Source organism: Microcoleus sp. MON1_C1, from assembly GCF_036701945.1.
Lineage (GTDB): Bacteria > Cyanobacteriota > Cyanobacteriia > Cyanobacteriales > Microcoleaceae > Microcoleus.
This window is the reverse complement of the sequence record NZ_JAUBRO010000001.1, coordinates 173,015-288,357: the sequence shown is the minus strand read 5'-3', so window position 1 is coordinate 288,357 and position 115,343 is coordinate 173,015. Positions and strand designations below refer to the sequence as shown.

Annotated in this window: 88 protein-coding genes, 1 tRNA gene and 2 pseudogenes (2 of these 91 running past the window's edge); 39 read left to right on the top strand and 52 right to left on the bottom strand. The window is 45.5% G+C overall.

The genetic code is table 11. The features are described 5' to 3' along the window. Both QUA62_RS29285 and dpdE read right to left on the bottom strand, forming a co-directional pair. Positions 1-631 (bottom strand): annotated as a pseudogene (locus QUA62_RS29285) (ISL3 family transposase) (it extends 523 nt beyond the left edge of the window). A gap of 40 nt (positions 632-671) precedes the next feature. After that, positions 672-3,593: a protein DpdE gene (gene dpdE / locus QUA62_RS01085; RefSeq protein WP_333402004.1), complete on the bottom strand. Its 2,922-nt coding sequence runs from the start codon at positions 3,591-3,593 to the stop codon at positions 672-674. Positions 3,594-3,886: 293 nt separating this feature from the next. On the opposite strand from dpdE, the gene QUA62_RS01080 reads away from it, so the two are divergent. Beyond that, on the top strand, positions 3,887-4,666 hold the full coding sequence (locus QUA62_RS01080) for an ABC transporter ATP-binding protein (protein WP_333287014.1): 780 nt from the start codon (positions 3,887-3,889) through the stop codon (positions 4,664-4,666). 87 nt (positions 4,667-4,753) lie between these two features. On the opposite strand, the gene QUA62_RS01075 is transcribed toward QUA62_RS01080, so the two are convergent. Continuing rightward, entirely contained in the window at positions 4,754-5,614 is an 861-nt protein-coding gene (locus QUA62_RS01075) for a PEP-CTERM sorting domain-containing protein (protein ID WP_333402003.1), read from the bottom strand. Between the two features lie 317 nt (positions 5,615-5,931). Between QUA62_RS01075 and QUA62_RS01070 the strand changes: the two genes are divergently transcribed. Beyond that, positions 5,932-6,639, top strand: coding sequence for an ABC transporter ATP-binding protein (locus QUA62_RS01070; RefSeq protein WP_006631855.1), 708 nt, complete (start codon positions 5,932-5,934; stop codon positions 6,637-6,639). Positions 6,640-6,703: 64 nt separating this feature from the next. Here the strand turns inward: QUA62_RS01070 and QUA62_RS01065 are convergent, their stop codons facing one another. The 3 genes from QUA62_RS01065 to QUA62_RS01055 all read right to left on the bottom strand — a co-directional run bounded on the left by QUA62_RS01065 (position 6,704) and on the right by QUA62_RS01055 (position 15,447). Further along, a complete protein-coding gene (locus tag QUA62_RS01065; protein WP_333402002.1) occupies positions 6,704-12,196 on the bottom strand; it encodes a response regulator in 5,493 nt (1,830 codons plus the stop codon). 557 nt (positions 12,197-12,753) lie between these two features. Next, positions 12,754-14,196, bottom strand: a complete 1,443-nt coding sequence (locus QUA62_RS01060; protein ID WP_333402001.1) for a hypothetical protein — start codon at positions 14,194-14,196, stop codon at positions 12,754-12,756. A 24-nt stretch (positions 14,197-14,220) separates the two neighbouring features. Further along, the gene (locus QUA62_RS01055; RefSeq protein WP_333402000.1) at positions 14,221-15,447 is read right to left on the bottom strand and encodes an acyltransferase family protein; all 1,227 of its coding nucleotides are present in this window, start codon (positions 15,445-15,447) and stop codon (positions 14,221-14,223) included. 896 nt (positions 15,448-16,343) lie between these two features. On the opposite strand from QUA62_RS01055, the gene QUA62_RS01050 reads away from it, so the two are divergent. Continuing rightward, the gene (locus QUA62_RS01050) at positions 16,344-16,826 is read left to right on the top strand and encodes a pyridoxamine 5'-phosphate oxidase family protein (RefSeq protein WP_333401999.1); all 483 of its coding nucleotides are present in this window, start codon (positions 16,344-16,346) and stop codon (positions 16,824-16,826) included. A 60-nt stretch (positions 16,827-16,886) separates the two neighbouring features. Here the strand turns inward: QUA62_RS01050 and QUA62_RS01045 are convergent, their stop codons facing one another. Further along, on the bottom strand, positions 16,887-17,759 hold the full coding sequence (locus QUA62_RS01045; protein WP_333401998.1) for an alpha/beta hydrolase: 873 nt from the start codon (positions 17,757-17,759) through the stop codon (positions 16,887-16,889). 402 nt (positions 17,760-18,161) lie between these two features. Here QUA62_RS01045 and QUA62_RS01040 point away from each other — a divergent pair, with 402 nt between their 5' ends. Beyond that, positions 18,162-18,656 (top strand): GAF domain-containing protein, encoded by a 495-nt coding sequence (locus QUA62_RS01040; RefSeq protein WP_333220681.1) that lies wholly within the window; start codon positions 18,162-18,164, stop codon positions 18,654-18,656. A 92-nt stretch (positions 18,657-18,748) separates the two neighbouring features. On the opposite strand, the gene QUA62_RS01035 is transcribed toward QUA62_RS01040, so the two are convergent. From QUA62_RS01035 to QUA62_RS01025, 3 genes are read right to left on the bottom strand one after another with little or no spacing between them, the layout of a single operon-like run. Further along, the gene (locus QUA62_RS01035) at positions 18,749-18,880 is read right to left on the bottom strand and encodes a hypothetical protein (RefSeq protein WP_333401997.1); all 132 of its coding nucleotides are present in this window, start codon (positions 18,878-18,880) and stop codon (positions 18,749-18,751) included. After that, entirely contained in the window at positions 18,861-19,181 is a 321-nt protein-coding gene (locus QUA62_RS01030) for a XisI protein (protein ID WP_333039874.1), read from the bottom strand. The genes QUA62_RS01035 and QUA62_RS01030 overlap by 20 nt, the downstream gene beginning before the upstream one ends. Continuing rightward, complete coding sequence (locus tag QUA62_RS01025) at positions 19,169-19,585, bottom strand: XisH family protein (protein ID WP_333401996.1); 417 nt, start codon at positions 19,583-19,585, stop codon at positions 19,169-19,171. Before QUA62_RS01025 ends, QUA62_RS01030 begins: the two co-directional genes overlap by 13 nt. Between QUA62_RS01025 and QUA62_RS01020 the strand changes: the two genes are divergently transcribed. Next, complete coding sequence (locus tag QUA62_RS01020) at positions 19,579-19,746, top strand: hypothetical protein (RefSeq protein WP_333401995.1); 168 nt, start codon at positions 19,579-19,581, stop codon at positions 19,744-19,746. The two genes, QUA62_RS01025 and QUA62_RS01020, sit on opposite strands and share 7 nt — an antisense overlap. 953 nt (positions 19,747-20,699) lie before the next feature. Here the strand turns inward: QUA62_RS01020 and uvrA are convergent. From uvrA to QUA62_RS00995, 5 genes are all read right to left on the bottom strand, one after another. Continuing rightward, positions 20,700-23,660, bottom strand: coding sequence for an excinuclease ABC subunit UvrA (uvrA, locus tag QUA62_RS01015; protein ID WP_333401994.1), 2,961 nt, complete (start codon positions 23,658-23,660; stop codon positions 20,700-20,702). Positions 23,661-23,724: 64 nt separating this feature from the next. Then, positions 23,725-24,153 carry a retroviral-like aspartic protease family protein gene (locus tag QUA62_RS01010; protein WP_333402036.1) on the bottom strand — a complete coding sequence of 143 codons (429 nt, stop codon included), beginning with the start codon at positions 24,151-24,153 and terminating at the stop codon, positions 23,725-23,727. A 145-nt stretch (positions 24,154-24,298) separates the two neighbouring features. Then, positions 24,299-24,925 carry a 7-carboxy-7-deazaguanine synthase QueE gene (locus QUA62_RS01005; protein WP_333401993.1) on the bottom strand — a complete coding sequence of 209 codons (627 nt, stop codon included), beginning with the start codon at positions 24,923-24,925 and terminating at the stop codon, positions 24,299-24,301. A 223-nt stretch (positions 24,926-25,148) separates the two neighbouring features. Beyond that, positions 25,149-25,847 carry a class I SAM-dependent methyltransferase gene (locus QUA62_RS01000; RefSeq protein ID WP_333401992.1) on the bottom strand — a complete coding sequence of 233 codons (699 nt, stop codon included), beginning with the start codon at positions 25,845-25,847 and terminating at the stop codon, positions 25,149-25,151. 821 nt (positions 25,848-26,668) lie between these two features. Beyond that, positions 26,669-27,286: an AMP-binding protein gene (locus tag QUA62_RS00995; protein WP_333401991.1), complete on the bottom strand. Its 618-nt coding sequence runs from the start codon at positions 27,284-27,286 to the stop codon at positions 26,669-26,671. A gap of 598 nt (positions 27,287-27,884) precedes the next feature. Here QUA62_RS00995 and QUA62_RS00990 point away from each other — a divergent pair. Together QUA62_RS00990 and QUA62_RS00985 are read left to right on the top strand one after the other, a co-directional pair. Beyond that, the gene (locus QUA62_RS00990; protein WP_333401990.1) at positions 27,885-30,842 is read left to right on the top strand and encodes a TonB-dependent receptor domain-containing protein; all 2,958 of its coding nucleotides are present in this window, start codon (positions 27,885-27,887) and stop codon (positions 30,840-30,842) included. Positions 30,843-30,925: 83 nt separating this feature from the next. After that, positions 30,926-32,158, top strand: coding sequence for a PepSY-associated TM helix domain-containing protein (locus QUA62_RS00985; RefSeq protein ID WP_333401989.1), 1,233 nt, complete (start codon positions 30,926-30,928; stop codon positions 32,156-32,158). A gap of 512 nt (positions 32,159-32,670) precedes the next feature. On the opposite strand, the pseudogene QUA62_RS00980 reads toward QUA62_RS00985, so the two are convergent. The 3 genes and pseudogenes from QUA62_RS00980 to QUA62_RS00970 form a co-directional block, all read right to left on the bottom strand. Next, positions 32,671-32,997, bottom strand: a pseudogene (locus tag QUA62_RS00980) (transposase family protein); the annotation flags it as partial. 122 nt (positions 32,998-33,119) lie between these two features. Continuing rightward, positions 33,120-33,269, bottom strand: a complete 150-nt coding sequence (locus tag QUA62_RS00975; protein ID WP_333402035.1) for a transposase family protein — start codon at positions 33,267-33,269, stop codon at positions 33,120-33,122. Positions 33,270-33,299: 30 nt separating this feature from the next. Then, on the bottom strand, positions 33,300-33,458 hold the full coding sequence (locus tag QUA62_RS00970) for a hypothetical protein (protein WP_333401988.1): 159 nt from the start codon (positions 33,456-33,458) through the stop codon (positions 33,300-33,302). A gap of 425 nt (positions 33,459-33,883) precedes the next feature. Between QUA62_RS00970 and QUA62_RS00965 the strand changes: the two genes are divergently transcribed. Both QUA62_RS00965 and QUA62_RS00960 read left to right on the top strand, forming a co-directional pair. Beyond that, complete coding sequence (locus QUA62_RS00965; RefSeq protein WP_333401987.1) at positions 33,884-34,654, top strand: hypothetical protein; 771 nt, start codon at positions 33,884-33,886, stop codon at positions 34,652-34,654. A 366-nt stretch (positions 34,655-35,020) separates the two neighbouring features. Continuing rightward, entirely contained in the window at positions 35,021-35,467 is a 447-nt protein-coding gene (locus QUA62_RS00960; protein ID WP_190656303.1) for a hypothetical protein, read from the top strand. 225 nt (positions 35,468-35,692) lie between these two features. Here QUA62_RS00960 and QUA62_RS00955 read toward each other — a convergent pair whose 3' ends face one another. Then, positions 35,693-36,247, bottom strand: a complete 555-nt coding sequence (locus QUA62_RS00955) for a cyclic nucleotide-binding domain-containing protein (protein ID WP_333401986.1) — start codon at positions 36,245-36,247, stop codon at positions 35,693-35,695. A gap of 330 nt (positions 36,248-36,577) precedes the next feature. Next, a complete protein-coding gene (locus QUA62_RS00950) occupies positions 36,578-37,561 on the bottom strand; it encodes a DUF1517 domain-containing protein (RefSeq protein ID WP_333401985.1) in 984 nt (327 codons plus the stop codon). Between the two features lie 322 nt (positions 37,562-37,883). On the opposite strand from QUA62_RS00950, the gene QUA62_RS00945 reads away from it, so the two are divergent. The 4 genes from QUA62_RS00945 (at position 37,884) to QUA62_RS00930 (ending at position 43,796) form a co-directional block, all read left to right on the top strand. Beyond that, positions 37,884-39,047 carry a transposase gene (locus QUA62_RS00945; RefSeq protein ID WP_333401984.1) on the top strand — a complete coding sequence of 388 codons (1,164 nt, stop codon included), beginning with the start codon at positions 37,884-37,886 and terminating at the stop codon, positions 39,045-39,047. A 589-nt stretch (positions 39,048-39,636) separates the two neighbouring features. Beyond that, the gene (gene ltrA / locus QUA62_RS00940; protein WP_333401983.1) at positions 39,637-41,421 is read left to right on the top strand and encodes a group II intron reverse transcriptase/maturase; all 1,785 of its coding nucleotides are present in this window, start codon (positions 39,637-39,639) and stop codon (positions 41,419-41,421) included. Positions 41,422-41,699: 278 nt separating this feature from the next. Continuing rightward, complete coding sequence (hemB, locus tag QUA62_RS00935; protein WP_333220217.1) at positions 41,700-42,683, top strand: porphobilinogen synthase; 984 nt, start codon at positions 41,700-41,702, stop codon at positions 42,681-42,683. 624 nt (positions 42,684-43,307) lie between these two features. Further along, entirely contained in the window at positions 43,308-43,796 is a 489-nt protein-coding gene (locus tag QUA62_RS00930; protein ID WP_190656314.1) for a GNAT family N-acetyltransferase, read from the top strand. 192 nt (positions 43,797-43,988) lie between these two features. On the opposite strand, the gene QUA62_RS00925 is transcribed toward QUA62_RS00930, so the two are convergent. The 6 genes from QUA62_RS00925 to QUA62_RS00900 form a co-directional block, all read right to left on the bottom strand. Next, a complete protein-coding gene (locus QUA62_RS00925) occupies positions 43,989-44,924 on the bottom strand; it encodes a sensor histidine kinase (RefSeq protein ID WP_333401982.1) in 936 nt (311 codons plus the stop codon). A 25-nt stretch (positions 44,925-44,949) separates the two neighbouring features. After that, complete coding sequence (locus tag QUA62_RS00920) at positions 44,950-45,540, bottom strand: L-threonylcarbamoyladenylate synthase (RefSeq protein ID WP_333401981.1); 591 nt, start codon at positions 45,538-45,540, stop codon at positions 44,950-44,952. 46 nt (positions 45,541-45,586) lie between these two features. Continuing rightward, positions 45,587-46,567, bottom strand: a complete 981-nt coding sequence (locus QUA62_RS00915) for a HemK/PrmC family methyltransferase (protein ID WP_333401980.1) — start codon at positions 46,565-46,567, stop codon at positions 45,587-45,589. A 147-nt stretch (positions 46,568-46,714) separates the two neighbouring features. Further along, positions 46,715-47,581 (bottom strand): Tic22 family protein, encoded by an 867-nt coding sequence (locus tag QUA62_RS00910; RefSeq protein WP_333401979.1) that lies wholly within the window; start codon positions 47,579-47,581, stop codon positions 46,715-46,717. Positions 47,582-47,733: 152 nt separating this feature from the next. Beyond that, positions 47,734-47,807: transfer RNA gene (locus tag QUA62_RS00905), tRNA-Pro, on the bottom strand. Between the two features lie 493 nt (positions 47,808-48,300). Continuing rightward, complete coding sequence (locus QUA62_RS00900) at positions 48,301-48,852, bottom strand: GNAT family N-acetyltransferase (protein WP_190656386.1); 552 nt, start codon at positions 48,850-48,852, stop codon at positions 48,301-48,303. A 516-nt stretch (positions 48,853-49,368) separates the two neighbouring features. Between QUA62_RS00900 and QUA62_RS00895 the strand changes: the two genes are divergently transcribed. The 10 genes from QUA62_RS00895 (at position 49,369) to QUA62_RS00850 (ending at position 63,508) form a co-directional block, all read left to right on the top strand. Then, a complete protein-coding gene (locus QUA62_RS00895) occupies positions 49,369-50,094 on the top strand; it encodes a hypothetical protein (RefSeq protein ID WP_006631881.1) in 726 nt (241 codons plus the stop codon). A 553-nt stretch (positions 50,095-50,647) separates the two neighbouring features. Beyond that, on the top strand, positions 50,648-50,785 hold the full coding sequence (locus tag QUA62_RS00890; RefSeq protein ID WP_333401978.1) for a hypothetical protein: 138 nt from the start codon (positions 50,648-50,650) through the stop codon (positions 50,783-50,785). Between the two features lie 248 nt (positions 50,786-51,033). Beyond that, positions 51,034-51,903: an alpha/beta hydrolase gene (locus QUA62_RS00885; protein ID WP_333401977.1), complete on the top strand. Its 870-nt coding sequence runs from the start codon at positions 51,034-51,036 to the stop codon at positions 51,901-51,903. A gap of 389 nt (positions 51,904-52,292) precedes the next feature. Continuing rightward, on the top strand, positions 52,293-53,435 hold the full coding sequence (gene hrcA / locus QUA62_RS00880) for a heat-inducible transcriptional repressor HrcA (RefSeq protein WP_445301626.1): 1,143 nt from the start codon (positions 52,293-52,295) through the stop codon (positions 53,433-53,435). 366 nt (positions 53,436-53,801) lie between these two features. Next, positions 53,802-53,987 carry a hypothetical protein gene (locus tag QUA62_RS00875; RefSeq protein WP_333401975.1) on the top strand — a complete coding sequence of 62 codons (186 nt, stop codon included), beginning with the start codon at positions 53,802-53,804 and terminating at the stop codon, positions 53,985-53,987. Positions 53,988-54,267: 280 nt separating this feature from the next. Beyond that, positions 54,268-55,860, top strand: coding sequence for a methionine--tRNA ligase (metG, locus tag QUA62_RS00870; protein WP_333401974.1), 1,593 nt, complete (start codon positions 54,268-54,270; stop codon positions 55,858-55,860). Between the two features lie 105 nt (positions 55,861-55,965). Then, positions 55,966-56,571, top strand: a complete 606-nt coding sequence (locus QUA62_RS00865) for a LabA-like NYN domain-containing protein (protein ID WP_006631885.1) — start codon at positions 55,966-55,968, stop codon at positions 56,569-56,571. 197 nt (positions 56,572-56,768) lie between these two features. Continuing rightward, positions 56,769-57,968 (top strand): LPS export ABC transporter periplasmic protein LptC, encoded by a 1,200-nt coding sequence (gene lptC, locus QUA62_RS00860; RefSeq protein ID WP_333401973.1) that lies wholly within the window; start codon positions 56,769-56,771, stop codon positions 57,966-57,968. 847 nt (positions 57,969-58,815) lie between these two features. Beyond that, entirely contained in the window at positions 58,816-61,614 is a 2,799-nt protein-coding gene (locus QUA62_RS00855; RefSeq protein WP_333401972.1) for an ATP-binding protein, read from the top strand. 1 nt (position 61,615) lies between these two features. Further along, positions 61,616-63,508, top strand: coding sequence for an EAL domain-containing protein (locus tag QUA62_RS00850; protein ID WP_333401971.1), 1,893 nt, complete (start codon positions 61,616-61,618; stop codon positions 63,506-63,508). Positions 63,509-63,840: 332 nt separating this feature from the next. Here the strand turns inward: QUA62_RS00850 and QUA62_RS00845 are convergent, their stop codons facing one another. The 3 genes from QUA62_RS00845 to QUA62_RS00835 all read right to left on the bottom strand — a co-directional run bounded on the left by QUA62_RS00845 (position 63,841) and on the right by QUA62_RS00835 (position 67,403). Next, positions 63,841-64,449 carry a Uma2 family endonuclease gene (locus tag QUA62_RS00845; RefSeq protein WP_333401970.1) on the bottom strand — a complete coding sequence of 203 codons (609 nt, stop codon included), beginning with the start codon at positions 64,447-64,449 and terminating at the stop codon, positions 63,841-63,843. A gap of 163 nt (positions 64,450-64,612) precedes the next feature. After that, a complete protein-coding gene (gene ffh / locus QUA62_RS00840) occupies positions 64,613-66,061 on the bottom strand; it encodes a signal recognition particle protein (RefSeq protein ID WP_333401969.1) in 1,449 nt (482 codons plus the stop codon). Between the two features lie 559 nt (positions 66,062-66,620). Further along, positions 66,621-67,403 carry a calcium-binding protein gene (locus QUA62_RS00835; RefSeq protein WP_333401968.1) on the bottom strand — a complete coding sequence of 261 codons (783 nt, stop codon included), beginning with the start codon at positions 67,401-67,403 and terminating at the stop codon, positions 66,621-66,623. A 496-nt stretch (positions 67,404-67,899) separates the two neighbouring features. Between QUA62_RS00835 and QUA62_RS00830 the strand changes: the two genes are divergently transcribed. From QUA62_RS00830 to QUA62_RS00820, 3 genes are all read left to right on the top strand, one after another. After that, complete coding sequence (locus QUA62_RS00830; protein WP_333401967.1) at positions 67,900-70,287, top strand: GAF domain-containing protein; 2,388 nt, start codon at positions 67,900-67,902, stop codon at positions 70,285-70,287. A gap of 307 nt (positions 70,288-70,594) precedes the next feature. Continuing rightward, positions 70,595-76,048 carry an AAA family ATPase gene (locus QUA62_RS00825; RefSeq protein ID WP_333401966.1) on the top strand — a complete coding sequence of 1,818 codons (5,454 nt, stop codon included), beginning with the start codon at positions 70,595-70,597 and terminating at the stop codon, positions 76,046-76,048. 220 nt (positions 76,049-76,268) lie between these two features. Then, positions 76,269-76,694, top strand: coding sequence for a hypothetical protein (locus QUA62_RS00820; protein WP_333401965.1), 426 nt, complete (start codon positions 76,269-76,271; stop codon positions 76,692-76,694). A 41-nt stretch (positions 76,695-76,735) separates the two neighbouring features. Here the strand turns inward: QUA62_RS00820 and QUA62_RS00815 are convergent, their stop codons facing one another. Further along, positions 76,736-77,161, bottom strand: coding sequence for a DCC1-like thiol-disulfide oxidoreductase family protein (locus QUA62_RS00815; protein WP_333401964.1), 426 nt, complete (start codon positions 77,159-77,161; stop codon positions 76,736-76,738). Positions 77,162-77,241: 80 nt separating this feature from the next. Next, positions 77,242-80,316, bottom strand: coding sequence for a PAS domain S-box protein (locus QUA62_RS00810; protein WP_333401963.1), 3,075 nt, complete (start codon positions 80,314-80,316; stop codon positions 77,242-77,244). A 605-nt stretch (positions 80,317-80,921) separates the two neighbouring features. Here QUA62_RS00810 and QUA62_RS00805 point away from each other — a divergent pair. The 7 genes from QUA62_RS00805 (at position 80,922) to QUA62_RS00775 (ending at position 90,718) form a co-directional block, all read left to right on the top strand. After that, entirely contained in the window at positions 80,922-82,115 is a 1,194-nt protein-coding gene (locus QUA62_RS00805; protein ID WP_333401962.1) for an NAD(P)/FAD-dependent oxidoreductase, read from the top strand. Between the two features lie 178 nt (positions 82,116-82,293). Next, entirely contained in the window at positions 82,294-84,210 is a 1,917-nt protein-coding gene (locus tag QUA62_RS00800; protein ID WP_333401961.1) for a S9 family peptidase, read from the top strand. Between the two features lie 91 nt (positions 84,211-84,301). Beyond that, a complete protein-coding gene (locus QUA62_RS00795; RefSeq protein ID WP_333401960.1) occupies positions 84,302-85,021 on the top strand; it encodes an HAD-IA family hydrolase in 720 nt (239 codons plus the stop codon). A gap of 276 nt (positions 85,022-85,297) precedes the next feature. Next, entirely contained in the window at positions 85,298-85,921 is a 624-nt protein-coding gene (locus tag QUA62_RS00790) for a DUF3859 domain-containing protein (protein WP_333401959.1), read from the top strand. Positions 85,922-86,067: 146 nt separating this feature from the next. Beyond that, a complete protein-coding gene (locus QUA62_RS00785) occupies positions 86,068-87,834 on the top strand; it encodes an asparagine synthetase B family protein (RefSeq protein WP_333401958.1) in 1,767 nt (588 codons plus the stop codon). 175 nt (positions 87,835-88,009) lie between these two features. Beyond that, positions 88,010-89,230: a decarboxylase gene (locus tag QUA62_RS00780; RefSeq protein WP_333401957.1), complete on the top strand. Its 1,221-nt coding sequence runs from the start codon at positions 88,010-88,012 to the stop codon at positions 89,228-89,230. 174 nt (positions 89,231-89,404) lie between these two features. Further along, a complete protein-coding gene (locus QUA62_RS00775) occupies positions 89,405-90,718 on the top strand; it encodes a hypothetical protein (protein ID WP_333401956.1) in 1,314 nt (437 codons plus the stop codon). Positions 90,719-91,037: 319 nt separating this feature from the next. Here the strand turns inward: QUA62_RS00775 and argJ are convergent, their stop codons facing one another. The 5 genes from argJ to rpsF form a co-directional block, all read right to left on the bottom strand. Continuing rightward, positions 91,038-92,279, bottom strand: a complete 1,242-nt coding sequence (gene argJ / locus QUA62_RS00770; protein WP_333349752.1) for a bifunctional ornithine acetyltransferase/N-acetylglutamate synthase — start codon at positions 92,277-92,279, stop codon at positions 91,038-91,040. Between the two features lie 319 nt (positions 92,280-92,598). Then, the gene (locus QUA62_RS00765) at positions 92,599-92,739 is read right to left on the bottom strand and encodes a hypothetical protein (RefSeq protein WP_333402037.1); all 141 of its coding nucleotides are present in this window, start codon (positions 92,737-92,739) and stop codon (positions 92,599-92,601) included. A 61-nt stretch (positions 92,740-92,800) separates the two neighbouring features. Beyond that, positions 92,801-92,995: a hypothetical protein gene (locus tag QUA62_RS00760; protein WP_006631905.1), complete on the bottom strand. Its 195-nt coding sequence runs from the start codon at positions 92,993-92,995 to the stop codon at positions 92,801-92,803. Positions 92,996-93,598: 603 nt separating this feature from the next. Beyond that, entirely contained in the window at positions 93,599-95,131 is a 1,533-nt protein-coding gene (locus tag QUA62_RS00755) for a right-handed parallel beta-helix repeat-containing protein (protein WP_333401955.1), read from the bottom strand. Positions 95,132-95,566: 435 nt separating this feature from the next. Beyond that, the gene (rpsF, locus tag QUA62_RS00750; protein ID WP_015176119.1) at positions 95,567-95,902 is read right to left on the bottom strand and encodes a 30S ribosomal protein S6; all 336 of its coding nucleotides are present in this window, start codon (positions 95,900-95,902) and stop codon (positions 95,567-95,569) included. 15 nt (positions 95,903-95,917) lie between these two features. Here rpsF and QUA62_RS00745 point away from each other — a divergent pair, with 15 nt between their 5' ends. Together QUA62_RS00745 and QUA62_RS00740 are read left to right on the top strand one after the other, a co-directional pair. After that, positions 95,918-96,835 carry a carbohydrate ABC transporter permease gene (locus tag QUA62_RS00745; protein WP_333401954.1) on the top strand — a complete coding sequence of 306 codons (918 nt, stop codon included), beginning with the start codon at positions 95,918-95,920 and terminating at the stop codon, positions 96,833-96,835. 108 nt (positions 96,836-96,943) lie between these two features. Further along, complete coding sequence (locus QUA62_RS00740; RefSeq protein WP_333402034.1) at positions 96,944-97,402, top strand: nuclear transport factor 2 family protein; 459 nt, start codon at positions 96,944-96,946, stop codon at positions 97,400-97,402. A gap of 53 nt (positions 97,403-97,455) precedes the next feature. Here the strand turns inward: QUA62_RS00740 and QUA62_RS00735 are convergent, their stop codons facing one another. From QUA62_RS00735 to glyA, 8 genes are all read right to left on the bottom strand, one after another. Further along, positions 97,456-100,011 (bottom strand): HDIG domain-containing metalloprotein, encoded by a 2,556-nt coding sequence (locus QUA62_RS00735; protein ID WP_333401953.1) that lies wholly within the window; start codon positions 100,009-100,011, stop codon positions 97,456-97,458. Between the two features lie 418 nt (positions 100,012-100,429). Next, a complete protein-coding gene (locus tag QUA62_RS00730; protein WP_333401952.1) occupies positions 100,430-101,575 on the bottom strand; it encodes an ADP-ribosylglycohydrolase family protein in 1,146 nt (381 codons plus the stop codon). Between the two features lie 167 nt (positions 101,576-101,742). Further along, entirely contained in the window at positions 101,743-102,183 is a 441-nt protein-coding gene (gene aroQ, locus QUA62_RS00725; protein WP_138920973.1) for a type II 3-dehydroquinate dehydratase, read from the bottom strand. 105 nt (positions 102,184-102,288) lie between these two features. Further along, the gene (locus QUA62_RS00720; RefSeq protein WP_190663116.1) at positions 102,289-102,426 is read right to left on the bottom strand and encodes a hypothetical protein; all 138 of its coding nucleotides are present in this window, start codon (positions 102,424-102,426) and stop codon (positions 102,289-102,291) included. 299 nt (positions 102,427-102,725) lie between these two features. Next, a complete protein-coding gene (locus QUA62_RS00715; RefSeq protein ID WP_333401951.1) occupies positions 102,726-103,982 on the bottom strand; it encodes a competence/damage-inducible protein A in 1,257 nt (418 codons plus the stop codon). A 27-nt stretch (positions 103,983-104,009) separates the two neighbouring features. Further along, on the bottom strand, positions 104,010-104,162 hold the full coding sequence (locus QUA62_RS00710; protein ID WP_333401950.1) for a hypothetical protein: 153 nt from the start codon (positions 104,160-104,162) through the stop codon (positions 104,010-104,012). Continuing rightward, positions 104,128-105,183 (bottom strand): MraY family glycosyltransferase, encoded by a 1,056-nt coding sequence (locus QUA62_RS00705; RefSeq protein WP_190663118.1) that lies wholly within the window; start codon positions 105,181-105,183, stop codon positions 104,128-104,130. Before QUA62_RS00705 ends, QUA62_RS00710 begins: the two co-directional genes overlap by 35 nt. Positions 105,184-105,637: 454 nt before the next feature. After that, a complete protein-coding gene (glyA, locus tag QUA62_RS00700) occupies positions 105,638-106,921 on the bottom strand; it encodes a serine hydroxymethyltransferase (protein WP_333401949.1) in 1,284 nt (427 codons plus the stop codon). Positions 106,922-107,089: 168 nt separating this feature from the next. On the opposite strand from glyA, the gene QUA62_RS00695 reads away from it, so the two are divergent. Together QUA62_RS00695 and QUA62_RS00690 are read left to right on the top strand one after the other, a co-directional pair. Beyond that, a complete protein-coding gene (locus QUA62_RS00695) occupies positions 107,090-107,287 on the top strand; it encodes a hypothetical protein (RefSeq protein ID WP_333401948.1) in 198 nt (65 codons plus the stop codon). A gap of 140 nt (positions 107,288-107,427) precedes the next feature. Beyond that, entirely contained in the window at positions 107,428-107,901 is a 474-nt protein-coding gene (locus QUA62_RS00690; RefSeq protein ID WP_006631917.1) for a Tic20 family protein, read from the top strand. 80 nt (positions 107,902-107,981) lie between these two features. On the opposite strand, the gene QUA62_RS00685 is transcribed toward QUA62_RS00690, so the two are convergent. The 3 genes from QUA62_RS00685 to QUA62_RS00675 all read right to left on the bottom strand — a co-directional run bounded on the left by QUA62_RS00685 (position 107,982) and on the right by QUA62_RS00675 (position 111,143). Further along, positions 107,982-108,761: a fumarylacetoacetate hydrolase family protein gene (locus QUA62_RS00685; protein WP_333401947.1), complete on the bottom strand. Its 780-nt coding sequence runs from the start codon at positions 108,759-108,761 to the stop codon at positions 107,982-107,984. Positions 108,762-108,863: 102 nt separating this feature from the next. Beyond that, entirely contained in the window at positions 108,864-109,538 is a 675-nt protein-coding gene (locus QUA62_RS00680; RefSeq protein ID WP_333401946.1) for a 5-formyltetrahydrofolate cyclo-ligase, read from the bottom strand. A gap of 183 nt (positions 109,539-109,721) precedes the next feature. After that, entirely contained in the window at positions 109,722-111,143 is a 1,422-nt protein-coding gene (locus QUA62_RS00675) for an NB-ARC domain-containing protein (RefSeq protein WP_333401945.1), read from the bottom strand. A gap of 253 nt (positions 111,144-111,396) precedes the next feature. Between QUA62_RS00675 and QUA62_RS00670 the strand changes: the two genes are divergently transcribed. Together QUA62_RS00670 and QUA62_RS00665 are read left to right on the top strand one after the other, a co-directional pair. Continuing rightward, positions 111,397-112,359 carry a GTPase gene (locus QUA62_RS00670; protein ID WP_333401944.1) on the top strand — a complete coding sequence of 321 codons (963 nt, stop codon included), beginning with the start codon at positions 111,397-111,399 and terminating at the stop codon, positions 112,357-112,359. Between the two features lie 3 nt (positions 112,360-112,362). Next, positions 112,363-112,941, top strand: a complete 579-nt coding sequence (locus QUA62_RS00665; RefSeq protein ID WP_333401943.1) for a GTPase — start codon at positions 112,363-112,365, stop codon at positions 112,939-112,941. A gap of 133 nt (positions 112,942-113,074) precedes the next feature. Here QUA62_RS00665 and QUA62_RS00660 read toward each other — a convergent pair whose 3' ends face one another. The 5 genes from QUA62_RS00660 to gmd form a co-directional block, all read right to left on the bottom strand. After that, a complete protein-coding gene (locus QUA62_RS00660) occupies positions 113,075-113,281 on the bottom strand; it encodes a hypothetical protein (RefSeq protein ID WP_333401942.1) in 207 nt (68 codons plus the stop codon). Positions 113,282-113,299: 18 nt separating this feature from the next. Continuing rightward, positions 113,300-113,452 (bottom strand): Uma2 family endonuclease, encoded by a 153-nt coding sequence (locus tag QUA62_RS00655; protein WP_333402033.1) that lies wholly within the window; start codon positions 113,450-113,452, stop codon positions 113,300-113,302. 101 nt (positions 113,453-113,553) lie between these two features. Beyond that, positions 113,554-113,859: a DUF4365 domain-containing protein gene (locus tag QUA62_RS00650; RefSeq protein ID WP_333401941.1), complete on the bottom strand. Its 306-nt coding sequence runs from the start codon at positions 113,857-113,859 to the stop codon at positions 113,554-113,556. A gap of 109 nt (positions 113,860-113,968) precedes the next feature. After that, positions 113,969-114,913 (bottom strand): GDP-L-fucose synthase, encoded by a 945-nt coding sequence (locus tag QUA62_RS00645; RefSeq protein WP_333401940.1) that lies wholly within the window; start codon positions 114,911-114,913, stop codon positions 113,969-113,971. 406 nt (positions 114,914-115,319) lie between these two features. Continuing rightward, positions 115,320-115,343: the final stretch of a GDP-mannose 4,6-dehydratase gene (gene gmd / locus QUA62_RS00640; RefSeq protein ID WP_333401939.1), read on the bottom strand. The gene runs 1,008 nt beyond the window's last position; only the last 24 of its 1,032 coding nucleotides appear in the window; its start codon lies off the right edge, out of view — the gene reads right to left on this strand; the stop codon is at positions 115,320-115,322.

The window sequence follows — 115,343 nt, the reverse complement described above, 5'->3', positions numbered from 1 at the left end:
ATATCAATACTCACTTCCTCAACCTGTTCTCGAACCTCAAACGGTTGTTTTATAAGGGCTTCAATTAGGTCTGGTTGACGGTGAGAGTCAATCATTTCAATCAAATTACCCCCCTCTATGTCACTGACAACAGTTACCAAACTTCCTTTTCCTTTTCTCATACTTATCTCATCTATACTCACTCGTTTAACTGACTCCCAACAGCTTTTTTTTGACAGGAATTCACATGAGTAAAAATACCTTTAATTTCGTCATAACTCAATCCTTCTTCTCGCCCTATTTGTTCCATGCTTGAGTGTTGAACACGCGCATAAATATTTTGTTCGTATCGTTGAGTATGCCGTCTGTTTTTGTCCAAAAATTCTAATCTTTCTGTAACGTAACGTTGACAGCTAGCGCAGTAAAACTGCCGACGAGGTACTTGTAAATACACAGAACGACCGAAAACTGACAAATCTCTGGCTAATATAGGTCGATTCTGATGGAGTTCTTCTATATAATTATCACAGTGAGGACAAACTATTCCTGATGCTAAAGCACTCAAACGAAAGTAAATTTGTCCTTCAATTTGAGTGCAAGTTTCAACCTTGACTCCAGGCAAGTCTAATAGATAGTCTAAATGAAAGCTCATCACTATAACTGTCTTGGTTGATCTATTTTACACCATAAACTCAGGAGAGCCCAATGCTCATTGGTTCATACCGAGCATCCATGAAAATTGTCTCTATATTTGGGGGAAGTAGCGCATCTGTACGTCGCTTTAGAGCCTTGTATTTGTGATGATCTATTCCAAAATATGTTAAAACTTTTTGGGCTATCTCTAAATTGGCTTCGACTATATAATTAAAGCGAAAACCGAACCATTCCATCCCTTCCCCAGCATCCCAAGATTCATCGCATCGCCAGATTGCAAATGCTTGACCCCTGTCATCCCAATGGATATAAGATGCTAGTGCTTCCACAAATCCTTCCCCAATACGGTAGAGGTTGACACCAGGATATTGAGTTGATATTCTCCGGTTATAAGTACCACAGGGTTGTGCATAAGCAGCAAAGCGAGTTTGCAGATCGTGGATGGGAATTAGAGTGCGCTTAGTAGGTTGATAACGCCCTACTTTTTCTAAATTCGGATCGTCAATTTGTTTGAAGTGCAGTGCTTGACATATCCAGTCTTCTGTTGCTCGTTTAATTTCCTGATGGCGAGCATCATAATCATCTAAAGTTTGAAAATATTGGGTAGCGTTTTCATCCTGGGCATCTATTTCATCTAAAGCGTTTTGTTCGCTAATTTTTACCTGTTCTTCAGCAATTTCTTGTTGGATAGTCCCTATCATTTCCAAGAGTACACTAGCACCAGATTGAAACAGAGTGGTTACCAGTCCTGGTAGTTTTTCATCTACATAAAACTGGAGACTGGCAATTGATTGATGAAAGATGCCGAAACCGTTTTTTAATAATTGATACCAAGCATCGTGAGGGCTATCCTCTAAGTCTGAGCCGGCGAATACTGTAAATTGAACATTTAAAGGGCGACCAATGCGATCGATCCTACCAATCCTTTGTTCTAAACGATTTGGCGACCAGGGAAGATCGAAATGAATCATCCAATCAACAAATTGAAAGTTCCGACCTTCTTCAGCAGAGGAATCGCAAACAAGGATAAAACTATTTCGGTCATTTTTGAACTGGTTGAGGCTTTTCTCAACATGAGAACGAGACTGTCCTAATTGATGGCTAGCTACAGATGCCTGACCAAAGGTATCTGATAAGCACCGGAAAATTTCAGCGCCTGTTTGGGCAAAACTGGTGAAAATGACAATTTTAGGTAGGAGAGTTCCCGATATCGGTCTGCGAATTCGCTGTTGCACCTGTTCGAGCAATTTATGAAGGTTGCTGCGATAAGATTGAAGTTTAAAAGTCTCTGAAAGATGATAAAGTATCACTATCTTTAGTAATTCGAGGCGAGATCCTTCTTCTGAAGGTTGCTGAATAATCCTTAGTAAAGATTGCAAAATCTGTTCTTCCCCAGAAAATTTAGGGGTTTCGGTCAGAATGCGGATATGATCGGCACCAAATTCTTGAATCAAGGCAGAATGGGAGATGCCGCTTAAACGGGTTTCCAGCACTTGCGCTAAAATCCCTAACCAAGTCCCGCTAGCACGGAATAAAAGTAGAAAAATTTGCTGATATTGTTGTTGGTTAGGAGCGACTGTGCGCCATTCATCAATTAGTTCGTGAATTTGGGGCGATCGCTCATCTAAGTCATACTCTACTTTTGGTGTCACATTTCGGGCAAAAATTACATCTTCCACCGCAGCGCGACGGTTGCGGAGCATTCGACGGTGTAACCGATAGGTGTCGCTGATGTGGGTGCGAATCGATCGCACAATTCGATCTCGATCGGCCGGGAGTGTTTCTTTAGAAAGCAAACAATTTTGTAATTCCTCTACGAGATTTAGCAGATATTTATCTTCAGCAAAAAGGTTTCGCAGTTGGTTGAGGTTAGTTTTAAGCACAAACGGATTTGCTTTCTCTTTAAATGAGAGTAAAACTCGACCAATTTGTTGGCGGTTTTTCACCCTCGCACGAAAACCTTCTAAATCATCAAGTTGATAGGTGATCGGATCGAGTAAGTGCAGCATCGCCAGGAAATCTTGCTCGTGATTGAGAACTGGAGTTGCAGATAATAGAAGTAGGCGATCGCTTTTATGAGCGAGGTGTTTGCAAGTCTGGAAACGCCTGCGCTTTATCGAATCTGAAGAGGTCGCCATTGCTGCGATATGATGTGCTTCATCTAAAATCAGGAAGCCCAAATCGGCATTCGGGCTGACTCGATCGACATCCTCTACTGCAAGTACCTGGACACGATTGTCCAAGTCAGAGACATAGAATTTATGTTCTAATTCTTGAAGCCACTGTTCCCGCAGGTATTGCGGTACAAGCACCACTGCACGTCCCTGCGGTCGATCGAGGAGATACTGGCGAAGAATAGCACCTGCTTCGATCGTCTTTCCCAGTCCAACTTCATCAGCTAATAGGTAACGTTGAATGGGGTCTTCGAGTACGCGGCGGACAACTTCAACTTGATGAGGATAAAGGTCAATATTGGCAGAAATCAGCCCTGTCATCCCGCGACTGACAGCGCGTTGTTGGATGAGACACTGGACAAAAGCTAAACGTCGATCGTGAAAGTAGGGCGTTTCCTGACCTTTCATCGCTAAAGTTTCGATGGGGTCATCGATGGGTAGGTTGCAACGAACATAAATTTCCTGTTCAGCAACGAATGCTATCTTTTTATCGGGTAGATCGATTCGATACTGACCTTTGTCTTCGTCCCAGTCAAAAATTCTGCCAATTATCCATGTATCCTGGCTTTCTGACTGGATGTAGCATCGTGTCTGAGGCGGGAGTTGAACTCTATAAAGCGAAGTTAAGGGTAAGGTTTTTTCAAGGCGTTGCCCAATTGAGCAGAAGTATTCAACTGTTGCTGTAGAGTAGGATAGAGCGGTAACTTTTCCGATTCCTAAGTCGTTGTTTGGCGATTTTTCTGCGGAGACGCTTCGCGATCGCACTAGCAAACCAAGCTTCATCATAGTTCCGGCCTCAATACTACCCCTTACTCGAGTAGCCGATCCTCCTGGAACACTACCCGTGTAATTTAATTTTCCACCCTTTTTGTCCTTAAACTCAAGGGGAAACCTTAAACCGAAACGCAGTCATGAAGCTTAGCCCAAGACTTTCTGTAACGCATTCCGATGCCCAAATCTTTCGGTGTCGTAACCAGCATCCCACCACAGCCAAGCTGACGCACTTTAACCGAGCGGATTTGGTATTATATAGAATCCGAGCTATAACAACTTAACTAATATTAGGAAACACAACCCCAATGTCATTATTAGAAGCACAGCAACTTACCATGCGATTCGGCGGTTTGACGGCAGTCAACCAGGTTAGTCTAACATTAGAAAAAGGCTCGATCGCCAGTTTGATAGGCCCCAACGGTGCGGGCAAAACTACTTTTTTTAATATGCTGACGGGGATCTATAAACCGAGTGGGGGACAGTTGGTACTTGAAAATAAAAATATCACCGGTTTACCGCCGGATCACCTGACAACTTTCGGCATTGCTAGAACTTTTCAAAATATCCGTTTGTTTAACAATATGACTGTGCTGGATAATGTTTTAGTAGGCAGACACTGCCGATTAAAAACAGGTTTGTTGGGCGCAATCCTCCGCCCTCCGGCTGCGATGATTGAGGAACGAGAAGCTAAAATAAAAGCGCTGACTATGCTGGATTTTGTCGGTTTAGGTGCTTCTAAAGCGCCGGAGTTGGCAAAAAACCTTTCCTACGGCGACCAGCGGAGATTGGAAATTGCCAGGGCTTTGGCTTCCGATCCGAAAGTGCTGCTTTTGGACGAACCGACTGCGGGGATGAATCCGAACGAAACGGCTGATTTAACTCGCTTTATTTACCGGATTCGCGATGAGTTGAAGTTGAGTATTTTGCTGATTGAACACGATATGAAGGTGGTGATGGGAATTAGCGATCGCGTTAGTGTGATGGAGTATGGTACTAAAATTGCTGAGGGAACTCCGGATCAAGTTCGCGCAGATCCTCGGGTAATTGAGGCATATTTGGGAAAAGAAGAAGAGGGCAATGGATAATACAGAATAACTAGATACCCGACTTCTTATTAAATAAGTCGGGTATCTAACAGCATAGTTGACCTAGTTAGATGTTTTGCGTCATTCCTAAACTTTTGATTTAACTTCAGACAATTGATTCTTAAGTTTTCGCCTCTTGGTGAGGAAACCGAAAAACATGGCAGTGCCTAATATAGTAGTAGGTTCGGGAACTGGTTCTGCTTGGGGAACTGGTTGCGCTTGTGCCCCTGCGATATTGTTCTTAACTTCTACTAATTTTAAATTAGTGGTGCTGTCAAAAGTCCGCGAATACACTCCGGAAGTATACAAGCTCAGGCTTGTTGTATTACCTTGAGCGAGAAAAGCAAAATTAATTTGTGTGGGATTAAAGTTTCCAGCGAGGTTGTATGACAAACTTAATTCCGGGGCTTTAAAAGAGTGCAAACCGATCCCAAATTGAAATGAGTCTAAAAGAATGTTAGAAACAGTGTCAATTAATGCAAAAGATATACTACCTGTGGCGCTAGCCCGTTCTGATTGGGGATTAGTAACAGATGTTAAAAGATGTAAAATAGTCTGAACAGTGAAGGAAAAAGTTTCTTTTGCCTTAATAGAGAAGTCACCGATCACTGCTGCTTGACTTTTGGCTAAACCGGAATAGTTATTCCCGGTGCCTATGACTCCACTTTGCGAGAGATTTGCTGCCAGCAATTCGTGACAGTTAGATATAAAAGCTGCCTCAGCATTCGCTTTGCTAATAACAAAACCCCTGGTCGCTCTTGTCTGAGTGTTACTGTTAGTGAATGTACCTGTCCCAGTCGGTCTGTGACTGAAGTCGTCAATGGTTACTTCTGCAGCAGAACCTGCGATTATTGCAGCACTGCTAGGGGCAATGCCTACAGTCAAGCCGGTTACTAAAGGAGTTGCTAATAAAAATGCGATCGCTCCGGTACTGTGATTGAATTTCATGGTAGATTTCCTTAAATTTGAAAAATTTTAAGTGCTGTTATTGGTAACTTGTAGCGGTTGGTTTCGCTTACGTATTAATACTACCTATTTACTTAGAGATTTTTGTAAAGCTACTGTCAAGAAATCTTGTGTTTAAGTAAAAATTCTGTAAAGTTGGTCGCCACAGCTACTAAAAATACATTGTATGGGAGCTAGGGCGGGTGTTGACCTAAGTAAAATTACTGATTACTATAAAAAAAGTTAATTTTAAATAAATGCAATAAAAATTTATAATTAGTCTGGATAATATAATAAAGCACAAAGCAGAAAGAGTAATTATGTTGGAAATTAAAGACATTCACACTTACTACGGAAATATCCACGCTCTCAAAGGAGTATCGCTAACAGTCTCGCAGGGAGAAGTTGTGACATTAATCGGCAGCAACGGGGCGGGGAAAACTACAACTCTCCGCACAATTCAAGGACTGCTGCGCCCGCGCCAAGGCACTGTATTATTTGAGGGAAAGCCTTTAGAAGCACTATCTACAGAGGCGATCGTCCGTTTGGGGATTTCTCAAAGTCCCGAAGGGCGGTTGATTTTTCCGCGAATGACGGTGCAAGAAAACCTAGAAATGGGTGCTTATCTCCGCAACGATACTCTCGGTATCAAGTCGGATATGGAAAAAGCATTAAATTTATTTCCTCGTTTGCGAGAAAGAATTAGTCAAAAAGGGGGAACTCTCAGCGGCGGCGAACAGCAAATGTTGGCGATCGCCCGGGCTTTGATGTCGCGCCCCCGCTTGTTATTATTGGACGAGCCGAGTATGGGATTGGCTCCGATGTTAGTCAGTCAAATTTTTGCGATCGTCCGCGATATTAATGCTGAAGGAACAACTATTTTACTGGTGGAACAAAACGCTCGCATGGCTTTAAGTGTAGCCCACCGCGGCTATGTCATCCAAACCGGTCAGGTTGTAGTCGCTGGTACTGCTAGTGATTTGCAGTCAAATGAAACTGTTCGCAAAGCATATTTAGGTGAAAGTTAAATAGCTCTTCTGGTAATCGGTAAGGGCAATTCCCCATTAGCAATTACCCATTACCAATTAGAAATTACCCTATTTGCGATCGCAACTTCCCCGTTTCCAATTCCGTCTCAAAAGCCGCCCGCACCTTTTCCCACTCCGCTTGGGCTTCCAACAGGCGATCGCGCGCCGTACTCACATCAAAAACCTGTTCCCCTCCAGATTCAACCGCCACGCGACCCATATACTCCAACTCCTTGCAAACAGCAGAAAAAGACACCGCTCCTAAATTGGCGCTGCTCGACTTCAGCGTGTGAGAAGCGAGCTTCAAACTATCAGCATCGCCGAGAAAAATAGCCTCCTTAATAGTTTCTAAATGTTGCGGTGCGTCTTCCAAATATATCTTAATCAGCTCCCCCAAAAAATCTGGGTCTTCATCATCGTCTAGCTCGCGGAGATTTTGCAAAATATGAAAATCAATCGGCGAATCGGCTCCCGGTTGAACGCTCGAAGATGCCCCATTATCACTGTCAATGCGATCGGAAATATCTGGATTGTTTTGCTCAGTAACCGCCTCCAATTCATCCCGATTCAGAGGTGAGCACTTGCTCAAGGCGATCGCCAACTCTTCCCGGCGCACGGGCTTAGTAATATAATCGTCCATACCTGCTTCCAGACACTTTTCGCGATCGCCCTGCATCGCATTAGCAGTCATCGCAATAATTCTCGGCTTCTTGTTAGCAGGCCATTCCTGACAAATGCGGCGCGTCGCTTCCAACCCATCCATGTTCGGCATCTGCACATCCATCAGCACAACATCGTAAGATTGCCGCTTCAGCGCCTCCAAAACCTCCAACCCATTAGCCGCAATATCAGCCCGATATCCTATCCTGTCGAGTAAATGCGTAGCGACTTTTTGATTCACCACATTGTCCTCAGCCAGCAAAATCCGAATCTGACTAGAATTAGCTGCATCCTGTCCGGCAGAATTCGCCGCAACCTGCCTCAAAACAGCAGGCGTCCGCTGCACGCGGTGCTGTTCTTGAGAATTTTCAAAATACTTCAATCCCGAAGTCAAAGTCACCACATTTGAAACTTCTCCCCTGCCGCTTCTGCCAGTAACATATCCAAAAACTTGCAGCAACACATTATAAAACTGGGACTGTTTTAAAGGCTTAGTTAAAAAAGCAGAAAAATGTACTTCTGTAGTTTCAAGTTTTTTCCAAACTTCCGCCTTACTTAAATAAGTAAACAGCACCAAAGGTAGTGCTATTTTGCGAGTGTTTTTAACGAGGCCATTCGGATTTAGATTGTCGCCGCCCGACAAATTGCTCAGCTCCAATTTCCGAATCTCCACAGCCAAAGCCACACCGTCCATATCGGGTAGATTCATCGCCAAAATAGCTAAATCGAGCGGCGAGTTTCCTTTGATGATTTCCAAAGCCTCAGCACCCGAAGTTACAGCCACGGGTATCATTCCCCAAGACTCTGCCTGCCGGATCAAAACTTGCCGATTAATGGCATGATGCTCAACAATTAACAAGCGCTTACCAGCGGCAAATTCTGGCCTTTTTTCCTCAGCCCGGATGTCATTCGCTTCAGCAGTCACCGTGAAATAAAAAATCGAACCCGAACCGGATATCGACGGCGGAGTAAATTCTGCTGGCGACCTTCCAGCGATACTTTGTCCGATCGCAGAAACGGCCGATTGAGACTTAGAACTTCCCGGAGTAACCTGGCTGACAACCCACATTGTACCGCCCATCATATCGCTCAAACGCTGGCTGATAGCCAGTCCCAAACCCGTCCCGCCGTAATGTCGCGTTGTCGAAGCATCCACCTGCGAAAAAGCTTTAAACAGGCGATCCATGCGGTCTGGCGGAATGCCAATTCCCGTATCTTGGACAGCAAATTGAATCTCGTATTGTCTGCTATGTGCCAACTCTCCCTGGTTAATTGCGAGCGGTTGTGGCGCTAGAATATTAATTCTATCTGGCGAACTGTTAGCCGCTACCTGTTCAATTTGCCTAGCTGTACAGCACACCACAATTTCTCCAGATTCTGTAAACTTAACTGCATTCCCCAGCAGATTTACCAAAATTTGGCGCAGCCTCGTGACATCTCCTAAAATGTTTTTCGGAACAGAATCATCAATAAAGTAAGCCAGCTCTAAACCTTTTTCTGAGGCTCTCGGAGCCAGTAATTCTAGAGATTCTTCTATACAGTTTTGCAGCTCGAAGGGGCTGCGTTCCAAATCCAATTTTCCAGATTCAATCTTAGAAAAGTCTAGAATATCGTTAATAATAGTCAGCAAAGCATCGCCGCTGGTACGAATTGTCTCCACAAAATCACGCTGTTCAGGAGTTAGTTCCATATCCAGCAGCAAGCCCGTCATCCCGATTACCGCATTCATTGGAGTGCGGATTTCGTGACTCATAGTCGCTAAAAATTCGCTCTTAGCTCTATTAGCAACTTCCGCCGCTTGTCGTGCTTGATCCAAAGCTTCATTTTGCTCGGCTAACTGTCGCTGTCGCTGAACTTCCGTTTCTAAAAGTTGTGCTTGAGCTAAGGTAATGCCGACTTGAGCGGCCACATCTTCTAAGAGTTCAATTTCGTCCGGATTCCACTGGCGAGTTGCATCGCACTGGTGCAAAGTAATAATTCCATTCGGTTCTCCTTGATAGGAAGTGCGAACAGCCAACATAGATTTTAATCCGATGCGGCGGCACATCGGCCCCGAAGATTCCAGCAAAGGATCGGCAAACACATCGGGAGATGCTAGGGCTATATCCTCAGCGAGGAGTTTTTCGGTGTACGGGTTATAAGTGACAGAAAGTTCTAAATCTAAAGCCGATTCGTGACCGGGTTCTAAGTATTCCGCCACGCAAGGAAGGTGGGGATAAGGTTCGGAAAGATAGGTATGAATTGTACAGCGATTGACACCAAACACGCGGCCGATTTGGGTGGCGGTAGTCTGAAAAATTTCTTGAGTATCTAAGGTCGATCGCACTTTTTGAGTAATTTGTTTGAGTAGTAAAACGCGCTGGTACTGACGTTGCAAAGTTCGCTCTCGCTCTTCGCGGGCAATTTCTGCGCCGATGTAATTGCCCATCAACTTTAAAATTTCAAAATTCAGCGGTTTAAAAGGAGATTTAGTGGTGCGGGAAGTAAAGCTCAAAGTGCCAAAAACTCGCCCTTGGACTATTACCCTCGTCCCCACAAAAGCCTCCAACTTGCGGACGCTGTAAGCGGGGTGGTTGCGCCACTGAGTAGTGCCGGCTGATTCGACAGAAATAGGTTCGCTCGATCGCAAAACCTCTCGCTCAAAGGTTCTGCTCAAAGCAAAACCGTCTCCTTTAGCAAATCCAAAGGGAAAATCTTCCGGTACATAAGCCGCAATCACTTCGTAGCGATCGCCCAAAACCCTGCCCAACAGCCCGATATCCATTCCAAACTGACTACAGCCCATTGCCAGCAACCGGATCGTTCGATCGTCAAAAGAGCCTTCCGAGGTCACCATTACCTCGTAGAGCGATCGAATTGCGCGCTCGCTTTCCCGCAGTTCCTCAACTCCTTCGAGGCGGTTGCAGACATCGTGCAAAGTCCCGAAAATTCCCGCTATTTCGCCTTGGGAATTCCGCCGGACTTGGGCAAATAGTTCCACGGAAACAAAGCCGGAATTACTGTGAATTCCCAAGGAGTTTTTCCCTGAAACCGACTTGGACTTAAATCGCAGTTCTCGGCGTTCAAATTCCGACTTCCCCGACAGCAAAGACTCGAATAAATTTGCACATTGCTCGCGCTCCTCTGGATGCACCCACTCTAAAAAATTAGTTTCCAAACTTTCGGGCACCGGAAAATTCGTAATTTCCGTCCAAGCGCGGTTGAGAAATTTCCAAACCCCCGCCGCATCTATGTGGAAAATTACTGTTGCTTTCAAAGAGTCAAATAGATGGAATTGTTCTCGATCGTGCTCGCCGTTTTTGACTTCAAACTGCTTGTTTGGAGTAATATCTGTATGAGTTCCTACTACCCGCAGCGGTTTGCCGGTAGCGCTGCGTAAAACTTGACCTCGGTTCAGCACCCAGACAGTGCTGCCGTCTTTACAGTACATCCGATATTCTGCTGCAAAATCCGGTGTCTTTTCAGCGAAGTGTTCTTCTAAAGCTGCCTTTACCGAGTCAATATCATCTCGGTGGATGCGACTCCACCATTCAAATCGGCGATTCGAGATTTCCCCTTCTTGGTAGCCCAGCATTTCTTGCCACCGCGCCGAATAAAAAAACTCATCTGTTTCGAGATTCCAGTCCCAAATCCCCTGATTGTTGACTGCAGGGGGGAGATTTGGCCGCTCTACGAAACTGTGGTGAGAAATTTCAGCCACCTCGTGGCTATTTGCTGCTGTCCGCTGTATTTCTGCAGAGAGTTTTTTGTATTGAGCGTTGCTAGATTCTAGCTGGCGCTGCAAAGCGATCAAGCCAGAATGCAGAGATTTTGAATCAAGCGCTTGTAAAAGGATAGTTTTAGGATTGATAATCCCGATCGGGTGATTTGTTTCGTTAATGACTAATAAAGGCAACTGGCAGTAGTGTTTTTGCAGCAGCGCGACGGCTGCTTCGAGGGTAGAGTGCGATCGCACCAGCGGCGGGGAACTGCTGCAAATTGATCCCGCTTTAATTTTGTTAGAGTCTCTTCCCAGCGCCTGCAACTGCACAATATCCCGCGAACTTACCACCCCAACCAGTTTGTGAAGGTTGGGATTTGTAAATTTGGAATTGTGAGCCGCACCAGTCGAGTGTTGATCGGGGGTTTCAGTGATTAATACATAACTAACATTGTGTCTAAACATCAGTTGCGCCAAATAGCGAACCGAAGAATTAGAAGGAGCGTGAATTATTCGCGAGCCTGCTATTTGGGGGATTTGATAAAGTTTAATTAAACTTGCGGGTAGCTCTAATTTCTGATTCAGAATTGGCAGTGGCGGAGGGAAGGCGAAAGCCGCAGGTGGCGAAGCGCTGCTAATTGCTTTTGGTGTAGATTCCCCAATTCCCTGCAACATTTGCACCAAGCTTTGAGAGCTAATTAAACCAACAAGTTCTTCAGCCTCGCTGACGATCGGCAAATGGCTGATCTGATTTTTCTCCAAGAGATTTGCTAAGGCAAAAAAGTCGGGAATTTCCGATTCTCGCGCTACAGTTACGGTTCGGATCATGATTTGTTCGATCGCAAATCCGCTCAAAGCAGCCCCGATCGAATTTAGCTGTACGACATCTCGCGCTGTAAAAATCCCCAGCACTGTCTGGCCGCCCGCATAGGGAGCTTTTGAGCCGTTGAGACCCAGCCCGTTGCCTCCTGCGTGTACCGCACGCGGTACGCCGTTGTAGAAACCCGACTGTTCCCGCGATTGTCGGGAAGTTCCGTTCATGAGATTTCCGAGTTGAAAATTCCCGCGCGGTTCTACCACGAGGACGTAACTGGCTCCTGTGCTACTCATCAGCTCGATCGCCTTTTCTACGGGCGTCTCAGGGGTGACGGTGAGGGGATTGCGGTTGATGACCTGACTGAGGGAGGGAATAAACATCAGGGGGCATAAAAGTGATATTTGTTGGAAAAACCCGATCGCAAGCAGCAGATTGATTGAGAGGCTTTGCCCGCGAGATTTCCAAGCGCGCTCAAAGTTTCTGTACGATTAAACTCACCCCTACTTCCAGCATCTTGGCATTTAAAATTAATTCCGTGCCATATCCTGATAATTGACGGCTTCTGACTTTCAGAACCAATGCTATCTGCCAGACGGCGGACACGAAGGCGGGCAGGCAATTCCTCGCCTAGCCTAACTGCTGCGGGTTTACGAGCAAGAATTTCTGGGATTGTCTAGACTGCACCCTACTTTCTGGCCCTCAACGGAACTCTCGCTCGGATTCTGTTTGAGGCAAGATACCTGCACGCTACCAATTTACCAGCGACAGGAGGGGAATCACAACAGGACGACTTAGGTATGGCAACTGTGCAATTAGGGGTTCGAGGGTTTGAGGGTTCGAGGGTTCGAGGGTTCGATGGCCAAATAGGCAGAAAATAAATAATTCTGAGCATAACTAATTCTATCTTATCTCAATTATGGCCCAGAGGATTTGAGCTTCAATTCTGGCGATCGAACTTGATGAGAATAGCGCTGTTCCCCGCCAGTGCAAAACTCGCATTTCCGCCCTTCAGCCTTAAGCTACCAACAACCTCATCCATTGTTTTAGAACTGAACTCTCGCACCGTGCCATTACCCGTTTTTATCAGCTCCGAAATATCAGCATTAACAGTGTAAGATGTTGCTCGGTCATTGACAACCAGCAAGTAAACATTCTTGCTAGCATCAAGAGTTGCAACTGCCATTAAATCCGAACTGTTAGTGATAGGAAAAAATGTAGTTTTTCCGCCCTGCAATGCCCTAATTCCCATCCGCAAAGCATAGTAGCTCGCGCGCCGTTTTCCCTCATCACCTAGCAAACCTTCCGCCAGTCCCTGCTTACCCCAGTCGTACAAACAGAATATGTGACTGCCGTAAATATAATTATCCCCCGGTTGGGAACCTCGAATCAAATTCTTAATCAAATTTAAAGCTAAAGATAAATCGCCGTAGCTAATTTCGTAAGTTCCCCATTCTCCTACCCAAAGCTGCGAGTTAGCGCGGACAGTACCGTTCATCCAGCCGCGCACTTTGCGGGTGTAGTTAGAAATATCTGCATCGTAGTTGTGGACATTGACTGTATCAAAATAATTCGGTATTTCCTGCAAAGCACTAGCTGGCCAATTGCTGCCGCCTACGGTTTTCGGGCCGTGGATGCGGTAAGTGCGCGAAGGCAAATAAGTTTGGTAAACAAAGTCGATCGCATCTTTTGCCACCTTAACCAATTCAAAATAGTCAGCCCTAGTCCCACCCCAACCCTGATCGCGATTATCCGGTTCGTTGTGAATTTCCCAATCATCAACGCGGTAATCATTGCGAACATTCAGCCAATAAACCGTAGCAAAAACGTGTTCCCACCACTCGTTCCAATCTTCTCCTGTGCGCGGCGGATTCAGTTGCAGCGCCCAACTCGGCCGCCAGCTATTATCAACATTACGAATACTGACAACCGGGCGAATATTTGCTTTTTTTAGAGTATTAAAAATCGTCCTGGCATTGCCTTGCCAAACAGTACCGGGTTGTCCCGACCACCAATAATCGCTACCCTGGGGCGGATTAGTCATAATCTGATCCCAGTGCGCCCAATTAATTATATTGGGATTTGTCTTAATTTCGTCAATAGATGGCCAACCGTATTTACCGTCGTCGTCTTCTGGTTCCCACCGGGACATCCCGCCGTAAATGCGGTAGGTATTAATTCCCAAATCTTGCAAATCTTTGATGTCGAAATTGATATTGCCTTCGACTGCACCGATGTAGCGAGTGCTAACACCCGCAGCAGTACCGGAAATTTTAATTGTTTCGATGTTTTGAGCAAAAGTTGTCGTTCCGATGAACAACTCTAGGCTGAGGGCTATTAAAATGCCTAGTAAAAAAATCAGAATTCTAGTTTTTGATAACACGTGATTATTAACTACTAATTCAGGTTATTTTAGGCCCGAGGTAAAGAGACCCATCGCTAATCTAACTTGACGGGCGATCGAGTTTGTTAGCTGTTGTAATAAAAAAGCATTAACTATACAAATTTCACTAATTAATACATAAAGTAAAATAGCACGACTAGCCGTCAAAAGTGAAGGTTCACCTCGCACAACCACAGTAAAATATTTGGGTATAACAATTAACCCTATAAATTGCGTTAAATATAGTTCATAGGAAATATTAGAAATCCATGTTAAAAAGCTCGTTATTAAGTAAGACAAGTTTTTTAAACTTCTACAAAAATTAAAAATAATTACAAATATGCCAAATCCAATAAAAGCATCATAAAAAGACAGTCCAAAAGGTAAAATTACGCCGAGAAATTTTAGTGCATTTGAAAATGTGAAGGAACCCATAATACCCAATATTTCAAAAATTATTGCTAGGGCTATTGTTACGGGCTTAGTTAGGTAATTAATTAATAAAGTAGGATTACTTGCATAAACCTTGGCCATTGCCATTCCTAAACAAAACTCAAATAACCTTGAAATTGCTAAATAGCCCGGATAAACCATGTCGCCCAATATTGGTTTAAACAGGTTAAATCCTAAAATTAAAACTAAAAAAGTATAGGTAACTTTAATAAAAAAAGAAGTTAAAATAAACTGTTTAATAGAATATTTTTTTAACAACTTAAATATAAAAAAGAAAGACAAATAAAATTGGATGAGGGGAAACATAAACCAAGAAAATGGTATGGCTTTATCGAGAATTATCCAACTTCTCCAAAATGACCACCAATCAAAATAGCCATAAAATAAATCCGCTCTTAACCGAGGAATTATCAAAGATACAGCTAAAAGTATCCAGTAGGTAGGGTAGAGCCGGATAATTTTTTTTCTCATAAAATTAATCCAGCTTTCATCAGGTTTTAAAATTCTTGAATAAGCCAGTCCAAAACCACTGAGAATGAAAAAAATATGAACTCCCTGATATCCAAGCAAGAAAAATATATTCACTAAATCAAAAACTATATTGCCTACACTATTAAATGGTAGGGGAAAAAACTTAGCAATCGTCGAGGCTGGGCCTACTACTTTTGCATACTCGAAAAAGTTGCTGTATCCAAAAAATGGAGGCAAGAAATTGAAGTACCAAAAATGAACCCCCACTACCCAGCAGGCAGCAAAGCCTCTCATCATATCTAATTCTTGAAATCGATTATACTTCATAAATAAAAATATCCGTTTAACTCCAACTTATAGCAACAGTCAAAATATTTACAATGTCAAGCTTAGGACGTACTGGCTCGCTCTTAGGATGCCACAAAAATTATACTCTATGTTATAAGCGCCAGCTATGTCAAGGTGGTGAAGAAGACCCTCAAATCCTTGAAATATTGAAGGCTGCGATCGTTAAATCTGATTCTTTTAACAGGTGGTTAAGAATAAACTAGGTTTATTGCCGATCGCCAGCCGGTAGGATGAGGTAAAGCCGGTCGATCGCACCAATACGCTATGAGGGCAGTTTACACCCACAAACTAAGAGATTTCAAGCGTTTGAGGGAGTTATAGACCAGGCTCGGCAGTGACGCAAGACAGGGCTGGTCATCAGCGTCAAGCCGATCGCATTTGCCGCATAACCGCAGCGTGAACCATTACTAAATTGCGCGCTGCGCTTATGCGGCGATGTTTTTTTGAGCACGGATTATATCTAGTGTCAGAGAATTCCAGGGGACGATCGTCTTTTGTTCGCTGGTAACAAGAAAACATGGACGCCCGAGCTGCTGATAAAGCGAGTTTGGGCTTTATCGGGGCTGAAAATTTGTTTAAGTCCCGTTAGGAAAAAATGCTTTTATTAATTAATTAGACGCTCCCCATTTAATAAAAACAATAAACCCTCAGCAATTGCCGAAGGTTTATTTCCCAAATCCTACAAATTTTCCAACAATAAATATCGGAGATGATATTTGAGACTAACCCAGGTTATGTTTAGGGAAATTCTATACTTGTTTATAGCCACAAAACAGGCGCCTCAAAAATGCAAGAATTAGACCAAAAGCCCCACTCGTGAAGCAACCTAAAACATCGATGGATTTCTCTAGAGTAAGTTTTAAAGGAGTATAACAATGTTAGATATTGATGAAATGAGTTCAAAAGAAATACAAGAACTTTTGCAGCAAGTAAGACACGGACACTTCGGCTGTGTATTTGAAGGGCATCCCTACGTTTTGCCAATGCACTATTCTCTCCAAGATTCGGACATATACATTTTCACAACAGTCGGGATGAAAACGAAGTATATAGACACCAATCCAGAAGTCTGCTTGCAAGTGGAAGAAGTCGGCGATTTCCAAGACTCGCGCAGCGTTGTGGTGAACGGGCGAGCAGAACGCCTCACGGAACAGCCAGACATCGATCGCGCGATGCAATTGGTCAAAGAACACAACCCCACACTTTCACCCGCCATCACTCGCACCTGGATTGACTCGCTGGGACGTGCGGAGGTAAACAATCTACCGCATTCACCCCAGCGAAATGAGCGGGCGCACGACGGAGGGCATCAGCAGTCGGTGAATGTCTCTGGTGGCATGGGAATAATAATTTTCTGAGTGAATCGCGATCGTCCTACTCCCAGGCTCAGTAGCATTCCGATCAAACTGGATATGATATTAAATCAACTTACTTGCCAAAAAATCTCTCATGTACCGATTCACTAACTGCGGCTCTTCCTGGTGTACCCAGTGGCTGCAATTGGGAAGGTACTGAATCTGAAAATCCCGCACGTAATCTGCGGTTCCATAGGTTAACTCTTTGCCGAGGGCGACATCTTTTTCTCCCCAAATCATCAGCGTCGGAACTTGCAGCACGCTCCAATTCTGGCGATCGAGAAATCCGCGAGCAATATTGCGGTAATAATTGATAGTAGCAGTCAGAGCGCCCCGTTTGGCAGCCGCATCTTTGTAAGCTTCGATATCTGAGGGGCTAAAGGTGCTTTTGTTAACTGCCATACCTTCCAAAGCAGCCGAAATTGCCTGATAGTCGCCCAACTGAATTAACAACTCCGGCACAACTGGCAACTGAAACAAAAAGATGTACCAGCTTCTCAGCAATTGCTGGGGAGTGCGTAACCCTTCAGCAAACTTGGCCGGATGTGGTAGATTCATCACAATTAATTTATCCACCATTTGGGGATAAGCATAAGCAAAATTCCAGGCGATCGCACCTCCCCAGTCGTGACCAACTAAGACGCAACTTTCGTATCCCAAACCCTGAATAATGCCCTTGACATCTTGCACAAACTCTGCCATCACGTAAGCAGATTGATCGTGAGGTTTGTCGCTGTCGTTGTAACCCCTGAGATCTACAGCCACTACTTTATAATCTGAGGCAAATTCTGGGATTTGATGTCGCCAAGAATACCAAAATTCAGGAAATCCGTGCAGCATCAGCATCAGCGGCCCAGAACCTTGAGTGACATAGTGCAGTTTGATGCCGTTCGTAGGGATAAATTCGTGTTTCCAAGCAGCTTCTAGCACAGACATATTTAATGCTTTCTTTAGCTTTAGAAAAATCGTAGCAGTTACTCTGTTTGAGAGGAACCAACTTTAGGCAGATCTAGCAATTCTCCCAGCACTTGTAAACTCTTCCTTTTCTTTTCCTGTGTGGAACAGGCGTCCCGTCGGTGGTTCTTCGCAAAAGGGCTGCGTAAAAAAAAGCCGTAGCACGGGCGAGGGCTAGACGCCATCGCCCCTTTCCCGAAAAGATTGCTATCTCAGGCAAAATAATAGTATAATATTGCTGGCATATCAACAACTGTCAAGCCCAAAATTACTCATTTTTGAGCGCGCGAAAATCCCGAAGCGCAACATTTTGAGGTGTTGGGATGGTGCCAGTTCAATAATTAAGATCGGGCGAGTGTACTAGGAATTAAAGGAGTTAATACTATGTCGGGCGATCGGCTGCAAAACATTGTTAACCGCTTGACAGATCGTCTAAAGCGCGACGTATTAGTTGAAAAATCCCTCTACGACATTCGAGAAATTTTGCAGAGCGATCGCGCGGTGCTTTATCATTTTTACAAGCAGTGGCAAGGTCGAGTGACTTACGAGATGTTGAGTGCGATCGAACTCTCAATCTTGGGTTCAACGGGGCCAGATGAGTGTTTTAACGGCGACCACGCTGCTTTGTACGAAGCCGGCAGAGTTAGAGCAATTACAGATATTGAAGTAGAACCAATTCACCAATGCCACCGAGATTTTCTGCGTAGCCTGAAAGTTCGTGCCAATTTAGTTGTGCCAATTTTAACGAACAAAGGACTGTGGGGGCTGTTAATTGCTCATCAGTGCAGCGGGCCCCGCACTTGGTCGCGATCGGACATTGAATTCATGCAAAGAGAAGCCCAAAATATGGCACTTTCCCCTACAATTCAAGATAGTTAATATCGCATCTACTATTAGTACATAATATACCAGGATTTCACCCTCGAATAATGTAACCGATCGCCCCCTTGGAGTAGTATGAATCTCAGTGTTCAACCGTTTTCGAGTTCGGGTGCATTCTCTCGGCGATCGAAAATGACCAACCAAGCGGAATCTTGTCCCAATCTAGCGAGATATCCATCTAACTGTTCCCCACCTTTGTCTCTAGCAAGAGTTGGCGGCAAGGAGTTTTCGGATGCTGGGGGAGCGAAACCCAAGAATGATATCTTGAGGAGACACGCCACGTTGAATCAGTTCTCGATCGATGTAGATTTCGGTACTGTTGTGTTGAATCCAGATTTGATTTTCGATGATATCGAGCTGCATGGCACACCCATAGATGCGATATTCGTCGCGCCATTCGTTGTGCATCACGAGATATCTATCGCGGGCGATATCGAAGATTAACTGAGCATTTGCGTCATTTGTAGAAAAGTCTTCGAGAAAGTCACAAACAATTTTGCGGTATTCGTTTAGTCTATCCATTGGTCGATCGCCTCACGAGTTGGATTGTAAATAATTAGTCGGATTTCATAACGTTCGATGACAGTTTTTGCGGGTTCAAATCTGAGAAACATTTGGTAGGTATCGGTGGGTACTGCCAGATAAAGTATACGTTCTGGTTCGCTAGAGACTTCGATGGCAACGCGATAGTTGAGGAATTGACCGAGGGCGGTGTGGAATTCAGAAATGGTGGAGCCTCCTGCGAAACTTTTGACTTCTACAGCTATTTTACGTCCTTCTTTTTCAGCGGCGATCGCTTCTTCGGCTGCAAGATCGATGTAGACATCAGCAACACCATAGCGTAACTGGTAGGGATCGTGGGTAATCTTCCAGCCATCTTTTTGTAGGGCGATTTTGACCGTGTTGTGGAAGAGATCCTTTGCCATTTTTAGATTGTACCCAAGGATTTACATCGGAACTTAAGGGTGCACCGACTTCCACCGAAACCATGACGGCGGTGTATTGTCCGCTGTCGGTGAGTGGTTTGGCTAAAGCTAGCATGGCGGTGGTTTTACCGACTTGTCGGGGTGCATGGATGACGAAATAGTTGCGTTGAGCGATTAACCGTTCTAAGCCCGGTAAGCGCAGTGTTGGGGGTAGCACGTAATGAATGTCTGCTTGGCATGGAGCTGCGGTATTAAACCAGCGTGGCATAGGTTAATTGGGGTTAAAGGGGTTGCTCTCAGTTTACTGTGCTGTACCCGAATAGAAAGGATAAAAGTTACTCGGAGCGCCGTGAATTGATAAAGCCTTTGTCAAGGATGCTGAGCTTCAAAATACGGGCTAACGAGCGCTGTCATAAAACTTCAATCCAGCATCTTAAATACTCTTAAACGACGATATTATTAGTATTAATCATTTGAAAGCACTGAAATGTTAGACCCAGCCCCCAAACTGTAAAGATTAAAAGCTAGAGGCACTGTACAACTCCCAGGAAAAACTCTGCCCCTCATGCAAATTTCAAAGCCTTTTCTAATCCCAGGACATCACCGATGTTTCATCCTTAATCATCTTGGCATCACACTTTGGGCAAGGATGTTTACTAGGCCAGGGATAGAGCCGCGATCCTTGACATTTAGGACAAATATTGAGGCTCTTATCATAGTTAGGATCGCCAGTCGGGCCATCTTTGCCATCGCGCCCAATCAGAACGTCAACTACTGCTTCACAATCTTCACAGGTCATTGTTCTAACAACAGCGATCATTCCAACGTCCCAACGACCAGAAACCCATTTTGCTATGTACCCACAACCAGGACATACAAAGTTAAATTTTGTACCCATTGTTTTCCTTGATGAAGCTTGGCTAATTTGTACCAGTATACCTCTGTCCCAGAGCCGATAGGATTGCAGAGCAGAACTCTCTGACGACTAAGCAGACTAACTTGTAATAGTATTTTAATTGTAGGGTGCGTCAGGTGAGTTTCTTAAACGATTATTTAAGGTTTAAATATCTAACGCACCTTACTAATTATGATAATTGCGTAATTCCTGTTAGTATTAACTAACGGCTACAGCCTCCCCCAAAGGATGCTGCTGCAAAACAGCTTGCAAATACTTCCCAGTATAAGACCTCTGATTTGCCGCCACATCCTCCGGCGTCCCCGCCACAATAATTTCGCCGCCCTTATCTCCCCCTTCAGGCCCCAAATCGATCGCCCAATCGCAGCACCGAATCACATCTAAATTGTGTTCGATTACCAAAATTGAATTACCCTTATCCACCAATCTTTGCAGCACATTTAACAAATGGTGAACATCATAAAACGACAAACCAGTCGTCGGTTCATCGATTAAATAAAGCGTCTTCCCAGTAGCGCGGCGCGACAGTTCCGTTGCCAATTTTACCCGCTGCGCTTCGCCCCCAGAAAGCGTCGGCGCCGGCTGTCCCAACTGAATGTAACCCAAACCGACATCTACCAAAGTTTGCAGTCTGGCGCCGGCCCTGGGAATATTTTTAAACATCTCCAAAGATTCCTCTACGGTCATGTTCAAAACATCAGAAATCGACTTGCCTTTGTACTTAACTTGCAGCGTTTCCCGGTTGTAGCGCGCACCTTTGCAAACCTCACACTGCACGTAAACATCTGGCAGAAAATTCATCGAAATCACGTTCACCCCTTGGCCACCGCAAGCTTCGCACCTTCCCCCTTTCACATTAAAAGAAAACTGCCCCGCTTTGTAACCTCTGGCCTTCGCTTCAATGCTTTCGGCAAACAAATCGCGAATCACATCAAAGACTCCCGTGTAAGTAGCGGGATTAGAACGCGGAGTGCGGCCGATAGGAGATTGATCGATGACAATTACCTTATCAACCACATCCTCTAGAGAGCGTTCGCCCTTCGTCTTGAGGGCGTCCATATCGGGTGGTAAAGGCACTTTTTTGGTGATATAATGTTGCAGTGACGGGTACAGCAATTCATTGATTAAAGTGGATTTTCCCGAACCGGAAACCCCCGTCACGCAGACGAGTTTTCCCAGGGGAATTTCCACATCGATATTTTTTAAATTGTTGCGCGTCGCATTTATGATTGAGAGAGCTTTGCCGTTGCCTTTTCTCCTTTCACTAGGGGTTTCAATTACTCGCTTTCCCGACAAATAAGCCCCGGTCAAAGATTCCTCGGCCGCCAGCAAGTCTGCTAAACTTCCTTGCGATATAATTTTGCCACCGTGAACGCCTGCGCCGGGTCCGATATCCACAATGTGGTCGGCCGCTCGCATGGTTTCTTCATCGTGTTCTACCACAATCAAAGTATTGCCTAAATCACGCAATTTTGTTAATGTTTGCAGCAGGCGAAAATTGTCTCTTTGGTGCAGTCCGATGCTGGGTTCGTCCAAAACGTAGAGAACACCCGTCAAACCAGAACCGATTTGAGTCGCTAGCCGAATTCGCTGGGCTTCTCCGCCAGAAAGCGTCATTGCTGCGCGGTCTAAAGTCAGGTAATCTAACCCGACATCGAGCAAAAATTGCAGCCTTGCTTTGATTTCTCTCAGGGCTAAATCGGATATTTGGAATTGCCGATCGCTCAATCCCAAATTATTTACTCGTTCGCGGCATTCGCGAATCGAAATACTCGTTAAATCCACGATTCCGTACTGTCCCAGCCGCACCGAAAGGGCCTCTGTTTTCAAGCGTTTGCCGTGACAAACCTCGCAAGAGCGATCGACTCGATACTGTTCTAACTTCTGCTTGATCAAATCAGAACCAGTATCGTCGTACTGGCGCTGCAACATGGAAATTACGCCATTAAAATCTCTCCTCAAATCAGTGCTGCCCTCGCGCTTTTTACCTTCTGCGCTGCGCTTTTGCTCATTGCCGTACAAAATCACGCGCTGGTGTTCGGGCTTTAATCGATACCAAGGAGTGTCGATATCAAAGCCACAAGTATCAGCAATACTGCAAAGCAAAGAAAGATAATAGGAATTATCTTTGTCTGACCAAGGCGCGATCGCACAATAAAGAGGCGCTTTTTCGTCGGGAACTACCAACTCCGGCGCAAAAGTCCGCAAACTCCCCAAACCGTGGCAGTTCGGACACGCGCCGTAGGGCGAATTAAACGAAAATAACCTGGGTGAAAGTTCCTCCATTACCGCGCCGTGTTCCGGACAAGCAAAGTTTTCGGAAAATACGATCGGCCCCTGTGGTTGGGAATTTTCTTCAGTCGGTAACTCTTCAATAATCGCAATCCCCTCAGAATGGCGCAAACAAGTTGCCAGAGAATCAACTAAACGTTCTTCTAAACCGGGTTTTTTAATTAACCGATCGACAACTATCTCGATATTGTGCGTATGATTTTTATCTAATTCGATATTTTCCGAAAGTTCTAAAATTTCTCCGTTAACTTTGACGCGAATAAATCCTTCCGCAGCTAAACTCGACAATAATTTGCGGTGAGTGCCTTTTTTTCCGCGCACAACTGGTGCCAGAAGGTGAAAGCGAGTGCCGTCGGGAAGTGCCATGACTCGATCGCACATTTCATCAATTGTCTGCGGCGCAATGCAGCGATCGCAAATCGGACAGTGCGGTTCGCCGGCTCTGCCGTAGAGCAATCTGAGATAATCGTAAATTTCTGTAACAGTGCCAACTGTCGATCGCGGGTTGTGAGAAGTTGACTTTTGGTCGATCGAAATAGCCGGACTCAAGCCTTCAATCGCGTCCACATCCGGTTTGTCCAACTGTCCCAAAAACTGGCGCGCGTAAGCGCTGAGAGACTCCACGTAGCGGCGCTGTCCCTCGGCAAAAATTGTATCGAAAGCGAGGGAAGACTTACCAGAACCCGAGACGCCAGTAAAAACGATCAGTCGATCGCGCGGCAGTTCCAGATCGATATTTTTCAGGTTGTGCTGTCTCGCACCGCGAACCCGAATCGTATTTTGGTTGTTAGAGTGAGAATTCGTCACATTATGCCCGTTGCGGGATGCACTTGGCTGGCTGTTTGAGGTTTTGGCGCGTTGGGACATGAGAGTAGTGCAAAACAGTGCTTAACCATCTTAGCGCTGCCGATCGAATAGCTGGCATCCAAACTCAAGAATATCCAAGAATTGTCAAATAAGTTTCCGTCGGCCCGTCGGGCAAAACCTTCAAACTTTGATGTTCCAAATCCACTTCAATTCCCAGCGCTTCCATCGGAATCACGCCTAAAAGTGGCGTTTTCCCCTCGGACAATTCCAAACACTCAAAAGTCCCTTCGCGCCCGCACAGCGAAATCGAAGCATCCCGAAAAATCCTCGCCTCACTAATGCCCGTGGCTGTTTTCACAACTACTTGCTTGAGGATTTTCAAACCCAGTCTGGCGATGACATCTTTAGGCAAACACAAAGTTGTCGCGCCCGTATCCACCAAAACATTTTCTAGAGTAACAGGCCTCACTTGCTCGATTGGAATCACACCATCTTCTGCTTTAGCTTCATCCAGCCGATTCGTAATTACTACGGTTGCGATCACTTTTCCCATTGGGGTTTCCGTAGTTGTTTCCCTTACGTTCAAATTATCATAAATTGCTGCTTGAATTATAGCACCTATTTCCACAGATTGTAGGGCGATGGACTCCCCATTCAGCACCGCCCACCTGACCAATATATCTGGCTAAATCATCAAATTATTGAACGCCAATAAATTTGTGAGTTTGCAAAGATAACCTGTAACTAGGATTTTGTTTCAGCAATTCCAAAATAATGGGAATCGCTGATTTTTTGGAGTTCCATTCTGGTTGCAAAAAAACCGGAATATTCACATTATTTTCCAAATGCTTGTGATAAAATTCAACTTCTTCGCCAGTGCTAATCACTAACTTAATTTCATTTGCTCTACTCCAGAAAAGCTCTTGCACCGGATATTTAGGATTGACGTGTTCCTTCGGAGAAAGAGTAATCCAAGCCTGCGGGGAAACATCCTGCCAGCAAGCACCCGAAGTTTCAATACTCACCTGCTTGTCAGCTTCTAACAAAGCTTCAACTAACTCCGGCAAATTTTGGTGAATGAAAGGTTCACCGCCAGTAATTACCACTCTCGGAGACTGCAATTGAGCGAGCAATTGTGCGATCGACTGCGGCACAGAGGGCAAACCTTTGCCCCCATTTTCGTAACCCGTGTCGCACCAAGGACACCGCACAGGGCAACCGGCCAATCTGATAAAATCAACTAAAGTCCCCGTCCAGTAACCTTCGCCTTGAACAGTACATTGAAAAGTTTCGTGTATTGGTAATTTTAGTTGTAAATTAGACACTCGAAGTTACGCCTCCCATCAAAAAATTACGTTGTTTAAATATAATATTTTTAAATTGTTATTCCTTCGCGGTTTGCAGCAAATAAAAACAGTCCTGAACCCATAAACGGGGTTTCTGAAAAAAAAATATCCGTTTTATCCCAGAAGCTTGACTCAGAAATCCGGTTTCTTCATAGCTTTTCTATAAGTCCTTAGAAATCCACCACAAACCGCAAATAACTCTTTAATTATCCTGTTCAGGTTCCATCATAGTAGCCCAGCGGCGTTTCAATGCCAAAGTCAGCCCGTCAGCAATGGGGACAACACTGAGAGTAACTCTGGGATCGTTACGCAATTTGTTGTTAAAAGTACGAATGGCGGTGGTACTTTCGTCTTGTACTTGAGGGTCAGCAACTCGTCCTGACCACAGAACATTGTCAATTACAATTAAACCCCCATTGCGTACAAGTTGGAGCGAGCGCTCAAAATAAGCCTCATAATTTTCTTTATCGGCGTCGATGAAAGCAAAATCAAAGGTTCCTGCTTGTCCCTCGGCTATTAGTTTGTCGAGAGTATTTATAGCTGGGCCCAACTGCAAAGAAATCTTATTAGCAACGCCCGCAGCTTCCCAATAGCGTCGTGCGATCGCAGTATATTCCTCGCTGACATCGCAGGCAATAATTTGACCGTTAGGAGGCAGCGCTAAAGCTACGCACAGCGAGCTATAACCCGTAAAAACGCCAATTTCTAAGGTTTTGGTCGCTCCCATAAGCTGCACTATGAGCTCCATAAACTGACCTTGTTCGGGAGCAATCTGCATCATCCCCATAGGATGTTTAGCAGTTTCTTCCCGTAGTGAAGCGAGAATATCTGGCTCCCGCAGAGAAATAGATAACAGATAATCGTAAAGTTGATGTTCTAGGCCAATAGTTGAGTTCGCCATCGGTTTGTCCTTGCTGCTCACTTTTGATTTTAGATTGTAGACGCGCTGTTAATGGAAATCGGAGAATGTAGAGTTAATTGTGGCATTTATTTTGCTGGGGCTGATGGCAGGTTGCAGTAGCAGTGTCTCGGTTACACAGAGGCAACTTGCAAAACGCGCGCTCTACTTGCAAATCAGTTTATCTCAGCCACAGGTGATTTAGCACCTCTGGAAAATAAAAATGGATAGAAGGGAGCGTTTTGAGATTGCTGCGTTGCTAGCAGGGTGTAACGCCGTTAGTGATAGCAGTTCAAAAAATGAATGCAACTCTACACAAGCTGCAAAGTCCTACATAATAAGCTATTTGCCATCTCAAATTTCAAATAAATCTCAAATGATATGAGTCGGAGAAAAAGTGACTTCATCCCGATCGCGAAGTAGACGAACTGCGAAAACATAAGTATGTCATTGCCAGTGAAATGAAGCAATCCCAGAGGTTGTAATTCGTTTACATTTTGTTACATTGTCAAGTTTTTTTGTGTCGCTCTACTTAATCGCTAATGAGGAATTATTGAGGACTTACGCACTCCCAAACAAACCAACCGTTTCATTTAACTATTAGACATCTCCAAAAAACAAACTATCGTTGAATTGCACATATATTATAATGGAGCTTTATGTAAAAAAAATGAGTCAACTTCGCGAACACATATAAAGACATCCCTCAGAAACTACTCGGCTATTGAGTCTAGACTATGACCAACTTATAGGACTAATTACTCACGCAGAAAATCTGTATAACCAGCAGAAAAAAGTTCAAGATAATTCTAAAATTCGCATCATCAAAGCAGAAATGCTAAGGTTTCGGCGTGAATTGAGGGTTTTTGCCAAGTGTCTTCGATTCCGGGGGGGATTGTATCGGTAGTGAGCCAATGTATAGCTCCGATTTTGTCTGCCAGCAAGGATTGCACTTGGGGCAAAATCGCTGTTGTGGTGAGGGCGATCGCGGCTTGGGAATCGGTTGCAACTGATACGGCTGTTTGAAGTCGGGCTGCGTGGCGCTGATTGCGGGGCGGGTAAGCTGGGACTGCGATCGCTCCAGAGTACAAGCATCCGAAAAAAGTCGCAATATAGTCTAGTTTTGGCGGATAAGGCAATAAGGCGCGTTCGTCGCTAGCACCTAAAGCCTGAAGTTGACCTGCGATCGCTCGGCTGCGACGATCTAATTCGCTGTAAGTCAGGCGATCACTTTCTGTTTCTCCGTCTTTGAGAAAGGTAAAAGCTAGTTGGTCAGGCTGGTGCAGACACCTGTAGCGCAACACGTCTACACCTGTCGAACTGTTACTAGAGATTTCTTGAAAGTCCTTGAAAAGTTGATCCCTTCTACTTTTTGCACTCATTGCAACCCGAAAATCTTGAGTTTTGCGATCGCCAAGCTGATGACCGCGATCTTCTCTCAAAAGGTTATTCTTTAGCTACTGCTAGAACTTATTAATATTATTTCTTGATTAGGTTTTATACTGTAAGTCTAAAATATTGATTTTGCAAATAGTAATTGATAATTATTTTTGAAGTAATCCCTCAATAGTCATAAGTGAGCTGACAGTATCCAAAGCAGAACGATGCAGTCAATCGACCAATTTTAGGGTAGGGTATTCGCAGCTTGGAGTGAGTCGCGCAGACGGCAGTGCCCCCAAAATCGCCAGCATAAACCAGCGTGCAGCTTGATAAAACTTGATAAAAATTAGTAATAAAAAACTTTGACTTATTGCTTGACATTAGCAGCACCCTTATTTTATTTTGATGAGGCTACTGCAAATAATTAGTGATAAATCGCTGGGCTGTTGACCGCGCTCCGAGTGTATCGTCGCTCGTGTCAAGAAACTGGATTCAAATTGCGACCACAGATAGCAGCGCCTGTTACTGACAGCCTTAGTTTTCGTGTTTGCTTGGGTAGATTTTCAGCAGAGTACGAGTCGGGAGTGCAGTTCCATCGGTGCATTTACTCTTACAAATGCTGTAGCAGTTCAAGTTTTTAAGTGTGGGGTGGGAATGAAAATGAAACTGCGTCTACCTTTTTTATGTGTTGCACTGCTGAGCGTTGGTATCATGCCAGTAGCAGCGGCAGGGCCAAGAAGTTTCTCTGACAGCGCTAACTCCGACTCTGCTGAAGCTACACCCGCGATCGCCCCCGATCCGAGTTCAGTAAATCCCTCAAAAGAGAACGATCGCACTCAATGGTGGGCGATCCCTTCTGTCATCCCGTCCCAAAAACCGATCGCAGAAAAGCCATCATCCCAAAGCGAGGAGTTAGAAGCCAAGGTATTTGTAGAAAATCAAGTCCAAAAACTCAATTCTGACTTGACAGTTGCTTCAGAATACAAAACAAATATCCAAAAAAGCTCCTCAAAAGCAGACGGGATGCCTGTTCCACAAGGTGAATTGAAGATATCTAGTAATAGCGCTCGCGCTTCTGCTAATCCTGATATTGAACCAATAACAGACATACCAAAACTCAACGACATCGATCGCCCTAGCACCAGTGTAGAAGGATTACTTGAGCCATCGCCGTCAAGTTTTATTGTTTCTGATGCTGTGCGAATCTCTCAATCAGTCGTACAAGTAACAGGTGTAAAGCTTAACCCTACTGGGGCTGGTTTGGAAGTCATCTTAGAAACTGAAGCGGGGCAATTGCTGCAAGCTATTACCAGAACAGAAGGCAACAGTGCGATCGCCGACATCGAAAATGCTCAACTAGCTTTACCGTCGGGTGAGGAATTTCGCGCTCAAAATCCAGATCGAGGAATTGCTGAGGTGACAGTAACTCAGCTTGAAGGTTCGCGCATCCGAGTCACCGTCACCGGAGAGAGAGCAGCACCACCGGCACAAGTAGTAAAAAGCGATCGCGGTTTAGTTCTCAGCGTAACTCCTGAAAATTCTGACTCAATTGAAATTGTCGTTACTGCCACGCGCACTGAAGAACTTATACAAAATATACCGCGCTCGGTGACAGTAATTACCCGTAGGGAGATTGAGCAACAAAATCCCGTGTCGCGAAGCCTGCAAGATATTGTCGGTCGGGAGGTTCCAGGCTTAGGGGCTTCGACTCAATCGAGAAATCAATTTGGGCAAAACTTGCGCGGTCGCAATATTTCTGTCTTAGTTGACGGCGTACCCCTGACCACAAATACTCAACCTCGGGGGCTGCAAACCATTGCTCCCAATGCGATCGAGCGAATTGAGGTTGTTCGCGGCCCCAATGCGATCTACGGAAGTCAGGCCACAGGGGGGACGATCAATATCATTACCCGCAGGCCGAGCGAAACTACGCTGTCTCAACAGTCAGAAGTAGGTCTGAGTGCAGCAGCAGGCAACCGACGCTTCCTAGAAAGCGGCAGTTTTGGCAACTACATCGCGCATTCCCTATCGGGTACAGAGGGCGCTTATAACTACGCCCTTTCTTTTTCACGAGAAAGCACCGGCACTTTTTATGATGCTGAAGGCGATCGCATTTTTAACGATCGCCCCTTAGATCAAAGCGTTACCTTCAATGTATTAGCTAAGGCAGGAGTAAACCTAGATTCTCAACAGCGCTTACAACTAACATTCAATCACTACCGTTCCACCCAAGTCGATAACGAGTACATCAACGATTTGAGCGTCAATACCCGCCCCGCCGGAACCGAAAAAGCCCGCGCTTTGAGAGTAGGAGAACTGGAATTTATTGACTCTACCCCCCCAAGAGATCAAAATACTCTCCTTAACTTCACCTACACCAACGATCGGATTTTTGGCAGCAGCCTTCAGGCTCAAGCTTACTATCGGTACAATACTCTAAATTTTTTCCCAGGGGATTTTCGAGAAGCTTTTTTTGAAAATATTACGTTTGGACAAGTAGAAAATCAAAATTGGGGCGGTCGCTTGCAGATTGAGACTCCTATATTTACAGTAGCTAAATTATTGTGGGGAGTTGATTATAACAGCGAGTACAACACAGTGGTGCAGGATATTTTCGATCCTGTGGCTTTCGACGAAAGCGGCGGTCGAGTTTACCGTAAAATTAACGAGCGCGTTGAAATACCGCGTTATGACCTCAGCCAGCTAGGTTTGTTTGCTCAGTTCCAATGGGATATTAGCGATAACTTTTTAGTTACTGGCGGATTGCGCCACCAGCGGGTTGGTTTCAGTGTTGACGACTACACTACCTTCCCAGGCAATGCAAATATTGAAGGTGGAGAGTTGGACTTTAATAACACCGTGTTTAATGCCGGTGCTGTCTATAAAATCACAGACACATTTAATGTGTTTGGTAACTTTGCTCAAGGTTTTAGCATACCAGATTTTGGAAATCTCCTGCGCCGTCCGCCAGCAGGATTTTCGATTGGGGGCGATTTTCAACAATTAGAAGCGGTAAGAGTTGACAACTACGAAATTGGGGTGCGTGGCAACTGGGAACAAGTAAATGCGTCTATTTCTGGTTTTTACAATACCTCCGAATTGGGTGAAAGTTTTGTATTAGACGATCGCGGTTTTCCCATAGGAATTAATCGGGCTCCGCAACGAATCTATGGGGTTGAAGGAACTCTCGACTGGCGGCCGGGAGGGGGATGGCAACTCGGCGGCACTGCAACTTGGCAGGAAGGTGAAAATGATGTCAATCAAGATGGAGACTATTTGCCTCTCAATAGCAGCATTATCTCACCGCTGAAGCTGACGACTTATATTCAACACCAAACTACGCCTGGATGGCGCAACCGACTGCAACTGGTTTATATCGGGAATCGCGATCGGGCTTTTGATGAAGGAGTTGACCCTGCGGACATCGATAACTATTTGGTGGTGGACTATATCGGCAGCATCGCGATCGGGCCGGGTACGTTAAATATTGGCATTGAGAACTTGTTGGACACCCAATATTTCCCAGTTCAGTTTCAACGTGCCGGCGGTTTTGATAATTCCGAGAGGTTTGCAGCTAGAGGCAGAAGCCTTAGCGTCCGCTACACGCTCAATTGGTAATTAGTAATTAAAACCAGTACCTACCCAATTACCAACTGCTATATCAAGTCTCGTTAAACCCTTCTTAAAAAAATGGTGGGGAGATGTTTTCCGGTTGCGCTCCGGCGATGCGGATCGAGCCGTTCAAAGTACCAATTATTCGCGCTGAGGTATTTATGAAATTGCGCCAGATCGCATTAGTTTTGCACCGCTATATAGGTGTAATGGTGGGAATACTGCTAGCGATCGTCAGCTTAACTGGCAGTTCATTGGTCTTCTGGAAAGAGATCGACGTTTTCCTCAATCCCCAGATGTTCCAAGTTATCCCGCAGGGCGATCGGGTATCTGTACAGTTTGCGATCGATACAATCCGCTCAGCTTATCCCCATTGGCAGCTTAATTTCCTTGAGCTACCTCGCGCGTTAGATAGTGTCTATACAGCGAGAATGCTGTTAAACAGCGGCGACTTTGCCTACGTCTATCTCAACCCTTACACGGGAGAAGTTCTGGGTTTTCAGCAGTGGGGCCGGACTGTTATGAGTTTCATTTATAACTTCCATGTCAGCCTTCTGGGAGGCAAATTTGGCGAAACAGTTGTTGGTATCTGCGGACTTCTGTTGCTGCTGCTGAGTGTAACTGGAATCATTTTGTGGCCTGGTTGGAAAAAGCTGGTAGCCGGCTTCGCAATCCGGTGGCGTTCTGTGCCTCAGCTAATCAACTACGATCTTCACAAAGTTGGGGGGATTTTATCTTGTGTCTTTCTGATTGCGATTGCCTCCACCGGCACAGCCATGATTTTTCACACCCAGTTTAAGGGCGTGATTTACTCGCTCGCCGGCACGCCAAAACTCCTCGAATTAACATCAACTATGGTGGCAAACGCGCCACCAGTTACAGCAGATATTATTTTACAAAAAGCGGACTTGGCGTTACCCGGAAAAACCATTTACATTACCTTTCCCAGCAAACCGCAGGGGACATTCGTAGTACGTAAAAAGCTGGTCGGAGAGATCCATCCGAACGGTAGCAGCAACGTCTATCTCGATCGGTACAGTGGAGAAGTTTTGCGGGTAGAAAATGGTTTTACAGCCCCTGTGGCATCCCAGATTATAAATTTGTTGTTCCCGGTACATATCGGTGCTTTCGGGGGGTTGACAACACGCATCCTCTACGTTTTCATTGGGTTGACGCCGACATTGCTATCAATCACTGGTCTCGCACTTTGGCGCAGGCGACAGTGGAGATTAGCTCAGCGGCGGGAAGCAAGCCGACAAATTACCGCGACAGTAGCTGAATCTCAAAAATCTTATCCGATCACAGAATGGCCTTGGTTTTGAGAATAGTTTCTAAGGATTAAAGTGAAAAGCATAATTTTCACATGGCTTACGCAAAGAAACCGGGTTTCCTAGAAAAATTGTTAGTCTCTCAACTAAAAATCTACGAAAAACCTAGTTTCTAGCCTAGACCTGCGTAAGTCTTATTTCAGTTCATAGATGACAGTAGCAGCATTTAGTAAACCAGTTTTTTAGATGTTGAGGATTTATTAAATCAATTGCGACGGCCATTAATAGACATCTCCAATAACTGCCAAACCTTTTCCCCGCTTGGTTTCTTGTCCGAAGCTCGCTTCGAGTTTCGGACAAGAAACTAACAGTTAAATAAGGGTTTGAAGATTATATTAATCATAAATACCAATTTTTATGAGATTATTCTTACTATTTTTTCCGGTTTCTATCGATTTTTATTGACATATAAATATTGCACAAATCCGCCATCTCATTAATCCACATATGACCATAATTACTGGCTCGTAATTGCCAGATTTTAAGCGAAATCTCTCTGCTGCACACTAAATCTTCACCCACCTAATCATATGCTCTACTATTATTATTTTTTTAACATTCTGTTTATTGGCTTTTTTTTGAGCCTCTGTAATATCTTTACTTCGAGTTTTTTTGTGACGACTATCAATTAATAGTTCCCCTACATAAGCTTTGTCCCCTTGAAATTTGTACTCGGGATTCCATTCTTTTCGTCGGGAACGCCAAATTTTTATGTCTGCCGTTGTTCCAGTTTCTCCCACTACTACATCAACAATTTCTTCTCCGTTCGACCTTACAACTATTTGATTTTTTAAGGTAAGTTTTTTTTGCTTACCTGAATAGTATTTTTTTTGCTTTTTATAGTCTGTAAGTCTTTATCTTGGCTGTTCATAGCTATCTACAATCTACTCAAATTAACTCAATATTTCAATAACCCATTGCCATTCCGAATCATTTTTTTACCTATTCTAACTCTCTAAGCAGGCAACAGTTCTCTAAACACTTTTATACATTTGTGAAAGATATAATTAGCTGCTGACTCGCTGACTTTAAATTGAACTCCTAATATTTGAAATGTGGGAAGATGGTGTAAATATACCAAAGTCAGGAGAATTTGAGCGGCAATCTCTAATTTAGGTGGGCGACCATCTCCGCCTTAGATGATGCGAATTTTAGAATTATCTTGAACTTTTTTCTGCTGGTTATACAGATTTTCTGCGTGAGTAATTAGCCCTATAAGTTGGTCATACTTTAGCTCCAATAGCCCTGTAGTTTCTGAGGGATGTCTTTCTATGTGTTCGCGAAGTTGACTCATTCTTTTTACATAAATCTCTCTTATAATATATTTGCAATTTAACGATAGTTTGTTTTTTGGAGATGTCTATTATGGATGGGTTCAAGCCCGTGTATGTTCCTGGAACAAACCAGGCGTCTGGAAACCCTTGTCTCCCGGAGTATTACTAATCACTAATAAACTGGGTTCAATAGGACGATTTCTTAACTGTCACACCTTATGAATCCATAGCTAAACAAGCTACCCCAAATCTCAACTACCTTCCACGATTGAGGGAGAGCAAGTATTTGTGGGAAAAAACAGGTTTATCGCAACCCTTGGCCTGCATTGTTACTCATAACTAATGAACCGGGATTAATAGGACGCTCACTTAACTGTCACAGTTTATTACTCCAGACCTAAAGCACCTACCCACAATCAAAACAACATTCCACCAAGGCATCGCTATGTATTACTCTTTCGCAGGTTTTGGTGCCGTCACAGGCATATTTTTGCTGCTAGTTTTTGCCATTCTGCAATGGCTGCACGTCTCCGCTGGCAGTTTTATTGATTGGGTAATTGCCATTGCTATTTTTGAATGGCTGTTGCTGATAGTTACAGTTCCCTGGAATATCCATTTTGAAGCTAAAGAAGTTTTAGCGCAAGCCGCAGAATCGACTAAAAAAAACATTGCTGTCGATCGGGAACAACTCCAATACGTTACTGTATTAGTTAGCCGATCGCTCTTGGCGGCGATCGCACTTCACCTGTTTAGCGCGATCGCACTTTACGCCCTAGCCGCCGCCGGAATTAGTGCTGTTGGCTATCTCAGTTCCGGTGCTGCACTGCTGTTAACTGTACTGCGTCCAGCTATCCGAGGTTATCAGTATTTAGCCCAGCGGCTGACAACTATCCGCAGCCAATTTTTGTACCCCCGCGAAGATATTGTCGAACTCCGCAGCCGCTTTGCAGAATTAGAATCTACAGTTAGAAATTTGACCGATCAATTAAATTCAGACGATCCGAATTCGTGGGCGGCTGCCCAAAATCGGGAACGGGAAGCTATCAGAAGGCAATTAACTAATGTAGCTGCATCTCTACAATCTTTGCAAGCGACAAATCAGGCAGAACACACTAAACTCGCAAGAGATGCAGAAAGTGCGATCGCCCAACTCACCGATGACGGACAATTTCTCAACCACGTCCGCGAAATCATCCGCTTCTTTAAAGAATCGTAAAGTCAGACGACTTTAGATTAAAGAATTGAATAATTGGGAATGACTGATGACTATCGAGCTTGAGAACTGGCCTACCGTAAAATTCTGGTTCTAAACTGCTATCATTAGTCATTAGTACAATTCCCAATCCTCAACCGGCAATGGCCACTTCCCTATCTTTAGATAGATGCCAAATAGTCGCCGATAGTAAAAATTTAAATAAAAACAGAATTTTATCAGTCTTCAGGAAGAGTCCATCAAGGTATTTTCCCTCACAGCAATTTTTCGCAAACTATAACCAAAGATAGTTTGTGAATGAGCTAGCTTGGGCATAATATTTAAACATAGCGCAAAGACCTTTTTGAAAAGATAACTCAGGAATAAATCATGACTAATCGCCAACCAACACCGCCCGAGAGAGAAATTAGCAAAGCAACACCCGCCGACGAAGAAATCGAAGCTAATATGGAAGCCCCCCACTACGACAGGGGCATTACTCCTGCGGAGACAGCAGCGCGGCAAGAACGCGAAGGCGCTAACTTCATGCACACAACCACCGAAGGAAAGCAGAAAGCTGCAAAGACTGATGACCAAACCGATGACGAAAGCATTCACACTACAGATGGTTATACAGTAGACAAAGAAGGTCTGGTTAACAATTACGCGATCGAGCCGGAAATGTACATCAACGAACCGGGCGATTTGAGAGAAAAAGAGGAAGCTGAAGCCGCAGAACGCGCTCGAATTCTCGCAGAAGTGAAAGATAAAAAAGGCGAGGAAGGAAAACTGACAATGGATGCAGACACTCGCGGTAAAGGCCCGGGCATTATCTAGATTATGTGGTTGGTAGTTGCGTTTCAGCGCGCGAAATTGCAACTGCAAACCCAAGGGGCGGGTTTTTATAGTTCCGGCAGTTATTGCTCGATATTTCCGGTACAACCCGCCCGTGTTGTGTTTTGCACATCGGTTTTTTGAGTGGAGAGGTTACATCGTACATCTCTCAATTACCGTATCAATGGGCAAGTTTTCACACCCAGCTCAAAAAAGCCTTAAAATTCCTCAAGCTTTAACATTTTCCCTCAGCCAATTAAACTTAGCCTCAGCTAGCGCCAAATTTTCCAGGACGTTAGGATTGATATCCTCTCGTTCAAATTCTGGTTGATCTAATTCAATATTGCGACCGTATTCTATATGTCTGATCGTACCGCGCATTCTGTCTGCCAGACACAGTGAAATTCCATAATAAAACCGGGAAGCGAAGCCCATATCGTTTTGAAGTTTGATTACTAACTGCCGCCTAGGAATTGCCAGCAAGTGAGTTTCTTCGATCGCCTTCACCGTTGCCAAAGGAGGGCGAGCGTCAATGAAAGAGACTTCTCCCACCAGTTCTCCGCTGGCTATTTGAGCGAGTTCTCTAGTCCGCTCAGCCTCGATCAAAACGCTCAAACTCCCATTCAAAACAATGTATAGCGCATCGATCTGTCTCCCTTCATGGATCAAAACCCCGCCCGGATCGAGAACTTCCTTTTTGCCTTTTTGGACGATCCAGTTGATATCGTCATTATTTAACTGGCTCAAAATAAAAAGTGCTTTTTTTCTGCTGCTGTCGGCCATAAGTTTTAGCTCTCGATCCCTTCTTCTTTCATATATAATTTAGATGGCGCGCGGTCGCAACTTCTTCCGAAGCAGTCCTCGCTCAATACAGTTTTTTTATCCTGCCTAACTTCTTCGCAAAACCCATCTCAGGCCGGCTTTGCCCGTAGCAGATGAATCAGGCTGAATGATAATCTCTCAATACTAGCATTTGTTAAACAATCTTCTTTAACTCGATCGACCTCAAAAAACTCGTGTAAAATTCGCGTCTCAAAACCAATGGGGTTCACCCGCCCAGCTTAGCTGCAGGATGGGGCGCGGCAGACAATACTCCGCGCCCAGTCTTGCTCACTAAATCGATCGCAAATCAGGATAGCCGGCCAACATATCGTCAGCAGTCAGAGTGTCCCCGTTGGCTTGAGGAGTCCACAGCACCTCAATCGCCAGCAACTGCTCGCTCGATACTCCCCCAATCTGGCGCAAAGCTTGGCGCAAATCTTCAGAATTTTTCACGGCTGGCAATTGCAATTTACCTTGAGTACCGACAATCACCGTTACCACAATAAATTCCCCGGGATCAGAATTCAAATCAGAAGCAACCAGCGCACCATTTTCCTGCAAACCTGGCAGGATATTGCTGCTCCCTGCTTGCCGGAGCTGATTGTTATAATTCGAGAGCGTTTCTTCAGTAAATTTACTGCGTTCTGCCAAAGAAAATTGATTAAACTTAGCTTCGGCTGCTTCCAAACGAGTTTGCACAGATTCAGCGCCCGCGTAAGCCCAGTATTCAGGATGCCGCAGCAGCGCCAGAGTAGATTCTTGCAGCACTTGAGCGCGACCCGTAGCGGTATCGGTATCCGCTTTTAGCGCTAGGGCGTCGAGTTCGGCTTGCAAACCGCGGGCCTCTGCTAGCAAACCAACTTGCAAGCGGGCGACAGATACGGTAGTAGTGGGGGCGCTGGTGCCGAGTTCGTCAGTTCCGCCCCCGGCGCGGCGGAAGCTTTGGACGAGGAAATTAGCGATCGAGATAAAAATCAAAATCGAGAACAGGCCGCCAAACCCGCCCCCAAAGCCAAAAAACGGCAGCAAGAACGGGAAACCGAAGCCGCCGCCAAAGCCGCCGCCCGGGTAGTAACCCCCTCCCGACGGCGCGTAAGTGCGACTCGGGGATGAGTAACTGCGCGCTGGAGCACTAAAAGATCCGCCACCGATGCGTCCTCCGCTGCGGGCAGCCAGAGCTCCATCAGCGTTACCGAGGGCTAGCGTCAGTACCAGACCGATCGCAAATAGTGGTTTCAAAAGGGGTTTCATCTTTGAAATTAGTTGCTTGTACATAAGACCGTTACTATTCGATACATTTATAATTTACAGTCTATCCTCGCTTCTGGGCAGCCTGGTTATAGGTATGAAGCCAGCGAGATATCCGTACCAACCGATCCTGCAAGCACCGGCACCGGCTCAGTCTGGCAACGGGAAAGGCCCGAAAGCACTTGCATCCCTGACGAAGAATAATGGACATCGCGCGTTTTACCAAAATAATTGGGTTTAAAGCCCCCTCCTTCTAGGACGGCTTTAATTTCGACCGTAATGTGTAAAAAGTTATAAAGTAAACACATTTTATAGACATAGTGTTTTAGAGGTGTGATAGGATACTTGCATGATCGTATTAGAGTTTAAGTTGAAAGGCAAAAAGCAGCAATACCGAGTCATAGACGAAATGATTCGGACAGCTCAATTTGTCAGAAATAAAACTCTTAGATACTGGAGCGAAAATCAAGGAGTTAAGCTGATTGACCTATACAAACAGTGTGTCATCATGGCCAAAGAGTTTGAATGGGCAGGCAAACTTAACTCGATGGCGCGTCAAGCTTCTGCTGAACGTGCCATTTTTGCTATCCAACGTTTTTTCGCCAATTGTAAAGCCAAGAAACCAGGGAAAAAAGGATACCCGCAGTTCAAAAAACATACTCGTTCCGTAGAATACAAGACATCAGGTTGGAAGCTTTCTTCCAACAAGAAATGTTTAACATTTACGGACGGTTTTGCTGCTGGAACTTTCAAGTTAGTCGGCAGTCGGGATTTGCATTTTTATGCACCCAGCGAGATTAAGCGAGTTAGGGTGATTCGGCGTGCAGACGGTTACTACACTCAGTTTTGTATCGATGTGGAACGAATAGGGGAATCTATTTCCACTGGTAAAGCTATTGGCATAGATGTGGGATTAAACCATTTCTATACCGACAGTGATGGTGACACAGTTCCCAACCCTCGCTATCTCCGCAAAAACGAAAAAGCTTTAAAACGATTGCAGAAACGAGTTTCTCGAAAGAAGAAGGGTTCTAGCAATCGTAAAAAAGCGATTAACAAGTTAGGAAGAAAACACCTTTATGTCAGCAGGCAGCGCAAAGACTTCGCCGTTAAGACGGCGTTGTGCGCGGTAAAATCTAGCGATTTTGTGTCCTACGAAGACCTTCAGGTGAAGAATATGGTTAAGAACCACAAGCTTGCCAAATCAATTAGCGATGCAGCGTGGGATCAATTTGCTCAATGGTTGCAATATTTTGGGAAAATATACGGTAAAACAGTAATTGCTGTCGCCCCTCAATACACTTCCCAAGATTGTTCAGCCTGTGGCAAGAGCGTCAAAAAATCGCTATCAACTAGAACCCATATTTGTTGTTGTGGCGCGGTATTAGATCGGGATCACAACGCCGCGATTAACATTTTGGAAAAAGGATTGAAGCAAGCAGGAATCAGTTTAAATACGGTGGGGCACGCCGAAATAAACGCTTGGGGACAGAACGTGCGAATCGTTGGCTAGAAACCAGTCCTATAAAGGATTAGGGGGATTAGCCGCAAGGAACAGAACCTTGACAACTGAATGACCATGTAGGTGAGAATCAGTACCCTAGAACATTCAAATCCTACCCCGCAGGTGCAGCGGTGAAAGCATCTCCCCTACGGTAGCGACTAGCCATCAATCCGTAAAGCGGGGAGAAAAGGTGTTATTACTGACAGCCTAAGTCGGTAAGCACCGAGCAAAAATACCCATGAGTAAAAGCAACTGCTTGAAGATACGCCTGAATCGTCGTGACCCAAAACCAGCGAAATAAGGCTTTTTGCGCTGGAGCCAAAAGGCAAAGGATAAGGAATTGGCAAATGATCTGTTGACCAATCAGCACTTCCTATAAACCCGGCGAATAGTATCACTCTAAAGGTACATAGTATGGTCATTCGGAACGAGATAACCTCTCGTCTGCTCTCAGGTGGTCGAATCCCTGTAGTAGGTGCTAACCGTATGCAGCGAGTAGGAAAGATTGGGTCAGAAGCTTAAAGCCTGGGGTAATGCCCAGGATATGCAGACGGACTCACGGTGATTTGGAAGGAAAAGTCTTAAGTAGTGAGTAAAAATGTCTAAAACGAGTTTAAAGACTACGGTGGAATGGAACCAAGTGAACTGGCGAAAGCTAGAACGTAAGGTTTATAAGCTCCAAAAGAGAATTTTTCAAGCCTCTCAACGTGGTGATGTAAAAGCATTACGCAGACTCCAAAAGACGTTGATGAAGTCTTGGTCAGCAAAGGTGTTAGCGGTTCGTAGAGTAACCCAGGATAATACTGGCAAGAAAACGGCAGGAGTGGACGGGGTGAAATCCTTGTCCCCAGCAGCACGTTTGAAGCTAGTAAATAATCTAAAACTGGGGTCTAAGGTTAGTCCGACTAGGCGAGTATGGATTCCCAAGCCTGGGACGGAAGAGAAACGACCATTAGGCATACCTACAATGGAAGACCGAGCCTTGCAAGCGCTGGTCAAACTGGCACTAGAACCAGAATGGGAAGCGCGATTTGAACCTAACTCATACGGGTTCAGACCTGGACGCTCATGCCAAGATGCGGTGGAAGCAATTTTTAATTCAACTCGGAAAAAGCCGAAATTCGTGCTTGATGCCGATATTTCCAAATGTTTCGACCGTATCGACCAGGAAGCACTGCTGAGAAAATTAAATACATTCCCTACCATTCATCGACAAGTTCGAGCCTGGTTAAAAGCGGGAGTGATGGATGGAGAGCAGTTATTCCCAACATCCGAGGGTACACCACAGGGCGGGGTCATTTCTCCGTTATTGGCAAATATCGCCCTACACGGTATGGAAGAACGAATCAAACAGTATGCAGAAACCCTGCCTACCAAAAGAGGAAAGAATAGACTCGACAATTACAGAAGTCTCAATCTGATTCGTTATGCCGATGACTTCGTGATCATTCACGAAGATATAGCCGTTGTCCAAAGATGCAAGGAAATAATTTCCGAATGGTTACAAGGCATGGGTCTGGAATTAAAACCTAGCAAAACGAGGCTTACCCATACCCTTAAACGGTATGAGCAAGAAGAACCAGGATTTGATTTCCTAGGTTTTACGATACAACAATTCCCTGTAGGAAAGTATCACTCGAAACAAGGTTTTAAGACAATCATCACCCCAAGTAAGCAGAAGCAAAAGGTACACTACGACCAAATCGCTAGAGTTATTGAAGCCCACAAGGCAGCACCGCAAGCGGCGCTAATCAGCCATTTAAACCCAATTATCCGGGGATGGGCTAACTACTATGCGACTGTAGTAAGTAAGGTTGCTTACTCAGATATTGATAACCTCATGTACCAAAAGTTAAGAGCTTGGGCAAAACGCCGTCACCTCAACCAGAATGGGGAATGGGTATCAAAAAGATATTGGCACCCAATAAACGGTGATAACTGGGTATTCGCAACCAGGAAAGAAGGGTCAAACTCTCTTCGGTTACTAAACCATGCCGACACTCCAATAGTGCGTCATGTGAAAGTTAAAGGCGAATTGTCTCCATACGACGGCAACCTGGTTTACTGGAGTACAAGAATGGGTAATAACCCAGAAATGCCAAATAAGGTAGCTAAACTCCTGAAAAAGCAAAAAGGGAAATGTACTCACTGTGGCTTGTTTTTCCGTGAAGACGATGTGATGGAAATTGACCACAGAATCCCTAAATCGCAAGGTGGAAAGGATTCTTACGATAATTGGCAACTCCTTCACAGACATTGCCACGACACAAAGACAGCTATCGATGGCAGTCTCGGCAACCAATCTGGCTGCAATAGTGCCAAGCCTAAGTCCACCAGAAGACTTGAAAAAGTCGATGATAAATGGACAATGAGGTATGCGTAACAAGCACCAAATCATTGAGGAGCCGTGTGAGGTGAAAGTCTCATGCACGGTTTTGAAGACCAGCGGGACTGGTGACAGTCTCGCTGAGTTTAATGATCTCTACTCATTGGTGGTAACATCAACGAGCAAATCGACTGACTGAACCAAGAATCCTCGCGCCTTCAGGCGCCCGGAGTGTCAATTAAGTACAGGGCGATCGGTCAACAATAAGCTCTAGACTTTTAAAGAAACGCCGCGAGTCCAAGAAAACAGGGCTTTATCTACCGTAAAAAAACATTATGTTTCCAACTCACCGCCCCCGCCGCCTCCGCAACCATCCCCAACTCCGCCGGATGGTACGCGAAAATATCTTGACAACCAGCGATTTAATTTACCCCCTATTTGCCGTACCGGGGGAAGCTTTTGCTAAAGAAGTCACATCGATGCCGGGAGTTTACCAGCTATCGGTAGACAAAATAGTAGAAGAAGCAAAAGAAGTCTACGACCTCGGCATTCCCGCTATTATTTTATTCGGCATTCCCGCAGATAAAGACACAGACGCGACAGGTGCTTGGCACGACTGCGGCATCGTCCAACAAGCGACGGAAGCAGTTAAAAAAGCCGTACCAGATTTAATCGTCATCGTCGATACTTGTCTGTGCGAATATACCAGTCACGGTCACTGCGGCTATTTGGAAGTCGGAGATTTAAGCGGCCGCGTCTTGAACGATCCCACACTAGAATTGCTGAAGAAAACCGCAATTGCTCAAGCTAAAGCTGGTGCAGATATTATCGCGCCTTCGGGAATGATGGACGGTTTTGTCGGAGCAATTCGCCAAGGACTGGACTCCGCTGGATTTGAAGATATTCCCATCATGTCTTACGCGGCAAAATACGCCTCAGCTTATTATGGCCCGTTCCGGGATGCTGCAGATTCTGCTCCGCAATTTGGCGATCGGCGCACCTATCAAATGGACCCCGGAAACGGTCGCGAAGCTCTTAAAGAAATTGCTCTCGACATTGCCGAAGGCGCAGATATGCTCATGGTTAAACCCGCTTTAGCTTATATGGACATCATCTGGCGCGTGAAGGAAGCAACTAACCTACCAGTTGCTGCTTACAACGTTTCTGGGGAATATGCGATGGTGAAAGCCGCCGCCCTCAACGGTTGGATAGATGAAGAAAGAGTAGTGATGGAAACTTTGACAGGATTCAAGCGTGCTGGTACTGATTTGATTTTGACTTATCACGCCAAAGACGCCGCCCGCTGGCTGAAAAACTGATTCATATCATTTCCGGTTACACCGGAATGATGTTGACGGTTGACGGTTGACGGTTGACTGTTCACTGTCAACCGTCAACCGTCAACCGTGAACTCGAATTTACTATTCCGATGCTAACGGATTTGATATCACTTGATTTGAGATTAGAGATTAAAGAATTGACTCCACAGCACAATCTTCGGGTGTTCCCGTGGAGTCAACACATCTCTCGATCGATAGATGATTTTTGAGCCATTACGGCATATATTAAGCTCTCAGTTACGCATTAAGAATTTCAGAAACCGGGTTTTTTGTCAGTGCGGTGGGCTGTAACTACAAAAAAATTGGTTTCTCTGTAAGCGAACTCTAAACCCATACCAAATCAGTCATTCGCATCTAAAATCTCAACTCTCAAATCTCAAATGGTAGGAATTATAAGTTGGGAATTTTGAGTCAAAAACTTTTTTACAAGATTTACCCCAAAAAGTATTAATAATCACCGAAATTAGTTAGAAAATATGTCTGAATAAAAATAGTTTTGTAAATGGGGAATTAAATCATTGATTGTTCCCAAGCAAAATCAACTATACCCGCTAAGACAGTAAAAGTAACAAAGTTTAGATACAACTTGAAGGAAGATTGAGCATGACATCAACGACTAGGGATTCCAGTCACATTCAATTTTGTATAGGTCGCGATCGCGCAGACATCGCACAGATCCAAGAACTATTTAAAGCCGCCGCCTTTTGGGCGAGGGAACGCAAGATAGAAGATTGGGAAATTGCGATCGCCAACAGCGAACCAGTTGTTACAGTTTGGGACGGCTCACGCGCGATCGGCTTTGCCAGAGCCACCTCAGACGGGATCTATCGAGCTACCATCTGGGATGTCGCCATTCACCCGGATTACCAAGGTGCAGGACTCGGCCGTAAATTAGTGCAAACCGTCTTGAGTCACCCTCGAATGTGCCGAGTAGAGCGAGTTTACCTGATGACAACTTACAAACAAAGCTTCTACGAGCGCATCGGTTTTCAGCAAAACGCTAGCACCACCATGGTACTTGAAAATCAGCTTCTAGAAGAGAATCTCGAATTAGAAATTAGCAACGGCGAATTGCTAACTGCTAATTGTTAAATAATCACCAGATTGGCACCAAAATCTATAATATGTAGGGTGCGTAAGGGCGCACCTTACTCCCTATAAATAATTTCCTTCTTTCATCTTCCCTCGAACCTCTTCCCCACCTCCGTTAAATCTGTTAAATCCTTTGCCATCTTCCCGAACTCCGCTACATCCGGTAGATTGCTCGTGGCCGAACTTCCTCCATCACAAAGTTGCCAAAGGAATAGAACACTGAGTCCGGTTAAAATTGCACTCTTCGGACTCAGAAGGCACAGCCAGAACCTCCAACTTTCCGCTCATCAAACTTAAAAGAGTCTGATTCATCAATAACCTCATTCCAGAAGACACCTGAGAATTATCGCTGCTCTTGGTAATATCACACTCCAAATCGTGCTTCAGCAAATCCCAAGACTCGCTCCAAGCACTCACTGAACGCTGATCGTCCACCCAAATGTGAACGTATCCAGATTCCGGCGAAGCATGGGCAGAAACAGAAATACTCCCCTCCTCCATCTGAGCAACAGCAGTATCTACCAAATTGACTAAAACTTGCCTAAACCTCGGCAAATCTGCCAATACATAAATCCCCGGATCTGGCGGCAATATCTCCAAACGAATGCCGCGATTAGCAGCTTGCAAGTAAGTTAAATCATCAACCTCGTCAAAAACCTTAGCTAACTGAATCGGCTCAATCTCCATCCTTTCAGTGCCGTGTTCAGTTTTAGCAACAGAGATAATTTCATCTATCAATTTCACCAGCTTGAGTGCCGCGACGTGAGCTTGCTCGACAAACTCTCGTTCCTCAGCAGGATCGTCGCACAAATCCGAGAGAATTAATTGCAGCGTACCAATCATAGTGCTCAGGGGCGATCGCAACTCGTGAGAAGTTCGAGCCAAAAAACCCGCCTTAAATTGGCTCATCTCCGATGCCATCTGATAAGCCAATTGAGTTTGCTTAAGTTGGTCAGAAAGGGCATCAAACTTCTCTAAGTGAATTTCTTGAGGAGGTGGGGCTATATTGGGCGCAGGTTCGGGCTGTTGCGAGCTTTTTTGCCGCAGACGCCAAATCAAACTGCTTCCCAAACCCAGCCCCAGTCCCATACCTAAATATATAAAGTCGCTCCAGCCGATCGGCGCCATATTGCTTTGCCTTGGAGTTTAGCTTTTAGCATTCTAACTCGATCGTGCCTTGTCGCAAGATTTCCCAATCGCTGCCAGTCCATTTAGCCACAGTGGAAGGCAAACTCGAAGCTGTTGTCGCTGTTAATTCAGAAGGAACTAATGTCAAGACTTCGGGAAACTGAGCCTCAATTTCTGTCACAGACTCCAGAGGCGGCTGACCGGATAAATTAGCACTGGTAGTAGCCAAAGGGCCTGTCTGCTCTAAAATCTTTAGGGCCAGGGGAAGGTTAGGCACTCGTACTCCGATTGTAGTTGGGTCGATGGGATTCATCGCCGCCGGGACTTTTGGCGAAGCCGGCAGCACCAAAGTTAACGCCCCCGGCCAATAGGATTCGGCTACTTGCTGCCACAAGTTTAACTCTGCTGGACTTCCCTGCACGTAGGGCCACAAGGCCTGGGCCGATGCAGCCATCAAAATCAGCGGTTTGTCTTGACTGCGACGTTTAGCTGCAAAAATCAACTCCGAGCGATCGGGCCGCGCAGCCAAAGCGGGTACAGTATCTGTAGGAAAACTGACGATATGATTGCCAGAAATTGCCCCTTGAACTAGGGCATCGATCGAAACTTGTGTCATGCCATTTTAGATTTTAGATTTGAGAATTTTGGCATATTCTTGAAACCTAAAGACGGTAGGCTAAGGCAAACCGATCGATTCCTGCTAAATCAGAAAATATCTGAACTTCACCGTAACTCCCGTGACTTTGCAGCATATCAGCTACCGCCTCAGCTTGTCCCGCCATCATCTCCACCAACCAAACTCCCCCGGATTCTAAATAATCGGGAGCCGTTTCTACCAAATGCCGGATGCACTCTAACCCGTCAAAACCGCCGTCTAAGGCCAGATGAGGTTCGTGTCGGACAACCTCCGGTTCCAGACTCAGCACCGTGCTGCTGGGAATGTAAGGCGGGTTAGACACCATGCCGCTGACTTGACCTTTGAGAAATGCTAGCGGTTCCCACCAAAAACCTTGATAAAAATTAATTCGCGATCCAAAACCCAAATTCTCAGCATTCAGTCGGGCAACTGCCAAAGCTTCCGAACTGCAATCTACTGCATAAACCGTAGCATTTGTCAACGCAGAAGCCAAGCCGATCGCGATCGCCCCGCTGCCCGTCCCCAAATCCACCCAATGCGATTTGGCAAATTCTCCCCCCCGGAGCTCGGATAAGTTTAAATCTTCTCCCCCCCTTACTAAGGGGGGGTTGGGGGGGGTAGATTTTTGATTGATATTTTCTGCTTCTAAACGGCTTTTAACAGCTTCTACAGCCAAATCGATCAGCAATTCCGTTTCAGGACGCGGAATTAGCACCACAGGCGTTACTTTGAGCGAAAAATGCCGCCAATGTGCAACTCCCGTTAAATACTGCACCGGCACCCGTTCTTGCAAGCGCCGCTGCCACAATTGAGCAAGTTCAGATAAAGACAACTTTAATTCTATTTTTGGCAAATCTTTAAACGACTCCAAACGCAGAGCCAACCTATCCAAACCAGCCAGCTCTTGCAACAGCCAGTCGATTTCTGCTAGGGGAATGTCATAGGCGATCGCCTCGGTTTTAGCTTGATTCATCCACTGCCAAACCTCTAAACCAGAAACTAACATAAGACTTTGTAATAATTGCTAATTGCTAATTGCTAATTGTTAATTGCTAATTGTTAATTCGTAAATAGTAGGTTGAGTCGAGAAACCCAACCTACTAATTAATGACTGATAACAGATGACTAATGACTGATGACTGCTGGCTAACTATTAGCGAGCCGGTCGAGCTGGAGCCGGAGAGGCAGGAGCCGGCCGAGCTGGAGCCGGAGAGGCAGGAGCCGGCCGAGCTGGAGCCGGAGCAACCTGTGGATTTTGGCCCGCACCAGCAGGTTGGAGCGATCGCACAAATTCCAGCGACTCCCGCGACGGAATCAAAATCATTTGGGTCAAAAACGGGTCGTTCTCAGTACGCAAAGCTTCCAAAACGCTCTCCAAGTTCACCACCTCAATCTTAATTGTGGCTGTCACGTTGGGCTGCTGCTGCTTAAAACGATCGACCATTCCCTGTAAATCCTCCTTGTTAAAAAACAAGGGAATCACCTCTTGCTGACCCCGCTGAATCGTCAAATAACCATTTTCTGCGCCGCCTCTTGCCAAAAATAGAGGTACACCGTTGAACTCGTTAACTTGTTGACCAGTCTGTTGAAGTACAGTTTTAGCCGACTGCACCTGCTGCGGAGCCGGAACGAAAGCAAATTGCACTTCTTCCGGCTTGCCTTTATTTGCTTGAGTGATCTGATAAATTTCGCCCAGGGATACTGGCATCACGCGCACCGAGGCAGCCAACTGAGGATTTCTGGTTTTCAGTTGATCGACAAAAGCTTGAGCATCTTTCTGGCTGATGAAAATTCCCGCCACGGAAGCATTACCAGTTTGACCCTGACCCTGCTTGGGAACAGAAGCGATCAGGGGCGCACCCTGAGCGTCTGTAATCGTAAATACTGGCACCGAGCGCAATTTTTCCAAAATTTGCGGCTCCGGCAGTGCCAGTGCAGACATCTTGCCAATGGGGGAGGGGCCCAGCAGAGTGCTGCCGACAATTCCCAATATTGCGCCCAAACGAACTAATGATTTCATGTTTTTTCCATCAGGAGCGATCCTGAAACACATTAACGCAAAGACTGGCGACTTAACACGATCGGCAAAAACTGCCTCAATTTGTTTTCATTTTGACGAAATGTAAACATCAGAGACAGTTCTGCTTCAATCTATTATTTAACATTGTGCGATCGGGATGACAGGATTTGAACCTGCGACATCCTGCTCCCAAAGCAGGCGCGCTACCAAACTGCGCTACATCCCGGTGGTATAGTTAGCTAACCTCTAACCATTAACACACAAAACCGCTTGCTTGTCAAGCTTTATTAAATATTTAGCTCTTGATGCAGCTAAGGCGAAGTTTTTTTCAGGTTGTGCTGTTTGACCCCACCCAAAAACCGATACCAGCCCCTGACTGCTATCGTGAGCTGCTCACAATTTTAGACCCTAGTTCAATCTCCCAGATTCATCTGTGGAATAAATCTCAAATCTCAAATAGTTCCTTCGATTGAGGGCAACTCCACTGACGGGGACTTGGCTCCTCGACTGAGCGCCGATGGTCTGAGCGCTCGCCGAAGTCTCACGCCGCAGTCTCAAATCTCAAATTGACTGACAATACTTGCACAACTTCATAACGGCGCTGGTGCCGAGATACATCAAAGCCTAACTGACCACAGCGCACAGGTGCATTCGGTGTTGGCAGCGTCAATATTGTATTGTATATCCTCAACAAATCAACGCCGACCTGCACCTGTGAGCTAATCAGGATACCAAAACATACCTTTAATCCCCTCTGGATCGGACATAAAGCCCAAATTGCGGTAAAAATCCACCACCTGAGGGTCAGCAAATAAGGTAATGTTGCTGATATCTTCACTGCGGAGTTTTTTAATGATGTATTTCATCAGCGCCTTGCCCATGCCTTTGCCCTGGTAGTCGGGATGAACTACCACATCCCAAAGCGTGGCATTAAAAGCATGGTCTGAAGTCGCTCTGGCGAAACCCACCAGCCGTCGCTGGCTGCCCCGCATCTCCCACATAGAGACGACTAGGAAGCTGTGCTGAATTGCTTTTTTGACTTTACGCAGGGGACGGCGGGACCAACCCACTGCATTACAAAGTTCTTCGAGTTCGTAGAGGTCAATGTCCCGATCGCAACTGAAAAAGATGCGAGCGTTGCCGCTGGCGGGTTTGCGAAACGTTGGGGAAAGCGGATCGCCTAACCCAACAGCCACATCTTCCTCAATTTCCGGTGTTTGGGGTACAGAGGCAGACTCAGAACTACTAAATAAGTTTTTCCAAAAACCCATGCAGGCGCGGTTAAGGTAGTAGAAGTTGGACGACGAGAAAGAGAACCCGACAGATAAACCCACTCCGATCGGCGTGGGATGAATTGCCGGTAGCCTCTTGAGGAACAGTTTACGGTACACTCATCTTACGCCGAAAACAGGGATTTGTCGTCCAACATTGAGTCTGCGCTTTTTTGATTCTTGATTCTCGTCAAGTTTCGTATAACTGTTCTGCTAGCCAGTGCGCGGACAACCCGCTTTTAAGGTAAAATTTGTTGCCGAACCAGGACAGAGGCATTTTGGGAAGTGCTTCTTTTGAGTGCCGCCGATCGCGCCGGAACTTATACCCTTGGTGGGAAATACCACTGGAATGACGCAACGGTGACATTCTTGTGATCGGTTCCCCGACCGATTTGACTTTTGCTTTTAGTGAGAAGACGGGGACAATTTAAGTCGAATCGTCAAATCGAAAATCCCATTGCCATAAGGCATGGGAGAGTCAATACCTAGTATATCTCCCGCACCTTCTCCTCAATTATGGCTTCGGGTTTAAAACCATCTACACTAGAACTTCTCAAGCGCTTTAACCGAGCGTTTCCGCAGTTTTATGAGCAATTTGTCAGCAGCGAAATCCAGTTGCAAAACCTCAAATTAGCTTACCAGCTTTACAAAACTCGGCAAGCAGTCATCGAAATCCGAGCCGAAGGTAACAAAAGTGCCCTGCATTTTGCTTACCGGAACCAGTCTTTTCTATTGAGCGATATTTTTGGAGTGCTCGCCGCCTACGGACTGACAATTCACAGTCTGAGTCTGTACGGTCAAATTTACCCGCCGATGCTGGTATTTATCAAATTGGTCGTATCTCGCGGTGGCAAGGTACTGGCAGATAAAACAGCAGAAAACGTCTGTAGAGCCGTTCGAGAGGCATTGGCGGGACATTTTGAGGTTGAAGAGATGTTGGCGGTGGAATTTAATTTAGACGCGGGTTTGGAAGATGTGGCAACTGAATTCTACGTCGATCCGGTTTTCCACTTGCCAGCTTTGCTGATTGAAGCAGATAATCAACCTGGACTTTTTTACAAAGTTATGTATGCCATCTGGCAAGAGGATTTGTTGGTCGTAAATGCTAATTTGCTGGTTTGGCGGGGGCGAACTCGCCTAATTCTCTACTTGTTGGGGCCCAATGAAAGTTTAATTCCCGAGTATCTGGGTCAGAAAATCGCTGAGGGGGTGAGACAAAGATTGCTAGGCGAGCGATTTTAGGGCAAGCTGCCGATGCTCCCTAAATAACTAGATTTCTATAAGTAGACATTAGTTTGCAGAAGTTGTCCAGTGAGATAGGATAAAAAGCTCGGCAAAATTGTTCGTACAAACGAGTGTAGATAGCGGTTTTCATAAACATGAGACACGCCGAAACGATGTTGTCAAGTTTTTTAAGTTTGATGGCGTACTTTAACTTGAAGCCCAAACAGCGCGTGGTGAGTCGTAAAGGCCGATGTTATAACCGTATAAATGGAGTAAATAAGCTCGCGCAACTACACGCAAAAGTCGCAAATAGCCGCAAAAATGCGCTCCCTAAAATTACGTATTACTAGCCCCAAATCCTGGTCAAGTAACAATATACAAGTAAGTGCTAATTTTTCAAAAATTTTTTGAAATTTCACAATTTTGGTGCGGATTTAATAGTTGAATATGGGAGTTGCAAATTTAATTGGTAACTAGCCTACAAAAATATTTTCTTGTCTAAATAGACACTGATATCCCCATAGTTTACGACTTTCTAATCCGCTAAAGTTGGGAAAATTATTGCCGCAAAATGCTCTTAAAAAATCGCGCTGATGTATGTCCCCCTTGCGATCGTACAGCAGACAAAAATTTGAATACTGCAAAAAACATAGAACGCTGGTTTGAAGGAATATTTATTCCAGGGCGATCGGATAAAAGGGCAAGCTAGGCCAAGATTGCCAGTGAATTGGACAAAAATCTTGTAGCGTCAACTTAAGACCGCGCGTTGCAGCAGGAAGTAAGCGGTAAATCGATAAAGTTGAGTCTTTTTGACTTACTTATAGCGCTTCTTGGGTAGATGAGGTAAACAATTCCACTGAAAAAGCTTGAGAACACAGGGTTTCGCCGTACTCTCTCTTTCTGAGAAAGGCTATACATAGGTTTACATAGGTCTTATGGAGCGGGTAGGATAAAAGTATGGCAACAATCGACATCCTAGGGGTTCGGCACACTTACGAGTTGACGGCTCCGACTGCAACTTCCCCGGTTCTGGTATTTGTCCACGGCTGGCTGTTAAGCCGCCACTACTGGCAACCTTTGACCGATCGCTTGGCATCAAACTATCAGTGCCTTACCTATGATTTGCGGGGGTTTGGCGATTCTCAATCGGACTCCGGCGACGATCGCCCATGTTCCGAACCGCTAAATTCCTGCTACACTCCCGCAGCTTACGCTCGCGATTTGGAACTTTTACTCGAAAAACTCGATATATCTTCTGCTTGGCTGGTGGGACACTCTCTGGGCGGTACGATCGCTCTATGGGGAGCCAGCAAATTGTCCGATCGCGTTAAAGGCGTGGTCTGCATCAATGCAGGAGGCGGCATCTATCTTAAGGAAGAATTCGAGCGGTTTCGAGCGGTCGGCAAGCAGCTAGTGACAATGCGTCCCGGCTGGCTGCCTCACTTGCCGTTAGCAGATTACCTGTTTGCCCGCGATTCTGTAGCCCGCCCGATCGGCAGATCCTGGGGACGGCAGCGCTTAATAGATTTCGTGGGAGCTCATCCAGAGGCAGCTTTGGGGGCTTTGTTGGACTCCACCACAGAACCGGAGATTCACCTGTTGCCACAAATTGTCTCCCAACTCAAGCAGCCTGTTTATTTTATTGCCGGTACTAAAGACAAAATTATGGAACCAAAATACGTGCTGCATTTGGCTAGCTTTCACTGGATGTTCCAAGGTTGCGGCGAGAATGTCCTTCAGCTTCCCGATTGTGGCCATTTGGCAATGGTGGAACAGCCGGATGCAGTGGCTAGTTATCTGCAAAATATTCTGAAAGAACACAGTTAAAGGGAATTGGGCAAAACAAAGCCGAGGAATCGGGCATTGGGCCGAGATCCGGTTCGGGGAAACGAAGCTAGCAAATAGAAAGTTATAGCAGAAGGAAGAAGGAAGAAGGAAGAAGGCTTTAGTTGTTCTCTAGGAGAGAGGGAAGTAATTGGCCGGATGGGGAAAGTGCAATTAAGAACGTCCTAAACGTCCGGGCGGTTGCTATACAAGTTAAAAGTTAAAACATTCTTCCCTGTTCCTGGTTCATTCTTACCTCTTGCTTGTTCCCTGTTCCTTCTGCCTTCGCCTAAATCTGTTATCTTAAATAGATAAGTCTGCCCGCTCGCCCTCTTCGGACAGACGTTTCGATTCAATAGTGGCTTTCAACTCTAAATTCTAATTCTGCTTAAATATCTGTGCGCGTTAACCTCACCGATCGGCAACAACACATCCTTTGGGCAACGGTTCGCCACTACATAGCTACAGCGGAACCCGTTGGCTCAAAAGCTTTGGCTGACGAATTCAACCTCAGCGTCAGCCCAGCTACAATTCGCAATGCGATGGGGACTCTTGAAAAAGCTGGACTGCTTTATCAGCCCCACACTTCGGCAGGACGAGTCCCCTCTGACTCGGGCTACCGAATTTATGTAGACCAGTTGATCCAGCCGTCTGATACGCTGGCCCGCAAGGTGGAACAGGTACTAGACCAGCTCAATTGGTCGGACGGCCGCATGGACGCGGCACTCCGCGGCGCGGCTCAAATCCTGGCAACTATCAGCGGTTACATAGCCATGATCACCATACCGCAAACCAATATGGCTTGCTTGCGCCACTTGCAACTGGTGCAGCTAGAGCCGGGAAAGGTGATGCTGATCGTGGTGACGGATGCTTACGAAACTCAGTCGGTTTTGGTGCAGTTGCCGAGGGACGCAGAAGGTAACACGCCTGATGTGGAAATCGTCGATCGCCAATTGCAGATTTTGTCGAATTTTTTGAACAGCAAGTTGCGGGGACGATCGCTCTCGGAACTCTCGGCTGTAGACTGGAGCGAGTTAGACCGGGACTTTGAGCTGTACGCTGAGTGGATGGGAACGATGCTGACTGCTTTGAGCAGCCGCCAAAGCAATCCAACCTACACGCGGATTCTGATCGGCGGTTTAGCAGAAGCGCTGCGCTTGCCTGAGTTTTCGCAGTTGCAGCAAGTTCAAACCCTGGTGCAACTGCTCGAACAAGAGCAAGAACTGCTTTGGCCTTTGATTTTTGAATCGCCTGAGTTGGACATCCCCGGGAAGCGGGTAACGGTGCGTATTGGTTCGGAAAATTCTTTAGAACCAATTCGTGGCTGTACTCTGATTTCTTCGACTTACCGCCGGGGATCAGTGCCGGTGGGTAGTGTTGGGGTTTTGGGGCCGACGCGGATGGTTTATGAAAATGCGATCGCGGTTGTGGAAGCTGCTGCGGATTATTTGTCAGAGGCTATTGGCGGAAATCGAGCGAGTTTTCCTGATGGCGATCGAGGGCGATCGGATCATCCCTTGTTAGATGCACCCTAATGTGAGAGCCCCAAGCTTAACTGGCTTGGGGTTTTATTGTCTGTGGACGTACTCGCAACCTTTATCAACCGGGTTTTGTGACAAAAAACCTAGGCTTTTATCCCACATTCCGCACCCAGGGGTGTTACACAGTATAATTACGCAGAAAACTATATTTTTAAAGTAATAAATTATGAATTTAAAGAGTTATTTATCCGTTAATCTACGTACAATAGTAGAATTTATAGTTTTATTGCTGGATCAAAATAAGTAAAAACCGATAGTGACAGTTGATGCCGAAGGTGGGTTTTATACTATTTTTGGGGTAAGAAACTAAAGCTTCGCGCTTGACCAGAGAGTTTCCTAAACAACCGGGTTTCTGCGTCCATGAGCGGCTCTGAAAGTGGCAGGAGTTACGGGGGAGCGACTTTCCACCGATTGGGAGAAAAATATTGCGATGGCGAGCGATCGCGCATTTACAGAAAGTGGTCGCGGAGTGTTAGTCGAATGGCAGGTTTAGCAGCCCAACCGATGAGTTTTGTTGCCAACTGGGTGGGCGATCGCCCGCTCTAGGGATAGCTGCTGCGACAAATAAATTGAGGAGGTGCTAACCTCGCGATCATCGCTGCTCAAGGCAGCAGAATGTCAAAATATTAAGACATTTTAGAGAGTTCGTCAAAAAGAACTAAAAAAGATTAATGTTGATATGAAAGCAATATTTCTTTTGGGAATAGCCCGGGTTAGACAATTGCAAATAACTTGCAGTGAATTTGGCTTGATTGCCACTCCATAAAAAATTTAACCGCTGAGTTAAGATCGAAACGAAATTTAGGGAATTTTCTTTTAGCATTCAATGAAATCGACTGATAGAACTAAAAATACCTTTGCGATAACAACGCCTCTGTATTATGTAAACGATTTACCTCACGTTGGCAGTGCTTACACGACTATGGCTGCAGATGCCCTAGCCCGATTTGAGCGGCTGCGGGGCAAATCTGTTTTGCTGGTTACGGGGACGGACGAACACGGGCAGAAAATTCAGCGGACAGCCGAGAGTTTGGGACGATCGCCCCAAGCTCACTGCGATTCAGTGGTTCCGGCGTTTGAGGCGCTGTGGAAGCAACTCGACATCCAGTACGATCGCTTCATCCGCACAACTTCGCGGCGCCACGAGTACATTGTCAAAGAATTTTTCCAGCGCGTCTGGAACTCCGGCGACATCTACTTGAACCAGCAACAAGGCTGGTACTGCGTCTCCTGTGAAGAATTCAAGGATGAACGGGAATTGTTGCCGGGAAATCGGTGCTCCGTCCACACCAGCAAGGAAGTTGAGTGGCGCGACGAGGAAAATTACTTTTTCCGCCTGTCGCGTTATCAAGACCAACTGCTGGCCTTGTACGCAGAACGTCCCGACTTCATCGCCCCGGAAAGCCGACGCAACGAAGTGCTTAGTTTCGTCAACTCTGGACTGCAAGACTTTTCGATTTCTAGAGTGAATCTCGAATGGGGTCTGCCAATGCCAGTTGACCCCAGTCACAGCATCTACGTCTGGTTTGACGCTTTGCTGGGATACGTCACCGCCTTGCTAGATCCGGACAGCGACCCGATGTTGGAGAATGCTTTATCTAAATGGTGGCCGGTTGACTTGCACTTGATCGGCAAAGATATTCTTCGCTTCCACGCAGTTTACTGGCCGGCAATGCTGATGTCCGCGAATCTACCGGTGGCGGGTCGCGTCTTCGCACACGGGTTTTTGACCAAAGACGGCAAAAAAATGGGGAAAACGGAGGGTAATACTTTAAACCCTGTCGAATTGGTCAACAAATACGGCGCTGATGCAGTACGTTACTATTTCCTCAAAGAAATTGAGTTCGGAGAGGACGGCGATTTTAACGAAACTCGGTTTATCAATATATTGAATGCTGAGCTAGCAAACGATTTGGGAAATTTGCTTAACCGTACCCTAAACATGGCTCGAAAATATTGCGGTGGCAGCGTACCAAATGTGTTGGGAGAAAACATTGACGGCGACAACCTTCTCAAGGCTATGAGCCTGGATTTGGGCGCTCAAGTAGCGGGTTTTTACGAAGAGTTGGCTTTTAGCAAGGCTTCCGAAGCCGTGCTTGCATTAGTTCGAGCCGGTAACAAGTTTATTGACGTGCAAGCACCTTGGAGTTTGTACAAGCAGGGACAGATCGAAAGTGTCGAACAAGTGCTATATTCTGTTCTGGAATCTGTTAGACTAGCATCTTACCTTTTATCGCCGATTATTCCCAATATCAGCAACGCTATCTATCAACAGCTAGGTTTTTCAATTGACTTTAACGATCGAGTTACAGTTAACAGTTTAGCGAATTTTGCAGCTCATGCTGCCTGGGGCGCTTTGCCGGCAAACCAAACTCTGGGGGAACCCCAACCTGTTTTTAAGCGGCTCGAACTGCTGTAAACAGTACCTTCATAGTTGGCAGCCAGCGCTCTGGGTGTTATGACAGACTACGAATTAGCACTTATTTCCTTACCAATCTTTCATAAAAATTGAGGCATAACAATCATGTTGAATAGAATAGAAAGCAACGATCTTTTTACGCCGGAACAGGTTCTAGAAAATCGCGGTCGAGTAGCAATTTTTATTGACGGTTCTAACCTTTTTTACGCGGCTTTGCAGTTAGGAATTGAGATTGATTACACTAAGCTGCTGTGCCGTTTAACTGCGGGTTCGCGGCTGCTGCGCTCTTTTTTCTACACGGGTGTCGATCGCACTAACGAGAAACAGCAGGGGTTTTTGCTGTGGATGCGCCGCAACGGCTACCGGGTGATTTCTAAGGATTTGGTACAGTTGCCAGATGGTTCTAAGAAGGCGAATTTAGATGTAGAAATCGCTGTGGATATGATGGCTTTAGTGGGGTCTTACGACACGGCGGTTTTGGTCAGCGGTGACGGCGATTTGGCTTATGCTGTAGACGCTGTGAGCTATCGCGGTGTGCGGGTGGAGGTGGTGAGTTTGCGATCGATGACGAGCGACAGTTTGATTAATGTAGCCGATCGCTATATCGATTTGGAAATGATTAAGGACGACATCCAAAAAACATCGCGCCCTAATTATGCTTACCGCCCTTTGTCGGGTCTGAGCTTGATGGAGGAACACGACGACAGATAGGGAATTGGTAATGGGTAATTGGTAAGGGTTAATAGGTGATGGTTGATGGGTTGAATCATTAAGAATTAGAAGTTAAAAATTTAGACAAAGCATGACACATTTTTAATTTTTGATTAAGTGTTTTTCAATACCCAATTATCAATTACCAATTCCCAATTCCCCATTCCCAATTACCGATTACCAATTCCCCCTTCCCAATGATTAATCTCAAATCCCAAATTCCCAATTTCAAATCCCCAAAATTGATGCTGCTATTTTTATCAGCACTGATTTTGGGGATTGGTGCTTGTGCGGTTCCGCAAGAGACTCAAAAAAACAAATTAGCGGAGGATCTCAAAACTGCTCAACAGTCAAACAGCACTTTAACTTTAAACAAAGTAACTCTAGAACAAGCAAACGAAAAGGGCGAGACGTTCTGGAAAGTAAACTCGCAAAATGCCGTTTACAGCAAAGACCAAAAGATAGTTAACGTTCAGAAACCCGTGGGCAAATTGTTTCAGGACGGCAAAGAAATTTACGACATTCAGGGAGAAACGGGGCAGGTATTTCAGGAAGGAAATCAAGTTTTTCTCAAAGGTAACATAGTCGCTAAAGACCTAAAAAATGGAGTGGTATTGCGCGGAAATGAGTTGGAGTGGCGACCAAAGGAGGATGTTTTAGTTGTCCGCAACAATTTGACGGGAGAGAACAAACAGGTGACGGCTTCAGCGAAGGAAGCGCGGGTTTTCAGTAGGGCTAAGAGAATGGAGTTATTCGGATCTGTAGTGGCGAATGTTAAAGATCCGGCTTTGCAATTGCGAACCGAGCACTTAGTGTGGTTTGTGGATCAACAAAAGGTAAACAGCGACCAACCGACTCAAATTGACAGATACAAAGATAAAATAGTAACAGATAGCGGTTTTGCCGACAAAGTAGATGTAGACTTAAAAACTAAGATAGCAACGCTAACGCAAAACGCTCAGTTGATGCCATCAGACCCGCCGCTGCAAATAGAAAGCAGTTTGATGAGTTGGAATTTTCCGGCGCAATCTGTGATATCGCCCGGGCCTGTGAAGGTTTTTCACCGCGTGGAAAAGGTGACGATGACTGGGGATACGGGGCGGGGAGATTTAGAGAAAAAAATCTTTTATTTGACTGGAAATGTAGTAGGAATCGGGGAAAAACGTCAAGCTCAATTAAATACCGATCGCGTAACGTGGTATTTAACTAACCAGACTTTCGACGCCGAAGGAAATGTGGTTTACAAGCAACTAAATCCGGTGTTTAATTTGACTGGGCCGAGGGCGGCGGGAGAGTTGAAAAATCAAACTGTGATTGTCAAAGGCGACGGCGGTGGCGGCCAAGTGGTTACGGAATTTGTACCCGACGAGTACAAGGGAACTTTGGGACAGCAATAATTGCGATCGCAGATGCGGGCAGATGAACACCCATAAACGCAAATCTAATTAAGATTAGATTGAGTAAGCAGGGGTTGGGATGACAACAAATTTACAAACAATTTTAGAAAGGCTTGATGAACCTATAGCCATCCTAAATCATTTGTGAATTTCTTACTCCCTCCCCTTGATAAGGGGAGGGTTGGGGTGGGGTCAAAAATTTACGACTCATTTAGGATTGCTATATCTTAATTGACTGATTAAGTTGGAGAGAGTTTAAGGCTGTTGAACTGCATCTCTCGCCTCCGGGGGTGCGACTGTCGTTTTTAGATGGGGTGTTGGAGATTAGACGTATCCCTGGAAGAAAAAACAAAACTGCCAAACAGCGGATTTCAACGCTATCTCGCTCAGCCCCCTACGTTTCCGGCGATCGCCCGCCAAATCTTTTTAAGGTTCGCATCTGATTCAACCTGAACTAATGGCAAAGTTGAGTTTAGGGTTGATTTAGGCACTATGCACTCAACAGTATTAGGACTTACCAGATCCCCCCAATGCCTTGACTAAGGGGCTTTCAAGTGGCTCCCGGGAGCGGTTCCCCCTTTTGAAGCGGTTTCTCCCGGGAGTGGTTCGCGCCTTTTTAAGGGTGGCTCTGGGGGTCAGGATGGCTCTGGGTTTCAGACCGTATAGTGCCTAAGTCCTGAATATAATTGTATGCTTAAATAACTTCATATTGAGGTCTTGGCCTACAAGTAAATGGAGGTGTACTTAATATAGAGGGAATCAAGAATTTCCCTAGAGATCGCTTTAAATGACCAAGGGTAAGCGACTGTTGTTATTGATACAATCCAAATACTAAAATGACTCCGCCATGACACTAATCGCAAGTGAGGACGAAGTTGCAAAAAGCCCTCAAAAAATCCCGCTGCGCCTCGTCTTAGTCGTACCATTCGTCCTGCAAATCTTTGTTGCTGTCGGACTGACAGGTTGGCTCTCGCTACGCAACGGCAAAACGGCCGTCAACAATGTTACTAGCCAATTACGAACGGAGGTACTCGCCCGCATCAATCAACAACTAAACACTTATTTGGAAACGCCTTATTTAGTCAATGGCATCAGCGCTGATGCCATTCGCCGCTTTGGGTTGTGGAATCCAAACAATATGGGTGCGATGAGAAGTTACCTCTTCTGGCAGCTCAAGCAATTTCCCACCGTTAGTTACATTAGTTTTGGAGGGGAAAGAAAAGAATATGCGGGTGCTGGATATAAGGATGATGGCACTGTTGTTATTGAAATAACCGATAAATCTACTAATTTTCTTAATACGATCATCAGGGCAGATAGAGAGGGCAACCCGACTCAGTTTAAGGAAACCCACCCCGAGTACGATCCCCGCATTCGACCCTGGTATAAAGCCGCAAAAGTTGCAGGCAAACCCCAATGGAATAAAATTTATCAATATTATATTCAACCTAGCCTAGGAATCTCGGCTAGCCAACCTGTTTACGACAAAAAGGGGACTTTTATAGGAGTGGTAAGTACCGATTTGTTCCTCTCACAAATCGGCGAGTTTCTCCAGAGTTTAAAAATTGGTAGATCGGGAAAGACTTTCATCATAGAACGCTCTGGCTTGCTAGTGGCTTCTTCCACCGCCGAGAAGCCATTTTTTAACAGCAAAGATGGCAAAAAAACACAAAGATTAAAAGCGATTAAAAGCGGCGTCCCTTTGATAAAAGGTACAGCGCAGCATTTAATAGAACGCTTTGGTAACTTCACCGAAATTAGCAGCAACCAGCAACTAGACTTCATCCTAAATGGTCAGCGGGAATTCGTGCAAGTATCCCCCTTCCAAGATGGTCGAGGTCTTGATTGGCTGATTGTTGTAGTTGTTCCAGAAGCCGACTTTATGGAGCAAATCAATGCCAATACCCGGAGCACTATCCTACTCTGCGTTTTAGCGTTAGTGCTGGCGACGTTGTTAGGAATCCTCGCCTCCCGCTGGATTACCCATCCTATTTTTCGTTTGAGTAAAGCGAGTAGAGCGATCGCTAGCGGTCAATTAAACCAAAAAGTAGAGGTAAATGGTATAGACGAACTGGCAATTCTCGCTCAATCTTTTAACCAAATGGCACAGCAATTGCGCGAGTCTTTTGCTGCTTTAGAAAAGACCAACTCAGAGCTAGAAAATCGAGTAGAAGAACGGACAAGTGAGCTAAAAGAGGCAAAAATTGCCGCTGATACTGCTAACCACGCCAAGAGCGAATTTCTCGCGAACATGAGCCATGAACTCCGCACCCCCCTGAACGGAATTCTAGGATACGCTCAAATTATGGAACGCGATAAAACTACCACTCCTAAACAAAAAGATGCTATCCAAATTATTCACCAATGTGGTTCGCACTTACTCACCCTGATTAACGATGTTTTAGATATTTCTAAAATTGAAGCCAGTAAAATGGAACTTTACAGTTCAGCTTTTAATTTTCCTTTTTTTCTGATGGGCGTTGTGGAAATGTGCCGCATCCGAGCCGAACAAAAAGAAATTACATTTAATTATCAAGTATTAAATCAACTTCCTAACGCTGTCAATGCTGATGAAAAACGACTGCGCCAAGTTTTGATTAACCTTTTGGGCAATGCTATTAAATTTACAGAAAAAGGAGGTGTTATTTTTAAGGTAGGCGTAATAGGTAACGGGGAAGACTCTGACCAATCATCACTTACTAAAGTTCGTTTCCATATCCAAGATACTGGGGTTGGGATGGCCCCCGAACAGTTAGAAAAAATATTTTTACCGTTTGAACAAGTTGGAAATAGCCAACAGAAGGCAGAAGGCACTGGGTTAGGATTAGCCATCGCACAGAAAATTGTTGAAATGGTGGGAAGCGAAATAAAAGTGGAGAGTATACTCGGTCAAGGCAGCATTTTTTCTCTCGATTTAGAGTTGACTAAATCATCTGAATATATTGAGCCAAATTCGAGCAATACTTCAATGAATTTAACTGGATTTAAAGGCCATAAAAACAAAATTCTGCTAGTAGACGATCGATTAGAAAATCGCTCTCTTCTTAGAAAGATTTTAGAACCCCTAGGTTTTCAAATCATGGAAGCTTGTAATGGAACAGAGGGTTTAGCTAAAGCTGCTGAGTTTAACCCCGATCTGATAATTACAGACTTAGTGATGCCAGTAATGGATGGATTTGAAATGTCGCGACGCTTGCGACAATCATCAGAGTTTAAAGATGTAATCTTGATAGCATCCAGCGCCAGTGTGTTTAACTTCGATCGCCAAAATAGCCACGAAGCAGGTTGTAACGAGTTCCTGTCAAAGCCTATCGAAGTAGACGAATTGCTGGAAGTATTAAAGAATTACTTGCAAATCGAATGGATTTACGACCAACCTGCTGATTTAGGGAACGAACAGCGGGAAGGTTTAACTAATGTGTTAAATGTTCAGAGTGGTGCGCTTGTGATACCACCATCAACTGAGCTGGTAGCGCTGTTTAATGCGGCTCGGATCGGCGATATTGAAGTTGTTGAGCAGGAAGCCGATAGACTCAAGCAGATAGACGCCAACTATCTACCCTTTGCTAATAAAATCTTGCAATTTGCCAAAAATTTTGAAGAAAAAAAACTACTAGCTTTTGTAAAAAAACATTTAAAGGAGTAAAATGTTTAACAACAAAGAAAATGTAATTTTAATTGTTGACGATAACCCGACTAACCTAAAAATTCTGTTCGATTTTTTGAAGGAGTCAGGCTTCAAGGTTCTAGTGGCTAAGGATGGGGAAAGTGCTATTGAGAAGCTACAAGAAGTTTCGCCAAATATCATATTGTTAGATGTGATGATGCCGGGTATAGATGGGTTTGAAACCTGCTACCGCTTAAAAGCATCGGTGGCAACGAAAGATATCCCTGTGATTTTTATGACTGCTCTTACCGATCGCGTGGATAAGGTTAAAGGTCTGTCAATGGGGGCAGTAGATTATATCACCAAACCCTTTCAGCAAGAAGAAGTCCTAGCCCGCGTGCAACTACACCTGAGACTGCGAAATGTGACCAAGACCCTAGAAGAGCAAAATGTGCTTCTCAAAGAGGAAATTGAAGCGCGAAAAGAGGCGGAAGCCGCCTTGCAGAAACTCACTTCTGAGTTAGAGGAACGGGTGGCTTCTCAAACGGCTGAACTTACACAAGCTGTGAACGAGCTTCAACAGGCTCAAGTTCAGTTGTTGGAAAGGGAAAAAAAATTAGGACATGATGCTTTTCACGACGCGCTAACGGAGTTGCCTAACCGCGCTTGGTTTATGAATCGGCTGCAACAGGCGATCGACTTGTCGTACAGACGTGAAGATTATTTATATGCGGTGCTATTTATTGACCTAGATCGCTTTAAAGTAGTGAATGATAGCCTCGGCCATTTGGTTGGGGATGAATTACTAAAAAGCGTTGCTCGTAAACTGCAAGCTTGTTTACGCCACACAGATGCAGTTGCCCGGTTTGGAGGAGATGAATTTGTGCTGTTGCTGGAAGATATTAAAGATATTGAGGAACCAAACAGGGTGGCTGAACGCATCCAACATCAATTAAGGCAGCCGTTTAATTTGGATGATTATGAAGTATTTACCGAGATCAGCATTGGCATTATCTTTAGCACAATGGGTTACGATCGCCCAGAAGACGTGCTCAGAGATGCGGATATCGCAATGTATCATGCTAAAGCTCAAGGCAGAGGGCGTTACGAAGTTTTCGCTCCAGCGATGCAAACTGTTGCGATGGCGCGCTTGCAGTTGGAAAACGATTTGAGAAGGGCGATCGCACTACAAGAATTTTGCGTTCACTACCAGCCAATTGTCTCCCTTTCTACGGGGCAACTGAGTGGCTTTGAAGCTTTGGTGCGCTGGCATCACGCATCTGGCATTATCTACCCGCCTGCCGAGTTTATCCCTGTGGCGGAAGAAACTGGTTTGATCAATGAACTAGGGTGGTGGGTTTTGCAGGAAGCTTGTCACCAGATCGGTATTTGGCAGCAACAGTTTCCCCACACACCTCCCTTGGCGATTAATGTCAATCTTTCCGGCGTGCAGCTCAAGCAAGTAAACCTACTCAATCGAATTGAGGACATTTTGCAGCAGACTGGCATTCCCAGTTACTGTCTAAAACTAGAGATTACTGAAAGTTGCATTTTAGAAACAGTATCCAGGGAAGAAAAGATGTTGAAGCAGCTAAAAGCTCTAGGCATTCAGTTGTGTATCGACGACTTTGGCACCGGTTACTCTTCTTTAAGCCGCTTACACGAGTTTCCCATTGATACCTTAAAGATTGACCGCTCTTTTGTCAGCCGCATTGGGGCAGATAACTGTGGCGTAGAAATTATCCAGACGATTGTGACGCTGGCTCGCAGCCGAGGTATGGATATCGTAGCAGAAGGCATAGAAACGCCAACACAGCTACAGAAACTGCGAGAGTTGGGGTGTGAGTTGGGGCAAGGATATTTATTTTCTAAGCCTGTAGACAGCGAAAAGGCGACCGAACTATTAGGCATAAAAGTAGGGGTAGTAAGCTGACCTGCCATTTAGTTGGGCCGCAATAAATTTTATGAATCTCTTGTGGGAACGGCCCAAAAGCCTACTCTCATCATGCGAACTCAATTCTGCTGAGAATTAAGAGTTAGTTTGGGTAGGATTTTTGATATTTTATGAATTAATAAAATTTACCTCAGGCCCCAAGGTTAATGTTTAGGAATTCCTAACGGGTTTATGCTCAGTAACACATAATTTCCGATATTTTGATTCACTATTGTCTCTGACGATCGACTTCGAGTCGCACTTTTGCAGGGTACGCTGCCCGTTGGGGGGTGCGGAATCTGGGATTGTGCGGATTTGGTATCAAAAGCTATCTAACGCCACACTCGCCTTAAATTCAACACAAATCCTGGCAATACATCTTCCCCGGATAACTCGGCAGGATTGATTAATATTTCTACTTCTGCTTGCTGTCGATAAATCTCTACCTGCCGGTTTTGTGGGTCAATCAACCAGCCCAATCTTGCGCCGTTGTCGATATATTCCCGCATCTTAGTTTGAAGGGTGGAGAGACTATCCGATGCCGAGCGCAATTCTACTACAAAGTCTGGACACAGGGGAACAAAGCCTTTGCGCTGTTTTGGAGTTAGTGCCTCCCAGCGAGTTCTACTCACCCAGGAAGCGTCGGGAGAACGGATTGCACCGTTAGGAAGGATGAATCCTCCCGAAGAGTCAAAGCCTTCTCCTAAATGTTCATGTGTTTCGCACCAGTTGCCGAGTTGCCCGCTGATACTGAGATTGCGGCTACTGGATTCTCCTCCCGTGGGTGGATTCACTATTAATTCTCCTTGTGCACTTCTTTCTAATCTCAAGTCGGGATTTGCCAATGCTAGGGCCTCGAATTGTTCTGGGGTGACAAAGAGGCCGATCGCGTTAGGCAATTCTATAGAGATGGTTTCTGGTTCAGTAAATATTTGTACCATATTCAATTCCAGTTTTTTTTAGATTGAACTCGGCAACAAAAAAAAGTTAAAGGACTCTCGCACGGGGTGGGGCGGGTTTACGAAATTATGCGTTTTAGGCAATTACGATCGGTGAACCCGCCCCTACAATTTTTTGACAATAGTGCAATATGTTTGACGCTTTCTACAACTGTCCGAAACCTTTTTTAGGCTTATCTTTTTTCTTTTTCTTCTTCTGCTGGGCACCCATATAGCCACGGGAACCCGGCTGCATTCCGGGGCCGCCCATTCCGGGCATTCCGGGCATTCCGGGCATTCCTCCCATGCCGGCGAAGTTGCCTTGACTCATTTGCTGCATCATGGTACGCATTTTCTGAAAATCGCTGACCAGCTTAGTTACGTCGTTTTCAGCGTAGCCTGCGCCTTTGCCGATGCGGCGGCGGCGGGACGGAGAACTTGCTAAAAGTTCGGGATTACGGCGTTCTTCAACTGTCATCGAATTAATCATGGCTTCGGTGCGTTTTAGCTGCACTTCTCCCTGCCGCATTTGTTCGTCTGAGAGTTTGTTCATCCCGGGAATCATTTTCAGGATGCCCCCGAGGGAACCCATATTTTTTAACAGTCTGGTTTGTTTGAGAAAGTCGGTAAAGTCAAACTTGGCCGTGAGCATTTTCTCTTGCATTTTCTCGGCATCGGCGATGTCGAATTCTTCTTGCGCTTTTTCTACTAGCGTCAAGACATCGCCCATGCCGAGTATTCTCGATGCCATGCGATCGGGATAAAATGGTTGCAAGGCTTCCACTTTTTCGCCGACGCCGACAAATTTAATCGGCGCGCCGGATATTTGCCGCACTGACAAGGCTGCACCGCCGCGGCTGTCCCCATCTAATTTGGTTAAGATTGCGCCGGTAATGCCGATTTGTTCGTGAAAGGTGCGGGTTAAATTTGCTGCTTCTTGGCCGGTCATGGCATCAACAACTAACAGCGTTTCGTGGGGTTGTACTGTTTGTTTGATGCGCCCCAATTCTGCCATCATGTCTTGGTCGATTTGCAGGCGGCCTGCTGTATCGACGATGATGGTATCGATGCCAATTTCTTTGCCGTGCTCGATGCCTTGGCGGGCAATTTCTACGGGGTCAATGTCTTTGCCTAATTCAAATACTGGTACGTCGATTTGTTTGCCGAGGGTCAGCAATTGGTCGATCGCGGCTGGTCGATAAATGTCGGTTGCGACTAGCAGTGCGGTACGATTTTGTTTGCGGAGGTGCAGCGCTAGTTTGGCGGTAGCTGTGGTTTTCCCGGTTCCTTGCAAACCAGCCATCAGGACAACTGTGGGCCCGGAGTCTGCGGTGGCTAGGGGTACGTTGGTTTCCCCCATGACGCGCACGAGTTCGTCGTGGACGATTTTAATGAATTGTTGGTCTGGACGGACGCCTGAAACGACTTCTGCGCCTTGTGCTTTTGCCGCTACCTCTGCGATGAAGTTTTTGACGACTTGGAGGTTGACATCGGCTTCCAGGAGGGCGCGGCGGACTTCTTTGAGCGCGTCTTGGATGTTGGACTCGGAGATTTTATTTTGTCCGCGCAGTTTTTTCCAGGTGGATTCGAGTCGATCGGCAAGGGCTTCAAACATAGGGCATTGTTGGCTAGTCAGTCTTTTTAATTTTAAGGCTAAATGCGGATGTTTGGATTAATGTTTTGCTAATTTTTGAATAATTTTTTCAGGGCGGGCTAGAAGCCCACCCCACAAGAAAATTCATATATTGTGGAACAGGCATCTTCCTTGTTATTAAAACTGCTGCCCCAAAATTCATCTATTGTGAAACAGGCATCTTGCCTGTTCTTAAAACTGCTGCCCTAAAATTCATCTATTGTGGAACAGGCAAGATGCCTGTTCTTAAAACTGCTATAAGATGTGAGTTTTTATGTATTCTGGGATCGCTAGTTGGACGGTGAAGAGGGTGCGATCGCCCTTTTGGACTTTTTCGATTAATAACCTCCGTCTCAAGGATTCGACGGCTTTGAGGAATAATGATGAGCCTAAAAAATCTATAAAGGGATAAATGTTTTAATATCTATTCTGCAAAGTACGGTTGCGTATAGATAGATTGCCCGCTATCTGTAGGGACGCGGCACTGCCGTGTCCCCTAGCCGGATCTCGCTCTATAGCCCGTCTAATTCCCTACACATAACTAAGCTAAAAACTGGAATTGAGAACCGTTAACTGCCAATGCAAACGGACTCGCTTGTTCAAATGCACCAGTAAGTTCAAAGTTGTCCGTGTTTAGAACTATCCCCACAATCTGTCCGGTAATTATGTTTTTAATCACCATGTCGTTGATAATTCCGTCATTATCGTAAGCAATCAAATTGTCGTCTTCAAAGAAAAGGTTTAGTTCTGTTAAACCCTCCGTCAAACCGATGCGATCGCCCTCGTCAAATTTAAAATCAGTAATGACATCGGCTCCATTTATACCAAATGCTTCATCGTTGCTTCTGAGCACAAATATGTCACCACCGGGGCCTCCCGTGAGCACGTCAACTCCCCGATCGCCTGCTAAGAAATCGTTGCCATCATTGCCCTCTAAATCGTCGTCTCCTTGTCCTCCCCGCAGGATATCGCTGCCGAAGCCTCCAAAAATAATGTCGTTTCCGGCATCGCCCCTAACTACGTCGTTGCCTTCATTTCCGTCCACTCGATCGGCATCTTTGCCACCGTAAATGATGTCGTTCCCGCCGCCCCCGCCGATCACATCATTGCCATTATTACCTAACAGCCGTTCGTTGGAATCCGACGAACCTCCTATAGTATCGTTGCCGTCGAGTCCCCAAACTCCCCAGGGAAAAGACGACAAACTTCCGTCATCTAAGTCAATCTCATCGGGTGTAGCGAATGCCAAAACACGTGGCCCGCCCCCAGCAAATACAGGAAATCCATTCACATCGCCAATGAGATTGTTAACCTTTAAAGCCATAACTATGTCCTTTCAAAAATCCTGTTAGCTGTATTATATATGTTAATTCTTGCCTTGCCAAATAGCAAGTAATATTGGAATTTTGGTCGCCAATTTGCTAAGTTAGTGACAAGCAGCCAGCTTGCCAATTATTAATTACCAATTACCAATTACCAATTACCAATTACCAGGGCTGTGCTTCCTTCAACCCAAACCTGCTATATATCTCGCCTCTGAGTCAAATAGCATTAGTTGCTGACACTATCCGCTACTGTCTACCGCTTATAATGGGTGTTACCCCCCAGGCAGTAAACACGTTAATATCACCTATAACGTCGAGACTGAGAGGTTGTTTGTGAATAAAAGTAAAAGTCCCTGGGCCCATCGTCCGAGAAAAAACCCAGTTTCCGATACCCATACACAAACTTTACAAACAGGATCTAAGCTCTTTACAAAGCCATAATCGCCGATCGCTGATATTCTTTGGCAAAATCCACTGCTTTCAGGTGTTTTACTCATGTCTACTCCTAAATCGTCTTCCCCTCAAAACAACAACAACTCCGTAAAATCACTGCCAGCTACAGATAGCGCCCCAAAAGAGCAAGACAGTAACAATCTGCCCAGCGAACCAAGTATAGAACAGCTACTGGAAGCTTTGGCCGGCCAAGTACCTAGTCAATCTGCTGAAATGGAACGCTTGAAAACGTGGAAACAAGATTTAAAGCGACTGTTTCAATTTCTTGGCGATCGCCGCGTTTTAATCGCAGTAGTGGAACCGGGAACTTTTGCCCTGCGTTATGCTAACGCGGCATTTTGTCGCTTGGCCGGTTGGGAGGAAACGTCTTTGGCAACTCAATCTACCAACGGTTGGTTTGCAGAAAGCCACCTCACTCTGCTGGAACTGTTCGAGGATTGGGGCGGCAAAACAGCAGAACAATTGTACCGCCGCCATCTTTTGCACTGGGTATTTAAGCAATATTATCAAATTGACATCGACGGTTTGCGGGTGCTAGACGAACCTGTCACGGCGAGTGTAAAAAACCCCAAACACCCAGAACCCAGATTTATTGAATTTTGGCTCGGTTCGGAACAGTTAAAAATTACTCGGATTGACTCAACAATAGATGAATTTGCGGATGTTCCTTTAAAATTAATGCCTGTTGCGGAACGGGAAGCTTGGCTGATGCAGCCGAATCAACTGGAAAAGTTAGCCGATCGATTGCAGTTGGATAATTACCGCGTAGAAGGTTTGCTGCTGCTAGAAGGTTTTGATGTCACCCTGCAGGAGCAAATTCGCCGTCTGACTCAGTTATTGATCGATCGAGATTCGATGCTGCGACCTGACAAATTTGAGAGAATCGATCGGTGTTTGCGATCGCTCTTCAATGCTGACGGCACTTTGCTGCTGCGCCTCGACGGCGAACAGGTACAGCTATTAGTTGCAAAAGACGGCCAACATTTGCAGCCGATTCTTTATTCAATGCACTCCCTAGAAGCTTCTCACTTGTTGAAGGCCACAGCAGCAAATCAAGTTTGGAACGTGCCAGACTTGCGTAGGGAGTGCGAAACCGAGTGCGATCGAACTTTGCGGAGAATGGGAACTCGATCGATGCTGCTGGTGCCCCTGGTAGTCAAATCTGTCAGCCGCGAGGGGTGCGGGCAGCGGATTTTGGGCGTCGTGGGGGTGTTGTGCGATCGGCCCAACCACTTCAACGGCATTGACGCTCAACACGCCCAAGAACTCATTCCCGCCTTCATTGCAGCCCTGCGGCAAGCCATCCAGGAGCGGTTTACCCACATTCACAACATCCACCCCGCAGTCGAGTGGCGGTTCGCCCAAGAAGCAGAAAGGCGAAGTTGGGGACTGCCCCCAGAAACAATCGTATTTGCTGACGTTCATCCGCTGTACGGAATTTCGGACATTCGCGGTTCTAGCGACGAAAGAAACCGAGCCATTCAAACTGATTTGCTCGAACAATTCCGCTTAGCTTTAGTCATAGCTGATGCCGTTTGTCAAACACAAACTACCCACCTCGGCGAGCAACTGCGGCTCGACTTGCTCGACTACATTCAGCGTTTAAAACAAAAAGTAACAGTCGATATGGAGGTGCGAGCAGCCAAGTATTTAAACGAGCATTTAGAAGTATATTTTGACTATTTTGTGCAGTGCGACCCCAGGGTTCAGGCAGCCGTTGAAGCTTACCAAGCAGCCTGTGAAAACGAACACAACTGCGTTTACAGCGATCGCACCCGCTACGACCAAATGCTGAACCTAATCGGCACCAAACTCCAAGAAACTTGGGCCCGCTGGCAAGAAAAAATGCAGCAAATTCTTCCCCACTACTGCGACATCGAATGCACCGACGGGCTCGATCACATGATTTATGTAGGAAAATCGATCGACCCCAAATTTAGCCAGTTTCACCTGCACAGTTTGCGGTACGAACAACTGCGAGCAATTTGCGACTGCGGTCGCACAGTTTTTCGCCTGCAAGCCGAGTCTCAAATTAACATGGAACTCGCCCATTTAGTCTTAGTGCAGAATACCACGATCGACATTTTTCACAACGAAAACACCGAAAAAATGTTTGACGTAAAAGGCACTCGCGATATCCGCTACGAACTCGTGAAAAAACGTATCGAAAAAGCCGTTGACAAAGACGCACAAGAGCGGATTACCCAGCCAGGAATGTTAACGGTAGTTTATTCAACCGAAGACGAATGGGAAGAGTACCAACAATACTTGCGCTACTTGTCTCGCGAAGGTTGGGTAGAACCAAAAGTTCAGACTGGCATGGTAGAATCACTGCAAGGAGTCAGCGGTTTAAAATTCGCCCGCGTGCGTATTTTGCCTGAACCGGAATCTATTCCTACTATCTGTGAAGTTACGGTAGTCAGCGATTGAGAACCCGTTCAATTGCCTGTTTTAGGCCCAGTGCGATCGCTGCCATCCCCTCCTATGTATTTTAGGCGGAGTGCGATCGCTCCAATCCCCCCTTAAAAAGGGCGGAGCGAAATCATTCTGGATTCACACACCAGACAGATATTACATTTAAGATTTTTGTTGACACCCGCGAACACGGCGGCGTTGTCACTTAGTATATATTCGCTGTGATTGGGGAGCGAAAAATACACGATCTGAATCACACAAAATCAAGATAAAGTAGTGTTAATTTAATGAAAATTAAATCCGGTAATTTATAATTAAAATTATGTGGAAATTATCCAAATACCAAATCAATATTACTCTGCACGAAGGCGTCGAAACAATAATCTATCGCGGACAAACACCGACACATGCGCCCCCAGCAATTCTGAAAGTCCTCAAAGCCGAATATCCCACCCTCGAAGCCATTACCAGGCTCAAGCACGAATATCAAATCCGCAAAAATTTAGACAGCGAACAAATCGTCAAAGCCATCAGTCTCGAAACATTTGACCATCGATTAGGAATCGTTTTAGAAGACTTTGGCGGGGAATCCCTCGCAAAACTTCTGGAAAGAGAAACCTTGAGCCTGCGAGCAAATTTAAACATCGCCATCCAAATAGTCAAAGCCTTACACTACCTGCATTTTCAGCACATTATTCACAAAGACATCAAACCCAGCAACATCATAATTAACACGCAAACAAAACAAGTAAAACTCACCGACTTCGGCATTGCTACAAAACTCAACAAAGAAAATCCGCAATTTAACAATCCCAACTCAGTCGAAGGCACATTAGCCTATATGTCACCCGAACAAACCGGGAGAATGAACCGTACCCTCGACTACCGCACCGACTTTTATTCCCTCGGCATCACCTTGTATGAAATGCTGACGGGAAAATTGCCTTTCCCCAGCAACGACCCCTTAGAAGTAGTTTATAGCCACATTGCAGTTCAACCAACATATCCCCATAAAATCAATTCTGAAATACCTGTCGCCATCTCTGAGATAGTGATGAAATTGATGGCAAAAAATGCCGAAGATAGATATCAAAGTGCGGCCGGATTGTTAGCCGACTTAGAAATTTCTTTGCATCAGTTAGAAACCACCGGACAACTTGCCGATTTCATCCCCGGACGTTTAGATATTCTCAGCCAATTGTTAATTCCCCAAAAATTGTACGGTCGGGAAAATCAGGTTAATGAATTGCTAGCAGCATTTGAACGTGTAAGGGCTGGTTTAGCCAACAATTTGTTAGAAAAACCAACAACCTTAGAACAAAACCCGCCCGCATCAGGAAGCAGCGAATTAATGCTAGTATCAGGCTACTCAGGCATCGGTAAATCAGCCGTAGTTAACGAAGTTAGCAAACCAATTACTAGGTCAAAAGGTTACTTCATCAGCGGCAAATTTGACCAATTAAAACGCAACATTCCTTATGCCTCATTAATCCAAGCACTTAACTCATTGCTGCGGCAACTACTAACAGAAAGTGCACTTTCATTAGAAATATGGCGCACTAAAATTTTAACAGCAGTGGGAACAGACGGCCAAGTAATTGCCGACGTAATTCCAAAAGTTGAATTAATCATCGGCAAACAGCCAGAAGTCCCAGAACTCCCCCCTGTAGAATCCCAAAATCGCTTCAATCGGGTATTCAAAGAATTTATTCGCGTTTTTGCCCAAAAAGAACACCCCCTAGTTATCTTTTTAGACGATTTGCACTGGGCAGATTCAGCAACATTAAAGTTGATGCAAATACTGATAACTGACCCTGACCAAGAATATTTGTTGCTAATCGGTGCCTATCGAGACAATGAAGTTAGTCCGACCCACCCCTTAATTCAGACTGTTGAAGAGATTGAAAAAACTGGTACAAGAGTCAACAATATCGTGTTGCAACCGCTGGATTTAGCAAATGTGACCGAATTAGTGACTGAAACACTTAACACTTGCACAGAAAAAGTAACAAATCTAGCCAATTTAATCTGGAATAAAACAGGTGGCAATCCTTTTTTCTTGACCCAATTACTCCAAGCACTTTATCAAGACTCTCTTTTGAAATTTGAATTTAATCACATTACAAATGAGGTAAGTCAAAGTGGCTGGTATTGGAGTATCGATGAAATCCAAGCCATTGGAATCACCGATAAAAGTGTGGTGGAACTGGTAGCTTCTCGCATTGAAAAGCTCCCCGCAGCGGCGCAAGAAGTTTTGAAATTAGCAGCTTGCGTGGGGGATAAATTTACTCTTGATGTCCTGTCACTTGTCCGCGAAAACTCAGCTAATGCTACAGCCACTGAACTTTATTCAGCTTTGCAAGCAGGGTTGATTCTGCCCTTGAGCGATGCTTATCGCATTCCTTTAGTTTTCGATCGAGCCGAATCAATCAATCTCAACTTAGACACTTCGCGGGTTAGTTACAAATTTTTGCACGATCGCGTTCAGCAAGCCGCATATTCGCTAATTCCAGAAGATCAAAAGCAATCTACCCATTTAAAGATCGGTCAATTACTGTTACAGAATACTCCCCCAGACAAGCTAGAAGAAAATATCTTTGATATCGTCAATCAGTTGAATGTCGGAATTGACACCATTAGCCAGCCTGCTGAAAAGACGCAGTTAGCCAAATTAAATTTAACTGCTGGACGCAAGGCGAAAGCGGCGGCTGCTTATGAAGCTGCTGTTAGGTATTTGCGGGTTGCTATGGAATTATTGCCAGTGGATTGTTGGCAAAGTCAGTATGACTTAACTTTAGCAATTTACGAGTCAACAGCCGGAGCTGAATATTTAAACATCAACTATGAAGATTCAAAAAAACTGGTCCATATCGTACTGCAAAAAGCTAAAACTCTACTGGAAAAAGTGAATGTTTATGAACTTCAAATCCACTCTTACAATGCTCAAATCCGACTGATAGAAGCACTAAATACAGGACTGGAAGTGCTAAAACTGTTAGGCATTTCTTTTCCTCAAAACCCCAATTTTTTCAATATTTTGGCGGGAGTGATTAATACAAAACTGAGCTTGGGATTGAAACGAATTGAGGATTTAGCTAACTTGCCAGAAATGACCGATCCCGACAAACAAGCAGCCATGCGGATTTTATCAGGGATTATCAGCACTGCTGTTCAGGCTAAGCCCCCACTGGTACCGCTACTGGCATCTAGGATGGTCAAGCTGTGCATTAAATATGGTAATTCGCCTTATGCGAGTATTGCCTACGTTTTTTATGGGGTAGTTATGTACAAGCTAGGGGACAGTAGTTTGGCCTACCAATTCGGTCAACTGGCAATTAGGATGTTAGACAAATTTCCATCCCGTTCAATCAAAAGTAGAGTTTATACACCCTTTGGTGCTTTTATTAACCACTGGAAAGCCTCTGTCAAGTCAGGATTAGGCGATCTCAAAGAAAGTTTTCAAGCTGGGATGGAAACGGGAGAGTTGGAATATGCAGCTTATTCTATTAATATATATTGTACTTATAAACTGTGGATGGGAGAGCCTCTCGCTCAGGTTGACGAGGAGATAAGTAAGTATCTGAAACTAATGCAGCAATCTCAAATAGAAATGGCTGTACAGTATATAAGTGTAGAGAAACAGACTGCCCTCAATTTGTGTGGCAAAACTGTCGAACCATGCTATTTAGTCGGCGAGAGCTTCAATGAATTAAAAACGCTCCCCGCTTTAATAGAATCTAAAAGCTTTATACTAGTTTGTGTGGTTTATAATGCCAAAGCCATGCTAAATTTTCTCTTCCGAAACTACTTACAAGCCTTAGAAAATTCACGGTTATTTGAGAAATATGAAGAAGCAGCAGCCGGATTTTATGTAGTTTCAGTGAATAATTTTTACTATTCTCTCAGTCTCCTCGCCTTGTATCCCGCAACTGGCAAAGAAGAGCAAAAGCAATATCTAAAAAAAATTGTACAAAACCAAAAAAAGATGAGAAAGTGGGCAGTTCATGCTCCGATGAATTATCAACACAAATACGATTTGGTTGCAGCGGAAACAGCGCGAGTTTTGGGGCAAAATACTGAAGCAATGGAATTGTACGATCGCGCAATTGATGGAGCAGCCAAAAACGGTTACATTCAAGAGGAAGCATTAGCCTATGAATTAGCAGGAGAATTTTATCAAGCTTGGGGTAAAGAGATAGTTTCTCAAGCATATCTGACTAAAGCTTATTATGGCTACATCCGCTGGGGAGCCCTAGCTAAAGTTAAACACTTAGAATCAACACATCCTTTTTTAACAGCACAGACGCGCACAATTCAAACCCCAACCCTCGATGTCACCCGCACAACTACTGAAAATACTACCAGTAGTAGTTTAGGCGATTTCTTAGACTTAACTACTTTTATTAAGTCGGCGGAAGCCCTTAACGGTGAAATTGTTCTTGAAAAATTGTTGACCAAATTAATCAAAATTATTTTAGAAAATGCGGCGGCTCAAAAAGTAGTGCTGCTGCTGCTGAAAAACGATATCCTCTGCATAGAAGCTACTGGCACTTTTGCGGAGGATAAAGTGACCCTTTTACCCTCTATTCCCGTAGAAAATCGTCAAGATGTTCCCCTGTCTGTGATTAATTACGTACACCGCAGTCAGAAGCATCTGGTTTTAGACAATGCGACTGTCGCCGAACCTTTTAAGGTAGATACCTACATTCAGAAATATCAACCAAAATCAATCCTCTGTTTGCCGATGATTTATCAATCTCAGCGGCGCGGAATAATTTATTTAGAAAATGCTTTGACAGTAGGAGCTTTTACAGCAGAGAGAGTAGAAGTATTCAAAGTGTTAATTTCTCAAGTTGCTATTGCTGTAGAAAATGCTGGTTTGTACGCGCGCGAGAAAGAAAAATCTCAACAGTTAAAAAAATCTTTCAATGAATTGCAACAGGCGCAACTGCAACTCATTCAAAGCGAAAAAATGTCGGCTCTCGGCAACTTGATTGCAGGGGTTGCTCACGAAATTAACAATCCGCTCGGTTTTATTTCGGGCAATCTTGATGCGGCTGCTGAGGCTAGCTTAGATTTGATTGATTGTTTACAACTGTACCAAGAAAAATTTCCTAATCCTGGAGATGAGTTAGAGGATAAAGCATCGGAGATCGATTTAGAATATTTGATAGAAGATTTGCCAAAAATGCTTTTATCTATGAAATCAGGTACAGACCGCATCCGCAATATTAGCACGTCTTTGCGGACTTTTTCCCGCGCTGACAGTGCGAATAAAGTGTCAGCAAATATTCATGAGGGCATCGACAGCACTTTGATGATTTTACAGTATCGCCTGAAAGCTACAGATACTCGCCCGGCGATTAAGATTATCAAAGAATACGGAGATATCCCGCCAGTTAAATGTTATTTTGGGCAACTGAATCAGGTATTTATGAATTTGCTGGCAAATGCGATCGAGTGTTTTGACGAATTCAATCAGGGTCGCACTTACGCTGAAATTGAAGCTTTACCGAATACGATCGCCATTATCACTCATCTCGGGGACGATAACAACAGCGTGGTGATTAAAATCAAAGATAACGGTCAAGGGATGTCATCGGAGGTCAAGTCGAAAATATTTGACCATTTATTTACTACCAAAGGAGTAGGAAAAGGTACTGGTTTGGGGTTGTCTATCAGCCGGCAAATTGTAGAAGAAACCCACGGCGGTAAACTAACTTGCGAATCCGTGCTGGGAGAAGGTACGGAATTTGCGATCGCCCTGCCGCTTTGATAAAATTTATTCACCACCTTTACCGAATCAGTCATTGCCAATTGTTTAATCTCCAATCTCAACTCTCAAATGTTATGACTGGTGCTTAACACACACGGGGAAATTTGTCAACTCCTAAATATCTATCAAATAGTCCACAGTTCACTGTTTAAAGCAGGTAGTATGCAGTTACATTGTTAGCTAAATCATGTAATAACTGTATTTGATAGGAGTTTTTCGAGTGAACGCTGCCGAACAAGCCAAAAATATAGAAGTTGCCAGCAAAATTGCTACGGTTGTTAATTTATTCAAGTCCGAATTCCCGGATGCAAAAGTCGATTTGAAACCTTGGATGAATGACCAGGATACCAGAGAACTTGTAGATCCAGATTCGATCGACATTGGCTTCCATTTTCCCGGTAGAAGTCGCTTGCTGCAAAGCCGCAGCATTTTGATTCAAATCCGATTTTACCAAGATCCGGTCGAAGGATATCGGCGGGCGATCGGAGTTGAGGCCGCCGGTTACGATCATAGCGGTCAGCAGTGGCACTTTTCTACCGTGGAAAATTGGAATTTTCTCGGCCAAACCGAACCTGCGGTGGAGTCGGCGCAAAAACTCAAAGACTTTTGCCAGCAGATATTCGATTTGTTTAATCAATCTTTTTGAGGAATTCAGTTTTCACTGCGAACCTGTTTGTAGTAAGGACTTTAGTCCTTGCTATTATCGCAATTGTCGATCGACCTACAACCAACCGGATAAACAGATTTGTAAGTAGTCGATCGCTTGCCAAACAAAGTATAGCGGTTGTCGCGGACTTGTTCGTACACGCGATCGCCCATCCACTTCATCCCCGGCATTGCCCGATAAGCAGCCACAAACACCTCGCCTCCCGGCAATATCCGCCCGATTTCCTCCGCCGCATCGCTGCCCTGCCAGCGCCGTTCTGGGGTATTGCCATCTATCAAAATCATCCCCATTTCGCAGTCTCCAGACGTAATCCCAAAGCGATTTAATTGCTCTAAATCTTGCATGGGAATATACTCAAACCGCGTGCCTTGGTCTAAGGTTTCTAGTAACTGTACCAAAGTAACGCAGAGATTGCAATTGCCGTCATAAATTACGTTGTAATTCATTTGATTATTTCCTAACTGTGGGATGAAATTTTGTAGGAATTGCACCTAACTAACTGTAGGGGGCTGATGGGCGCACCTTACTAACTAACTATTTTACCGACAGGAATCTCGATCGCAAATTCCGTGCCTTGACCCGGTGCGGAATGGCATTTAAGCTGCCCGCCGTGTTTTTCTACCACAATTTGATAGCTGATCGACAGCCCCAAACCAGTACCTTTACCAGGTTCTTTCGTAGTAAAAAACGGATCGAATAGCCTTTCGTGAACATCTATCGGAATCCCCGGGCCGTTGTCAGCAATCCGAATCACAATATGAGAAGGATGCCGAACCGAAGCATCAGAAACAGCAGAATCTGCCTGCATCAAAGTATCCTGTTCATATTTTACCTCCGTACAAATCCGCAGCGTCGGCGAAGGACAATAAGGAATAGGCGCCTGTTCCCCCTCCGCCCACTGTCCAGTCTCCATTGCCTCTTCCAAAGCATCAATTGCATTGCCAATAATATTCATAAAAACCTGATTTAACTGTCCTGCATAACACTGTACGCGGGGCAAATTGCCGAACTCTTTGAGCAGCAAAATTTTAGGACGCCCTGCGGTTTCTTTCAACCTGTGCTGCAAAATTAACAAAGTGCTTTCAATCCCTTCGTGAATATCCACCTGCTTTTGTTCGGCTTCATCTAATCGCGAAAAATTCTTCAGTGACAGCACAATTTGGCGAATTCGCTCTGCTCCCATTTTCATCGAACTTAACAGCATTGGCAAATCTTTGAGCAGAAAATTCAAATCGACATCATCTATTTCTTGTTTAATTGCCGGTGTTGGGTGCGGGTATTCCTTCTGGTAAAGTTGGAGCAGTTTTAGCAAGTCTTTAAAGTAATCGTCAGCGTGCATGACGTTGCCGTAAATAAAGCTAACTGGATTGTTGATTTCGTGAGCAACCCCAGCGACTAATTGCCCCAAACTTACCATTTTTTCATTTTGAACCATCATGCTTTGAGTTTTATGCACGTCCCGTAGGGCTTTTGCCAATTCTTGATTTTTAGCCCTCAATTGACTTTCGGAAAGTCGCACCGCTTCTTCTGCGTGTTTGCGATCGGTAATATCTTTGCGAATTGCTACATATTGATGGGGTTGGCCGTTCGTATTTAAGAAAGGTACAATCGTAGTATCCAACCAGAATAATGTGCCGTCTTTAGCTTGATTTTTCATTTCTCCCCGCCAAACCTTGCCCTGGCGGATGGTTGACCAAAGCTGCTTGAAAAAATCTGCTGAATGATAGCCAGAATTGACAAGTCTGTGGGTTTTGCCGATCAGTTCTTCTCGGGAATATTTAAATTGTTCGCAAAATTGATCGTTGACATAGGTAATCGCTCCGAATTCGTCGGTATTCGAGACAATTGCCGATTGATCCAAAGCAAATTTTTCAAATTCCAACTCTTTGAGAGTTTGGCGCAATTCTGCTTCTGCTTGTTTGCGATCGCTAATATCGGTAATCATCCGCAACACCCCTGAAAATTCGCCCTCAGCGTCGAACATCGGCGTCGCCGACACGATCGCCCACAAGTGAGATCCGTCTTTGCGAGTAAACTTAAAATCGTGGCGTTCGCTAATGCCTTGCCGCCTGCGCTTGACGTAAGTTTCTGCTATTTTCCTAGAGTCGGAATCTATAAACTCAAATAGCGATCGCCCCAGCATTTCCTCTACAGTATACCCCAGCATTTCGCCCATTCGAGAGTTAGCAAAAGTCGTGATACTTTCGCTGTCAAACATCCAAACGCCCTCCGAAGCCGTCTCGACAATGCAGCGGTAATAATTCTCCCTCTCCCTGAGTGTTTCCTCTGCTTGCTTGCGATCCGTAATATCAGTTTGCACCGCAATAAAACCTTCGAGTTCACCATTTTCTTGATAAATTGGGGCGATCGAAAGCGCCACCCAATAACCCTTTCCATTTTTTTTGTAATTGTAGATTTCCTGATTAAACGGCACGCCGGCAGCCAAAGCCGATCGCAGTTGAGCAATAGTTAGCGGGTCTGTTTCAGGGCCTTGCAGTACATCACCCGGTTTTTTTCCCTGCATTTCTGCCAGCACATAACCGCTAATCCGAGTAAATCCTTCATTCACCCATTCAATGCAGCCTTGAGCATCAGTAATAATCACACCATTTTGCGTTTTTTGAGCCACAATGGCCAAGCGCGACAATTCAGTTTCAGTGTTTTTGCTTTCCGTAATATCTTCAGCAATACCCAAAATGTACTTAGGCGCGCCAGAATCGTCAAACAAAGGAACTTTTTTCGTGTGCAAAATCCGCTTTCCCAGGCGCGGAAGTTCGAGAGTTTGTTCGGGCAAATCGACGCCTTTTCTCGTTGCAAATACTTCTAAATCTTGTGCTTGCAAGTAATTTGCCTGCTCTGAGTCCAAAAAGCCAGCAGCATTGTTTAAGATAACTTCATCCCTCGAATAGCCAAACAATTCTTCGCTAGCAGTATTCCAATAAATAAACTTTTGCTCGACAGCATCTTTAATAAAGACACTAATCGGCAGATTTTGCAGTACCGCATTGAGAAAATCTTGAGTGTTTCGCAGGTTTTCCTCAGCTCGCTTTCGTTCAGTAATATCCAAAATCACTCCGTCGAGATAAACAACCCGACACAGAGAATTTGCGATCGGCGAAACCGGCGAAACCACAGCCGACAAAAAGCCTTCAATTTCCCCTTGTCCCTCTTGTTTTCCTCTAGCCTCTTCCGCCTCGCAGCAAACAGCTTTGCCTTTTTCGTAAACCCAGCTAATTTCGCCGTCAGCCCGGACAATCCGGTATTCAAGGATGTACGAAGTTCTGGTTGCTACACTTTTTTTGACAGTAGCATCGACATTTTTGCGGTCTTGAGGATGGATAATGCTGGAAAAAGAACGGACGCGATCGTTGATAAAATCAGAAGAGGGATAGCCTGATATTTCTTGAACAGCCTCGCTCAAAAACGCCATTGTCCGTGTTAATTCCCCGGCGTCCGTATACTCGCAGGTACAGCGGTAGACAGCACCGGGAATATTAGCTACTAAATTTTTATATCGTTCTTCGCTTTTTAACAAAGATGAGCCGTCTTCGCTATTGTGATCGCCGTTCTTAAATTTAGAAGAATTGGAAGAAATTTGCATGGTTTTTTTTCACTTGTGAGTGCGGGGGCAAGTGTTAGCGTAGATGACCCTATAAAAAGTGAATTTAATTTGCGTAACAATTCGTTATAAACTAATATAGTACAAAATTAGTTCTGCGAACATTCAGAAAATTTGAGGTTGGCTAATAGGTAAAGCTAATCAAGGCTAGAGATGTAGAAAAAAGTTCGGAAACGCATTGTCTAACGGATTTAAGGGATTTAACTCACGCCCAGAGCACCATTCTCAAGAACAGGCAAGATGCCTGTTCCACAACAAGTGCATTTTCTTGTGAAGAGCACCATTCTCAAGAACAGGCAAGATGCCTGTTCCACAACAAGTGCATTTTCTTGTGGGGAGTAGGGGTTGGGCAGGAGATCCCGCCCATAAAAAGCTTATTGAGAATGGTGTTCTGGGCGTGAGTTTAACGGATTTAACAGATGGATGTTGAGGTTCGAGGGAAAGAGGGAAGATTTTTCCACTCCCTCACTCTCCGACTCCCCCACTCTCCCCCTTCCCCACTCCCACTACCCCACTCCCTCACTCCCTCACTCTCGTTAGAATAAGATAAGTTTCCTTGCTACCGATCGCCCCTCAAACAAAACACCATGACTCAACAACAACCCCGGATTTGCATTCTCGGCGGAGGCTTCGGCGGACTCTACACAGCCCTGCGCTTGAGTCAGTTACCCTTCTCCAAAACCGAAAAACCCGAAATTGTCCTAGTTGACCGCCGCGATCGATTTTTGTTCGTTCCCCTGCTGTACGAACTCCTGACCGACGAACTCCAAACCTGGGAAATTGCCCCACCGTTTGCCGAACTCTTGCAAAAAACAGGTGTGCGCTTTTGTCAGGGTACTGTCTCCGGCATCGATGTGGAGGAAAAGCGAGTGCAGTTGCACGACGGGCCAGAAATTCCGTGCGATCGCCTGGTTTTAGCTTTAGGCGGCGAAACCCCCCTAGATATGGTCAAAGGTGCCGTTGAATACGCTTACTCGTTTCGCACTCTCGACGACGCCTACCGCTTAGAAGAAAGACTGCGGTTTTTAGAAGCCAGCAACAACGACAAAATTCGGGTGGCGATCGTCGGGGCCGGTTATTCAGGAGTAGAATTAGCTTGTAAATTAGCCGATCGACTCGGAGAAAAAGGTCGCGTGCGGTTAGTTGAGCAAGGGGACATGATTCTGCGGACATCACCGGAGTTTAACCGCCAAGCCGCCAGCCAAGCTTTAGAAAAACGGAAAGTGTGGATCGACTTAGAAACAGAAGTAGAGGCGATCGAAGCGGACACAATATCCTTACTTTACAAAGGACAATTAGATGTTCTCCCCGTAGACATAGTGCTGTGGACAGTAGGAACTCAAGTTAGTCAAGCAGTGCGATCGCTACCCCTCAAACAAAACCGCCGCGGTCAATTAATAGTCAATTCGCAAATGCAAATTATCGACCATCCAGACATATTTGCCTTAGGAGACTTAGCAGAATGTCACGATGCAACTAATCAAAAAGTCCCCGGAACAGCCCAAACAGCCTTCCAGCAAGCTGACTACACCGCCTGGAACATTTGGGCCTCCCTCACCGGCCGCCCATTACTTCCTTTCCGCTATCAGCCGCTAGGAGAAATGATGACATTAGGAATTGACAACGCCACCCTGGCCGGTTTAGGAATTAAACTCGACGGACAACTAGCTCACATTGCTCGCCGCTTAGCTTATCTATATCGGATGCCAACATTTGACCATCAACTAAAAGTTGGTTTCAATTGGATTAGCAAGCCGATTCAGGAGTTGCTTAAAAGCTAGTTAATTGTAGACAGTTAACTGTTGACCGTTGACGGGTGATTGTTAATTGTAGGACTTATGATGGCGGTCTCGAAACCGGGTTTTTCACGAAAATACTTGACTACTACCCGCATATTTGGTAAAAATCTGGTTTTTTCTGTCGGAGTGTAGATTCAGAGAATATTAGGCACGATAAAAAATGCAAACTTCCACATTTCAACAGCCCAAAACTGAACTTCCACCGTTGATAGAGCGGGAAATTCTGTTCGGAAATCCCGAAAAAACTAGCCCCCGACTTTCACCCGACGGCAAGTATCTCGCCTACATTGCACCAGATAAAAACAACGTTTTGCAAGTCCAATTGCGTACCGTCGGTCAAGCAGACGATCGCCAACTGACAGCAGATAAAAAACGAGGCATTCGCATCTTTTCCTGGGCTTACAGCGGCGAAGATTTAATTTACCTCCAAGATGCCGACGGTGATGAAAACTGGCATTTATATTTAGTAAATATCCAGTCAAATCAGGTTCGCGACTTGACACCATTTCAAGGCGTTCAAGCTCAGCCGATCGCCTTTGACCGCAACTTCCCCAATGAAATATTAGTGGGAATGAACATCCGCGATCGCAGCAAACACGAGGTTTACCGCATCAACATCAAAAATGGTGCCGTTGAATTTGACACCGACAACCCCGGTAACATCGTCAATTGGACTGCTGACGCCCAATTCCAAGTGCGGGCGGCCACAGCCACAACTGCCGATGGCGGCTCAGAATTGGTGTTTCGAGAAACCGCCGATAAGTCTTGGGAAAGCCTGCGAAGGTGGGGACCCGATGAGGAAGGTGGTGCCGTCATGTTCTCAGAAAACGGCAAAATTCTTTACATGATGGGCAATCATGATGCTAACGCCGAACGTTTGATCGCCTTAGACTTAGAAACCAAACAAGAAACTGATCTCGCCTCTGACCCAGAATACGATGTCGGCGGCATTGTGGTACACCCCACCAAGCGAGAAATTCAGGCGGTTTCCTTCTACAAGGACAAGCAAGAGTGGCAGATTTTAGACCAAAGCATAGCAGAGGATTTTGAGGATCTCGGCAAATTCCGCCCCGGCGAATTCTCCATCACCAGCCGCAACCTCGCTGATACCACTTGGCTAGTCGCTTACATGACAGACGACGGCCCAGTTTACTACTATGCGTTCGATCGCGCCTCCAAAACCTTCACCTTCCTGTTCAGCAACCAACCAAAACTCGAAGGGCTACCGCTATCATCAATGGAACCCATTTCTTACACCGCAAGAGATGGTTTAACCATTCACGGCTACCTGACAAAACCTGTTGGTGTCTCAACACCCGTACCGACAGTCTTGCTTGTTCACGGCGGCCCCTGGGCACGCGATACCTGGGGTTACAATCCACAAGCCCAATGGCTGGCAAACCGAGGTTACGCCGTTTTGCAAATCAATTTTCGCGGTTCCACCGGCTACGGCAAAGCCTTTCTCAATGCCGGCAATCGCGAATGGGCGGCTAAGATGCACGACGACTTGCTAGATGGGGTTAATTGGCTTGTAGAAACAGGAATTTCCCAAGCCGATAAAATTGCGATTATGGGCGGTTCTTACGGTGGTTATGCTGCCTTAGCGGGATTGACTTTTAGTCCCGATGTTTTTGCCTGCGCCGTCGATATTGTCGGACCAAGCAATTTGATTACACTGCTGCAAACTATTCCCCCTTACTGGGAACCGCTCAAAGCAAATATGTATCACCGCGTCGGAAATCTGGAAACAGAACCAGAGTTTCTCAAATCGATCTCGCCCTTATTTTTTGTCGATCGCATCCAGAAACCTTTACTAATCGCCCAAGGTGCTAACGACCCGCGAGTAAAAGAATCAGAAAGCGAGCAAATTGTCAATGCCATGAAGCAAGCCGGCAAACCTGTAGAATACGTGCTTTATACAGACGAAGGACACGGATTTGCGCGACCAGAAAATCGCCTGCACTTTTATGCGGTCGCCGAAGAATTCCTAGCCAAATATTTAGGAGGCAGATTTGAAGCTGCGGGCAACATTGCCAATCATTCTGGTGTGGTGAATCCGCAAACAACTCACAACTAAAAAATTTTGTAGTGAGGACTGAAGTCCTCAAACCTAAAATCCTAGGCAATCAAGACTAAAGTTCTTACTACAAACAAATAACAAATAACCAATGACAAAAGTAATTTTTTTAGACGCCGCCGGTACACTATTTGATGTTCGCGGTAGCGTCGGCGAGGTATACGGAAAAATAGCCCAGAGGTTTGGAGTAACAGTTAATAGTGAAGAGTTAAATGCAGCATTTTCTCAAAGCTTCGCCTCAGCAAGTCCAATGGCATTTCCAGGGATAGAATCAGCAAAAATTCCCCAATTAGAATTTGAGTGGTGGCAAACAGTTTCCGCAAAGGCATTCCAAATAGCAGGCCTTTTCCACCAATTTTCAGACTTTTCCACATTCTTCGGGGAACTCTACGCTCATTTTGCCACCGCCGAACCTTGGTTCGTCTATCCCGACGTATTGCCAGCCTTAAATAAGTGGCAGCAACAAGGAATTGAATTAGCAGTAGTATCGAATTTCGATTCTCGAATTTATCCAGTATTAAAAGCACTAAATTTAGCTGGTTATTTCAAATCAGTGACAATTTCTACCGAGGTTGGTGCAGCAAAACCCGACTCTAAAATTTTTACTGCGGCTTTGCAAAAGCACAACTGCACTGCCGAGAAGGTGTTGCATATCGGTGACAGCTTCAAAGCAGATTATTGTGGTGCTAAAAATGCGGGATTAAACGCAATTTGGTTGAATCGCCAACAGGAAAAACTAGATTTAGGCAAATTGCCTTTTTTAATCGAGTCTCAAAAAGTTGAGGAATTTGCCAGTCTGGATTTTATATAAGTCAGGATTTACTCACTTCCACAAAGAAATCGGCGATTTTACCTAATCTGCGGGTTGCAACGAAGTATTTGGGAAAAAGAAAAAACGGTTTTTGGGTATCTATACTAAGTCCTATAAATATGATTTTTATGAGGTCAAGGTTATGATTTTTATGAATTGACTTTGAGAGCTATTTATTGAATAATATGGATAATTTAACCACAGAGAGCGCAGAGGGCGCAGAGGAAGAGAAGAGAGGGGTGATTTATATATCTAATTTTTACTGGAAAGAACTTTATGGAAACTCGGCTCACTCAAACTCAGTTAGCACAGGTAGTCGCTGAAATCGACAAGTTATCGCAGCAGCGCGAGTTAGAATTGGCCCCAGATCAGGTAAGAGAAATTTTACGAGAGTTGAATCTTCCTGATGAGCTTTTAGAAGATGCGATCGCCCAAATGCGCCGCCGCGAAGTCCTAGAAAAACAGCAGCGACGCAACCGCTGGATCGCGATCGCCTCGACAGTTGTTGTCATATCTGCGATCGGTATAGGCGTGCTGTTCGGGCAAAATCAGCAACAAAAAACTGCTCAAGTTGTGGGAGGAGAAGACAGGATTGCGCTATCGAAAAAAGGTGGTGACAGCCTTACTCAAGTCAACCGTCAAATCAACCCCCGCATCTACTACCAGGTAACGTTGAAAAATGCTCCGATCGGCAATCAGTTGTCTCTGCAATGCGATTGGATTAATCCCAGCGGTGACATTGTTCATCAGGGCAGGTATCAAACTCGCACGATCGATACTACGGTTTGGAATACGCACTGCTTTTACGATCTCGGATCTGCTGCAGCCCCAGGCAAATGGGAAGTTCGGATGTCCCTGGATGGGCGCGTCATCAGCACTGAACCTTTCACTGTGAAATAAATAGACTTATCCAAAAAAGCCTGTTTTGAACAGGCAAGATGCCTGTTCCACAATGATTATGGGAGATATCTACATAGACTTATCCAAAAACAGCCTGTTTTGAACAGGCAAGATGCCTGTTCCACAATAATTATTGGAGACATCTAATGGGTGCGATCGACAAACCTTCACATTTCATAGGCTACTGGGGAGAGGACGATCGCACAAAAACGCTCAGCCGTTTAGTCCCAGATTACTGCATTCGGCAGGGCAAATTATCCGAGTGGGCGATCGCCTCTGCATCTGTACTCACGGCTGACACAGTGACGCTGAATGCTTGCGGGCGATTTCAGCCAACCGATTTACCGGGAGATGCTTGGGCGGCGGTAGAAGCGAAACAGCTACGGCTGGGGCGCGATCCGTTTGGGCGAGTGCCGTTGTACTGGATGCAGTTGGGAGAAACGATTTGGTTTTCGACGCGGATGCAATTGCTGCTACCGCTGATTGCTTCCCCTCAAATTAGCCCGATCGCCCTCCACAGCTATGCTTGCTTTTCCTACGTGCCCGCGCCGTTAACTCCGATCGAGCAAATTGCATCTGTAGCAGCCGGAAGCGAGATGATTTGGGAAATCGCCGAGGTTAACGATCGGCCGAAAGTACGGGCGGCGAAGCTATCCTGTAGGGAATCGCTGCAATCGGCTTGGCAAGAAGCGCCCCAATTACTGCGCCGTGAGGATGAGGCGATCGCACAATTGCAGGGGCTGTTGCAACAGGCGATCGATCGACAAGTGGCCGATTTGCCGATCGACGAACCCGTTGGCGTTTTACTCTCCGGCGGCATTGATTCCTCGCTGGTGACGGCGCTGCTAGTCAAAGCAGGCTTGCAGGTGCGCGCCTATGCCCTCGATTTTGGTGTCGAAGCCTATTCCGAACTGCCCTACGCCCAACAGGTGGCGGACTTTTTCCAGATTCCGCTGATCCGAGTGGCGGCGACGGGCGATGCAGTGTTGCGGGCGATCGGGCCAACCGCCAAAGCCCTCGATTTACCCTATGGAGATGGCACAACAGCCCCGCTGTTTTTGCTCAAACAGGCGGCGGCGCAAGACGTGCGAGTTGTATTCAATGGCGAGAATGGCGATCAGCTATTTGCTGGATGGACGAACAAGCCTTTGATTGCACGCGGAGTTTACACTGCAGAGCATCCCGCCGGAGGAGAAACTTTTGAACAGCAGTATTTGCGGACGTTTCAGCGATTTTATGGTTATGAAAAACAAATTTTTTCGCCAGAAATGCTCGATCGCATCCAGTCTCACGATTTGAGCGTTTACCTGCAAGACGCGATCGATCCCGAAACCTGTCCTTCCCTGCTAGCGAGGCTACGGCGCGCTTCGCTAATGCTCAAAGGTGCCCAAAATATTCAGCCGAGGGCAACGGCATTGGCGTTTGCTTGCGGTTTGTGGGTGCGATCGCCCTTCTGCGACCCCGACCTCACAGCATGGACGTTTCAACTGCCAGGAGAGCTGCTGCTGCAAGGTGCGTGCGAAAAATACATCCTCAAAAAAGCGTCTGAACGCTGGCTGCCGCCGGAAATTGTCTGGCGGGAAAAGCGCGGGATGGGTGTGCCGTTGAAGGTTTGGTATTACCGGGAGTTTTGGGCTGCGATCGGCGATCGGCTGAATCCGAATGTGTTGCGATCGGAAAATTGCTGGCAGCCCCATTTGGCCGACGCGATGTTATCGGGACAACTCGGAGTTGCCATGCGCGATCGCTATATTGGCAATAATCTCTGGTTGCTGCTGATGTGGCAGGCATGGCGAACCGAGGTTTTAGGCGAAATTCCGGGCAAGCGATCGCTGGATCATGTGTTTTGGTTGCCACCGGCGATCGGACAACGCATTTGGAAATATCGAAGGAGGTTGACTGTTGATTGTTGACGGTTGACTGTTGACTGTTGATTGTTGACTGTTGACTGTTGACTGTTAACTCGATTTTACAATCTTTCTTCTTCTATCTTCCATCTTCCATCTTCCATCTTTCATCTTCCATTTTTCATCTTCCATCTTCCTTCTTCCATCTTCCTTCTTCCATCTTCCATCTTCCTTCTTCTATATGACTGAATCTTTGCTACAGAATGAAACCAAAATACATTCGCCACCGTTCTCGGAAGCATTAGCCAAGCGACTTTTGTCAACTTATGGTTCGCCCTTATATGTGTATCAGGCCGAGATCCTCAGTCAGACCCTTGAGCATATTACGCGATCGATCGACTATCCCCGCGTTCAGTTTCATTTTGCTAGCGTCACCAACGGCAATATTGCTCTGTTGCAATTGATTCAGCAGGCTGGTTGGGGGCTACACGCGAATACACCAGGGGATGTGTTTTTGGGACTGAAAGCGGGTTTTACGAGCGATCGCATTGTCTACACCGGCAGTAACCTCAACAGGGCGGATATTCAGCAATTGATTGAATGGAAGATCGATCGATTCAATTTCGATAGTCTGTCGCAACTCCAGGATTTTTGCGAATATTCCGGGAGTCAACCGCGATCGATCCGTGCCGAAATCGGACTGCGCCTCAACTCACCGGAATTGACGGGAGACAGTCGGATTGGAGTGCGTCCCGCCGAATTCGAGAAAGCCAACGAAATCGCGCAGCAGCAGGGGTTGAGGATTACCGGATTGCATTTTTATCGGGGGACAGGAACGAACGCCACGAGTGCTTTTACGCAGGCGATCGATCGGCTAATTGCGATCGCCCAACTGTTGCCCGATTGGAAAACCCTCGATTTTGGCGGTGGTTTTGGCTATCCCTATCGAGGCGGTGCAGTGTTTGACTGGCGGGAGTTTGGTGCGGCGATTACTGAACGATTGAGTGCGCTATCTCGCCCGATCGAGTTGGTGATTGAACCCGGACGATCGGCGATCGCAGGTTGTGGCGTTTTGCTTGCGAAAGTTGTGTCGGTGAAGTGGTTGGGCAATCGGCAAATTGTCGGGGTGGATACGACTGTATCAAATCTATCGGTGCCTGCAGTGCACGGGGGCTATCGGGCGATCGCAACTTGGGAAACCGACGATGTATCGCGACATGAAACGGATATTTGCGGCAACACGACTTATTCGCGGGATTATTTGGGGCGCAACTGTTGGCTACCGAAACTCAAAATTGGAGATGCGATCCTGATTTTGGATAGCGGGGCTTACGGCTATGCGATGTCGTCGCATTTTCTGCACCGCCCCCGCCCTGCTGAGGTGTTGATTGATGCTAAGGGCGATCGATTAATTCGACAGCGAGAAGACTATTCCATTTTGTTAAACGGGCAAATCTTTTAAGAGGGCATTGGGCATTGGGCATTGGGCATTGGGCATAGTTTCTTCCTTCTTCCTTCTACTTATTATCTCTCTTCTCTTCCTCTGCGCCCTCTGCGGCCTCTGCGGTAAAACCATTCCAAAACAACCGTCAACGATATAAATCCATTAAATCAATCAGGAGTAACCGAAATGGGAATGAAATGCGTCCAGTGTCAAACCGACAACATTTTGAGCGATCGTACCAGGAACTCAGGTCGCTGTAAACGGTGCAACCATCCATTTGTCTTTGAACCCACTACCGTCACTGATAAAAAGTTGGCATTCACCGATCCCTTTTTCAAAAAGGCGATCGAAAATATTTCCAGCCAAAATATGTTGTTTTTTACGCACAAACAGTTTTTGTATTTTATTGACCAAAAGCTTAAATCTCGCGTACCCGAAAATAGTTGGCTTTTTCTCTACTTCTTTTTTAGCGTATTTGCGGGAACTTTCGGCATTTCCTTCGCTCTTGCTATTTTTCCCTCACAATTCGCAGTTATTATTACCTTCGCTCTCTACAATTTGAGTTGGATATGGCTATTTTTCCACTACAGCAAATCTCCTGGACAAGGTAGTCGCAGCAGAAGAACTAATGCTAAAAACCTCCAGATTTTAGGGGTAATTATTTTAGTGGCAGGCATTGCCCTCAGCTTGAGTGCTGATTATTTTCCCGGATACATCGCAGCGTCTGCACTAGGGCTATTTTCCTACTGGCTAGGTATTTCACAAAAACGCCGTCAACACGAAATTAGTGAACTATTTCTCGTCAATAAATCGCAGAGTGATCACTGGCTACAGTGCTGGCAACGAGTGAACGGTACACTAGAAAAACTCCTCCCTGCACCTCGCCAAGAGTCTTTGCCCGCCAGCATCGATCCCGAAGTGAGCACATACAGTTTCGATCGCGCAATTATCTGTGACAGTGACGAAATAGCTCAATTTCTAATTGCCAACAACGTCCATTTTGAAAACAACTGCGCCATTCTTAGTATTAATGGCTATCCACAAAGCATCTTCAACACCGTAATCGAAATGCTGCGCCGTAATGCCGATTTAAAAGTGTATGCACTCCACAATGCGAGTCCTGGTGGCGTTGGTTTGGTAAATCAACTGCGGACTAATCCAGAGTGGTTTGCTAATCAAGCGGTGACCATTTTTGATTTGGGAATTTCTCCCCGTCAAATCTTAGCAACCCGTGATATGTTTGTGCAACAATCTCAAACAATGGCACAAAGATCCCGTCAATTACCAGACACTGTAAGGCAAGGTTTAACAGCCGAAGAACTAGCATGGCTGGATGCAGGCAATTTTGTGGAATTAGAATCATTTACGCCGCAGCGGTTGTTGCGCGTGGTGAATTATGGACTTGCCCAAAGTGGCGCTCCGCAGACCAATGATGGCTTAATATTAGTGGATAATGCTGTCGGGTATGGTGGTGGCTATGTGTTTGTCTCCGATAGTTTTGGTTAGGGCGTGTTTTCAAACTTTATATTAGACTTATTAATAATAAGCTTAAGAAGTCTTGAAACTTAGTCTGAATAAGATTTTTAGCGCTCTTTTGTTAAAATCATAAAAAGCTTATCTTTGTAAGGGCTTCAGCGATTTTAAAATGAGGAGCAAAAAAGCTGAGATTAACTCGGTGAGTAAAGGTTTCAGATTTTTTAATTTCCCCCCACGGGGGGAAGTTTAGTTTAAATTGTGTGAAATTTGCCTTTAACTCGCTCTCGTCTGGTTTTGTTTGTGTAGGCGCGGTTTCTAACCGCCCGGACTTCTCACCGCCTGGACTTATTTAAGTCGTATACTCCGCATTAATCTTCACGTAGTCGTAACTCAAATCGCATCCCCAAGCTTTCGCAAAACCGCTGCCATTCCCGACACTAACCTGAATTAAAACCGTATCAGCCTTCAAATATTCCCCCTCCGCAGCCGCTTTCATATAATTACTCGCAGCAGCGCGATCGAACTCTTTAGGTTGTCCGTTTTCCATCATCAAAAAATCCCCCAATTGAATCCGCAAATTCTCTTGATCGAAAGGTACACCAGCGCGCCCAGCCGCCGCCGCAATTCTGCCCCAATTCGGGTCGCGTCCGAAAATAGCAGCTTTCACTAAAGAAGAACCGACAATTGTTTTGGCAATTTTACTCGCAGAAACTTCATCCAGCGCGCCACTAACTTGCACTTCTACCAAACAAGTTGCACCTTCGCCGTCACGGGCGATCGCCTTTGCTAAATGTACGCAAACTTCTGTCAGCATCGCCTCTAGTTTTTCAGCATCTGCCCCCATTTCCGTAATTGCCGGTGTGCGGGATTGACCGTTTGCCAAAGCAATTAGCGAATCGTTTGTACTGGTATCGCCGTCAACAGTAATTTGATTGAAACTTCTGTTAGCCGCCCGACTCAGCATTTCTTGCCACAAATGCGATGACACTGCTGCATCGCAAGTTACAAATGCCAGCATTGTTGCCATATTCGGGTGAATCATTCCCGAACCTTTGCAAATGCCGCCGATGCGGACGGGTCGATCGCCAAACATGGTTTCCAGGGCGATCGTTTTCGGCACTAAATCAGTCGTACAAATCGCCTTAGCCGCCGCATCGGAACCAGTTTCCGATGCCTCAGCAACTAATCGGGGAATTCCCGCCCTCAGCGGCTCCATTTTTATCCGCTGTCCGATGACGCCAGTGGAGGCCAAAAGAATTGATTCTGGAGGAATATTCAGCGCTTCTCCCAACAATTTGGCACTTTCGAGGGCATCGGCCAAACCTTGTTCGCCAGTAGCAGCATTAGCTTGTCCCGCATTGCACAAAATTGCTTTGGCGCTGGGTTTAGCTTGCAAACGCTGGCGGCAGTAGTCCACGCAAGCAGCCCGGACAGTCGATGTTGTGAAGACTCCGGCGGCGATCGCGTCTACCTCTGACAAAATTAAACTTAAATCTGGCAAGCCTGAAGGCTTCAAGCCCGCTGTAATTCCCGAGGCTCGATACCCTCTGGGTGCTGTAACTCCGCCGTCAATTTCTTTCCAGTCCGACATGATGACCTCCCTAGTAGCCTTCAATCTGCTGAAAGGGGATTATACCATTTTAGATTTTAGATTTTAGATTTTAGATTTTAGACTTCGGCGTGAGCGCTCAGTCGAACGATTTTAGATTTTAGATTTTAGATTCCCCATTATTTTGAGCCCAATTTCCCATTCCACATTCCTAATTCCCAATTCCCATAAAACTAATCGCGGCTTCCAATCTAGAGTTATAACTCAAGAAGAAGTCGCGACGGTTTTATAATTGACATTATTAATTTTTAGCTGGCAAACAACAAACTCGATTCAACTATCTCGCCGTTGAAAAAAGGAGTTATTTGCGATTGATACTCGCTTGAGAACCAGCATCTAAACCAACTTCAGCAGCCACACGGCTCAGCATGGATTCCTGACGGTTTTTGACGAGGTGTTGATGGCGCATCATCAGGGTGCGGGCTTGTTCTTGAGTTGACATAACTGATTTCTCCAAATTATAGGTAATAACTTCGTAGACAATTGTGGAAATTGAGCTTGCCCTAGCTCATAGTGGCGTTGCTGCGATCGTAACTGGCTTGAAAGCTGGGCTGCGGTTTGCCTTGAATGTGACCCCAGTAGTGCGTATCTTCCATCCCGACTTCGGTGGCGGTGCGGTTGAGCATGGATTGCTGGCGGTTCTTCACCAGTTGGTGGTGGCGCATCATCAGAGAGCGAGCTTGATTTTCGGTAGACATAGGGAGTTCCTCGGTATTCTTTAGATTAATGTTGGGCTGGTTTTTTCTTCTCTTCTATCACTATAACAGACAATTCTGTATCTAAAGCTACCAAATCCAAATTTTAACAAAACTTTACAATGCGGCTATGGGGCGAGAATCTCGATCGAGGTTGCAGGGAGTGCGATCGAGCTTGGGCTAGTTGATTCAGACCCAACCTCAAGCAGCAGTTGGCAAAATTTGACAATATTCCACTTCTAAGAGCCACATTTTAGCGGCTACCTAATTGCCAAGGGCAAAAATAACTTTATAGTTTGGTTCAGAGTTATAGATGCAGAATTTTGCCTCTCAAGAAAGTCGAATTTGCCTTAGTTAACAGTAAATTTAATAAGTAGCTAAGTAGGTAGGCGCTGTAAAACACAATTATGTTAAGGATTGTAAATTATCCTTAGCCCTAAGCGTGGCTAAGGTAGCCCTATTTACATATTGTTACATAGCTCGGTTTAATCCCGCTTACCTACTTAAATCATTATTATTGAGTTTTGTGTAATTAATTTTGTTTAGGTACTTAATACAACTATTAACAATTAATTATTACAGACACAACTTATTTTAATGAAGGGTTTATTGGGGTAAATCAGGAAATTGAGGTGGGAACTTACCCTGCCACCAAAAATGGGGTTTTTCTCCATTGGGAAAAGCTCCAACTCTCATCTGAGATGTTTTAGAATTAGCAGTTAATGGGGTTGGGTTACTGACCGGAGATTTTAAGTAAAAATTCCCTTCTTCAGGATTAACAAATTGAGGTTCTTCTCTGACTGCCGCCGTTCCATTCGTTCCATAGATATTAGCATAGTTATCAGGAAGCCATCCAGCATAAATCGGACGGGTGGTGTTATTTTCTCCAAAGATTAAGTTCTGGCTAATCTCAAGATATTTTTGACGAAAAATATTTTCGATGTCAGAATTAGCCGCCAAATAGCGATCGCTATAACCGATTTGAAATCCCCTATTCTTGCTAAAAATATTATTCTTGATTTCAACATTTTGAAGATTATCAGAAAATAAATATAACCCTCCAGTAATCCAAAAAAAGCTTTCTCCTGGGTTCGGTTTACCATAACCATTATGATGAACCGTATTATTATAAATTTTAATATTATGCCGTAACCCATCATTTCCCCATCGGGCAAAGAGAATTCCGGTTCCCCAGTTATTATAAATTAAGTTATGGTGAAATCGAATATTTTTTGCTTCTGCTCCTCCTTCTACTGCTAAAGCCAATCCTGCTCCATTACAATCATGAACAACATTATTAAAGACCTCAACATCTTCTAAGACTCCAAACCAACTATCAACATATAATCCTTGTCGTGCCATGTGGTGAATATAGTTATGATGGACGGTTCCATATTTACTCTTTTCTTTAACATCAATCCCTTCTTTTTTCCCATCCTTAACTAAGTTATAAGCAACTTCAAAATTTTCAACCCCACCGATTGAAATTGCTTCATGGGGAGCTTCTGGGAAATCATTTAAAAAGTCAGCCATCTTCAGGTCGTTTGCATTAATAACCGTATTTCCCATTACTTTATAGTGATCGCCCCACCAAACACCAATACCTGGGGAAAACGTATTTTCTGTTTTATTATTATAAAGGTTAATAAAATGGCTATTTCTAACTGTAATCCCAGAATTATGAGAATTAATAACTTCTAAATTTTTGACTTGAATATAACTAACATTTTGTAATATAAATGCACCTTGATCGTGAGGATAATGGGATTTCTTACCAGAGGGAGGCTCTACTTTAACTGCATCCGCATCAATAATAACTCGTTCTTCAGGATAGGCTCGATAAGTAATCCAAGCCTTTTCTGTCCCTGAATTTTTAGCTTGAATTTGTTCAGTGAGGCGATAAGTTCCAGCCCGAATATAAACTGCTTCACCCGCTTTTAATACCGACGCTGCGTGATTAATTGTTGACCAAGGATACTCAAGTGAACCGTTATTTGCATCACTGCCATTTGGTGCAACATAAAAAACATGAGGATGGATTTGTGATAAACTTCGCGATGTCCAGCAGCCGCCACTAATCGCCAATAGCAATCCTGCTAATACTAACGTGATGAACCTATGAACGGTTTTTCTAATCATGAAGTTTTTTTTAGATAGGATTTAATCCTCACTGTTTAAACATTAAAGCACTTTCGTAATTTTGTAAATCTAGTAAGTAGGTAGGCGCTGTCAAACACAATTATATTAAGGATTGTAAAGTATCCAAATGACCTAAGCGTGGCTAAGTTAGCCCTGTTGACATATTGTTACATAGCTCGGTTTAATCCCGCTTACCTACTTATAATTTCAATTAACCTCAAGTCCCGCCCTTAAGAAACTATGCTGTACCCACAATTCCAGAAATCCCCCTAGCCTCTTTTTCAGGAGGATGCCAGGGGGAGCGAAAGGCTCTGACGTTAGTTTTTCAAGTTGTGTGTACAGGGTAGCCCTTAAGAAAGGCGTGCCGGGGAATAAGCGGCCCTAATCGTCAAACAGCAGACTGGAACTACATAAGACGTTAAGTTGACACAAATGCTATTCGGCGACTTCAGCTTCAGCTTCCGCTTCAGGTGCATCTGGCACATCTTGCTTGATTGTCAAATAGCGAATCACTTCTTCGCTCAGACGCATCGCGCGCTCCAGGGTGAAAATTGCAGCGCCCGGAGCTGTATAGTTCATTTGAACGTATACTCCGTCCCGGTGCTTGCCGATTTCGTAAGCCAAACGGCGCTTGCCACGGTGCTGAGTTTCGATGTTTTCAGCACCTTGATCGCGCAAAATAGTTTGATATTTAGCGATCGCCTGGTCTGTCATTTCCTCACCCAAATCAGGGCGCAGAATGTACATAGTTTCGTAAATAAACGGTTTCATGGCAATAATCCCCTTATGGACAACAAGGCTTCTCACGAAGCAAGGACTTATTATCATATCCCAACAATGAACAATCTCAAAACTAAAAAACCAAATTCCCCAAACAACACTCCCTCGCCGTGGAGCACCCTGTGGACGTACAGCATCATGAGCGCGATCGCACTTTTAATGCTGTTTCCCTTGCTGTGGCTGCTCAGTACCTCCCTCAAATCCCCCAACGAAAACATCTTTCAATTTCCCCCGCAACTGTGGCCACAACAGCCAACCCTCGAAAACTTCATCAAAGTTTGGCAAACCAACCCCTTCGGCAGTTACCTGTTCAACAGCACCCTAATTGCCGGCCTCACAGTTAGCATCAACGTCCTCTTTTGCGCCCTCGCCGCTTACCCCTTAGCCAGACTCAAATTTCGCGGCCGCGAAGCCATCTTAATCACAATCATTTCCACAATCATGATTCCCTTCCAAATAGTCATGATTCCCCTATACATATTGACTGTACAACTCGGACTAAAAAATAGTTATTTAGGGGTAATCTTTCCCGGACTAGCCTCAGCCTTCGGCATATTTTTATTGCGACAAGCATTCCTAGCAGTTCCCAAAGAACTAGAAGAAGCCGCCCGCATCGACGGCTGCAGTGAATTAGGCATTTGGTGGCACGTCATGATTCCGGCAATTAAGCCAGCTTTAGTCACTCTAGGAATTTTCGTATTTATCGGTTCTTGGAGCGACTTTCTGTGGCCGCTGCTAGTTTTAGACAGACCGGAATATTACACTTTACCTTTAGGGGTAGCCAATTTAGCCGGGACCTTTTCTTTAGATTGGCGTTTAGTTGCGGCGGGTTCTATTATTTCTATTGTTCCAGTTTTAGGGCTATTTTTGCTCTTGCAAAAATACATTGTGCCAACAGAAACTGCTGCGGGAGTCAAAGGATAGAATTAAGATAAACAATCGGCATTTATCCGCGTTCATCGGCGGTTAAAAATTAAAATCTTTTGAACTCACAACTCACAAAATTTATTTGTGATGTAGGAACGGTCCCAAATCCGCTGGATTGTTGACGGCGCTGCGGTTGTAGATACTATCATCGCTTTTGCAAATGCGATCGATGCCGAAGACTGGCAAAAATTGCGATCGCATCTAGCAGACGAAATAGATATCGACTACTCAGAATTTCGAGGTGAAACTCCCCGACGAGTAACCGCAGAAGAATACATAAAACAGCGGGTAGAAGGTCTTGCCGGTTTGCGAACGCTGCACGTCAGCACAAATCACGAGGTAACTATTAAAAGGGATGCTGCCAAATGTAAGTCTGTGTACCGCATTTATCGACTTGACCCCGATCGCGAAGCGGGACAGAATCGGCTGGATACAGGAGGTAACTATTTTCACTCCTTGATTCAAACAGACAGACATTGGCTAATCACAGGAATCAAGCAAACTGTGGTAATTGTCAGCGGCAACACTCAAGTGCATGGCGCTTTGCGGGACACATCGCGATAAAATCTAATCCACAACTGAAATGCCCTCCTATTTCCCTAACTAAAAATTTCCTCCTACCTAGGAGTAAAAACTGCACTAGGGTAAGCAATCCGCTTGTGATTGAACTGTTCCCAAACCCGCACAAAAATCTCCGCAATTAGAGACATATCCTCCCGCGTTAAACCCGAATCCATCAACTGATTATCCTGCCAGCGAGCCCTCAAAATCCGATTAACCATATTCAAAGCCTCTTCATGAGTAGCATCCTTGAGCGATCGCAAAGCAGCCTCGCAAGAATCCGCCAGCATCAGAATCCCCGTTTCCCGCGACTGCGGAATCGGCCCATCGTAGCGAAAATCCTCCTCCCTCACTTGGCGACTTGCGATTGCTAACTTTGAATTATTCGCATCTGGCAAAGCAATCTTTAAATCTTCTATTTCTTTTGCAGCAATTTGCTGCGCTTGGTGGTAGAAATAAGCAATTAACATTGTACCTTGGTGCTCGGGAATAAACGCCTGAATTGCCTTCGGCAATCGATGCTTCCGCGCCATCACCAAGCCCTCGCTAACGTGTTTTTTAATAATCTCCGCGCTCGCCCAAGGGTCATTAATTTCATCGTGTTTGTTACCCCCGCCCATTTGATTTTCACAAAATCCGAGGGGGTCGTGCATTTTTCCAATATCGTGGTATAATGTCCCAGCTCTGACCAGCTCAACATTGCAGCCGAGTTCCCGGGCCGCAGCCTCCGCCAAACTCGCCACAAACAGCGTGTGCTGAAAAGTCCCCGGAGCCTCGGCAGCCAATTTCTTCAACAGCGGGCGGTTGGGATTGGCAAGTTCCGCCAGCCGAGTCGGCGTAATCAAGTCAAAAACGTGTTCCAAATAAGGGCTGATGCCGATCGCCACAACGCTCCAAGCCAAACCGGCCAAACTTTGGGCGCCCACAGTACCGAGCACGACGTACCAAATCGCACCGACAGCGGCGCTGGCAATCAAAGTCCCCACCAGATAAACCGTGCCCTGAGTCAACCCAAGAGCCAAGCCCAAAAGAGCCAATTCCTCGCGCGATCGCAGCCGCCCGGCCATAAAAGCGCCCAGCAATCCCCCCGCCCCGCTAGCGACTAAATGAATCAACTCCACATTTAAGCCAACGGGCAGCAGCACCGACAGCAGCCCCACCACAGTCACTCCTACCGCGGAACCGTAGAAGCCGCCCGCTAAAATCCCGATCGCGGGCAAACTCGTCCAAGGCAGCCCCAAACTCACCAGCACCGGCGCGCTCAAAGTCAGCAGCAGCAATAGCAAATGATCTCTGCGGCGCAAGCGGTAGTGCCTTTCCACCAGCAGTACGATCGCAATTGCCCCCGCGACTAAACAAACAAAACCCGTCAGCCCCAGCCAATTCACCCCCCGCCGGCTTAAACCAAAATAGTCCAGCAACACGAAATCCTGCTGCGAGATCTCTTGTCCTTGTGCAACAATTATCTCGCCCCGATCGACTGCGATCATCACCGGTTTCACCTTTTGCGCCGCTAATTCAGCTAACTCTTTGGTTTCCTCCGGATCTCTCACCAGATTTGGCTGCAAAATGGCTGTTAAACCCTCAACCGCCAAAGCTTGGGACTCTAACGGCACTTCCTCAGCCACTTGCAACTTCACAGCTTCTTTCAAAATCTCCTTTGGCAACCCCTGCGGGATACCTTGAGCCACCATCCTTTTTGCCGCCCGACTCATACCGGTTTGGGTTTTCTGCCAAGCTGCATCCGACAAATCAAACAGCGAAGTATCGTAAATCTGTGGGAGCCCCAAAACCGATGGTTCTCCCAGCGCCTCCACAGCATTGAGATAGCGGCGGCGAGCAGAGGAAATACTGTCTGTCAGGCTTTGAAACTCTGCTGCCCGGACCGATCGGCTGTAAGCTTGCAGTTGAGCGATAGCATCTTGCTGAGACTTGTTATCTGTTGCCGCAGCAATTGCGGGGGAATCCAAACTCAATCGCTCGGAAGTTGCACTTTTGTCACCCGCTTGCGCCACAATAGATCGCCACTCCCACTCTGGACAGCCCCGCAAGTAAACCTGAGCCGTATTTGAGAGCACCGAGGGACTCGCAAACGGAAACGGGCCTACCGCTTCCCGCAGCTCGCTTCCCTGCTGCAAAAATTGTTGTAATTCTCGATAAATTTGTCCGTCAACTGCTGGATCGAGCATTAATATCGCTACAGCTCCGATCCGCGCTGCTTTCCGCTGTTCTTCAGTAGTTTTGTAATCGGGGATGCTAGCACTAGCAGGAGCCTTAATCGTCTGAGGAGCTTTCGTCCCCACATCCAGTTTTGGCTGGTTGTAGAAGCGGTGGCCCAGAGTGCTGCTTAGGGACACTACCGCTACGAGCGCCAACATAGGGGAACGAGCTTGATTTTTGAGGCTTGATTTGGAGGTTTTACTTGTAAATCTAGTAGTAAAAGTCTCGGGAAGAAGCCATTTCTGGTGCGACAAACGGCTCAGGAGAGGCCCGCCAGCGCGTGAGGTATCTGCTTTGCTGCAGCCATTTTGCACTTTAGCAATGTGTTGGCGTAGTGAGCGCGCAGCCCCTAGCTGCTCAATCTGTCGCATCAATGAGGAGAGCGTATTCATTTGTGTCGAAGATATATCACTGTTATCCAGCAGCTTTGTCAGAATTTCTGACTATGCATCTTGATTGATTTTATCCGAACTACCCTGGCTGAATATTCAACCCTCCAGGCTACTTTGCCTGACTCTCGCCAGCAGTTGGCTTTCCTAAAGGTGGCCAACAACCCAAGCAGCTTCTTTGCTTCCCTTGTCCATCTTGAACAGAACTTGCGCGCGATGGCTAAAAACCCCGTTTCTCCGTAGATTCTTCGTTTCCCAACCCCATATTCTCGTTTAAACCTGGCTTGTTGGGGCAGGCGCGTCCGATTTAATTTTTCACTTTTTAATCTTTAATTGTCGGTCTCCTTCCACTTTCGCTTTTGACTTGTTAATGGCTAATTGCTAATTTCTGGTTTCCCCTTACCGTTAAAAGCTCCAAACTTTATATTTTACGAGGTCTAATGACATAAGGTGCAGCCACCGCTCGGGCTAGCGCGGCGGAATCCACTCCGGCATCGGGCCTGTAAACTCCCGCCCAAACAGCAAACAGGTTATTTGCTAACTCTACAATTTTTGCATCGCTGCCAGTTCCCCATAGCGAAGTTTCTCGGCCGTCGGCTAGCTGCTGGGATTTAACGTCAGGCGAAGATACCTGTCGCCATTCTACAGGAATCGCAGCAACGCCGTTATAGGCTCCCGACAAAGCTCCTGTCAAAGCGCAGGTGAGTTGTCCAGCTATGCCACAGCGGGCCGCCCGCACCACTGACAAGCGCAAGTCTTCTGGGGTGTTTAAGAAGCAGTAGAAAGCTAAGGTAATGGGAATGAAATTTCCTGGGTTAATTGACTCGGTTTGTAATTTTTTCTCGCCTTCGTCCTGTCTTTCTCGCAAAGCTGTGGCGCTTTTGCACAGGTGAGTGGTGGCTGTTTCTAAATCGGCTCCCTTTTCTAGTAGTATTTGCACTTGCAGCAGCAGCTCTGTTAAGGCATTATCTGTTTTCAGGTAAGCAAGTGTTTGCTCGATCGCTGTCGCCGGGTCAAGTCTTTCTTTGAGAGCTCGGGCGATCGTATATGCTACTGCTAAAATTGCTGTTTCCCATTCTGGCTGGTTTTCATGATGCCAAACCTCTATCGCCAGCATGATTTTTTCTCGCAGCTTGGCTTTATTTTCGTGAAAAAACATCGCGGATGGCAGCGCAGCAACGGCAGCTTCACCAGGGTTAAGCAGGGTTTGAAACTCACTGTTGCGGGGATGGTAAATTTCCGACTTGGCAAATGCTTCCCAAGTATCGCGCCAATCTTTTAAATCTAAACTTCTACACCGAATGAAACTTTGAGCGCAAGCTACCGCAAGTCTCCCGGATTCGGATGAGTCTTTGGCACTGAGGATTTTGCTGTTGAGAGAATTCAACGCCAATGTTGCCCCACTTAAGGTCAATTGTTGGTGTTTAGTCAGTTGTAAAATTGGCTGCAAGTCTTCTGTTTGTGGGGGAATACCCACGAGTTGCCTCTGGTATTGCAGGCCTATAGAGTCTCCTAAAACTGCCCCTAGGATGGTTCCTTGAAACTTGCTCAACAGGGAATGCCGCATTTGAATTTAACTCAAGTTGTTAGTAATTGGTAATCGGTAATTTAGAATTCTTCCTGGTTTGCTTCTTTGCCTAACTATTGTTATTAATTTGAATTCAACCCAAACATATAAGGGCTGGTTTTCTATCTAAAACCTGCCCTCATCCGATCGCTACAATCGGTAAATTTTTAATTTTTAATCAAGTAACTAACTAGAGCTTGCAACCCCAGCCGATAACTTTCTGAGCCAAAACCGCTGATTTGCCCGATCGCCACTGCTGCGATAAACGAGTGGTGGCGAAAAGCTTCCCGCCGGTAAATATTGCTCAGATGAACTTCTACCGCAGGGATATTCACCGCGGCGATCGCGTCTCTAATTGCCACACTCGTATGAGTATAAGCTCCAGCATTAATCAATAAGCCTTGGTGCTGCCCTAACATCGAGTGAATTGCATCCACCAAGACCCCTTCATGATTCGACTGCTGAATTGAGACTTGCACCTGGAGGGCTTGCGCTTCTCGTTCTAACAACTTGTTGATATCATTTAAAGTCGCAGAACCATAAACTCCAGGTTCTCGCTGACCCAATAGATTCAGATTAGGGCCGTGAAGTACCAGGATATTTAACAATTTTAAAATTTCCAGCGCAACAAAAACTATGAGAGTTTTGACATGGGATTTAGAACCAGTCTGCCACCTCAAACCTCAAACCTCAAACTTCTAATTCAGTCCCGACTACCTGCGATTTCTCGGTTGGTTGACAGGAATACGAATCGGCTCGAGTTCCGGTTCCGGTTCGGGACTCAGCAGTCCTTCTATCAGCTTGCGAACCCATTCTTTAATTTCTTCCAGCACCTTTTCAATGTCTTCCATTGAACGGATAGCTCCTTTTTTTATAGTCTAGATTGCTAAACCGACGGCTAAATATCTGAAAATAAGCAAGCACGACTTTGAAACCAAAGGTCAAACTTGCTTTCTCACTTGCTGGTTATTTTGAGCAATGGAGAGAGTCAGTATATTGGCCAATCAGTCCTATCTTATTATCATAACGAATCTTTACAGATAATCAATAGGCCAGCGGAATATTGCCGAACTATCTCGGAGTAGAGAGTGTTAAATAAAGCTTAAGCTTACGGTTGACTGTTGACAATTGACCAACCGTAGGATTTTTTCTACGCTTTTGCCAACAATAATTTACGGCGGAGCCGATCGAGCGCCGTACAGCTACTCAGATTCCGAATCCAATCGCGGCCTCTGGCATCGCCAAAGCGGTATTCAAAACTTTCTGCGTCGCCCTGGGGGCCCGCTAAACCGACATAAACCAGTCCGACAGGTTTAGCGTCTGTGCCGCCTCCGGGCCCGGCGATGCCTGTAATGCTCAATCCCCAACTGGTGTTGAGGCGAGATCGCACTCCTGCAGCCATTTGTTTTGCCACTTGGTGGCTGACTGCCCCAAATTCGGCTAAATCTTGCGGATTAACACCTAATAATCCTTCCTTTACCCGATTGTCGTAAGAAATAATCCCCCCGAAAAAGTAGCTCGAACTGCCGGGAACACCAGTCAGCATCGCCCCCAATCCACCTCCGGTGCAGGATTCAGCCACGCTAAGAGTTTGTCCCGCATCGAGCAACAATTGGCCGACAGTCGAAGCCAGGGTATCGCTATCAGCACCGTAACAGTCTAAGCCAGCAATTTGTCGCAATTGTTGTTTGATCGGCTCAATCAAGTTTTTCGCAGCCACGGAGGACTCCGCGCGGGCCGAAATCCGCAGTTTGACTTCGCCGTGATTGGCGTAGGGAGCCACAGTAGGATTAGTTAAATTCAGAAAACTCTCTACTTTTTCCGCCAATGCCGACTCAGCAATCCCCCAAAATTTCAATGTGCGGCTGTAAATAGTGGCGCTGCACCAGCCGCCATTTTTCAGGTAAGGAACGGCGGTTTCTTGCCACATCAAGTGCATTTCCGCCGGTACGCCGGGAAATGTCATTACTGTCACGTTAGAAACCGGCTGCCAAATAATCCCCGGTGCCGAACCGCACCGGTTCGGCAGAATGTCCGCACTTTCTGGAATTAAAGCTTGTTTGCGATTGCTGGGACTCATGGTGCGTCCCCGCTGGGCAAATTTGTATTCGATATCGGCGATAATTTCCGGCTTTTCGATGAGAGGAACTCCAAAAAAATCGGCGATTGTTTCGACTGTCAGATCGTCGGGTGTGGGGCCCAGGCCTCCGGTGAAGAGCAAAAGCTGCGATCGGCTGACGGCGATTTCTAACACTTGTTTGATACGTTCTGGATTGTCCCCCACCACTGTTTGATAGTAGTGAGGGATTCCCAGACTCGCTAATTCTTTGGCTAAAAACTGGGCATTGCTATTAAGAATATCGCCTAACAGCAATTCAGTGCCAACACAAATAATTTCAGCAACCATTCAATTTTAGATTTTAGATTTTGGATTTTAGATTGGGGAATTGGGCATTGGTAATTGGGCATTGGGAATTGGGCATTGGGCATTGGGAATTATTTTTATTCCTTCTTCCTTCTTCCTTCTTCCTTCTTCCTTCTTCCTTCTTCCTTCACCTAGCGTGTCTCCAAACTTTCCAGCTAGCATATCCCAGCAAACTTGTTGCACCCATAGCGTAAATTACGCCGCTGGGAAGCGAAAAAGCTAGGGCTAAACTTCCTACCCACAGTGTCAGCGAGTAAATAAATAAAACCGCAAATCGATGGGATAGTCCGGCTTCTAGAAGTCGGTGGTGGAGGTGGCGCTTGTCAGCAATAAACGGTGACTTGCCGTTGCGAAGTCGATCGAGAATCACCGCCGACATATCTAAAATCGGTACAGCTAAAATTAAATATGGCAGCAACACAGAAGTAACAGCCGTAGTTTTAACTAACCCAATTACTCCCACTCCAGCGAGAGTAAACCCGATAAAATAAGCCCCGCCATCTCCCATAAAGATTTGAGCCGGATTGAAGTTGTAGCGCAGAAATCCCAAGGCCCCGCCAGCTAAAGCCGCTGCAATCAGGGCCGCCGCCGGTTGGTGCATCGCCAGACTGACAATCAGCATTACAACTGCTGCAATCCCTGAAACTCCGGCAGCTAAACCGTCCAAACCGTCAATCCAGTTGATGGCATTCGCCATGCCTACAAGCCAAATCACGGTAATTGGCAAGCTCAGCCAGCCAATATTAGTCAATCCCAGGGAGGGAACTGTGAGAAACTCAATTTGTACGCCTGCCATCCAAACGATGCTGGATACGCCAATTTGCATGAGCAAGCGTTTTAAGGCTGAGAGCGAAAATAGGTCGTCTGCTAAACCGATGAGGAAGAATCCTATGCCGCCGAGGGTGACTCCCCAAATTTCGTATTCGTCTTTGGGATTGAGAACTTGTCCGTTAGCATCGATGAAGCCTCCTGAGAGCCAGACAAATAAGAGGGCAGTGATAGTGCCGAGAAAGATGGACACTCCTCCCAAGCGCACCATAGGGCGCTTGTGGACTTTTCGCTCGCCTGGCCGATCGACTCGCCCGCTTTTGAGACCAATTTTTTTGACTATTGGCGTACTCCAGAGGACGATGATCGCAGAAACCAAAAAAGCGAGTATGTGGTACAGATACTGGTACGGCATCTGAAATCAATTTTAAATAGTGCGGGGCAATTAGTCTGTCAGGCAGAGTCTACTACATTTCAGATGGCTTGTAACAAGGAAACATCTTGAAGAGCGACTGGGGGTTTGGGAGTCGGAGATTTGCCGCAAGGGCAGTTGCCCTGGGGCGAATTGTCAGGTTTTTCATTCATAACTCTCGAATTAACGATTTGAAATATCGAGTCTTTCGCGAGCAAAAAAGTCGATATTTGGCGAGCGGGCTCAGTTGAGCGGTATCTTTCACAACCGACAAATACCGTTAGTCAAACCAGCCCCGCCCGACAAATATCTTTACTAAAAACCGTATTGGCGATCGATATTTTTGGTGAAAACCGCTTGTCAATATCGCTACCGACAACTCTCAATCTTTTCCTGCTCTTTTACCCTTTTACCCGTACACTTCCAACTACCAATTCCCCATTGCCGATCAGGAAAATTAAGCTAATGCCGGCACTTTCAAGTACAAGTGGGGATATAAGGGGAAGCGATCGCACAGTGCTGCTACTCGACGCAGGCAGTCGGCGGCGACGCTTTCATCATCTGGATTTAGCAGGCGATCGGCAATAATATTGCCAATCTCGGTAAATTCTGCTGTTCCCATTCCCCTGGTGGTCATCGCCGGCGAACCGAGTCTCAAACCGCTGGTGACAAAGGGCGATGCCGGATCGAAAGGCACGGTATTTTTATTAGCAGTAATATTCACACCGCTGACTAATTGGTCCGCTCGCTTGCCTGTCATGTTTACCGATCGCAAATCAACTAGCATTAAGTGATTGTCCGTGCCGCCGGAAACGAGTTTTAAACCCCGCTGGTGCAACTGTTCCGCTAAAGCGCGCGCATTTTCAATTACTTGACCGGAATAAGTTTTAAATTCAGGCTTTAAGGCTTCGCCGAAAGCTACTGCTTTGCCCGCAATGACGTGTTCTAAGGGGCCACCTTGAGTGCCGGGGAACACAGCTTTGTCAAACTTTTTACCTAATTCCGGGTCATTAGTCATAATCAAGCCACCACGGGGGCCGCGCAGGGTTTTGTGAGTGGTGGTGGTGACTGCGTGACAGTGGGGGAGGGGGTTGGGGTGATGCCCTGTGGCGACTAACCCGGCGATGTGGGCGATGTCGGCGAGCAGGTAGGCTCCGATTTCGTCGGCGATCGCTCTAAACTTCTCAAAGTCGATAATTCGCGAATATGCTGAATAGCCACAAATTAGCAATTTCGGTCGGTTTTCTTTGGCAAGTGCCAAAATTTCGTCATAGTCGAGCTGTTCTGTTTCTTGGCTGACGCCGTAGTGAAAAGCTTTGAACCATTTGCCGGATACGTTGACCGGCGAACCGTGGGTCAAGTGTCCGCCGTGGGACAAATCCATGCCCATAATTCCGTCTCCGGGTTCCAGCAAGCTCAAAAATACTGCAAAGTTGGCTTGAGCGCCGGAGTGGGGCTGGACGTTGGCGTGAGCGGCTCCAAAGAGCTGTTTGGCGCGATCGATCGCGATTTGCTCGATGCCGTCGATAAATTCGCAGCCGCCGTAGTACCGTTTCGCTGGCAGTCCTTCGGCGTATTTATTGGTCAGCACTGAGCCTTGAGCTGCCATTACCGCTGCGGAGGTAAAGTTTTCGCTGGCGATGAGTTCTAGGTGGTCTCGCTGCCGCTGGAGCTCTTGCCCGATTAAATCGGCAATCAGCGGATCGGTTTTGGAAAGGAATTCTAAGTTAGTGTCCGTCACAATAATCAACCTCTTGACAATTTTGGGATTGGGAATTGGGGATCTTATACCGTACTACGGATTTCGCACCATTGACATAAATATTACGTTGTGTTCAGGTTAAGCGGTTTGTCCCCAACTCCTGACATACAATGAAATTACTGGTGTGAAGCCTGCCGGAGGTATCAAATGTTAGTCATTTTAATGGAAAATCAGATGCTTGCCCCTCAGTGTGTTTGCCAAAGTTGTTTGCTGGCCGATCGCACTGGCCAACCGCGCTGGAGCGGTGGAGAGCTTCGCTGTGGCCATCCAGTTGCTAAACCTACGGAAAATATGCCCGATCGGTACGAGTGTCAAATGGGCTTCGTCATTGCCAATATTAAATAAGAAAGCCTGCATGGTAGTTGAGGCTGCTCCCCGCTGAGTGAAAAGCAAGTTCCGGCAGAGTCGAAACACAAACCCTGCTGCTGCGTTATCCTGAGTTTAATGGAATTAATAGTTAATCGATCGACTCAGGAGAGTTCATTATGACTTGGCGCGGGTCTACAACTGTTCGAGACCGGATTTTTGCTTCTTTGCCTTATTTGCTCCCGCTGATTGACGGGCTTGCCTTTGGCAGGTTTCTGTTTCAACAGTTTCCTGTCCTGCAACTGTTGTTGATACCGCTAGCTCCATTGATGCAAATTTATAGTTTGCCCTTTGCTAGCTTGATTATCTTCTTTGCTCTGTATTTAGGAGTAGTTAGAAACGAAAACATCAGTCACTTCATTCGTTTTAATGCGATGCAGGCGATTCTTTTAGACATTGTTTTGATGCTGTGCGGTCTGGTTTTGCCGATTTTTTCTAACGGCGTCCAAGTCGCATTTATTGCGGAGACTCTTTATAACATGGTGTTTTTGGGCGCTTTTGCTGCATTTGTCTATGCAGTCGTGCAGTCGCTCTTGGGACGCTATGCAGAGATTCCTCCGCTTTCGGATGCTGTTTATATGCAGGTACGTTAGTCAATTGGCTGTTGACCGTTGACCGTTGACCGTTGACAGTTTGCAGTTGTTAGTTGTTGGTGATAATTACTAATTACCAATTACCCATTACTAATAACTACTGTATTTTCAAGACTGCCGATGCCTTCAATTTCGATGCGGACTCGATCGCCTATTTGTAGCGGCCCTACTCCTTGCGGAGTTCCAGTCAGTATCACATCGCCTGGAATTAGGGTCATTACTTGACTGATGTAGGAGACGAGAAAGTCTGGGGAAAATACCATGCGATCGATCTGGGATGACTGTACCGGTCGCTCGCTCTCATTGACAAAAGTCTGCAATTGTGCAGCAGGACTCAGTTCGCGGACAATCCAAGGCCCCAAGGGACAAAAAGTATCGAACCCTTTGGCCCTCGCCCACTGGTTGTCCCGCTTTTGCAAATCTCTGGCTGTTACGTCGTTGGCGATAGTATATCCCCAAATTTTGCTGTGTGCTTGTTCGGGAGTGCAGTTGGTACAATATTCGCCAATTACCAGGGCCAATTCTCCCTCGTAGTCTACCCTTTCCGACTGCTGCGGATAGCTAATCGCTGCACCTGCAGGGATGACAGCACTCGGAGGCTTGAAAAACAGCAGGGGCTCAGCAGGTACTGGGGTTCCCATCTCGGCGGCGTGATCGACATAATTTTTGCCTACGGCTACAATTTTTGAGGGAGAGCACGGGGCGAGAATTTGGTAAGTATCTGGTGAAAGTTCCAAATCGGTTGGTTGTCCTTTTAACCAGGGCGGTGCATCAAATACTTGAACGCTGTGGCTGAGTTGCAGTAAACCGTAATGGATGTGTCCTTGTGTTGTTTTTACTCGAACGTAGCGCTGGGCCATAGTATTTTAGATTTTAGGTTTTAGATTCTAGATTGAAAAAGACTTGTGCAAGTCCTAAATAGAATATATATAAACATGGATCTAGGGATAATTTCTGAAAATTTATTGCTCGCTCGACCTTCTTGATTTTTGCTGTACGATTGTCCAATCGCTTTCCGTGCAAATTCCGTGCAGCGGTTTATCCCAGGAGTCAACTGGTAGTTGGGGGAGCAAGGCAAATTCAAAGATTGTGCCGATCGTAATTTTTGATTCCCACTCAGCTAAACTGAGCATTCTGTCGTAATAGCCGCCGCCGTAGCCCAACCGATAGCCGCGAACATCGCAGCCTACTGCGGGTACGAGCATTAAATCTACTTCTGAGTGGTCTATTTTAGGAGCATCCGGCAGGGGTTCGAGGATGCCATAAGCTCCAGTATGTAAAGCATCTCCGGGCTGCCAGATGTGCCATGATAGCTCTTTACCGACACAGCGGGGAAATCCCCATTTTTTAGGGGTGGGAATGGCATTTGTGGGACAGGCATCTTGCCTGTCTCCCAAATTGAGCAGGCAAGATGCCTCCTCCACAGAAGATGTAAATAGGGGACTTAAATCTGGTTCTTGGCGACAACTGAAGTAGGCGAGGATTGTTTTTGCTTGGGTGAATAGGGGCGAGTTTTGAAGGCGGTTGCAGAGGCGATCGCTCTTTTGTCTCCATTCTTGTGCTGATAGGGATTTGCGGGTGTGGAGGAGGGATTTTCTTAATTCTGTTTTAGTTAATGAAGGTTCAGCAGTATTCATATTTTCGATCGAATCTCTCGTTTGACTTCCAGTCCGACAGGGGTTGAAAACCCCTGTCTCACAGCGAAAGTCCTCTAAAAGAGGAGTACAATTAATTGCATTTTCATCACATTCTGTAGTCGGTTTTAACCGAGTTTAGCTTTGAGGCAGGGGTTTAAACCCCTGCCGGACTGTCGGAAAGTATCAACAAAGTGGATTTGATATTACATATTGTCTCACCACAGGACAAACGCAGAATAGCGTTTCATTCTCCTGTTCTTCTATTTCAACAAACGATCGCCTTCCCAAAGATTGCAGCCCGTTGAATAACTCGGAGGGCGATAAATCGGCATCTTGTAGCAATTGCTCTATTGAAACTGGATTTACTTCGCGGCTGAGTCGGGAGATTAGCTTTTTCTCTAATTCTGACAAGCGATTTATCTGCCGATGCAAGTTTAATGCCAATTCTTCCCCTAAGAATAGCCTATCATATTTTAAAAATTCTGCAACCCTACCTCGGAATATTTCCTGAATGGTGGTGGCGACTATTTTTAACCACAATGGATTGCCTCGGTAGGCGTTAATTAGGTTTTCCCATTTTTCGGGATTGAGTAACCTTTTATGTCGGAAAATTTCGGTAGCGGCTATACCTATGCCTTTGAGTTGCAAGGCGCGCACTGGTGAATTTTCACCTTTTAAGGCGGTAATTTCTCTGGGTGGTTCCCAACTGTTGAGGATTAAACAACTGTTGTGGGTTGTTTCTCCGATTTGTGTGAAGAGGATGCTGTAATTTTCGCATTCGGGGCGGTAATTTCCTGCTAGCTGTCCGCTGCTGAGAAGGGCTTGCACGTCGTCGAGGATAATGAGACAGCGGTTTTTTCGCAAATATTCCATTAACAGGGAAAGGCGATCGGGGATGCTGGTAGGGAGTTCGATTGCTGGGTTATTTAAGAGAAATTCTAGGAGAGTTTTTAGGGTAGTTTCTAAGGGTGGGGAGTGGCGGAGACTTCGCCAGATGACGCATTCAAAGTTATGCTGAATTTGTCTGATGAGGTGGAGGGAAAGTGCGGTTTTACCAATGCCGCTTATTCCTAATATTGCTGCGATGTTGCAATTTTCTTGGACGATGGATTTTTCGAGGGTGGCGAGTTCGGATGTGCGTGAAGCGAAGCTATCGCCATCAGGCGAATCGGACAAAGATGAAATATGAGGTGCGTCTGCTAAGTCGAGTCTGGTTTGGGGTGGGGAGGTGTTTGAGGTGGAGGTTGAGGGCGATCGATCTTGGGGAAATTCGGAAGATTGACTATCTGCACAGACATTGACATTACCAATTACAAAATCATTTCCAAAATTTGATGATACGATGAATACTTGTCGCCTCTCAAGTGTCGATCGTAAATTGGATGGAGTGACTTCTTCATCTAATACATTTGATAAACGCTTCCATAATTTTGAAGCTACATTCCTGACGTGACCTTCGCTACAATGCGATGCTTCTGCGATTTGAGAGTATTTTTGACCTTCCCATACACCCCCCAGGATAGCTTCTTGCAGATCCTCCAAATGTTCTCCCGTCTTAGCGAAAACCAGGTCATCGGCAAATCTCAAGACTTCTTTAACGTCCATTGGTGGGATAGGTGTAGTGGTTTTGCTTATTTTATCAGACTTTTTCTGACATTTTCTGATATCTCTTACAAAATGTGACTTTCTTGGAGAGAGATATTGTGTAACATTAATTACATTTAATTACAGTCGATAGGAGACTAAAAGGAAAAGTTATGTATATGATATAATTACGGAATTAAAGGATGTAATTTAATGGCTAAAATTGAATACCATGTTGTTTATTTCGTCGTTAGGCAAGTAGGAGAATCAAGCTATGTCTGTATTCAATAGCAATGATGAAGAGCAAGCAATAAACTGGTTAGAAACTCTGAAGGAAAAACTGCAAGTAGCGCAGGGTAAAAAATTCACTTTTCTATTGGTTGGTCGTACAGGAGTGGGAAAGTCAAGCACTGTAAATAGTTTGATGGGTAAAACAATTGCTGTAGTCGGTGACTATGAACCTTGTACAATGGATATTAAAAAGTATGAGAATGAACTCAATGGGATTAATTTTACTATAATTGATACTCCTGGCTTGTGCGATGATCTTGAGGAAGTTGGAAATGATTATAAATATTTAGAACGTATGCGTTCCGATGTCAGCCAGGTTGACTCTATGTGGTTTGTCAGCCGTTTAGATGAAACAAGAGTTACTAATGACGAAAAACGAGGAATCAAACTGATTTCTGAGGCTTTCAATTCAAAAATTTGGGAACAAGCTGTCATTATCTTTACTTTTGCAGGTGCAAAGAATGCCTCAGACTATCCGATTGCATTGGACAAAAGGACGGAACTTATTCGGAAAGAGATCGCTAAATACACGGGCATTGGAATAGCAAATAACGTTCCGTCAGTTGCAGTTGATAATAAAAATGAGAGAACTCCAGATGGAGAAAAATGGTTAGGTGAACTTTATACCCAGATATATGCAAGGATTTCTGCTAAAGGTGCAGCACCATTTTTAATGGCAACTGTAGAGCGAGTCAAACGACCTGAAAAAGAAAGAGAAGTTATAATAGAAAAAATCTATGAGCCAGCCCCAACATATACACCTATTGAGCTTAACGAGAGGCAGACAGCAGTAGTCACAAATAAGACTGCTGAAGTGTTAGGGCTTGCAAGTGCGGGAGCAAGTGTTGGGGCTGTAATTGGCTCTCTAGCAGGGCCAGTCGGTTCTGCTGTCGGGGGTGCAATTGGTGCAGCAATAGGATTTTTTGGTGGGTTGTTCCGTTGGTAAGGTATGCGTAAATTTCTACTGGTAGGACGGACAGGTGTTGGCAAATCAAGTTTTATCAATGCCACGTTTGGTAGTTATATTGCTGAGACTTCAGAGTATGAAGCTTGTACAAAACTTGTTGAGCATTATGCTTACAAAACTCATCTAGGCGATGTGTCTCTTATCGATACACCTGGATTAGCTGAGGATGACGAAGCCTGTGATGAAGCCTACCTATCTTTAGTACGGGCTAAAGTTAATTTAGCTCAGATTTATGCAACCATCTATGTGAGTAGGCTTAACGAAACTCGTTTTCGGCCAGACGAAAAGCGAACACTACGCCTTTTGACTGATCGACTTGGTGCATCTATTTGGAATCGCTCTATCCTGGTTTTAACGTTTGCTGCATCTGTACCTAACCATCAACTAGAGATAGTTGCAGAAAAAAGGAGTCAACAAATTTTTGAGTTTCTCCAAAATCTCACAAAAGAACAAGATATTGACAAAATATTTCAAGGATTTGAGCAAACATGGTTAGTTGATAATATTGTAGAAAATTGGACATCTGATGGATTACCTATTCTCTCATTATTAACAGATTGATCTCTAATCGGTTCCTTTCGCGGTTAATTCTACTCATTAACTAATTAGACAAGAAACCAGCAATTTAGTTTACCCTAGCCTTATATCAAAAGCGATCGCCCTTCCTTAACTGAGGTGCGATCGCACTTTCCCTTTATACCCTAGATCGCAGTTCATCAAATTCTGCTTCTGAATCTTCCTTAGTAAAGATTACATCCTCATAGATAGCATCAATACCTGTGCAAAAATTTACGCTAGACAAGTGAATTTCGCTTCCTTGAGTATAGGAATACAAAACCCACAATCCTTCAGCATTGCGACGAAAACACTCTACCCGCTCACGTTTTTGGCTAATTAACACCTACTCTTGAAGCGTTTCTCATTCTTGATAGTCAGCCCACTTATCGCCCCAATCGAATCCTTCAGCACCATTTGACAAAACCTCAACAATTAAACGAGGGAATTTTTTATAATATTGAAAAGCTTTGGCCCGTTCATCGCACGTTACAATCACGTCAGGATAGTAGTAAATATTCTAAGATTCAATTCTAACTTTCATGTCCGACATATAGACACGACGGCCACTACCCCTAACATGATTTCTCAACAGTGCCAATAAGTTGCCGGCAACAGTCACGTGAGCATCACTTGCACCAGTCCTTGCATAGGTTTCTCCCTGAATATCCCTATGTCTGGGACTAAAACGACAACCAAGATGCGGGGTATTAGGGCGTTCCTTCTCAGATCGTTGTAGTTCTTGACTTTGAGCGGAAATCTCATCGGATCGCCATCTATTACATCCCTGGAAGTACATTTTAACTGTAACTTCAACTCGGGAAAACTAACGCTTCCTTCACCGCTGCCAGCAGTGATTTGCAGTTCCATGCTGTCAAAGTCTAACTCTAGCCGATCGACTGAAAAACCTGCAACTGCCGCCACAGCGGGTACATAAGCTTTACTGAAAAGTTCTTTCTGCTAATTTACCTCTATTCACCACCTTTCCTAAAAAAACCCGGTTTCTTGAAGGGAGAAACCGGGTTTTTCACACTCAAACTGCGTGTTTTCGATACCAATCAATCGTATTTTTCAACCCTTCCTTAAACTTTACTTCCGCAACAAAACCAAACTTTTCCTTAGCCCTTTGGGTATCCAAACAGCGGCGCGGCTGACCGTTCGGTTTGTCTGTTTCCCAAACAATTTCACCCTCAAATCCCATCAATTCGCAAATCGTTTCCACTAAATCGCGAATTTTAACTTCGCTATTCGTTCCCAAATTAACCGGGTCAGATTCACTGTAATCTTGCGTGGCCATCACAATTCCTCGGGCGGCATCTGTGGAATACAAAAACTCGCGACTAGGGCTGCCGTCGCCCCAAACTGGCAATGTTTTGTCTCCCCTTTCTTGGGCTTCGTAGACTTTGCGAATTAATGCGGGGATGACGTGGGAACTTTTCGGGTCAAAGTTATCTTCCGGGCCGTACAGATTTACTGGTAGCAAGTAGATACCGTTGAATCCGTACTGCTGGCGGTAGGATTGCAGTTGCACTAATAAGGCTTTTTTCGCTACTCCGTAAGGTGCGTTAGTTACCTCTGGATAGCCGTTCCAGAGGTCATCTTCTTTGAAAGGAACTGGGGTCAAGTTGGGATAAGCGCAAATCGTGCCGACGCAGACAAATTTTTCGACTCCTGCTTCGTAGGCGGCGTGGATTAGTTGCGCGCCCATCATCAAATTGTCGTAAAATAATTCAGCGGGTTTGACTAGGTTTAAACCGATGCCGCCGACGTGGGCTGCGAGGTGTATGATGATATCTTGTTGGTCGGCGGCGCGCTTGCAATTTTCCATGACGCGGAGGTCGCAGTCGCGCGATCGAGTCACGGAAATTTTATCAGCATCGGCCCCTGCTTTCACTAGCTGGTCGATTACCTGACGGCCCAAGAAACCGGCGCCGCCCGTGACTTGAATGCGTTTGCTGCTTAAATCCAAGCTGGTCATAATTTTAGCCTCGGTATTTTGAATAAGGGTCGATCGACAATTTCAATTCTAAAATTGTTGCTTTAGCAAAAAAAGGTTTGAGGTACAGGACGCAGTTGCCCACAAATCTGCTTTAGCTGCTGCTGATAGGGACTGCTCCGTGCACACCCGAAAGTTAGATTTATTAGTAGCGAGTCCTCAACTATCATTTTAATGTTCTTTTTAGCCCCCACAGCAAAAAATTTTGCGAGCAATTAAGCTGGCTCTGTGAATGCCGATCGCGCTACGCTAATAGCTCTAACAATCCTCCGATCAGTTATGAACTCTGTGCAGGGGCAATCCCCCCGATCCGCGCCTTTCGCCAATCGGGGCAGACACGGGGCCCTACCCCTACAAATTCTTCGCACTGACCGCTTTGTTTAGCGGCTTAATCAAATCCGTTGCCCGAACC

Bases quoted from the DNA above. Each gene is read 5' to 3' on its own strand.
- dpdE (WP_333402004.1), bottom strand. From the start codon at position 3,593: ATGATGAAGCTTGGTTTGCTAGTGCGATCGCGAAGCGTCTCCGCAGAA.
- QUA62_RS01080 (WP_333287014.1), top strand. From the start codon at position 3,887: ATGTCATTATTAGAAGCACAGCAACTTACCATGCGATTCGGCGGTTTG.
- QUA62_RS01075 (WP_333402003.1), bottom strand. From the start codon at position 5,614: ATGAAATTCAATCACAGTACCGGAGCGATCGCATTTTTATTAGCAACT.
- QUA62_RS01070 (WP_006631855.1), top strand. From the start codon at position 5,932: ATGTTGGAAATTAAAGACATTCACACTTACTACGGAAATATCCACGCT.
- QUA62_RS01065 (WP_333402002.1), bottom strand. From the start codon at position 12,196: ATGTTTATTCCCTCCCTCAGTCAGGTCATCAACCGCAATCCCCTCACC.
- QUA62_RS01055 (WP_333402000.1), bottom strand. From the start codon at position 15,447: ATGAAGTATAATCGATTTCAAGAATTAGATATGATGAGAGGCTTTGCT.
- QUA62_RS01050 (WP_333401999.1), top strand. From the start codon at position 16,344: ATGTTAGATATTGATGAAATGAGTTCAAAAGAAATACAAGAACTTTTG.
- QUA62_RS01045 (WP_333401998.1), bottom strand. From the start codon at position 17,759: ATGTCTGTGCTAGAAGCTGCTTGGAAACACGAATTTATCCCTACGAAC.
- QUA62_RS01040 (WP_333220681.1), top strand. From the start codon at position 18,162: ATGTCGGGCGATCGGCTGCAAAACATTGTTAACCGCTTGACAGATCGT.
- QUA62_RS01030 (WP_333039874.1), bottom strand. From the start codon at position 19,181: ATGGATAGACTAAACGAATACCGCAAAATTGTTTGTGACTTTCTCGAA.
- QUA62_RS01025 (WP_333401996.1), bottom strand. From the start codon at position 19,585: ATGGCAAAGGATCTCTTCCACAACACGGTCAAAATCGCCCTACAAAAA.
- uvrA (WP_333401994.1), bottom strand. From the start codon at position 23,660: ATGTCCCAACGCGCCAAAACCTCAAACAGCCAGCCAAGTGCATCCCGC.
- QUA62_RS01010 (WP_333402036.1), bottom strand. From the start codon at position 24,153: ATGGGAAAAGTGATCGCAACCGTAGTAATTACGAATCGGCTGGATGAA.
- QUA62_RS01000 (WP_333401992.1), bottom strand. From the start codon at position 25,847: ATGGCGAACTCAACTATTGGCCTAGAACATCAACTTTACGATTATCTG.
- QUA62_RS00990 (WP_333401990.1), top strand. From the start codon at position 27,885: ATGAAACTGCGTCTACCTTTTTTATGTGTTGCACTGCTGAGCGTTGGT.
- QUA62_RS00985 (WP_333401989.1), top strand. From the start codon at position 30,926: ATGTTTTCCGGTTGCGCTCCGGCGATGCGGATCGAGCCGTTCAAAGTA.
- QUA62_RS00970 (WP_333401988.1), bottom strand. From the start codon at position 33,458: ATGAGTCAACTTCGCGAACACATAGAAAGACATCCCTCAGAAACTACA.
- QUA62_RS00965 (WP_333401987.1), top strand. From the start codon at position 33,884: ATGTATTACTCTTTCGCAGGTTTTGGTGCCGTCACAGGCATATTTTTG.
- QUA62_RS00960 (WP_190656303.1), top strand. From the start codon at position 35,021: ATGACTAATCGCCAACCAACACCGCCCGAGAGAGAAATTAGCAAAGCA.
- QUA62_RS00955 (WP_333401986.1), bottom strand. From the start codon at position 36,247: ATGGCCGACAGCAGCAGAAAAAAAGCACTTTTTATTTTGAGCCAGTTA.
- QUA62_RS00950 (WP_333401985.1), bottom strand. From the start codon at position 37,561: ATGTACAAGCAACTAATTTCAAAGATGAAACCCCTTTTGAAACCACTA.
- QUA62_RS00945 (WP_333401984.1), top strand. From the start codon at position 37,884: ATGATCGTATTAGAGTTTAAGTTGAAAGGCAAAAAGCAGCAATACCGA.
- ltrA (WP_333401983.1), top strand. From the start codon at position 39,637: ATGTCTAAAACGAGTTTAAAGACTACGGTGGAATGGAACCAAGTGAAC.
- hemB (WP_333220217.1), top strand. From the start codon at position 41,700: ATGTTTCCAACTCACCGCCCCCGCCGCCTCCGCAACCATCCCCAACTC.
- QUA62_RS00930 (WP_190656314.1), top strand. From the start codon at position 43,308: ATGACATCAACGACTAGGGATTCCAGTCACATTCAATTTTGTATAGGT.
- QUA62_RS00925 (WP_333401982.1), bottom strand. From the start codon at position 44,924: ATGGCGCCGATCGGCTGGAGCGACTTTATATATTTAGGTATGGGACTG.
- QUA62_RS00920 (WP_333401981.1), bottom strand. From the start codon at position 45,540: ATGACACAAGTTTCGATCGATGCCCTAGTTCAAGGGGCAATTTCTGGC.
- QUA62_RS00915 (WP_333401980.1), bottom strand. From the start codon at position 46,567: ATGTTAGTTTCTGGTTTAGAGGTTTGGCAGTGGATGAATCAAGCTAAA.
- QUA62_RS00910 (WP_333401979.1), bottom strand. From the start codon at position 47,581: ATGAAATCATTAGTTCGTTTGGGCGCAATATTGGGAATTGTCGGCAGC.
- QUA62_RS00900 (WP_190656386.1), bottom strand. From the start codon at position 48,852: ATGGGTTTTTGGAAAAACTTATTTAGTAGTTCTGAGTCTGCCTCTGTA.
- QUA62_RS00895 (WP_006631881.1), top strand. From the start codon at position 49,369: ATGGCTTCGGGTTTAAAACCATCTACACTAGAACTTCTCAAGCGCTTT.
- QUA62_RS00890 (WP_333401978.1), top strand. From the start codon at position 50,648: ATGCTCTTAAAAAATCGCGCTGATGTATGTCCCCCTTGCGATCGTACA.
- QUA62_RS00885 (WP_333401977.1), top strand. From the start codon at position 51,034: ATGGCAACAATCGACATCCTAGGGGTTCGGCACACTTACGAGTTGACG.
- QUA62_RS00875 (WP_333401975.1), top strand. From the start codon at position 53,802: ATGAGCGGCTCTGAAAGTGGCAGGAGTTACGGGGGAGCGACTTTCCAC.
- metG (WP_333401974.1), top strand. From the start codon at position 54,268: ATGAAATCGACTGATAGAACTAAAAATACCTTTGCGATAACAACGCCT.
- QUA62_RS00865 (WP_006631885.1), top strand. From the start codon at position 55,966: ATGTTGAATAGAATAGAAAGCAACGATCTTTTTACGCCGGAACAGGTT.
- lptC (WP_333401973.1), top strand. From the start codon at position 56,769: ATGATTAATCTCAAATCCCAAATTCCCAATTTCAAATCCCCAAAATTG.
- QUA62_RS00855 (WP_333401972.1), top strand. From the start codon at position 58,816: ATGACACTAATCGCAAGTGAGGACGAAGTTGCAAAAAGCCCTCAAAAA.
- QUA62_RS00850 (WP_333401971.1), top strand. From the start codon at position 61,616: ATGTTTAACAACAAAGAAAATGTAATTTTAATTGTTGACGATAACCCG.
- QUA62_RS00845 (WP_333401970.1), bottom strand. From the start codon at position 64,449: ATGGTACAAATATTTACTGAACCAGAAACCATCTCTATAGAATTGCCT.
- ffh (WP_333401969.1), bottom strand. From the start codon at position 66,061: ATGTTTGAAGCCCTTGCCGATCGACTCGAATCCACCTGGAAAAAACTG.
- QUA62_RS00835 (WP_333401968.1), bottom strand. From the start codon at position 67,403: ATGGCTTTAAAGGTTAACAATCTCATTGGCGATGTGAATGGATTTCCT.
- QUA62_RS00830 (WP_333401967.1), top strand. From the start codon at position 67,900: ATGTCTACTCCTAAATCGTCTTCCCCTCAAAACAACAACAACTCCGTA.
- QUA62_RS00825 (WP_333401966.1), top strand. From the start codon at position 70,595: ATGTGGAAATTATCCAAATACCAAATCAATATTACTCTGCACGAAGGC.
- QUA62_RS00815 (WP_333401964.1), bottom strand. From the start codon at position 77,161: ATGAATTACAACGTAATTTATGACGGCAATTGCAATCTCTGCGTTACT.
- QUA62_RS00810 (WP_333401963.1), bottom strand. From the start codon at position 80,316: ATGCAAATTTCTTCCAATTCTTCTAAATTTAAGAACGGCGATCACAAT.
- QUA62_RS00805 (WP_333401962.1), top strand. From the start codon at position 80,922: ATGACTCAACAACAACCCCGGATTTGCATTCTCGGCGGAGGCTTCGGC.
- QUA62_RS00800 (WP_333401961.1), top strand. From the start codon at position 82,294: ATGCAAACTTCCACATTTCAACAGCCCAAAACTGAACTTCCACCGTTG.
- QUA62_RS00795 (WP_333401960.1), top strand. From the start codon at position 84,302: ATGACAAAAGTAATTTTTTTAGACGCCGCCGGTACACTATTTGATGTT.
- QUA62_RS00790 (WP_333401959.1), top strand. From the start codon at position 85,298: ATGGAAACTCGGCTCACTCAAACTCAGTTAGCACAGGTAGTCGCTGAA.
- QUA62_RS00785 (WP_333401958.1), top strand. From the start codon at position 86,068: ATGGGTGCGATCGACAAACCTTCACATTTCATAGGCTACTGGGGAGAG.
- QUA62_RS00780 (WP_333401957.1), top strand. From the start codon at position 88,010: ATGACTGAATCTTTGCTACAGAATGAAACCAAAATACATTCGCCACCG.
- QUA62_RS00775 (WP_333401956.1), top strand. From the start codon at position 89,405: ATGAAATGCGTCCAGTGTCAAACCGACAACATTTTGAGCGATCGTACC.
- argJ (WP_333349752.1), bottom strand. From the start codon at position 92,279: ATGTCGGACTGGAAAGAAATTGACGGCGGAGTTACAGCACCCAGAGGG.
- QUA62_RS00765 (WP_333402037.1), bottom strand. From the start codon at position 92,739: ATGTCAACTCAAGAACAAGCCCGCACCCTGATGATGCGCCATCAACAC.
- QUA62_RS00760 (WP_006631905.1), bottom strand. From the start codon at position 92,995: ATGTCTACCGAAAATCAAGCTCGCTCTCTGATGATGCGCCACCACCAA.
- QUA62_RS00755 (WP_333401955.1), bottom strand. From the start codon at position 95,131: ATGATTAGAAAAACCGTTCATAGGTTCATCACGTTAGTATTAGCAGGA.
- rpsF (WP_015176119.1), bottom strand. From the start codon at position 95,902: ATGAAACCGTTTATTTACGAAACTATGTACATTCTGCGCCCTGATTTG.
- QUA62_RS00745 (WP_333401954.1), top strand. From the start codon at position 95,918: ATGGACAACAAGGCTTCTCACGAAGCAAGGACTTATTATCATATCCCA.
- QUA62_RS00735 (WP_333401953.1), bottom strand. From the start codon at position 100,011: ATGAATACGCTCTCCTCATTGATGCGACAGATTGAGCAGCTAGGGGCT.
- QUA62_RS00730 (WP_333401952.1), bottom strand. From the start codon at position 101,575: ATGCGGCATTCCCTGTTGAGCAAGTTTCAAGGAACCATCCTAGGGGCA.
- QUA62_RS00720 (WP_190663116.1), bottom strand. From the start codon at position 102,426: ATGGAAGACATTGAAAAGGTGCTGGAAGAAATTAAAGAATGGGTTCGC.
- QUA62_RS00715 (WP_333401951.1), bottom strand. From the start codon at position 103,982: ATGGTTGCTGAAATTATTTGTGTTGGCACTGAATTGCTGTTAGGCGAT.
- QUA62_RS00710 (WP_333401950.1), bottom strand. From the start codon at position 104,162: ATGCTAGCTGGAAAGTTTGGAGACACGCTAGGTGAAGGAAGAAGGAAG.
- QUA62_RS00705 (WP_190663118.1), bottom strand. From the start codon at position 105,183: ATGCCGTACCAGTATCTGTACCACATACTCGCTTTTTTGGTTTCTGCG.
- QUA62_RS00695 (WP_333401948.1), top strand. From the start codon at position 107,090: ATGTTAGTCATTTTAATGGAAAATCAGATGCTTGCCCCTCAGTGTGTT.
- QUA62_RS00690 (WP_006631917.1), top strand. From the start codon at position 107,428: ATGACTTGGCGCGGGTCTACAACTGTTCGAGACCGGATTTTTGCTTCT.
- QUA62_RS00685 (WP_333401947.1), bottom strand. From the start codon at position 108,761: ATGGCCCAGCGCTACGTTCGAGTAAAAACAACACAAGGACACATCCAT.
- QUA62_RS00680 (WP_333401946.1), bottom strand. From the start codon at position 109,538: ATGAATACTGCTGAACCTTCATTAACTAAAACAGAATTAAGAAAATCC.
- QUA62_RS00675 (WP_333401945.1), bottom strand. From the start codon at position 111,143: ATGGACGTTAAAGAAGTCTTGAGATTTGCCGATGACCTGGTTTTCGCT.
- QUA62_RS00670 (WP_333401944.1), top strand. From the start codon at position 111,397: ATGTCTGTATTCAATAGCAATGATGAAGAGCAAGCAATAAACTGGTTA.
- QUA62_RS00665 (WP_333401943.1), top strand. From the start codon at position 112,363: ATGCGTAAATTTCTACTGGTAGGACGGACAGGTGTTGGCAAATCAAGT.
- QUA62_RS00645 (WP_333401940.1), bottom strand. From the start codon at position 114,913: ATGACCAGCTTGGATTTAAGCAGCAAACGCATTCAAGTCACGGGCGGC.